The 115,343-nt window shown below is 43.6% G+C and carries 102 protein-coding genes (2 of these 102 only partly in view); 63 read left to right on the forward strand and 39 right to left on the reverse strand.

Annotated elements, in window-relative coordinates; genetic code table 11:
• The 3 genes in view from G5B00_RS02905 to G5B00_RS02915 are tightly spaced (at most 30 nt apart) and all read left to right on the forward strand, a layout consistent with a single transcriptional unit that may run on beyond the window.
• A protein-coding gene (locus G5B00_RS02905) for a DUF5686 family protein (protein ID WP_163871752.1) crosses the window boundary here: on the forward strand, positions 1-2,041 show its 3' portion. Its footprint begins 482 nt before the window's first position; the window shows 2,041 of its 2,523 coding nt (coding positions 483-2,523); its start codon lies beyond the left edge, outside the window; it ends in the stop codon at positions 2,039-2,041.
• A gap of 4 nt (positions 2,042-2,045) precedes the next feature.
• A complete protein-coding gene (locus G5B00_RS02910) occupies positions 2,046-2,822 on the forward strand; it encodes an enoyl-CoA hydratase/isomerase family protein (RefSeq protein ID WP_163871753.1) in 777 nt (258 codons plus the stop codon).
• Positions 2,823-2,852: 30 nt separating this feature from the next.
• Positions 2,853-3,905, forward strand: coding sequence for an AI-2E family transporter (locus G5B00_RS02915; RefSeq protein WP_163871754.1), 1,053 nt, complete (start codon positions 2,853-2,855; stop codon positions 3,903-3,905).
• Here the strand turns inward: G5B00_RS02915 and G5B00_RS02920 are convergent.
• Positions 3,897-4,544, reverse strand: coding sequence for a 4'-phosphopantetheinyl transferase family protein (locus G5B00_RS02920; protein ID WP_163871755.1), 648 nt, complete (start codon positions 4,542-4,544; stop codon positions 3,897-3,899). The two genes, G5B00_RS02915 and G5B00_RS02920, sit on opposite strands and share 9 nt — an antisense overlap.
• Before the next feature lie 153 nt (positions 4,545-4,697).
• On the opposite strand from G5B00_RS02920, the gene dcd reads away from it, so the two are divergent.
• Positions 4,698-5,234, forward strand: coding sequence for a dCTP deaminase (gene dcd, locus G5B00_RS02925; RefSeq protein WP_163871756.1), 537 nt, complete (start codon positions 4,698-4,700; stop codon positions 5,232-5,234).
• Positions 5,235-5,308: 74 nt separating this feature from the next.
• Here dcd and prfB read toward each other — a convergent pair.
• A protein-coding gene (gene prfB / locus G5B00_RS02930) for a peptide chain release factor 2 (protein ID WP_163871757.1) occupies positions 5,309-6,392 on the reverse strand; the annotation gives its coding sequence in 2 pieces (ribosomal slippage) (positions 5,309-6,331 and positions 6,333-6,392; 1,083 coding nt in all).
• A 362-nt stretch (positions 6,393-6,754) separates the two neighbouring features.
• On the opposite strand from prfB, the gene G5B00_RS02935 reads away from it, so the two are divergent.
• The 5 genes from G5B00_RS02935 to G5B00_RS02955 all read left to right on the forward strand — a co-directional run bounded on the left by G5B00_RS02935 (position 6,755) and on the right by G5B00_RS02955 (position 13,387).
• On the forward strand, positions 6,755-8,035 hold the full coding sequence (locus tag G5B00_RS02935; RefSeq protein ID WP_163871758.1) for a replication-associated recombination protein A: 1,281 nt from the start codon (positions 6,755-6,757) through the stop codon (positions 8,033-8,035).
• Positions 8,035-8,664, forward strand: coding sequence for a 3'-5' exonuclease (locus tag G5B00_RS02940; protein ID WP_240894363.1), 630 nt, complete (start codon positions 8,035-8,037; stop codon positions 8,662-8,664). Before G5B00_RS02935 ends, G5B00_RS02940 begins: the two co-directional genes overlap by 1 nt.
• Positions 8,665-8,681: 17 nt before the next feature.
• Entirely contained in the window at positions 8,682-9,671 is a 990-nt protein-coding gene (locus tag G5B00_RS02945) for a mannose-1-phosphate guanylyltransferase (RefSeq protein ID WP_163871759.1), read from the forward strand.
• A 148-nt stretch (positions 9,672-9,819) separates the two neighbouring features.
• Positions 9,820-10,920 (forward strand): tetratricopeptide repeat protein, encoded by a 1,101-nt coding sequence (locus tag G5B00_RS02950; RefSeq protein ID WP_163871760.1) that lies wholly within the window; start codon positions 9,820-9,822, stop codon positions 10,918-10,920.
• Positions 10,921-11,248: 328 nt separating this feature from the next.
• A complete protein-coding gene (locus G5B00_RS02955) occupies positions 11,249-13,387 on the forward strand; it encodes a carboxy terminal-processing peptidase (protein ID WP_163871761.1) in 2,139 nt (712 codons plus the stop codon).
• Positions 13,388-13,422: 35 nt separating this feature from the next.
• Here the strand turns inward: G5B00_RS02955 and pgi are convergent, their stop codons facing one another.
• Complete coding sequence (gene pgi / locus G5B00_RS02960; protein ID WP_163871762.1) at positions 13,423-15,069, reverse strand: glucose-6-phosphate isomerase; 1,647 nt, start codon at positions 15,067-15,069, stop codon at positions 13,423-13,425.
• Between the two features lie 220 nt (positions 15,070-15,289).
• On the opposite strand from pgi, the gene G5B00_RS02965 reads away from it, so the two are divergent.
• The 6 genes from G5B00_RS02965 (at position 15,290) to def (ending at position 19,578) form a co-directional block, all read left to right on the forward strand.
• Positions 15,290-15,763, forward strand: a complete 474-nt coding sequence (locus tag G5B00_RS02965) for an adenylyltransferase/cytidyltransferase family protein (protein WP_163871763.1) — start codon at positions 15,290-15,292, stop codon at positions 15,761-15,763.
• A 145-nt stretch (positions 15,764-15,908) separates the two neighbouring features.
• The gene (gene rfbB, locus G5B00_RS02970) at positions 15,909-16,958 is read left to right on the forward strand and encodes a dTDP-glucose 4,6-dehydratase (protein WP_163871764.1); all 1,050 of its coding nucleotides are present in this window, start codon (positions 15,909-15,911) and stop codon (positions 16,956-16,958) included.
• Between the two features lie 114 nt (positions 16,959-17,072).
• A complete protein-coding gene (gene rfbC, locus G5B00_RS02975) occupies positions 17,073-17,639 on the forward strand; it encodes a dTDP-4-dehydrorhamnose 3,5-epimerase (RefSeq protein ID WP_163871765.1) in 567 nt (188 codons plus the stop codon).
• Complete coding sequence (rfbD, locus tag G5B00_RS02980; RefSeq protein WP_163871766.1) at positions 17,636-18,496, forward strand: dTDP-4-dehydrorhamnose reductase; 861 nt, start codon at positions 17,636-17,638, stop codon at positions 18,494-18,496. The genes rfbC and rfbD overlap by 4 nt, the downstream gene beginning before the upstream one ends.
• 132 nt (positions 18,497-18,628) lie before the next feature.
• Positions 18,629-18,925, forward strand: a complete 297-nt coding sequence (locus G5B00_RS02985; RefSeq protein ID WP_205966274.1) for a hypothetical protein — start codon at positions 18,629-18,631, stop codon at positions 18,923-18,925.
• Positions 18,926-18,990: 65 nt separating this feature from the next.
• Positions 18,991-19,578: a peptide deformylase gene (gene def, locus G5B00_RS02990; RefSeq protein ID WP_163871768.1), complete on the forward strand. Its 588-nt coding sequence runs from the start codon at positions 18,991-18,993 to the stop codon at positions 19,576-19,578.
• 35 nt (positions 19,579-19,613) lie between these two features.
• Here def and G5B00_RS02995 read toward each other — a convergent pair whose 3' ends face one another.
• Complete coding sequence (locus G5B00_RS02995; protein ID WP_163871769.1) at positions 19,614-20,666, reverse strand: sugar phosphate isomerase/epimerase family protein; 1,053 nt, start codon at positions 20,664-20,666, stop codon at positions 19,614-19,616.
• Between the two features lie 114 nt (positions 20,667-20,780).
• Here G5B00_RS02995 and G5B00_RS03000 point away from each other — a divergent pair, with 114 nt between their 5' ends.
• From G5B00_RS03000 to G5B00_RS03050, 11 genes are all read left to right on the forward strand, one after another.
• On the forward strand, positions 20,781-21,524 hold the full coding sequence (locus G5B00_RS03000; RefSeq protein ID WP_163871770.1) for a hypothetical protein: 744 nt from the start codon (positions 20,781-20,783) through the stop codon (positions 21,522-21,524).
• 45 nt (positions 21,525-21,569) lie between these two features.
• On the forward strand, positions 21,570-22,742 hold the full coding sequence (locus tag G5B00_RS03005) for a Gfo/Idh/MocA family protein (RefSeq protein WP_163871771.1): 1,173 nt from the start codon (positions 21,570-21,572) through the stop codon (positions 22,740-22,742).
• Positions 22,739-23,644, forward strand: coding sequence for a tRNA (adenosine(37)-N6)-dimethylallyltransferase MiaA (miaA, locus tag G5B00_RS03010; RefSeq protein ID WP_163871772.1), 906 nt, complete (start codon positions 22,739-22,741; stop codon positions 23,642-23,644). The genes G5B00_RS03005 and miaA overlap by 4 nt, the downstream gene beginning before the upstream one ends.
• 246 nt (positions 23,645-23,890) lie before the next feature.
• Positions 23,891-27,853, forward strand: coding sequence for a hybrid sensor histidine kinase/response regulator transcription factor (locus G5B00_RS03015; protein ID WP_163871773.1), 3,963 nt, complete (start codon positions 23,891-23,893; stop codon positions 27,851-27,853).
• A 530-nt stretch (positions 27,854-28,383) separates the two neighbouring features.
• Entirely contained in the window at positions 28,384-29,802 is a 1,419-nt protein-coding gene (locus G5B00_RS03020) for a phosphodiester glycosidase family protein (protein WP_163871774.1), read from the forward strand.
• Positions 29,803-29,876: 74 nt separating this feature from the next.
• Positions 29,877-30,317 carry a carbohydrate-binding protein gene (locus G5B00_RS03025; protein WP_163871775.1) on the forward strand — a complete coding sequence of 147 codons (441 nt, stop codon included), beginning with the start codon at positions 29,877-29,879 and terminating at the stop codon, positions 30,315-30,317.
• 50 nt (positions 30,318-30,367) lie between these two features.
• Positions 30,368-33,460, forward strand: coding sequence for a SusC/RagA family TonB-linked outer membrane protein (locus G5B00_RS03030; protein WP_163871776.1), 3,093 nt, complete (start codon positions 30,368-30,370; stop codon positions 33,458-33,460).
• Between the two features lie 17 nt (positions 33,461-33,477).
• Entirely contained in the window at positions 33,478-34,923 is a 1,446-nt protein-coding gene (locus tag G5B00_RS03035; RefSeq protein ID WP_163871777.1) for a RagB/SusD family nutrient uptake outer membrane protein, read from the forward strand.
• A 23-nt stretch (positions 34,924-34,946) separates the two neighbouring features.
• Positions 34,947-36,449 (forward strand): DNRLRE domain-containing protein, encoded by a 1,503-nt coding sequence (locus G5B00_RS03040; RefSeq protein ID WP_163871778.1) that lies wholly within the window; start codon positions 34,947-34,949, stop codon positions 36,447-36,449.
• A 37-nt stretch (positions 36,450-36,486) separates the two neighbouring features.
• Positions 36,487-38,034, forward strand: coding sequence for an alpha/beta hydrolase (locus G5B00_RS03045; RefSeq protein WP_163871779.1), 1,548 nt, complete (start codon positions 36,487-36,489; stop codon positions 38,032-38,034).
• 29 nt (positions 38,035-38,063) lie between these two features.
• Positions 38,064-39,611, forward strand: coding sequence for a hypothetical protein (locus G5B00_RS03050; RefSeq protein WP_163871780.1), 1,548 nt, complete (start codon positions 38,064-38,066; stop codon positions 39,609-39,611).
• An 18-nt stretch (positions 39,612-39,629) separates the two neighbouring features.
• On the opposite strand, the gene G5B00_RS03055 is transcribed toward G5B00_RS03050, so the two are convergent.
• Entirely contained in the window at positions 39,630-40,073 is a 444-nt protein-coding gene (locus G5B00_RS03055) for a DKNYY domain-containing protein (RefSeq protein ID WP_163871781.1), read from the reverse strand.
• Between the two features lie 327 nt (positions 40,074-40,400).
• Between G5B00_RS03055 and G5B00_RS03060 the strand changes: the two genes are divergently transcribed.
• Genes G5B00_RS03060 through G5B00_RS03070 form a run of 3 tightly spaced genes read left to right on the forward strand, consistent with a single transcriptional unit; the run spans position 40,401 to position 42,570 of the window.
• Complete coding sequence (locus G5B00_RS03060) at positions 40,401-41,384, forward strand: aldo/keto reductase (protein ID WP_163871782.1); 984 nt, start codon at positions 40,401-40,403, stop codon at positions 41,382-41,384.
• A 34-nt stretch (positions 41,385-41,418) separates the two neighbouring features.
• Complete coding sequence (locus G5B00_RS03065) at positions 41,419-41,802, forward strand: MauE/DoxX family redox-associated membrane protein (protein ID WP_163871783.1); 384 nt, start codon at positions 41,419-41,421, stop codon at positions 41,800-41,802.
• Between the two features lie 3 nt (positions 41,803-41,805).
• The gene (locus tag G5B00_RS03070; protein WP_163871784.1) at positions 41,806-42,570 is read left to right on the forward strand and encodes a dienelactone hydrolase family protein; all 765 of its coding nucleotides are present in this window, start codon (positions 41,806-41,808) and stop codon (positions 42,568-42,570) included.
• A gap of 38 nt (positions 42,571-42,608) precedes the next feature.
• Here G5B00_RS03070 and gcvP read toward each other — a convergent pair whose 3' ends face one another.
• The 5 genes from gcvP to G5B00_RS03095 form a co-directional block, all read right to left on the reverse strand.
• Complete coding sequence (gene gcvP / locus G5B00_RS03075) at positions 42,609-45,479, reverse strand: aminomethyl-transferring glycine dehydrogenase (protein ID WP_163871785.1); 2,871 nt, start codon at positions 45,477-45,479, stop codon at positions 42,609-42,611.
• 253 nt (positions 45,480-45,732) lie between these two features.
• Complete coding sequence (locus tag G5B00_RS03080) at positions 45,733-46,689, reverse strand: arginase (protein WP_163871786.1); 957 nt, start codon at positions 46,687-46,689, stop codon at positions 45,733-45,735.
• An 80-nt stretch (positions 46,690-46,769) separates the two neighbouring features.
• On the reverse strand, positions 46,770-47,279 hold the full coding sequence (locus tag G5B00_RS03085) for a hypothetical protein (protein WP_163871787.1): 510 nt from the start codon (positions 47,277-47,279) through the stop codon (positions 46,770-46,772).
• Positions 47,260-47,706: a phage holin family protein gene (locus G5B00_RS03090; RefSeq protein ID WP_205966275.1), complete on the reverse strand. Its 447-nt coding sequence runs from the start codon at positions 47,704-47,706 to the stop codon at positions 47,260-47,262. The genes G5B00_RS03085 and G5B00_RS03090 overlap by 20 nt, the downstream gene beginning before the upstream one ends.
• An 84-nt stretch (positions 47,707-47,790) precedes the next feature.
• Positions 47,791-48,060 carry a YtxH domain-containing protein gene (locus G5B00_RS03095; RefSeq protein ID WP_163871788.1) on the reverse strand — a complete coding sequence of 90 codons (270 nt, stop codon included), beginning with the start codon at positions 48,058-48,060 and terminating at the stop codon, positions 47,791-47,793.
• Positions 48,061-48,250: 190 nt separating this feature from the next.
• Between G5B00_RS03095 and G5B00_RS03100 the strand changes: the two genes are divergently transcribed.
• Positions 48,251-49,789: a YifB family Mg chelatase-like AAA ATPase gene (locus G5B00_RS03100; protein ID WP_163871789.1), complete on the forward strand. Its 1,539-nt coding sequence runs from the start codon at positions 48,251-48,253 to the stop codon at positions 49,787-49,789.
• On the opposite strand, the gene G5B00_RS03105 is transcribed toward G5B00_RS03100, so the two are convergent.
• The 4 genes from G5B00_RS03105 to rsfS all read right to left on the reverse strand — a co-directional run bounded on the left by G5B00_RS03105 (position 49,786) and on the right by rsfS (position 53,654).
• Positions 49,786-50,412: a rhomboid family intramembrane serine protease gene (locus G5B00_RS03105; RefSeq protein ID WP_163871790.1), complete on the reverse strand. Its 627-nt coding sequence runs from the start codon at positions 50,410-50,412 to the stop codon at positions 49,786-49,788. The genes G5B00_RS03100 and G5B00_RS03105 overlap by 4 nt on opposite strands.
• A 4-nt stretch (positions 50,413-50,416) precedes the next feature.
• Complete coding sequence (locus tag G5B00_RS03110) at positions 50,417-51,064, reverse strand: lactate utilization protein C (protein ID WP_163871791.1); 648 nt, start codon at positions 51,062-51,064, stop codon at positions 50,417-50,419.
• Positions 51,065-51,147: 83 nt separating this feature from the next.
• On the reverse strand, positions 51,148-53,241 hold the full coding sequence (ftsH, locus tag G5B00_RS03115; protein ID WP_163871792.1) for an ATP-dependent zinc metalloprotease FtsH: 2,094 nt from the start codon (positions 53,239-53,241) through the stop codon (positions 51,148-51,150).
• A gap of 38 nt (positions 53,242-53,279) precedes the next feature.
• Positions 53,280-53,654: a ribosome silencing factor gene (rsfS, locus tag G5B00_RS03120; protein WP_163871793.1), complete on the reverse strand. Its 375-nt coding sequence runs from the start codon at positions 53,652-53,654 to the stop codon at positions 53,280-53,282.
• 47 nt (positions 53,655-53,701) lie between these two features.
• Between rsfS and G5B00_RS03125 the strand changes: the two genes are divergently transcribed.
• From G5B00_RS03125 to G5B00_RS03150, 6 genes are all read left to right on the forward strand, one after another.
• Entirely contained in the window at positions 53,702-54,478 is a 777-nt protein-coding gene (locus G5B00_RS03125) for a biotin--[acetyl-CoA-carboxylase] ligase (protein ID WP_163871794.1), read from the forward strand.
• A gap of 235 nt (positions 54,479-54,713) precedes the next feature.
• Positions 54,714-55,166, forward strand: coding sequence for a protein-disulfide reductase DsbD domain-containing protein (locus G5B00_RS03130; protein WP_163871795.1), 453 nt, complete (start codon positions 54,714-54,716; stop codon positions 55,164-55,166).
• 175 nt (positions 55,167-55,341) lie between these two features.
• Positions 55,342-57,051, forward strand: coding sequence for a protein-disulfide reductase DsbD family protein (locus G5B00_RS03135; RefSeq protein WP_240894364.1), 1,710 nt, complete (start codon positions 55,342-55,344; stop codon positions 57,049-57,051).
• 55 nt (positions 57,052-57,106) lie between these two features.
• A complete protein-coding gene (gene pfkA, locus G5B00_RS03140; RefSeq protein ID WP_163871796.1) occupies positions 57,107-58,081 on the forward strand; it encodes a 6-phosphofructokinase in 975 nt (324 codons plus the stop codon).
• A gap of 168 nt (positions 58,082-58,249) precedes the next feature.
• Positions 58,250-58,558 (forward strand): hypothetical protein, encoded by a 309-nt coding sequence (locus G5B00_RS03145; protein ID WP_163871797.1) that lies wholly within the window; start codon positions 58,250-58,252, stop codon positions 58,556-58,558.
• Positions 58,495-59,202, forward strand: coding sequence for a BPSS1187 family protein (locus tag G5B00_RS03150; protein ID WP_163871798.1), 708 nt, complete (start codon positions 58,495-58,497; stop codon positions 59,200-59,202). The genes G5B00_RS03145 and G5B00_RS03150 overlap by 64 nt, the downstream gene beginning before the upstream one ends.
• 117 nt (positions 59,203-59,319) lie before the next feature.
• On the opposite strand, the gene galK is transcribed toward G5B00_RS03150, so the two are convergent.
• From galK to dnaG, 9 genes are all read right to left on the reverse strand, one after another.
• Complete coding sequence (galK, locus tag G5B00_RS03155; protein ID WP_163871799.1) at positions 59,320-60,477, reverse strand: galactokinase; 1,158 nt, start codon at positions 60,475-60,477, stop codon at positions 59,320-59,322.
• A complete protein-coding gene (locus tag G5B00_RS03160) occupies positions 60,478-61,518 on the reverse strand; it encodes a UDP-glucose--hexose-1-phosphate uridylyltransferase (RefSeq protein ID WP_163871800.1) in 1,041 nt (346 codons plus the stop codon).
• A 247-nt stretch (positions 61,519-61,765) separates the two neighbouring features.
• Positions 61,766-63,022, reverse strand: a complete 1,257-nt coding sequence (locus G5B00_RS03165) for a metallophosphoesterase (protein ID WP_163871801.1) — start codon at positions 63,020-63,022, stop codon at positions 61,766-61,768.
• Between the two features lie 15 nt (positions 63,023-63,037).
• The gene (gene hemH, locus G5B00_RS03170) at positions 63,038-64,066 is read right to left on the reverse strand and encodes a ferrochelatase (RefSeq protein WP_163871802.1); all 1,029 of its coding nucleotides are present in this window, start codon (positions 64,064-64,066) and stop codon (positions 63,038-63,040) included.
• A gap of 72 nt (positions 64,067-64,138) precedes the next feature.
• On the reverse strand, positions 64,139-64,987 hold the full coding sequence (locus tag G5B00_RS03175) for a 4-hydroxy-3-methylbut-2-enyl diphosphate reductase (protein ID WP_163871803.1): 849 nt from the start codon (positions 64,985-64,987) through the stop codon (positions 64,139-64,141).
• 156 nt (positions 64,988-65,143) lie between these two features.
• Complete coding sequence (locus tag G5B00_RS03180; protein WP_163871804.1) at positions 65,144-66,124, reverse strand: hypothetical protein; 981 nt, start codon at positions 66,122-66,124, stop codon at positions 65,144-65,146.
• Positions 66,125-66,412: 288 nt separating this feature from the next.
• Positions 66,413-67,456 carry a glutaminyl-peptide cyclotransferase gene (locus G5B00_RS03185; RefSeq protein ID WP_163871805.1) on the reverse strand — a complete coding sequence of 348 codons (1,044 nt, stop codon included), beginning with the start codon at positions 67,454-67,456 and terminating at the stop codon, positions 66,413-66,415.
• A 12-nt stretch (positions 67,457-67,468) separates the two neighbouring features.
• Positions 67,469-67,822 carry a YraN family protein gene (locus G5B00_RS03190; RefSeq protein ID WP_163871806.1) on the reverse strand — a complete coding sequence of 118 codons (354 nt, stop codon included), beginning with the start codon at positions 67,820-67,822 and terminating at the stop codon, positions 67,469-67,471.
• Between the two features lie 7 nt (positions 67,823-67,829).
• The gene (gene dnaG, locus G5B00_RS03195) at positions 67,830-69,800 is read right to left on the reverse strand and encodes a DNA primase (protein ID WP_163871807.1); all 1,971 of its coding nucleotides are present in this window, start codon (positions 69,798-69,800) and stop codon (positions 67,830-67,832) included.
• 347 nt (positions 69,801-70,147) lie between these two features.
• Here dnaG and G5B00_RS03200 point away from each other — a divergent pair, with 347 nt between their 5' ends.
• From G5B00_RS03200 to G5B00_RS03280, 17 genes are all read left to right on the forward strand, one after another.
• Positions 70,148-71,533 (forward strand): nucleotide sugar dehydrogenase, encoded by a 1,386-nt coding sequence (locus tag G5B00_RS03200; RefSeq protein WP_205966276.1) that lies wholly within the window; start codon positions 70,148-70,150, stop codon positions 71,531-71,533.
• A gap of 142 nt (positions 71,534-71,675) precedes the next feature.
• Positions 71,676-72,251 carry an RNA polymerase sigma factor gene (locus G5B00_RS03205; RefSeq protein WP_163871808.1) on the forward strand — a complete coding sequence of 192 codons (576 nt, stop codon included), beginning with the start codon at positions 71,676-71,678 and terminating at the stop codon, positions 72,249-72,251.
• 124 nt (positions 72,252-72,375) lie between these two features.
• Positions 72,376-73,461, forward strand: coding sequence for a FecR family protein (locus G5B00_RS03210; protein WP_163871809.1), 1,086 nt, complete (start codon positions 72,376-72,378; stop codon positions 73,459-73,461).
• A gap of 91 nt (positions 73,462-73,552) precedes the next feature.
• On the forward strand, positions 73,553-76,936 hold the full coding sequence (locus G5B00_RS03215) for a TonB-dependent receptor (protein ID WP_163871810.1): 3,384 nt from the start codon (positions 73,553-73,555) through the stop codon (positions 76,934-76,936).
• 21 nt (positions 76,937-76,957) lie between these two features.
• On the forward strand, positions 76,958-78,451 hold the full coding sequence (locus G5B00_RS03220; RefSeq protein WP_163871811.1) for a RagB/SusD family nutrient uptake outer membrane protein: 1,494 nt from the start codon (positions 76,958-76,960) through the stop codon (positions 78,449-78,451).
• 6 nt (positions 78,452-78,457) lie between these two features.
• Positions 78,458-79,321 (forward strand): endonuclease/exonuclease/phosphatase family protein, encoded by an 864-nt coding sequence (locus G5B00_RS03225; RefSeq protein WP_163871812.1) that lies wholly within the window; start codon positions 78,458-78,460, stop codon positions 79,319-79,321.
• Positions 79,322-79,331: 10 nt separating this feature from the next.
• A complete protein-coding gene (locus G5B00_RS03230) occupies positions 79,332-79,916 on the forward strand; it encodes a hypothetical protein (protein WP_163871813.1) in 585 nt (194 codons plus the stop codon).
• Positions 79,903-80,508, forward strand: a complete 606-nt coding sequence (locus G5B00_RS03235) for a hypothetical protein (protein WP_163871814.1) — start codon at positions 79,903-79,905, stop codon at positions 80,506-80,508. Before G5B00_RS03230 ends, G5B00_RS03235 begins: the two co-directional genes overlap by 14 nt.
• A gap of 24 nt (positions 80,509-80,532) precedes the next feature.
• Positions 80,533-82,497, forward strand: a complete 1,965-nt coding sequence (locus G5B00_RS03240; RefSeq protein WP_163871815.1) for a DUF5689 domain-containing protein — start codon at positions 80,533-80,535, stop codon at positions 82,495-82,497.
• An 82-nt stretch (positions 82,498-82,579) separates the two neighbouring features.
• On the forward strand, positions 82,580-83,512 hold the full coding sequence (locus tag G5B00_RS03245; protein WP_163871816.1) for an endonuclease/exonuclease/phosphatase family protein: 933 nt from the start codon (positions 82,580-82,582) through the stop codon (positions 83,510-83,512).
• Between the two features lie 151 nt (positions 83,513-83,663).
• Complete coding sequence (gene polA, locus G5B00_RS03250) at positions 83,664-86,462, forward strand: DNA polymerase I (RefSeq protein WP_163871817.1); 2,799 nt, start codon at positions 83,664-83,666, stop codon at positions 86,460-86,462.
• 136 nt (positions 86,463-86,598) lie between these two features.
• Complete coding sequence (locus G5B00_RS03255) at positions 86,599-87,252, forward strand: phosphatidylserine decarboxylase family protein (protein ID WP_163871818.1); 654 nt, start codon at positions 86,599-86,601, stop codon at positions 87,250-87,252.
• A 109-nt stretch (positions 87,253-87,361) separates the two neighbouring features.
• Positions 87,362-88,387: a sensor histidine kinase gene (locus tag G5B00_RS03260; RefSeq protein WP_163871819.1), complete on the forward strand. Its 1,026-nt coding sequence runs from the start codon at positions 87,362-87,364 to the stop codon at positions 88,385-88,387.
• 65 nt (positions 88,388-88,452) lie between these two features.
• On the forward strand, positions 88,453-89,100 hold the full coding sequence (locus G5B00_RS03265; RefSeq protein ID WP_163871820.1) for a DUF47 domain-containing protein: 648 nt from the start codon (positions 88,453-88,455) through the stop codon (positions 89,098-89,100).
• Between the two features lie 30 nt (positions 89,101-89,130).
• On the forward strand, positions 89,131-90,141 hold the full coding sequence (locus tag G5B00_RS03270; RefSeq protein WP_163871821.1) for an inorganic phosphate transporter: 1,011 nt from the start codon (positions 89,131-89,133) through the stop codon (positions 90,139-90,141).
• A gap of 231 nt (positions 90,142-90,372) precedes the next feature.
• Complete coding sequence (locus G5B00_RS03275) at positions 90,373-91,785, forward strand: OmpA family protein (RefSeq protein WP_163871822.1); 1,413 nt, start codon at positions 90,373-90,375, stop codon at positions 91,783-91,785.
• A gap of 256 nt (positions 91,786-92,041) precedes the next feature.
• Positions 92,042-92,842: a tyrosine-protein phosphatase gene (locus tag G5B00_RS03280; protein WP_163871823.1), complete on the forward strand. Its 801-nt coding sequence runs from the start codon at positions 92,042-92,044 to the stop codon at positions 92,840-92,842.
• Positions 92,843-92,892: 50 nt separating this feature from the next.
• On the opposite strand, the gene G5B00_RS03285 is transcribed toward G5B00_RS03280, so the two are convergent.
• From G5B00_RS03285 to G5B00_RS18135, 5 genes are all read right to left on the reverse strand, one after another.
• Positions 92,893-93,480 (reverse strand): RNA polymerase sigma factor, encoded by a 588-nt coding sequence (locus G5B00_RS03285; protein WP_205966277.1) that lies wholly within the window; start codon positions 93,478-93,480, stop codon positions 92,893-92,895.
• The gene (locus G5B00_RS03290; protein WP_163871824.1) at positions 93,452-93,814 is read right to left on the reverse strand and encodes a hypothetical protein; all 363 of its coding nucleotides are present in this window, start codon (positions 93,812-93,814) and stop codon (positions 93,452-93,454) included. The genes G5B00_RS03285 and G5B00_RS03290 overlap by 29 nt, the downstream gene beginning before the upstream one ends.
• A 146-nt stretch (positions 93,815-93,960) precedes the next feature.
• Entirely contained in the window at positions 93,961-94,539 is a 579-nt protein-coding gene (locus G5B00_RS18125; RefSeq protein ID WP_205966976.1) for a transposase, read from the reverse strand.
• The gene (locus G5B00_RS18130) at positions 94,490-94,804 is read right to left on the reverse strand and encodes an IS110 family transposase (RefSeq protein ID WP_240894365.1); all 315 of its coding nucleotides are present in this window, start codon (positions 94,802-94,804) and stop codon (positions 94,490-94,492) included. Before G5B00_RS18130 ends, G5B00_RS18125 begins: the two co-directional genes overlap by 50 nt.
• Positions 94,779-95,003 (reverse strand): hypothetical protein, encoded by a 225-nt coding sequence (locus G5B00_RS18135; RefSeq protein WP_240894381.1) that lies wholly within the window; start codon positions 95,001-95,003, stop codon positions 94,779-94,781. The genes G5B00_RS18130 and G5B00_RS18135 overlap by 26 nt, the downstream gene beginning before the upstream one ends.
• A gap of 946 nt (positions 95,004-95,949) precedes the next feature.
• On the opposite strand from G5B00_RS18135, the gene G5B00_RS03300 reads away from it, so the two are divergent.
• The 7 genes from G5B00_RS03300 (at position 95,950) to G5B00_RS03330 (ending at position 101,693) form a co-directional block, all read left to right on the forward strand.
• A complete protein-coding gene (locus G5B00_RS03300; RefSeq protein WP_163871825.1) occupies positions 95,950-97,533 on the forward strand; it encodes a recombinase family protein in 1,584 nt (527 codons plus the stop codon).
• A gap of 349 nt (positions 97,534-97,882) precedes the next feature.
• Positions 97,883-98,275, forward strand: coding sequence for a hypothetical protein (locus G5B00_RS03305; protein ID WP_163871826.1), 393 nt, complete (start codon positions 97,883-97,885; stop codon positions 98,273-98,275).
• A gap of 1 nt (position 98,276) precedes the next feature.
• The gene (locus tag G5B00_RS03310) at positions 98,277-98,828 is read left to right on the forward strand and encodes a hypothetical protein (RefSeq protein ID WP_163871827.1); all 552 of its coding nucleotides are present in this window, start codon (positions 98,277-98,279) and stop codon (positions 98,826-98,828) included.
• 27 nt (positions 98,829-98,855) lie between these two features.
• Entirely contained in the window at positions 98,856-99,818 is a 963-nt protein-coding gene (locus tag G5B00_RS03315) for a helix-turn-helix domain-containing protein (protein WP_163871828.1), read from the forward strand.
• A gap of 6 nt (positions 99,819-99,824) precedes the next feature.
• The gene (locus G5B00_RS03320) at positions 99,825-100,394 is read left to right on the forward strand and encodes a hypothetical protein (RefSeq protein WP_163871829.1); all 570 of its coding nucleotides are present in this window, start codon (positions 99,825-99,827) and stop codon (positions 100,392-100,394) included.
• Positions 100,395-100,411: 17 nt separating this feature from the next.
• Positions 100,412-101,209, forward strand: a complete 798-nt coding sequence (locus G5B00_RS03325) for a hypothetical protein (RefSeq protein WP_163871830.1) — start codon at positions 100,412-100,414, stop codon at positions 101,207-101,209.
• A 34-nt stretch (positions 101,210-101,243) separates the two neighbouring features.
• Positions 101,244-101,693 (forward strand): lipocalin family protein, encoded by a 450-nt coding sequence (locus G5B00_RS03330; protein WP_163871831.1) that lies wholly within the window; start codon positions 101,244-101,246, stop codon positions 101,691-101,693.
• Between the two features lie 111 nt (positions 101,694-101,804).
• Here G5B00_RS03330 and G5B00_RS03335 read toward each other — a convergent pair whose 3' ends face one another.
• From G5B00_RS03335 to G5B00_RS03355, 5 genes are all read right to left on the reverse strand, one after another.
• Positions 101,805-102,398 (reverse strand): relaxase/mobilization nuclease domain-containing protein, encoded by a 594-nt coding sequence (locus tag G5B00_RS03335; protein ID WP_163871832.1) that lies wholly within the window; start codon positions 102,396-102,398, stop codon positions 101,805-101,807.
• Positions 102,388-102,768, reverse strand: coding sequence for a MobC family plasmid mobilization relaxosome protein (locus tag G5B00_RS03340; RefSeq protein WP_163871833.1), 381 nt, complete (start codon positions 102,766-102,768; stop codon positions 102,388-102,390). Before G5B00_RS03340 ends, G5B00_RS03335 begins: the two co-directional genes overlap by 11 nt.
• Before the next feature lie 298 nt (positions 102,769-103,066).
• Positions 103,067-103,207, reverse strand: coding sequence for a MerR family transcriptional regulator (locus G5B00_RS18375; RefSeq protein WP_410510759.1), 141 nt, complete (start codon positions 103,205-103,207; stop codon positions 103,067-103,069).
• 309 nt (positions 103,208-103,516) lie between these two features.
• The gene (locus G5B00_RS03350) at positions 103,517-104,695 is read right to left on the reverse strand and encodes an IS4 family transposase (RefSeq protein ID WP_163871835.1); all 1,179 of its coding nucleotides are present in this window, start codon (positions 104,693-104,695) and stop codon (positions 103,517-103,519) included.
• A 331-nt stretch (positions 104,696-105,026) separates the two neighbouring features.
• Entirely contained in the window at positions 105,027-105,440 is a 414-nt protein-coding gene (locus G5B00_RS03355) for a hypothetical protein (RefSeq protein ID WP_163871836.1), read from the reverse strand.
• Positions 105,441-105,666: 226 nt separating this feature from the next.
• On the opposite strand from G5B00_RS03355, the gene G5B00_RS03360 reads away from it, so the two are divergent.
• On the forward strand, positions 105,667-106,083 hold the full coding sequence (locus tag G5B00_RS03360) for a hypothetical protein (protein ID WP_163871837.1): 417 nt from the start codon (positions 105,667-105,669) through the stop codon (positions 106,081-106,083).
• Between the two features lie 83 nt (positions 106,084-106,166).
• Here G5B00_RS03360 and G5B00_RS03365 read toward each other — a convergent pair whose 3' ends face one another.
• Genes G5B00_RS03365 through G5B00_RS03375 form a run of 3 tightly spaced genes read right to left on the reverse strand, consistent with a single transcriptional unit; the run spans position 106,167 to position 106,920 of the window.
• On the reverse strand, positions 106,167-106,406 hold the full coding sequence (locus tag G5B00_RS03365) for a hypothetical protein (RefSeq protein WP_163871838.1): 240 nt from the start codon (positions 106,404-106,406) through the stop codon (positions 106,167-106,169).
• Positions 106,407-106,425: 19 nt separating this feature from the next.
• On the reverse strand, positions 106,426-106,605 hold the full coding sequence (locus tag G5B00_RS03370) for a hypothetical protein (protein WP_163871839.1): 180 nt from the start codon (positions 106,603-106,605) through the stop codon (positions 106,426-106,428).
• 51 nt (positions 106,606-106,656) lie between these two features.
• A complete protein-coding gene (locus G5B00_RS03375; protein WP_163871840.1) occupies positions 106,657-106,920 on the reverse strand; it encodes a hypothetical protein in 264 nt (87 codons plus the stop codon).
• A 567-nt stretch (positions 106,921-107,487) separates the two neighbouring features.
• Between G5B00_RS03375 and G5B00_RS03380 the strand changes: the two genes are divergently transcribed.
• On the forward strand, positions 107,488-110,406 hold the full coding sequence (locus G5B00_RS03380) for a TrlF family AAA-like ATPase (RefSeq protein WP_163871841.1): 2,919 nt from the start codon (positions 107,488-107,490) through the stop codon (positions 110,404-110,406).
• A gap of 255 nt (positions 110,407-110,661) precedes the next feature.
• Positions 110,662-111,882 (forward strand): IS256 family transposase, encoded by a 1,221-nt coding sequence (locus G5B00_RS03385; protein ID WP_163871842.1) that lies wholly within the window; start codon positions 110,662-110,664, stop codon positions 111,880-111,882.
• A gap of 115 nt (positions 111,883-111,997) precedes the next feature.
• On the opposite strand, the gene G5B00_RS03390 is transcribed toward G5B00_RS03385, so the two are convergent.
• From G5B00_RS03390 to G5B00_RS03400, 3 genes are all read right to left on the reverse strand, one after another.
• Positions 111,998-113,254, reverse strand: coding sequence for an ATP-binding protein (locus G5B00_RS03390; RefSeq protein ID WP_205966278.1), 1,257 nt, complete (start codon positions 113,252-113,254; stop codon positions 111,998-112,000).
• A 228-nt stretch (positions 113,255-113,482) separates the two neighbouring features.
• Positions 113,483-115,183 (reverse strand): ATP-dependent helicase, encoded by a 1,701-nt coding sequence (locus G5B00_RS03395; RefSeq protein WP_163871843.1) that lies wholly within the window; start codon positions 115,181-115,183, stop codon positions 113,483-113,485.
• A gap of 2 nt (positions 115,184-115,185) precedes the next feature.
• Positions 115,186-115,343: the end of an ATP-dependent nuclease gene (locus tag G5B00_RS03400; RefSeq protein ID WP_163871844.1), read on the reverse strand. 1,609 nt of this gene lie beyond the right edge of the window; the window shows 158 of its 1,767 coding nt (coding positions 1,610-1,767); the start codon falls outside the window, past its right edge; it ends in the stop codon at positions 115,186-115,188.

Genomic DNA, 115,343 nt, shown 5'->3' on the forward strand with positions numbered 1-115,343 from the left:
CGACCCTAACGAATTGCTCAAGACAAAAATGGGCAAAATGAACTTTTTCTTCCAAAATGTGGATACCAGTGCCATGCCGGGCAATGAGCTTTTGACCATGTATATGGAAGAAGTGGTTTCGGACAACTATACCAAGCAAAATCCCTCACGATCCAAAAAGATCGTCCGCGCAAACGAGAAAACAGAATTTAATCCCAAATATATCAACAACGCCAACATACAGTCTTATCTGAATTTCTTGCTCCAACCTGTCGATATCTACGATGAGAGTATATTCTTTATCAATAAGCAGTTTCTGAGCCCCATAGCCGATAATGCAAAGATTTATTATAAGTATTATCTGCAGGATACGATAAAGACAGGAAAAGAGCTGTTTGCCCGATTACGTTTTGAGCCCTTCAATACGAAAGATTTACTTTTTAAAGGGGAACTGATTATTTCCCTGGATGACCGATATGCTGTGAAGGAAGCACGGATGCAGATAGATGAGAAGACGAACCTCAATTGGGTCAATGGATTGACAATGAATCTATCGTATTCGCCCGATGAGGAGGGGATTATGCTGCAAGACACATCCCGTGTGCTGGTCATATTTGGTCGAGGTAAGAGGGATGCCGTGTTTGGCGAACGTATGAGTCTCAATAGCCGTTATAATTTTAAAGACGATATCCCGTCACATATTATAGCGGGTGCTCCTACGGAGATAAAGATAGACCCATCGTTGTCTTTGTCTGGTGTGCGTCCCGTAGCGCTCAACAGCGTAGAGCGTAGGACGTACACAAACGTGGATAGCCTCAATAATGTGAAGACATTCAACACGCTGCTGTCCATTGGCTATGTGTTGGCACAAAGCTATTATTCGTTGGGCAAATTTGAATTGGGTCCATTGGAATACACGTATCACCAAAACAACTGGGAAGGTAATCGCTTCCGTTTGGGTGGCAGGACTACGGGAGAATTTTCGGAGAAGACCTATCTCGAAGGGTATCTCGCATACGGTACAAAGGATCAAGACGTCAAATATTACGGCAGGATAGCACAATCGTTGAATGGAAAATCGGTTTTTACTTTTCCCGCACATTATCTGGAAGGGATGGTTCAGCATGATGTATTTGACCCGGGGAGAAATCTGGGTTTTTTGAAAGGGGATAGTTTTTTTCAAGGATTTCGTTCGACGCGGCCTTTAAAATGGTTGGATACGGATGCGTACCGGTTGGGACATATTCTTGAATTTGGCAATCATTTGAGTATCGCTACACATTTTACGCATCAGCGGCGCACCCCTCTTGGTGACCTGACTTTTCCCTTGTCAGGCAATCCGAATGAAGAACTGGAGGCCATCAATACCAATGATCTACAGTTTGTATTGAGGTGGGCTCCAAAGGAGAAGTTTTATTACCGCAACATCAATCGCAGAACCATTATCGAAAAACACCCTGTCTTTAATGTGCAGTACAACAGGGGGTTGGATGGATTTTGGGATAGCAATTTTACCTACGATGCGTTGCGTGTATCGATCTCCAGGCGTTGGTTTATGAATCAGCTCGGCTTTGGAGACATGACCGTCACGGGAGGGAAGATCTGGGGCGCATTGCCATATCCTTTATTGGAGATGCCTAATGTGCAGGCAAGCAACGATAGACATACGATGTCCTTTGAATTGATCAATTCGATGGAGTTTGTGGCCGACCAGTTTGTGAAATTTTCTTACGATCATGAGTTTCAAGGTTTTATTCTGAACAAGATACCACTGCTCAAATGGTTCAGGCTACGGGAGATTTGGGGGGCTAAGATGTTTTATGGACAATTGTCGGATATCAATAATCCCTATAAGAGTGACCGGGTCGTACATTTTGATAAGAACGATAAAGGAGAGATACTGACCTATCCAATAGGCAAATATCCGTATTGGGAAGGGTACGTTGGGCTAGACAATGTGCTGAAAGTACTCCGGGTGCAGTATTTTTACCGCTATAATTATTTGGAACATCCAAACGTCAAAGGGGAGCGGTTTAAAGTTTCGTTGAACATTGATTTTTAATCCTATGAAAACATTTCAGACCATTATTGTTGAACGGGAAAAAGCATTCGTTACCTTGACCATCAACAGGGAATCCAAGCTAAACGCCTTGAACCAAGAGACACTACACGAGCTGGCGCAGGCATTGGACCTGTTGGAAAATGATAATGCTGTTCGAGGTATTGTTTTGACAGGTGCCGGCGAAAAGGCTTTTGTAGCCGGTGCAGATATTGGAGAGTTTGTGGGGTTAAGTATAGGAGAGGCCAAAAAAAAGGCCGCGTATGGGCATTTCCATATTATGGATCGTATCCAAAGTTTTCCAAAACCTATTATTGCTGCTGTGAACGGCTTTGCGCTAGGTGGAGGGTTGGAGCTGGCGATGGCTTGTCATATCCGTGTGGCATCGGACAATGCGAAATTTGGTTTGCCGGAAGTTTCATTGGGTATCATCCCTGGCTATGGTGGTACACAAAGGCTTCCTCAGCTTGTCGGACGCGGCAAAGCCCTGGAAATGATTATGACGGGAGACATGATTGACGCGGCCGAAGCTTTGCAATGGGGTTTGGTCAATCGGGTAGTATCCTTGGCGGAGTTAATGAGTGCGTGCCGGGAGCTATTGGATAAAATAAGCACTCGGTCAGGGCAAGCGATCTCCAAAGCGATTACGGCTGTACAGACAGGTTTGGAAGATAGCCGGCAGGGACAGCGACGGGAAATAGAACTTTTTGGAGAGAGCTTTGGTACAGACGACTGCAAAGAGGGCGTGCAAGCGTTTCTGGAAAGACGAAAACCAAATTTCTAGACGATTGTTATGTCATTATAAAACTTTTTTATGAGTAGTAACCCGGTCTTTTCCCAGCGGGAAAGAAATATCATTATCCTCATCATTGTCATTGTATTGGGGGCAATACTGCTGTATGCCTTGAAGGGAATATACGGTGCTATATTGGGCACGTTGGTCATGTACACGCTGTTTCGTAAGCTGAACATGTTTTTGATCGAAAAATGGCGATGGCCAAAGCCGCTCTCTGCTGTGACGATTATTATCCTTTCGATATTTATCATTGTGTTGCCCTTTGCGGGAATTGGTACGATGCTGGTCAACAAGGCTATCGAATTGCAGCGGGATCCTATCTGGGTCAATCAACTCGTGGACGCGGTCAATACATTTGCCGGTGATAAATTGGGCAAACCCGATTTTCTCAAAGAACAGCTCGAAGCGAGTGCTTCGTATGTGGGTGGGCTATTGACATCCGTATTGGGGGGTGCTGCCAATTTGTTCTTGGAGGTCACAGTCATGTATTTCATCCTTTATTTTCTATTTGTCAATTATAAGGGGTTTGAAAATAGCCTGATTCATTATATGCCTTTTGACGATGAGAGTGCTGTTGTATTTGGCGAGGAACTAAAAAACATTACCTATTCGAATATCATCGGGCAGACCTTTATTGCTATCGTACAAGGGAGCTGTCTGGCTTTGGGTTTCTGGATCTTTGGTGCCAATGATGCCCTATTCTGGGGTGTGATATGTGCTATACTTTCTTTTATACCGTTACTTGGCCCTCCATTGATTTTTGTGCCTGCGGCGGTCATTATGCTTGCGCAGGGAAGTACCTGGCAAGGTGTGGGGCTACTGATTTGGGGATTCGGATTGGTCATCAATATTGACAATGTTCTCCGATTTATCATTGCCAAAAAGATAGGAGATATCCATCCTGTCATTACGGTGGTGGGTGTGATTATTGGTATTCCCCTATTTGGGATCATGGGTCTTGTATATGGACCGTTGCTCCTGACGTACTTTTTGATTGCGATCCGTATCTATAAGTCCAATAAAAGGTTGGCACTCAAAAAACAAATGCTTGAGGATGGACAATCATTGTGAATCCTCGACCACATACCCTAACATATACTCCTGGAATTTTTCATAATACACCTGAAAGGAGAATTTCCGCTGATCTTTGAAGAGATCTACGGTCATCACACCCTGTGGGCGATAGGTAAACGGATGTATGGTCATGTTTTCCAGAAAGGAAACACCTCTATTGCCTTGTAGTTTGTACACGGCTTCTTTTGCGCACCAACAGGCATACAATTGGGCGATTTCGTCCTCTTTTCGAATGAATAGCAGTTCTTCGGGCTTGAGAAATTTCTCTTTTATACGGACTACTTTCTCTTTGACGATTTCGAGGTCGATACCACAGGGCCCTTTTGTGCTGAGGATCACTCCGGCAAAGTCAAAAGAATGTGTGAGCGAAAGCTCATACGGATAGTCCGGTAAGTAGGGCTTACCGTTTGCATCAGAGGGACAATGTATGTATTGATCCGTCTGCAACAAATAGCGGAGCAGCACACGGGTAGCCAGCCAGTGCAATGTACGTTTGCCTTTGCTCAGCTGTTGCAACTTGTTCTTTTCCGCTTCATCCAATTGCAGCTTGTCCATTAGTTCGGCTGCGGTTTCTTCTATTTTCCAAATCGCAAACTTCGTGTCGCTGTCCAGTTCCCGGAGATATGCTAAAGCCATACGTAAAAGTAAAGAGTAAAAAGGGAAAAGTAAAAAGTAGGGGCAAAAAATGTTTTGCCCGTACGGACGTCTATCAATTAAAAGTTGTTCAAATTCAAAGTAATAATGTATTTTTGGGGCACGTTGGACTTGACCGACCTGTAAAACAATCGTATGATATTATCGGATATTAGAATACTGGAAGAAATAGAAAGAGGTTCCATTGTCATTGAACCGTTTGATCGGAGGTGTCTTGGCACAAACTCGTATGATGTGCATCTGGGGAAATACCTGGCCAAATATAAGGATGGGGTGCTGGACGCCAGGAGGCACAATGAAATAGAGCACTTTGAGATACCAGAAGAAGGATATGTCCTGCAACCAAGCACGTTGTATCTGGGTGTGACATTGGAATATACCGAGACACATGCACATGTGCCTTTTCTCGAGGGTAAATCCAGTACGGGACGTCTGGGTATAGATATCCATGCTACTGCCGGAAAAGGAGATGTTGGATTTTGCAATACCTGGACCTTGGAAATATCGGTGGCACAACCTGTGCGCGTATATGCAGGTATGCCGATCGGACAGTTGATCTATTTTGTGGTAGACGGTGATATCGAGACGTTCTACAATTCCAAAGGAAATGCAAAATACAACAGCAAAACCATTCGTCCGGTGGAAAGTATGATGTGGAAAAATGCTTTTTAGGGATTAAAGATAAAGGAACAAGGATTAAGGACAACTGTCTTTGTTCCTTGTTCTTTCTGTCTTTGCTCTAAATATTACCCGCCAAACTCCATCAGATAAGCTTTCAAAAACTCATCCAGCTCGCCATCCAATACAGCCTGCGTATTGGAAGTTTCCGTATTGGTTCGTAAATCTTTGATAAGCTTGTACGGATGCAACACATAGTTGCGGATCTGTGACCCCCACTCTATTTTTTTCTTGGAACCTTCGATTGCTGCTGAAGCTTCCTGCCGCTTACGCATTTCGATCTCATAGAGTTGAGACTTTAGCAAGCGCAAAGCATTCTCTTTGTTTTGAAGCTGCGATCTGGATTCCTGATTCTTGATGATGATGCCGGTAGGTTTGTGGTGCAACCGCACGGCCGTTTCGACCTTGTTGACATTTTGTCCCCCGGCGCCACCGGACCGAAACGTGTCCCATTCTATTTCCGAATCCTTTACCTCGATCTCTATATTGTCGTCTACCAAGGGGTAGACGTACACCGAAGCAAACGAAGTATGTCTCTTGGCATTGCTGTCAAAAGGAGAGATACGTACCAAACGGTGCACACCATTTTCTCCTTTGAGATAGCCATAGGCAAAGTTGCCCGAAAATTGTAGGGTTACGGTTTTGATCCCGGCAACATCACCTTCCTGATAGTCTTGTTCGGTTACTTTGCAACCATGTTTTTCGCCCCACATGATATACATCCTCATCAGCATCGAGGCCCAGTCGCAGGATTCGGTACCACCTGCACCCGCTGTAATCTGTAAGATGGCATCCAGTTGATCCTCTTCGGCACTCAACATATTCTTGAACTCTAGTTCTTCGACTTGCTCTAAGGCGTGTTGGTACTGCTCTTCCGCATCCCTCTCCTCTGCTTCCCCGGCCTGAAAAAAGTCGTACATGACCACCGTATCTTCCACGGCAGAAGACACCTCATCGAAGTGGTCTGTCCATATCTTGAGATTTTTGATGGATTGCAATACTTTTTCTGCCTCTTTGGGTGCATCCCAAAAGTCTGGACGTAGTGTTATTTCCGTGGATTTGGCGATTTCCTCTTTCTTGGCATCGATGTCAAAGATGCCTCCTCAGGGAAGTTACTCTATCCCTCAAGTCTTGTATCTGTTCTTTGGTCATGCACCAAAAGTAAAAAGTAAAAAGCGAAAACAGAAATAGATTGTTTTATATGCTGGACTGTTACTCAATTTTGATTTTTAGTGCCTTTTTTGAAAAATGTCATGTACTAAGTATATTTTTACAAAAATGTGCTAAATATGGGTGCACGACAAAATGCAGATTGTTGAAAAATCATTGTCATTCCGACGATAGGAGGAATCTATCTTTGTGGCTAACAGATGTCTCCTATCGTCGACATGACATAAAAACGAATTTTTGTCGTGCGCCTGCTAAATATGTTAGCATTTCGGTTTGGATTTCTTATTTTTACACAGATATATTTTAAAAGGTTTAATAATTTTGTTCATCAACATTCAGATACTATGGCAACACGTATTCCATTGGCAGAACGATTGAGACCCAAAACCTTGGCAGATTATGCGGGGCAACGGCATATTGTGGGAGAGGGTGCGGTCTTGCGGTCGGCTATTGAGCGAGGCAATATTCCTTCGATGATCCTATGGGGGCCTCCTGGTGTGGGCAAGACCAGTTTGGCCTATTTGATAGCCAAGGAACTAGACAGGCCTTTTTTTAGCCTGAGTGCCATCAAATCAGGCGTGAAAGAGGTCCGCGAGGTCATCGATAAAGCAGAACAACTGAAAAACTTTGACCACTCTCAACCTATACTTTTCATTGATGAGATCCATCGCTTCTCCAAGTCACAGCAAGATTCTTTATTGGGTGCGGTGGAAAAAGGATTAGTCACACTGATTGGCGCGACAACTGAAAACCCTTCTTTCGAAGTGATTTCTGCACTTTTGTCGCGTTGTCAGGTATATGTCCTCGAAAATCTGGATGAGCAAGACTTGATATCTTTGATTCAAAAAGCCATTCGAGAAGATGATTTTCTCAAAAACGACAAGATCGACATTCGGGAGTACGAAGCGTTGATTCGGCTGTCGGGAGGGGATGCGCGGCGGTTGCTCAATGTTTTTGAGCTCGTGGTCGATGCAGCGGTACCTTACAATAGACCCATTACCAATGATTTTGTCCTTCAGCAGGTACAGCAGAATATGGCTCGCTATGACAAGACAGGCGAGCAGCATTACGACATTATTTCTGCATTTATCAAATCTATTCGGGGGTCGGACCCCAATGCAGCCGTATATTGGTTGGCACGTATGATCGAAGGGGGGGAAGATCCTTCGTTTATTGCGAGACGTTTATTGATTTTGGCGTCGGAGGATATCGGCAATGCGAATCCCAATGCCCTTTTGCTAGCCAACAATTGCTTTCAAGCTGTCAATGTCATCGGTTGGCCAGAGTCCAGGATCATTCTATCGCAGACGGTAACCTATCTGGCCAGTTCGGCCAAAAGCAACGCTTCCTATGAAGCCATCAATAAGGCCCAGGCTTTGGTCCGTAGTACAGGAGACCTTTCTGTGCCGCTGCATTTGAGGAATGCTCCTACGAAATTGATGAAGGAGTTGGATTATGGAACGGAATACAAATACGCACATGCCTATTCGGGTAATTTTGTAGAACAGGAATTTTTGCCTAATGAAATCAGTGATACGCGGCTTTATGATCCCGGATCCAATGCTGCGGAAGAAAAATTGCGGCAATCGCTACGGGAAAAATGGAAAGAAAAATATGGGTATTAATGTGGTCAGTAATCAGTAGGCAGTGGTCAGTTTTAACAGTACTGATCACTGATTACTGTCAACTGACAACTAATTTGCCCTTTCGCTTTTTACTTTTTATTTTTGTGGAGATGCAGACGTTTACAGCGATTGATTTTGAATTGGCCACGGCAGACTACAATAGTGTATGTTCCGTTGGAGTGGTCAAGGTAGAAGAAGGTATTATAGTCCGCGAGTATTATTCACTCGTGAGGCCACCTCTCAACAAATATATGTGGCAGACCACACGGGTACATGGTATCAAACCCAAAGACACCATGGATGCCCCTACTTTTGTAGAGTTGTTTCCTGTTTTGAAGCCCTTATTGGAGGGACAGAAGATGGTCGCCCACAATGAGGCCTTTGATCGGGCAGTTTTGCAACGTACGATGAAGTATTACGGGCTTGATTACCGTATATTGGGCCTGCCTGAAACGTGGATATGCACAAGTCATATTTATAGGAGTAAGGGTTTTTTAAAGACCAAACTCAATCTTTGTTGCCAGATGATGGGTATACAGCTCGATCATCATGATGCACTGTCTGACGCAAGAGGAAGTGCATTGCTCTATTTAAAACAAGACCATGCTCCGGTAATGAGCATTGGATAATAAACGATATAAATTTTATGGGAAAGATTGTCAATGTAGTATTGTCAGGAGGTATAGGGTCTAGATTGTGGCCATTGTCGCGTAAAGCTCGGCCTAAACAGTATATACCTATTTTTGAAGGAAAATCGCTCTTCGAGCTTACCGTGCAGCGCAATAGAAATATCGCCTTTCGCAGTATCATGGTAGGTAGTGTACAAAATGTGGATCTGGCCAAAGGGTATTTACCCGATGAAGATAGTTTGACCATTGTAGAAGCTGTCCCACGCAATACAGCTGCAGCGATAGCGTTTGCGGCCTTTGCCAGTGGTCCCGATGACATTTTGATCGTATCCCCTTCAGACCATCTGATCGAAAATCAGCAGAAGTATGAGGAAAGTCTACGTCAAGGGGTGCAATATGCAGAAGAAGGATATTTGGTGACGTTTGGTATTGAACCGACTAGACCCGAAACGGGCTATGGCTATATCGAATATCAAGACAACGATGTATTGTCTTTTCGTGAAAAACCCAATCTGGAAACTGCCAAAGAATTCTTGAAAAAAGGAAACTTCTTGTGGAATTCGGGTATATTCTGCTTCAAGGCATCCATTTATCTGGAAGAGCTTTTTCGCTTTGAACCCCGTGTTTTCAGAGCGGCAAAAGAGGCTTACGAATCAGCGGAAAACGGTGTGCTGTCCGAAGAGCTTTCTATGAAGATCCCCTCCAAAAGTATAGATTATGCCGTGATGGAGCGGAGTGAGCGTATCAAGGTCATCCCTTCCAATTTTGTATGGTCTGACATGGGGTCTTATGACTCGCTGTACGATTATTTGAAGTTGAAAGGCCATCCTGTTGATGCCGATGGCAATATGGTCATCGGTACCGATAAGTATGTCTCTTTTGTGGGGCTGTCCGATACAATCTTAGTGCATACCGAAGATGCGATTTTGGTCGTACAGAAAAAGGCCTCCCAAGATGTAAAACATCTGTATGAAGAACTGGAACAAGAGGGCTCTCAATTGTTGTAGACCTCAAAATAGAGACGTTGCATGCAACGTCTCTATTTGTCTATGGCCAATATAATCTATATCCCACTTTTCAAAGGAAGAATGCAATGAATTTGAATAGTTGGCACAAAATTTTCTATCTTTCCTTACTTTTGATACAAGGGACTTTATGATGCAACGTGTTTTCATGACGATATTAGCTGTGCTATGTTTGGCAATCATGACCGTATGGAATCCGATGTACGGGCAGGAAGCGCCCGTAGATCCGTCGGGGTATATCGTCAAATACAATAAGGATTTCCAAGGAATAGGTCCTAAGGTCTATATCCTTCCTGCACCAAGAACCAAAATGGAAATGCTGACAGATGTCTATAAGGAGATTGTCCCTTTCCGTGATTCTATCCAAATTGCGCTCAAGCATCAAAAGTTCATGGCAAATTTCAAGGCGGTGTCCAATGAAGAAGATATCCAACGTCTACTCGATCCGATGCCAGCGACCGATGCCGTCTGGGATTCGCTGATCCACGAGCATGTGCATCACAATCTCCTTTACTTAGGGTATGGGTTGCTCAATGAATATGCGAAATACTTGACGGCTCTTGGTGAAGTGGATAAGGCTATAGCACGTCTGGAACAGGCATTGGAATATGCTTCTGCTGTAAACAATCCACCGGATGTAGCCACCATACAGGCCAACTTGTCCACCCTCCAATTTCTCAATATGAATGCCCAGGAGGCTGAGAAGCACGAAGAGGCCTATTATGCACAGGCAAGCAAAAGTAAAAATGCAATAGATCAGGGGCTTTCCTTAGTGCGATTGGCTCATATACAAGCATTGGACAAGAACTATCGTTCGGCCGAAAATACAATTATCCGCAAGGCTATCCCCCTGTTTAACCGATCACGCCATTACGAAGGCAAGATATGGGCTTGGGAAATGTTGGCCGATATCTATCAGGCACAAAACAAACATACTGAGGCACAGTGGTTCTTGATTCAAGCTAGAGACCTCGCACGTCTGCACGAACAGGAAAGCGAGCTTGCAGAGATCGAATATATGTTAGGATATTCCAAGTTTATCCAAAAAAACTATGAAGTCGCAAAAGGCGAATTTATCAATGCATACGACTTGGCTGAAAAAGAAGAGAATGCTCTCTTGAAACTGGCTATTGTCGAAAAGCTGGGAAACATCTACCTGTCACAGAGAAATGTAGAGCTGGCCGACACCTTATTAAAGGAATACTGGCAATTGCGAACTGCGTTATTTTGAACGGACTTCCCCCATTTTAGCTTACTCGTAGTGAAATTGTTACGCATGATGGTTTAATTTTTCTCACATTTTCAATCTAATAAATAAAGGAATATTTTTTTTAAGTATTTTTAACATGTGTTATGATTATTTTAGAGCCTTGAAAGCGATACATACTCTCTGTGAAATGGAGGAAAAGGGTAGCGGAAGGATCGATAGAGCCTTGTCATGTGCGATGCCATTGTAATTGTATAAGTGAATTACGCATACGTGTTTTTTGCTAGTAGGTATTCGTGAATGCAAAGCATTTTATCTAAGTTTGAATATGGGTTTTAACAAAACGGTATATATGGTTAGAAATTTGATTTTTTGTTTAGCGTTGATTTCAGTTGTGGCCTGTGGGTCCAAACCACGGGTACAGATTGAAGAGGGGGGGATACAATTAAAACCGACCTTACAGCATGAAGTGATCGCAAAGGAAGTGGTCAACTTATTGGAGAATTACAGTTATAAAAAGGTCCAGGCGAGCGATTCCTTGTCGAATATAGTCTTTGACAACTTGCTCAAAGCAGTAGACCGTGGCAGGACCTATTTGTTGCAGACAGATCTTGACAATTTTCATCAATATCGCAACATTATCAGTCAAGATATGAAAGGAGGAGATCTATCAGCAGCTTTTTATATCTTCAATGTATATACCCAACGGTATCTTTCCTGTATCGAGTATGCCTTGACACAGGTAGATGTAGATCATGATTTTTCCCTGGATGAATCGTACACCAATTTTCGGGAAAAACTCCCTTGGTTTGCCAATGAGGAAGAGCTGAAAGATCAGTGGCGCAAACGTGTCAAATTTGATCTGCTCAGTTTGAGACTAGCTAGTTCAGATCAGAAAGCCAGTGAAGAGAAGAACAAGGAGACATTGCGAAAGCGGTACAACAATCTCCTGTCCCAAGCTAAGAAAACAAACTCCAACGATGCCTTTCAGTTGATCATGTCGGCCTATACGGATGCTATCGATCCACATACGACCTATTATAACCCTTCTTTTGCGCAAGCTTTCAACGAAGGTATGTCCAATACTTTGGAGGGTATAGGTGCTAGGCTGCAGATGGAAAACGAAATGGTGACTATCAAGGAAATCATTGCAGGAGGACCGGCATTCAAGGATAAAACATTGAAAATAGATGACAGGATCATCGGTGTAGCACAAGGCGACGGAGAGTTTGAGGATATTATTGGATGGCGTTTGGATGCTGCCGTGGCAAAAATCAAAGGGCCAAAGGGTACGGTCGTACGTCTGAAAATCCTACCTGCCGGACAGGATATTGCTGCTCAGCCCGTTATCGTATCGTTGACACGTGACAAGATAGTTATAGAAGAAGAATCTGCAAAGAAAGCTGTCAAGACTGTCAAGGGCGAAGATGGCAAGACCTATAGAATCGGTGTCATTACTCTTCCGAAGTTTTACATCGACTTTGAGGCTTACCGTAAGCGGGATCCCAACTATAAGAGCACAACACGTGATATACGTTTGATTCTGGACACCCTCAATCAAGAAAAGGTGGATGCAATAGTATTGGATCTTCGGAATAATGGTGGGGGCTCTTTGCAAGAGGCCATCGAATTGACAGGCCTGTTTATTGATCAGGGACCTGTCGTACAAGTCCGTAATGTCGACAATAGGGTGGAAATAGAGAAGGATAAGGATAAAGGCGCAAAATGGACGGGACCATTTGCAGTCATTATCAATAGGTTTTCCGCATCGGCCTCCGAAATATTTGCAGGAGCTATCCAGGACTATGGAAGAGGTATTGTATTGGGCTCTACGACGTATGGAAAAGGTACGGTGCAGTCTGCTGTAGATATGTCCAGATTCATCAGCCCTACCAATCGGTTACTGTTGAAAGCTGCGGGTGGCCAGGATACCGATGTACCGATCGGTGCGCCACAGTTTGGACAGATCAATATTACCATGGGCAAGTTCTATAGGATTACGGGAAGCAGCACACAGCACAAAGGAGTGTCTGCCGACATTTCTTTCCCTTCACAATACACAGCAGAGAAATTTGGAGAAAGTTCGGAGCCTGCTGCCTTGCCTTGGGATCAGATCGACAGTGCACCGTTCCAACCATTAGCTGATCTTAATGCGGCAAAGAAAACATTAAAAAACCTCCATGAAGCGAGAATGCAAAAATCTCCGGAGTATAAGTATCTGTTGGAAGATATACAGGAGTTCAATAAATCTGATTCTATTCCCCAAGCAACCTTACACGAGAGTAAGTTGAAGGAAGAGCGAGATGCAAATAAGCTGAAAAATAGAGAAAGGGTCAACAAGGTACTTGCCCTGCACGGTCTTCCGCTCTGGAAAGAGGGTGAACCTCAACCTAAGATGGACTTCGACTTTATCTTGGACGAGAGTTTACGTGTAGTAGCGGATTTTATCCCGATGAACCGTCCAATAGAGATGGCGTTGTTGAAAAACTAAATATTAGGCCTTGATTCAAAATCAAGGCCTAATATTTATCTCCAAGACTTATATTGATTGATCAAACCATTTGTCGAGCTGTCGTGGCTGTGGACAGCAACATCGTCTTGCAGTTCTGGTAGGATTTGATTGGCCAATTGTTTACCTAATTCTACACCCCATTGGTCAAAGCTATAGATATTCCAAATAATCCCTTGCACAAAAATCTTGTGCTCGTACAAAGCTATAAGTGTACCCAATGTTTGAGGAGTTATCTTTTTCAATAGGAAAGAGTTGGTTGGACGATTTCCTTCGAATATCTTGAAATTTTTCAATGCTTCGACTTCTTTTTCCGTTTTGCCTGCGGCCTTCAGTTCTGTGACCACGATCTCTTCCTCTTTACCGTTCATCAAGGCTTCGGTCTGCGCAAAGAAGTTGGACAATAGCAATTGATGGTGGTTCCCAATAGGATTGTGCGAAATCGCCGGAGCAATAAAATCACACGGGATCAGCTTGGTGCCCTGATGTATCAACTGGTAGAAAGCATGCTGGCCGTTGGTGCCCGGTTCGCCCCATATGATCGGCCCGGTCTGGTAATCTACTCTCTCTCCGTTACGATCGATGTATTTACCATTGCTTTCCATATCCCCTTGTTGGAAATAGGCAGCAAACCGATGCATATATTGGTCATAAGGTAGTATTGCATGGCTCTCAGCCTCGAAGAAGTTATTGTACCATATACCGAGCAATCCCATGATGACCGGAATATTTTCCTCAAAAGGAGTATCACGGAAGTGTTGGTCCGCTTTGTATGCACCTTCGAGCAGTTGTTCGAAATGATCGTATCCTATCGATAGGGCAATGGAAAGCCCAATAGCAGACCATAGCGAGTACCGTCCGCCCACCCAATCCCAGAATTCAAACATGTTCGCTGTATCAATACCGAAGGCGGATACGCCTTGTTCGTTTGTGCTCAGGGCTGCAAAATGCTTTGCCACATCCGATTCTGTAGCTCCGCTTTCCAGGAACCAACGTTTTGCCGAATGCGCATTAGCCATCGTTTCTTGTGTGGTGAACGTTTTCGAAGCGATGAGGAACAGCGTTGTTTCGGGGTTGACTTTTTTGAGTACTTCGGCAATATGTGTACCATCCACATTGGAAACAAAGTGTACATCCAGATGGGTTTTGTAGGGTTTAAGTGCCTCGGTAACCATGACAGGTCCCAAATCCGAGCCACCGATACCGATATTGACGACATCGGTGATCGCCTTTCCCGTGAAACCTTTCCACTCGCCGGAATGTATCTTGGCACAGAAGGCTTTCATTTGGTCTTGCACAGCTTTTATCTTTACCATGATGTCTTCGCCATCTACTTGGATAGGGTTGCCCGAACGGTTCCGCAGGGCGGTATGGAGTACGGCTCTACCTTCAGTAACGTTGATTTTCTCACCGGCAAACATGGCGCGGATAGCTTCATCCAACTGACATTCTTTGGCCAGTTGAATCAATAATGCTAAGGTCTGTTCGTTGATCCTATTTTTTGAATAGTCAAAGAGTATGTCTCCTAGAAAAAGAGAAAATTTTTCAAAACGGGATGGATCTTTGTCAAATAGTTCTTTTAAGGATCTTTCGTTCAGGCCAATAAAGTGATCCGCAAGATATCGATATGCCGGAGTTTCGGTAAAGTTGATTTTTGGTAACATATGTATTCTTTTAGCTTTCAAACTTAGATAAAATGCTTTGTATTCGTGGAATCTTGATGACAAAAAATTAAATTCCACTTTATTCTTGTGTAAAAATGAGAACCGAAGGTTTTGGTATTCTCTATTAAAAAGGGACAATCTCTCATTTTATTCCTTAAATTTGGGACAGCGTATCATTTAATACATGATGGAAGATCATTTAAAAATTAGGAGTCTCACTATGAAAGATGTAGAAAAAAGAAAGAAAGATTATAATCCGGGCCCACGGGTAGGGATTACATTTTCTACTTTTGACTTGTTGCATGCAGGACATATTATGATGTTGGCCGAGGCCAAGCGACAATGTGATTACCTTATCTGTGGATTGCAGATGGATCCTACTTTGGATCGGCCAGACAAAAATAAGCCTACCCAGACTGTTGTCGAACGGTATATCCAACTTCGGGGATGCCAGTATGTGGATGAGATCGTTCCATATTCTACCGAACAAGATTTGGAAGATATCCTTCGTTCCTTCAAATTGGATGTTCGTATCGTAGGCGATGAGTATAAAAATAAGGATTTTACCGGTCGTAAGTATTGTGAGGAAAAAGGAATAGAATTGTATTTCAATAGTCGGGATCATCGTTTTTCCAGTTCTGGGCTTCGTCGTATCGTAGCCGAAAAAGAAGCAGAGAAGAGTGGGAAGAAGTAATTGAGGAACTAATCGTTTATAAGTTTAATCGATTAGGGGCAATGTCGTTAAGCTAGCGTTTTTTGTCATCCCGACTTTGGAGGGATCTGTAAACTATATTAGGTTAAACAGCCAAGCGATAAAACAATTAAACCAAGAAAGAACAATGAATAAAACAGTCTTGATCACGGGTGGTGCAGGCTTTATTGGTTCTCACGTGGTACGGGAGTTTGTGACCAAATATACTGACTACCGCATTGTCAATCTGGATGCATTGACCTATGCGGGTAATCTCGAAAATCTAAAAGATATCGAGGATAGGGCAAATTATACCTTTGTCAAGGCCGATATTAGAGATGCTGCTTTGATGATGGATATTTTTCGTCAATATCGCCCTGAGGGAGTGATTCATCTGGCCGCTGAATCCCATGTAGACCGCTCTATCACCAATCCGACCGATTTTGTAATGACCAATGTCATCGGTACGGTCAACCTGTTGAATGCGGCAAAGGAGGTGTGGAAAGGAGAATATGTGGGCAAACGTTTTCATCATATTTCTACGGACGAAGTTTATGGGGCATTGGGTGATACGGGTTTATTTACCGAGGAGACACGTTACGATCCACATTCGCCGTATTCGGCCTCGAAAGCCTCGTCGGATCATTTTGTACGGGCTTATCACGACACGTATGGGCTGCCTGCCGTTATTACCAATTGTTCAAACAACTATGGGCCCAATCATTTTCCCGAAAAACTGATCCCTCTCTGTATACACAATATACTGCACAATAGGCCACTGCCCATCTATGGAGATGGCAAATATACGAGGGACTGGCTTTTTGTGATCGATCATGCCAAGGCTATCGACTTGGTCTTTCATCGGGGCAAAGATGGAGACAGTTACAATATAGGTGGTTTTAACGAATGGCAGAACATTGACTTGGTCAGGGAATTGTGTCGGCAGATGGATGAGAAGTTGGGTCGGCCGGTAGGTACGTCCGAGCAACTGATTACCTTTGTCAAAGACCGTCCGGGACATGACCTGCGCTATGCTATAGATGCCACCAAGATCAATCAGGAATTGGGTTATCGGCCATCGGTGACGTTTGAAGAAGGGTTGGGTATCACTATTGATTGGTTTTTGGAGCATACAGAATGGTTGGAGCATGTGACTTCAGGCGAGTACCAACAGTATTACGAGAAACAGTATGAGTAAGGGGGATGCGGAAGAGTGGGTGATGGGGAGACCTGGAGATGTAAAGATTAAGGATTAAACGGTTAGACAATTAAAATATAAACGAAGTACACGCCCCGTAGGGGTGAAAGCTATATGAAAGTGACAGAAACAAAGCTGAAAGACTGCTTAATCCTACAGCCTACAAAATTTGGTGACAGTAGGGGTTATTTCTTTGAGAGTTTTAATGAACGAACATTTGAAGAGCTCACCGGAGATAAAGTACATTTTGTACAGGACAATCAATCCTTTTCTACGAGAGGGGTACTGCGTGGACTTCATGCACAGGTAGGAGAGTTTGCGCAGGCCAAGTTGGTTCGTGTATTACAAGGGGAGGTTCTTGATGTAGCTGTGGATGTACGCATAGGTTCACCTACATTTGGACAATACGAAGCCATATATCTATCTGCTGAGAATAATCTCCAATTGTTTATTCCGAGAGGGTTTTTGCATGGATTTGTCGTATTGAGCGATACAGCCGAGTTTTTCTATAAGTGTGACAATTTCTATCACAAAGATGCCGAATGTGGCCTGCGTTTTGACGATCCGTATTTGGGTATCGATTGGCAGCTGCCTGACCATGAGTTGACCATATCTGAAAAGGATCAGCACCTCCCGCTGTGGAAGGAATTCGTGAAAACTATTCTTGGTACTGATTTATGAAAATAGTCGTTACAGGTGCTACAGGCCAGTTGGGGTGTGAATTGCGGGATATCCTACAACAGAATGCAGCATATGAATGTTTTTTCTTGGGAAGGAAGGAACTTCCTTTGGATCAGACGGCGCTCATTCAGGATATACTGGGCATATATCAACCGGATATCATTATCCATACTGGCGCTTATACGGCCGTGGATTTAGCAGAGCGTGAACCCGAATCGGCGGATAGGGTGAACCATTTGGCATCTGCAGAAGTTGCCCAATACTGTCATTTCCATGATTGTAGGCTGATTGCCCTTTCTACCGATTATGTATTTGATGGAAATGCGGCTACACCTTTGAAGGAAGATACATCTGTCTCACCCGTCAATACGTATGGGGAGACAAAACTCAAAGGTGAACAGGCTATACTGAAATGGTATCCTCAAGCGGTTATCATTCGTACATCCTGGGTGTATTCGAAGTATGGCAAAAATTTCGTGAAAACTATGTTGGGGCTTATGTGGGACCGTGATCATATCTCGGTCGTCAACGATCAGATCGGCTCACCTACGTATGCCAAAGACTTGGCACAAGCTATTATGCATATCGTACATACAGATCAATGGAAGCCCGGCATATACCATTACTCCAATGAAGGGCAAGTTTCCTGGTATGACTTTGCTGTAGCGATCCGCGATATTAAAGGACTGACCTGTACGATCGAACCCATCTCAACCGAGCAATACCCTACACCTGCACGTAGGCCAAAATATGCGCTATTGGATAAAACCAAGATAAAGGATACGTTTGGGCTAGAGGTTCCTTTTTGGAGGGATAGTTTAGCGGCGATGCTGAAAGACATAGCCTGCAAGGATTAGCACAATCTGTTTCCGTTTAATTTCTTTGTCATTTATGCCAAACTATGTCCTATTCATAATAAATGAACCGGAATCTAACTAGTGGACAACTATTTTTTAATTTGATTGTTGTTTAGGAAAAACGATATGGCTATGCAAGATCCAAAACAACAAAACGACAACAGAGATAAGGAAGACAAATTTCCAGGCTATCCGCATTATTCGAAAAATGAAGATATTTACGAACAAGAGGAGCGTGTATTGGACGAAAGAGTAGGACAAGAGACTTCAATGCGGGAAGAGGAACGATCACTGGATGAAGGACTGGATATCCCAGGGTCTGAATTGGATGATGAACAAGAGGAAATTGGTTCTGAAGACGAAGAAAATAACTACTATAGCCTCGGTGGGGATAATCACGAAGATCTGGAACAAAGTGAAGATTTCTGAGATGGGATTTTTTTTGATATACCCCTCGCAAATAATTGGTAACTTTGCCGGGAGAATAACAAAGCATGAAATTACCTATAGTAGCGTATGGCGATCCTGTATTGAGGAAAAAAACCGAAGAGATCGAAGAGGATTATCCCGATTTGAAGGGGCTTATTGACAATATGTTTGAGACGATGTACGGCGCCCGTGGAGTGGGTCTAGCGGCCCCTCAGGTGGGTCTACCTATTCGACTTTTTGTTGTCGATGCCTCGCCTTTTGCCGAAGATGATGAAGATGAACCCGGAGACCCCTCTCTTAAAGATTTTAAAAAGGTCTTTATCAATCCTATTATCCTTGAAGAAACAGGAGACAAGTGGGCATTTAGTGAAGGATGCCTTTCTATTCCGGATATCACCGAGGAGGTCATGCGTCCGGAGAATGTGCTGATCAACTATCTGGATGAAAACTTCGAAGAGCATGAGATTGAATTGTCCGGTTTAGCCGCGCGTATCGTTCAGCACGAATACGACCATATCGAAGGCAAGCTTTTCGTGGACAAACTCAGTCCATTGAAAAAGACTATGCTAAAAAGCAAACTGGATGCTATTGCCAAAGGCAACGTTCGGGTTTCTTACAAAATGAAATTCCCACAGCAGAAAAAAGGCAGGTAATTTTTTGCCCGTGTCTTAAGACACGGGCAAAAAATCTATAACCCCAATATCTCCCGATTAAACTTTTCATCTGCTCCCGTTGAAGCAAAATCGTCAAATGCCTTATCGGTCACGCGTATAATGTGGTCTTCAATAAACTTTGCCCCTTCGGTAGCGCCATCCACTTGGTTTTTGATACAGCACTCCCATTCCATGACGGCCCAGCCATCGTATCCGTATTGGGTCAATTTGCTGAAAATTGTTTTAAAATCGACCTGCCCGTCACCCGGCGAACGGTAACGTCCGGCACGGTTCAACCAACTCTGGTAGCCACCAAAGGTTCCTTGTCTTCCCGTGGGGTTAAATTCGGCATCTTTCACATGGAATGCTTTGATACGCTCATGGTAAAAGTCGATGTATTGTATATAATCGAGCTGTTGCAATACAAAGTGTGACGGATCGTACAGCAGGCAAGCTCGTGGATGGTTGTTGACTTTCTCCAAAAACATTTCGTATGTAATCCCGTCAAAAAGGTCTTCGCCAGGATGTATCTCATAACAGACATCTACGCCACATTCATCAAAAGTATCCAAAATAGGTTTCCAACGCTTGGCCAACTCGGTAAAGGCTTCGTCCACCAATCCATCGGGTCGCTGTGGCCAGGGATGAAAATATTGCCAAAGCAACGAACCACTAAAGGTGGCGTGTGCTTTCAATCCCAGATTTTGGGAGGCTTTGGCAGCGTATTTCAACTGCTGTACGGCCCACTCGGTGCGGGCTTTGGGATTATTGCGGTATTGCTCCGGAGCAAATGCGTCAAACAATTTGTCATATGCAGGATGTACCGCCACGAGCTGTCCCTGTAGGTGGGTGGAAAGTTCAGTGATTTCCAGTCCTAGATCCTGTAATTTTCCTTTGTACTCGTCGGCGTATGTTTTACTGTCCGCTACCTTTTGCAGATCAAAGTATGCCGGGTCACCTGTGGGAATCTGTACACCCTTGAACCCCAATGACTTTGCCCATTTGCCAATGTTCTCTATAGAATTGTAAGGTTCCTCATTCGCAATAAACTGCGCTAAAAAAATACCTGGTCCTTTTATTGTTTTCATGCAATACGCTTATATATGTTCTGGATAAATATAGTAATTATTCTGTTTTTAGAAGGGGGAAAGGCTGTTTTAATCAGGTTTACGTTTTGTGTATATTTTATTAATTTTACGCAAATGAACAACCAACAGGGAGATATTGACTCATTTTTATGCAAATTGCAACAGCAGGTTCTGTTACCTATGCGTGTGGATCGCGATGGAGCAGTCACTAGCGTGGTTGTGAAAAATCTCTTTATTTACCTCTATCCTCCCTATACCTCAAGAAAAGAAAATGTAGCCTCTTTGCAGACCATACATATTGATCTGGATCAGATACTATCCTCACCGCAAAAGATCATTAACCGTCTGAAAGGTATGCTGGGATTGGGAACCAAAATTTATGCAAGAAATACGGTCGTAGCCCGAATAGACAAAAAAGTGGCTATGGATTTTCAAGAAGAGCACCACCTGCAAGTGGCTCTGCCCGGTAAATACCGATATGGCTTGTACTATAAGGGCGAATTGGTATCTATGGCTGTCTTTAGCGGTGGCCGTAGGATGAAGGGAGAAAGTGACGATTACCGCTCCTTTGAGTTATTGCGCTTTTGCCATAAAGGACCCTACATGGTTGTAGGGGGTATATCCAAACTGATCCATCAATTTGTAGCAGATTTTAAACCCTCCGATATCATGACCTATGCCGATATGGACTGGTGTCAGCAGTCTTCTTTGGAACATATAGGCTTTCATGCGATAGAGACTAAGAGTCCTCAAACATTTTATGTGGAAGATCAGCAACGTCACTATGAGGACAAGCGTGATGGAAAAGGATATACCGTACAAAATAGTGGAAGTCTCAAATTAAAGCTTATTCTTTAAAAGCTTTTTATTAATTTAGGTGCTCATCTAATCAAAAAAGCAAATATGAAACGAAAATTACGTATGGGTATGGTCGGAGGGGGCAGCGATGCCTTCATCGGTGCCGTACATCGTATAGCGGCTTTCATGGACGGAAAGATTGAGTTGGTCTGTGGAGCTTTTAGTGTGAATCCGGAGATAGCTATTCAATCGGGAAAGGATCTTTTCGTGGCAGAAGACCGGGTGTATCTGGACTACAAGACGATGATAGAAAAAGAGGCAGCGTTGCCCGAGGGCGAGCGAATGGATTTCCTGACGATTGTCACGCCTAATTTCCTTCATTTTGAACCGGCCAAGATGGCGTTGGAACACGGTTTTGACGTAGTGGTCGAAAAACCGATAACCGTTTCCTTGGAAGAAGCCAAGATATTGCAGGAAGTTGTAGAGCGCACAGGCCGAACCCTGTGCTTGACGCATACCTATTCGGGTTATCCTATGGTCAAGCAGGCAAAAGCTATGGTGAAAGAGGGACATTTTGGCAAGATACGTAAGATTGTGGTTGAATATCCGCAAGGATGGTTGAGTCGATTGAGCGAAAGGGAAGGCAATGCCGGAGCCGCTTGGCGTGCAGATCCAAAGCGTTCGGGAAAATCCTTGGTTATGGGTGACATCGGTACACATGCAGCCCATTTAGCCGAATATGTTTCTGGATTGCGGGTTACAGAACTCTGCGCTGATCTGACCACTTTTGTAGAAGGAAGACTATTGGATGACGATGGTTCGGTATTGTTGCATTTTGACAATGGAGCCAAGGGTGTCCTGATGGCATCTCAGATCTCCGCAGGAGAGGAAAATGCCGTTCGTATTCGCATCTACGGCGAAAAAGGTGGTTTGGAGTGGGCCAATGAGGATCCCAATAACCTAATCATCAAAATGTTGGATCAACCACGCCAGCTTTACCGTACAGGCAATGCTTATACGGCACCCTATACGCTGAGCTCGTTTGCGACACACAATACACGTGTTCCTGCGGGACACCCCGAAGGACTGTTGGAATCTTTTGCCAATATTTACCGCAATTTTGCATCGACCGTATCGGCCAAAAAAGAAGGCCGTACACCTACCGCAGAGGAGTTGGATTTCCCGACCGTAGCGGACGGTGTGCGTGGCATGGCATTCATTGATACCGTGGTGGCAAGTAATGGTAGCAACGAAAAATGGACTAAATTTGTGGTGTGACGGACACCACTAAGGTTACAGAATTTCTTCGGGCGGGAAGACAGCTCCCGTCCGAAGATCTTATTATCGTTTTGGGGCCTACCGCGAGTGGCAAGACCAGACTTGCCGTAGAACTGGCAAAGATACTGGATGCTGAAATCGTCAGTGCAGACTCCCGACAGGTATACCGTCATATGGACATCGGTACCGGAAAAGATATACACGAGTACGGAGAAGTTCCGTATCACTTGATCGATATTGTCCAGCCGGGCGAAAAATATAATGTCACCCGTTTTTTGGAAGATTTTGAAGAAGCCTATTGTGATATACGTTCACGGGGTAAGACCGTGATTGTATGTGGAGGGACAGGATTCTATATACAGGCCTTACTAGAACCCAGGCCCTATGCCCAGGTACCAGTCGACCTGGCTAGACGGACGGAAATGGAAACAATGGACAAGGGAACTTTGAAGAGAATGTTGGAAAAAAGAAGCCTTCCCGAAGATTTTGCAATAGACTTTTCATCCAAAAAGCGCATGGTCCGAGCTTTGGAAATCTTGGAGTGGTTGGATAACCATCCGCAAACAAAGTTTTCCCCTCAACCTGTTTATTCGGCAAAAGTCCTTGGAATTGCACCTGATCTGGAAACCCGACGGCGCAGGATATCTACACGGCTTTACAAGCGCCTAGAAAATGGTATGATCGACGAAGTCAAGAGTTTGCTTCAATCGGGATTGACATATGAGGATTTGGAATACTACGGACTGGAGTACAAGTACATTTCCTATTATCTACAAGGCAAAGCTACCTACGATGAGTTTCTCCGAAAACTAGAAACCGAGATTCACCGTTATGCCAAACGGCAGATGACCTACTTTCGCAAGATGGAGAAAGACGGTATTGCCATTCATTGGATAAATTAGCTCCTCGCTGAAATATCCATACTAAAACGTTATCGTAAGATTAATTCACATCATCCTATATAATTGTTATCTTCGAGTGACAGGTAATAAACCTTACTCCTCGAATACAGATGAAACCTGCATAAATTGCCATAAATAAAAGGATATGAACCGAGCGTAGCGAGCTCTTGAACGCTACTGAAAACAAACAAGAAGTGGAAAATAATTTATGCAAGCTTCATTGCCATAAAAAAACAATTTATTTGAATGAAAAAAGTAGTAATTATTCTTTTTGCTGTTGTTTTCTGTTTGTGTAATAACCTTGTTTATGGTCAGATACGATTTAATCATTTGACGATTAATGAGGGGCTGACCCAAAATACGGTTTATTGTTTGCTTCAAGACAGAGAGGGATACATTTGGCTTGGTACGGAAGACGGTCTGAATAGATACGATGGCTATGAGTTTAGACAATATAGACCGACAGAAAAGCCGAACAGCATAAGCAATGGTTTTATTACTTCGATGGTAGAAGATAGCCTAGGTAGGATCTGGGTCGGAACCTCAGACGGGCTGAATGTTTATGATAAAAAAAGGGACCTGTTTAAGAGAATAGAAGTTGTCTCGGAGGAGAGCAAGCTTTCGAACAAAGATTTTATCAAAGCCCTTTTGTTGGTAGATGATGGTGTGTTGGTAGGCACTATTGAAGGGCTGAAAAAATATTCTTTTCGCAATAACAAAGTATTTAACTTTTCTGTATCAACCCGAGAGCTGGATTTGGAGAACAGGGTACAGCTACTTCATCGGGAAGGAGATCAAATATGGTACACTCGTTCCCGGAATATATTGCTGTATGACTATAGTACAGGCCGTGAAATGCCTTTACCAGTATATATGCATTTGCTTGGAGACAAATATGTTCGGACCATCAAAAAAGACAATTTTGGCAATCTGTGGTTCGGAACCGAGTCAGATGGAGTTTTTGTTTATAATCCCCGGCACGAAAAACTCGAAAATATCATACTTCCCGGAGTGGCCGTCCGTGATATTTATTTCAGATCTGCATCGGAAACGTGGATAGGTACTATTCAGGGGTTGGTGGTCATCCAAGGTGATAATATGAAAAGATATATCTACAAACCCGAACAGAAAGAGGGTTTGAGTTATAATTCCGTGCGATGTATATTGAAGGACTATGCAGGCAACATGTGGTTGGGGACATATGCTGGAGGTGTTAATATAGTTTATAATTATCAGCATCCATTTCATTTGATCAAGGATAGCGACATATCCGGGCAGGGGTTAGGCTATCCTGTCGTGAGTAGCCTGTACGAAGAGCAGAATGCTTCGTTGTGGATTGGTACAGAAGGAGGAGGTCTGAATTATTATGACAAGGAATCCAATCAATTTGAAACCTTCCTCGTGAATAGTTCAAAAAACTGGGTCGATAATATTGTCAAATCATTAGAGAAAAAAGATGAAAACCATCTGTGGGTAGGGACTGGCAATGGGCTAAAACTATTTGATACAAAGCAGAAGAAATTCGTACCGCATGATGTCAATATTCGATCAGGCCTGTCGATATATGCATTAAAAAAAACAGATAAAGGGCTTTGGATCGGAACCAATGGAGATGGCCTGATCTTCTATGATAACCATAAACAGGTTCATCAATTTGTCTATTCTCCCTGGAATTCCAGCACGGTAAACTCCAACAATATCTATACACTGGTGAGTGATGGTGCTAAGTTGTGGATAGGTACACGAAAAGGGCTTATGTTGATGGATACCGAGACATTTGAATTTAAGGAGATACGCCTAAACAATGATAATGACAATAATCCGACAGTCATGTCAGTGTGGATAGATCGTAAAAGCACCATTTGGGCAGGTACTAACGGACAAGGTTTGTACTATATCCGGGGAAATGTTGTGGGGCATGTAGCAGACCTTTCGCATGAAATCATCCGTAGCCTGAATGAGGACGCAGAAGGCAACCTGTGGATAGCCACGAATAAAGGGATCTCGAAGCTGTACGGATCCGATGAGGATCAAAATTCTCCCAAATTGGTCACGTACAATGTGTTTGATGGTCTTCAAAGCAATCAGTTTTCTACTAATGCCACGCTGCGGAGTCTGGATGGACAATTATATTTTGGTGGAATAAAGGGGATTTCACATTTCTATCCGGATCAGATAAAATCAAATACAGTCATACCAAAATTGGTCTTCACAGACATACTGGTCCGTGATAAGCGTATAGAGGAGCTACAAGAAATCTCTGCCGATCAGGAGATCAAATTGGAATACAATTATGGATCCATTACTATTCGTTTTGCTGCTTTGAATTATCTCAATGCCAATAAAAACCAATATGCCTATAGGATGGTGGGGTTGCGGAATGATGATGACTGGCACTATGTCGATGCGAACCAACGGATCGCTACGTATAGTAACTTGAATCCCGGTACATACTATTTTGATATGAAGGGATCCAACAATGATGGGCTATGGAATGAGGATTTCAAACGAATTAAAATCGTGGTGAATCCGCCTTTTTGGAAAACCTGGTGGGCGTACTGTTTATATGCACTCTTTACATTGTGTATTTTATACGTCTTTTATTACTATACCATCAAAACCATCAAACTTCAAAACTCATTGGAGTTTGAACAAAAAAGTCATGAGAAGAACAGGGAATTGGCCCAGCAAAAGTTAGATTTTTTTACGAATATATCGCATGAGATTAAGACACCCTTGACCTTGATTTTGACACCTTTGGAAAAAGTATTGAAAGGGATATCCGAAACAAACAAATTTAGGAGTGACCTGGAGGTTGCCCATAAAAATGTAAAAACGCTGAGCCGATTGATACATCAGCTGTTGGACATCCGAAAATTAGAGGCCGGTGTACTAAAACTGGATATGCAGGAAGGTGATCTTGTAGGTTTTATCGCAGAACAATGTGCGTTGTTTCGCCAATATGCCAACAGCCGAAATATCCATATTATTTTTGAAAAGAGTGGGCAGGAGATGAATATCTTTTTTGATAAAGACAAATTGGAGCGTGTGCTTGCCAATCTCCTGTCCAATGCGATCAAGTTTAGTGAGCCAGATAGCAAGGTATATGTACGTCTGCAATTGATGGATGAACGTTATTTCAAGATCGAGGTACAGGATTTTGGAACGGGAATTTCGGAAGAAATGCTTCCAAAAATTTTTGACAAGTTCAGCACAAGCTCTCAAGGAAACAACGCTATAGAGGGGACCGGGCTTGGACTAGCATTTGCTAAAGGGCTCGTCGAATTGATGGGCGGAAATATCTATGTCGAAAGTAAAGAGCAGACCGATACAAGTCCGGGAAATACAAAATTTATCCTTATTCTCCCCTGTGTGGATGAACGTGTATATACCGAAGAGCAATATTCTGCTAAGAAAAAAAATCCACTTTCTCCCAATCGGGACAATGGAACTATCCTCATCGTAGAAGACAACACAGATATGCTACATTTTATGGATTCTATTCTTTCGCCGTTTTTTACGGTGCTGAAAGCCGCAGATGGGTTGACAGGGATAGACATGGCCCTAAAAATGAACATAGACTTGATCATTAGCGATGTGATGATGCCGAGAATGAATGGACTGGAACTCTGCAAGGTCATCAAAACGAATGTGCAGACCAAGCATATTCCTGTCATATTGCTTACGGCAAGATCGGCGACAATAGACAAGATGGAAGGATTGGAATATGGAGCCGACGATTATCTGACCAAGCCATTCAACACGGACGAGCTCTTGATTCGTGCCAGAAACCTCATTCGATCTCATAAGGAGATGAGCCAAAAAATCAAGACAGAGCTGGCTTCAGAGCCATTGAACACCAATATTGACTCGGCCGAAGAGATTTTTTTGTCAAAAGTGATGCGATATATTGAGGAGCATATCGCAAATCCCGAACTCAATGTAGAAGAGCTTGCCTCTGTAATCGGTCTCAGCCGAGGAGCTTTCTATAGAAAGATAAAGTCTATAACCGGATTGACAGCCGTCGAGTTTTTGCGAACGACAAGGATAAAAAGAGCTGGACAAATATTGAAAGACAAGAATGTCAATGTCAGCGAAGTAGCCTATATGGTAGGTTTTGTAGATGTGGATTATTTTAGAAAATACTTTAAAATGTACTTTGGCCAGACACCAAAGGAATATTTGAATAACCAAAAAGGAACGATCTAAAAAGTAAAATATAGAGATTCCAGACTATTATACTGCTGTCCTAAATATGCGTGTGGTAGAATTATTTATATAAGTATAAATAGTTGATTTATATGTATTTATATTTTTTTAAAACCAATATCTTCTCTGATATCCAAATAAAGTACAGTACATTTGACGGGTAAATAGGTTTGTTTTGACACGGTTTAATCTTGTTTGAAGTATCTACCTTAGTACTAGCATTGCATAGCAACTTTTTATAGACCTAGTTGAATCAATAATGCATGCAGAGTTTTTCATCTTTATGCTTTCGGGCATATGGTCATGGTGTTTGATCTTCGTTGGGACCATGAGTTAGCCCATATGTGTAGCGAATGAAAAAAATTATGCTTTGAACAAGACTAAACAATAAATTATGAATACAATTATCTTAACCACTCAATGTATCTTATTGCCCATCGTCCCCAATAGTGAAGGTATATCTATCGCAGGTATCTCCGTTACCAAGCTTTGAAAGTTCGATTAATCCACCATAAAATGTAAAAATATCCATGAAAGAGAAACTAAAATATCTATGCTTTGTACTGGTTTTTTTCATAACCGTACCTTGGCTGACGACATCTTGTTGGAGTGATCTGGAGACTAACCTGCCTGCCGCAGTTGGGCCAACTATCACCTCCATATCTCCTGAGAGTGGGGAGCCAGGTACTATTATTACCCTAACTGGAGCTAGATTTGGAACAGATGAGTCCAAAGTAAGGGTTCGATTCAATAATACGACAGACGCTACAGAGATCGTTTCCGTGACGGATTCTGAAATAAAAGTAGTGGCTCCTATAGGCTTTTCTGATGAGATAGTAAATGTAAGAGTCTTTATTTCGGATCAACGGGTACCTACCCGATATGCAAATTTTTATTATACGGAGAGGTTTCGCCCTGTCATTACATCTGTGCCGCCTACCTGTTTTTATAATGCTACTATTGCCATTTCTGGAACAAATTTTAGTCCGGTAAAAGAAGACAATATTGTAAAGTTCGGAGCACTCGAGGCCACCGTCACCGAAGCAACCGAAACTGCGTTGACGGTGAAGGTTCCTAATCTGGGTACGGCTGCTTCTGCCGATATCACAGTGACTAAATTCGACCTGATGTCGAATGCCGTGAGCATCAATGTCGACGTTGACCAAAATAAGATCGCTACCACGTACGACAATTGGACCACACACACCGTAAGAACGGGTCTTGTTTACAAAACGACGCAACTGTCATTGTTCGGAGTAGACCAACGCATGTATGTATTGGATGTGACGCTTAATGAATCCAATATATTGGGTCTAGGATTTTCTACTAATGATAAGGCTACAGTAGATATGTGTAAAGACTACGATGCGGTGGCCGGAGTCAATGCCGGATACTTTCCGTTCGGAGGTACTGTTGACAAGGATCCATATATCCGGATCAATGGTCAGACAGTGCAAGCCGGACATACGGGTGTAAGCCAACTCTTTACAAATTCGGCTCTGCTCATACACAATAATGTGGCCACGGTGCGGAAATTTACAGAGAGCGGGACCAACTTGAATCTTGTGGCAGCGGATATCCCTGTCACCGATGCAGAAAATATCATCGTTTGCGGGCCGATGCTGGTCACTGACGGCGAGATAGATGATATTGTACACCCTACTAATTCGCACAATACTAGTCTGACAGCAAGAACCGGACTGGGTGTCACAGCAGATGGCAAACGTGTGTTTATGGTCGTGATCGATTCAGGAGAAGGTTTTGCAGGGATGTCCACTTTTCAGTTAGCAAGGGTTTTACAGGCTTTAGGTGCTGACAATGCGATGAACTTTGATGGTGGGGGCTCATCGACCATGTTTGTAGAAGGGAAGGGAGACAATGGCCGTGTCAATTTTCCGTATGGAGGAACTTACCAGCGACCGGTGCGGAGTGTGATTTATGTAAAATAACAAAACTGTGATAGCCTTTTTGAACCATAACAATAGCAGATAAACCAGGTTGTATAATCCGTTAAATCAAATACATGAAAGATTTTGTAATGACACTTTTTGCTATTTCAATCGCTCATATACTTTTTGCCCAGAACAATAGAATTGAAGCTGAGAACTTCTCAGAACTTTCCAAATGCCAGCCAAAGGAGGTAAAGATGAATGGCAAAGTGACAGGGGTTATCAGTCAATTTTCCAGAGGAGCATGGGTCAGATATGAGGACGTAGATTGTAAAAAAGGGGTGAGTGAAATCGTATTTCGGGGAGGGTCAGGATCGACAGCCAACCCAACCATAGAAATCAGATTGGGTAGCCCTAATGGCAAACTGATCGCTACGCAAAGCATCGGTAATGAAGGCTGGACCAAGGCGAGATCCTATGGCATACAGACAAAAAAACTAATAGGCAAGCAAAATCTTGTATTTGTCTCCGTCAATGGAGAAGTTATGTTTGATTGGTTTGAACTGATACTGTAAGCTGTTGGGGAATTAAAATAAGTAGATACCCTTAAAAAAAACAAAAAATTATGAACAGCAGATATATGAATTTGCATATGAAAACTATTTTGTACCTATTATTTTTGGTGCCGAGCTTCCTTTACGCCCAATCGGTTGCGGTAAAGGGAACCGTTGTCCATTCCAGGCTCGAAGAACCATTGTCCGGTGTATCCGTTTCTGTCAAAGGAACAGCCATCATGACCATCACAAACCTGGACGGTATTTTTTCCTTACCCAGAGTTCCGGCGAATGCTACGCTCATATTCTCTTTTGTCGGTATGGAGACACAAGAGGTGCCGCTCAATGGCAGAACGAGTTTGAATATAGCATTGGCTGAATCGGCCAGCAGTTTGGATGAGATCGTCGTTATCGGGTATGGAACGCAAGAAAAGCGAGATGTCACCGGCGCGATTACTTCTGTCTCTGCGGATGATATGGAAACAAACCCTGGAGCAACGATCAACTCTGCATTGCAAGGTCGGATACCAGGTATGCAGATCGTCACTACATCGGGAGAGCCAGGATCCGGTTCGGACATCAAGATCAGAGGTGCATCTTCTATCAATGGAGGCAGTGAGCCGCTCTATATTATAGATGGTGTACCGATAGAAGCAAGCAACATCGCATCGATTGATGGCGATGCCACCTTTAGCCCCATTGCCAGCCTCAACCCCAATGATATCGAATCTATAGAAGTGTTGAAAGATGCCGCTTCGGGAGCTATTTATGGATCGCGTGCTGCAAATGGGGTCGTTATCATTACGACGAAAGGGGGAAATAAATTTCAATCCATGCGTCCCAGGATAACGTACGATCATACTTCGAGCCTGGTTTCCATTTCAAGAAAACTAGATGTAATGAATGGCGATCAGTTCAGAACAGCCTATGCCGAGGCACGGGCCAATAATGGACAGGATGCTACCCAGTTGTGGGTGACCAATCCCCATCATCCTTATTATAACCGTACGACCGATTGGCAGGACGTGATCTTTAGAACGGCTTACCAAAGTCGGAATGACCTTAGTTTACGGGGAAGTTCGGAAACCTTCTCGTATGGGGTATCGCTAGGTTATCGGGATCTCGAACCCGTTATTACGAGTACCGGTTATAAACAATTGAATATGCGGGGAAATTTTTCGTACAAGCTGTCTAAGAAAATTTCGGCCGGAACTAATGTTTCCTATACCAATGTAGACTATAATCGGATACTATCGTCGTCTAGCAATAACTATAGTGCTTTGCGGGCTGCGGTCTTTACCAATCCGGTATTTTCACCTTACGACCCGCTTTCCGGGGAGTTGGTAGATTGGCTTGGACAGCGGGAGACGAGAAACCCGTTGGCAATGGCACAGAAAATTCCGATCGGTTTTAAGAGAAACATGATCACATTGAACCAGTTTGTCTCGGCGGAACTGGTAAAAGGATTGATACTCAAAACGAGTCTTTACACAAGTTATGAAACAATAAAGCAATCCAGTTTCCAGCCCAAGACATTCGATTCGGCTACTCCGAGAAGGGATTTTGGTAAATTCAGTCAAAGCGGAACAAATAAGCTGATGAACGAAAATACACTGACCTATGACAAAAAGATAGGAAAACATCGTATCGGTGCCGTAGTTGGGCAGTCTATTGAAAGGGATTTCGCGGAAGGCATTCGATTGGACGGTGAAAATTATATCGATTCGAAAGTCACTCCAATCCAGACCGCGGCAAGATTTACGTCCATCTCGCAAACGGAATCCGAACGGATCATGCTTTCTTTTTTTGGAAGAGCAAACTACAATTATGCTAGCCGATATTTGGCATCTTTCACGCTAAGAGCAGACGGTTCCTCTAGGTTCGGAAGCGACAAACGATTTGGTTACTTCCCTTCGGCCTCAGTGGGTTGGCGCTTTTCTGATGAGCAGTTTATGAATTTTTCCAAAAACGTTTTGACCGATGGTAAAATGCGTGCCAGTGTAGGTATAACCGGAAACCAAAGTATCTCCAACTATGCATGGCAAGGTGCATTCTCAGCCTCTTCGAGTCGTTACGATGGCAATGTCATCATCAACCACAACAGCTTGATGAACACTAATCTTGGTTGGGAGACAACCACACAGTACAACGTCGGTATAGATTTAACCTTGTATAAGGGACGTATCAATATTACGGCAGATGCCTATCACAAAAGCAGCAAAGATCTTTTGTTCAACTTTCCGATCAATTATTATACAGGATTCGGGTCTGTAGCAACAAATTTCGGAAGTATAGAAAACAGAGGACTGGAATTTTTGGTCGAGACGGTAAATATCAACAAAAAAGTTCGTTGGGAAACAGGTTTCAACATTAGTTTCAACCGCAATAAGATCACAGAACTACCCGAAGGGGATGATATTTTGATCAATGGCTACTCATTGGGTCGTATAGGCGAGCCAATCGGTATCTTTTTTGCCCATAAAGCGTTAGGGGTTTACGATCGGGACGAAAGTAATGTGTACCTGGCGCCCGATGGTACCGAAGGCCAGTATCGAAAAGGAGCAGCCACAGGCGAGGCCTTCAAAGGAGGAGATATGATATGGGCGGATCTCGACAATAACGGTGTGATAGACGATGCCGATCGCATGATCATTGGGAATCCGAACCCCAAATTTATTGCCGGCTTTACAAACAAGCTGTCCTATGGAGGCTTTTCATTAAATACGATTTTCTATTGGTCACAAGGCAATATGGTCATGAATGAATTTAGACGTAGAAGGAATCAAATGTTGGTTACCGGCAATTTGGGTCAGGATGCTTTGAGGCGTTGGCGCCAACAGGGGGATATCACTGACTTTCCTATGGTACGTTATGGCGATGCTATGGAAAACTTCAGGCCCTCATCGTTCAATCTGGAAAATGGCTCCTTTATCCGTTTGAAAGAAGCTACTTTAAGCTACAGAGTTCCTGCCAATTATCTCAAGGGCCTATTCATTCATTCAGCCAGTGCCTATATTTCAGGTACAAACCTGTTGACTTGGGGCAAATACAGTGGTTATGATCCGGAAGTCAATTCTTCGACAAACCCTTTTGTACAGGGGGTCGACAACGGAGCGTTTCCCAAAAGCCGCTCGTATAATCTGGGGTTAAGAATTCAATTCTAACATAATAATTAGTAAAGATGAAAAAAATTGTTTTATATCTTCTTTTCGGCACAAGTTTGATGGTTTCTTCTTGTGACGTATTGGATGTTGAGCCGACGACCTCATGGACCGGAGCGAATATCCCTACCGAAGAATCTCACCTCTATGGTATTCTGTACGGTGGTTATGGACGGCTGCAATCCGCATTGCGAATCAATGCTATCGTGTATGGAGAAATGCGTTCAGAAGTGTTTTATAATAACAACTTTAATGTGAATATTGATAAAGTCATCGCCAATAAATTAGACAATGGAATGGCGCTGGCCTCATGGCGCACATTTTATGAAGCAGTGAAACAGGCTAATGTCGTGTTGAAATATACTCCTGAGCTATTGGAAAAACAAATCATCACCGAAGCAGTAGCCAATGAGCTCATGGGGCAAGCATATGTGCTGAGAGCGTACACGTATTTTTACCTCGTACGGATATGGGGTGATGTACCGCTGGTGACTATACCCTTTCTTTCCAGCAACGAATTGACACCTTATGGCCGGGAATCGCAGGACAAGATTTTTGAACAGATCCACCTTGATCTTGCCGAAGGAGTGCGTTTGATACCGTCATCCGCTACGGGACGTACCACATTTACGCGGGCAGCAGCGTATGCTATTGATGCCCACGTCTATGCCTGGGAACACAATTATGAAAAGGTTATAGAGCAAGCAGACCGTGTGTTGAGCAATTCAAATTATTCTTTGGCGTCTCTTTACACCCCATCGATCAGTGTAAATGACAGTGATTTCAAGCAAAAGGTTCAGTCAACAGAGTTTGCGGGAATATTTAATACAGGAAGAAGCAAGGAATCTATTTTTGAGTTGGCCTTTAGTATGGACGATGGAGATAACAGCCAATACTTATCCACTTACTTCTCAGGGAGCTTCCCGTATGTAAGGCCCCGTGTCGAATATGCCGAAACTTTCGATGATGCCGATTGGAGAGCCGTGATTGCACACGAAAGAGCGTCTAATGGTCTCTATAAGGTGATCAAGTTTACGATAGGCTTTAGTTCGGATGTAGATACGCGTAATGTGGTGCTACTACGTCTAGCGGATATGTACCTGTTGAAGGCCGAAGCGATTGTCAATCTGGGAGACACAGATGATGACCGAAAAAAAGCCATGGCTTTATTCAATCAGATTCGCAACAGAGCCGGTGGCCCCGCCTTTGAAATATCCGAATCTGAATACCTCGATCGGGACAACTTCTCCAATGAATATCTGAAATACCTGATATTGGAAGAAAGAAAATTTGAGTTATCATACGAGGGTTACCGTTGGTTTGATCTGGTGAGATGTGGCAAGGCCATCGAAATTGTGCGGGAACGAGCAGGGATAGAAATACATCCATTGAGCTTTGTGTGGCCTATCCATATCGAAGAAGTCAGAAGAGGAGCGGGAGTTGAACAAAATGAATATTATAAATAAGTCTTAAAATGAGGAATGTAATTATGAAAACACATAAAAAGCTTATTTTAATGTTGTTGTTGGGGACAACATGTACAGTAAGTTGCTCCGATCTGCTCAAGGATTACAAACTGGATACGGATCCCGACTTTTTGAAATCGATGACCTTGTTGGATTATATAGCACAGGGCAGGGATACCACTTTGACATTATATGCAGAGGCCGTCGCATATGCAGATTTAAATAGTATCATCAGTGAGGGAAATAAAACCCGAGTCGTACCGACCAATAGTGCGATTCGGACAGTCCTTACGTCGGCCGGAGTCAGTCGTTTACAAGATTTGCCGGCGAATGTCGTGAGAGGTCTGTTTTCTTACTTAACGTTTTCCGGAGCCTTTCGATCTATCGATTTGGAAGAAAATGAAACTATCGAGGGAGAATCATTGTCGGGAGAACCTATGTTTCTGACCCGAGTTGTTTCTTCGACAGATAAGTACCGTTTGGTCGTAAACAGATCTAATCAATTGGGCACACCTCCTATTGACGTTATTCGGCAGGACTATGTTTTTAAGGATGGTATCGCCCACGTGGTTAATTATTTTCCGACCTATCAAAAGGCTATCACGCCAACGGATCCTGTTCCTGAAGGTGTGGATTATTCCGAGGCTAAACAGGATAGAATATTGGTGACGGGCGAAACGCATGTCTATGAGGGAGGCAAAAATACGAATTACGATACCCAGAGCCCCCAACTTGTAGCTCGGTCGGGTGTGAGAAGGTACACTTTTTTCAGATTTGATGATCTTCCTGCGATAGATTATGTGGATGATCTGGTTTCGGCAAGATTGAGGTTTCGTGTCAGACAAATTAATGGATCTAACTATGAACCGATCTGTGGTGTGTATGAGACCACCCACAGCGATTGGACGGCACCGACTTTGACGTGGAACAATATGCCGGGCTTCGGTCAGGAGATTGCTACAGGTACGCTGACCTGGAACGGTACCAGTGCCGGTGTTTGGAATGAGATCAATATAACCGGCTATGTACAGAACGCTTATCAAGAAGGCAAATCTGTCATATCTTTAGCACTTCAGGCATTGAATGGTGCAAATATTACCTCTTCGAGCGTACAGATATGGCATAGCGAAACGTCAAATGGAGTTTATAGGCAATCTATCGAATTGATGGGCCCCATCCCAAGTGAGATGGAGATAAATAGCACTTCGCCTGTCGCGGTCGAAAACAACGGTATCGTGACACTGACCAAGGAACACTTCTCTATGTCCGGGTCACCGTCTTCACAGTATACCTATACTGATAACAATATTCTCTTTGCCTTGATAGAATCCCCGACAAATGGTACATTGACGAAATATGGTATCCCCATGAAAAAATACACACAATTTACACAAGAAGAATTGTCAAATGGCGCTATTAAGTATGTGCACAACAGCGGAGGCAGTGATACTTTTCAGCTCAAAGCGTTGGATTACATAGGAGGGGTTTACTCCGACTTGTTACCGATATCGGTCACCGTGCAGTGACAGTCAAATATTTAAGCAATAAAAACAGAAAAATACTATGACGTACCTAACTTTAATCAAGACAGCAATTTTAACTTTGTTTTTGTCATCTACAGCTTTTGTGCAGCCAGCCAAGGCCAATGTGGAGGCCAACCCCGTTCCGACACACCGAAACTTAAGGTATGGTGAGAAGCCTCAAGGAATCGGCCAGGACAGTACGTCCGACAGGACTCTGGACTTGTACCTGCCGCAGGAACACAAAGGCAAATTGCCGGTAATGGTGTTTGTTCACGGCGGTGGCTTTAGCGGTGGTGATAAGGGGCAGGCCAGTTCGCAGGTATTTTGTGCCAAGCTTGCTGAACAGGGCTTTGCGGTGATTTCCATCAATTATTACCTTACCCTGAAGCATGAGCGTACAGCGGGTGCTAGCTGTTCGGCAAATATGGCCAAGGGACTGCCTACGTCCGGCTTTCATCCAAAATTGCAGGAAGCTATCCGGAATGCGTCCGGAGATGCGCAGTTAGTTCTTCAGTGGATAAAAGACAATGCGGACAATTATGGCTTTGATTTGTCTTCGGTAGCTATATCCGGCGGATCTGCCGGTGCCATGACAGCACTGTACACCGCTTATATCTCTGACCAACACATACTACCTATCAAAGCTGTGGTCAATTTGTGGGGCGGGTTGGAAAATTCAAGCCTCATCAAAAAAGGAGCCCCTCCATTACTCACCTACCATGGCGACCAAGATAAGCTGATCCATGTGGACTATGCTTATGACTTGGAGAGAAAAATGAAAGAGATTGGTAATGATCTATCGGAAACACACATTTTCCCAGGAAAAGGACATGCCATTTACACATTTATCAATACAAACAAAATAAACGATGTCGTAACCTTTTTAAAAAAATCGCTTCAACTGGAGAACAATACAGTATCGGCTACCCTACTAAAAGACCAGCATATAGGAATCATACAGGGTATAGCCATTACCAAAGAAGAGATACAACGTGAAATGCGAAAGTATAGAGCAGAAGTGTATGGTTTTGTTTCCCGCGAAAACAAGATAAAGAATACAGCAGCAAATGCCTTTTGGTCTGCATCAACAGCCGATGGCACAAAAACGATAGATCTATTGCGCCAAAAAGCCATAGACTCCTTAGTAGCTATCAAGGTGCAGGAGAAGATGCTGACTGAAAGAAATTTATGGCCGTATAGCAACTATCAAGAGTTTCTGACGGATTTGAAGAATTATAATGCCAACCGCCGTCAGATGGCCGCCAATGGTCAGATAATGTACGGACCGATAGAATTCGATGAGCAGACATTCTTTGATTATCGTTTTCACAATGCGCTGATCCAATTAAAACAAAGGTTGGTGGCGGAGAATATCATAACCATTACGCAAGATGATCTGGAAAAGAAGTTTAAAAAAATGCAAGAGAGTGTGTACCAAAAGGAAAAATATACACTTCAGGCATTCACACGCCAAGTCCGGGACGCTTATATAGAGGATGCTTACGCGGTTTTGATCGATCAGTATAGCGCCAATGCACAAAGCAATATAGACACAGCTAAGATGGCCAAGATTACTTTAAACAATTAATCAGGAATTATTAGAAAAAATTAAATAGAATGCTCAAGTTTCGATACCCAATCTTAATATTTTTGTTTTTAAGCCTCTTCTGCACTATTTCAGCGGCATCAGCAAATGTAATCAAGACAGCTATATATGTAGATTCAGAATCAGGTAATGATAAAAACGACGGTCTTTCCGAGAGAACGGCCTGGCAGTCCTTGGAAAAGGTTAATGCCTCCACGTTTGGTCCCGGAGCAAAGATACTGTTAAAAGGAGGCAGTATGTGGATAGGATATCTGCACCCGAAAGGATCGGGTTCCGAACAACAACCAATCATTATCGATCAATATGGCGCAGGAGATCGACCATTGATAGACGGCAATGGAATGACTGGTAAAGGCGTGGTATATCTATACAATCAGGCCTATTGGGAAATAAATAATCTCGAAATAACGAATAATGCCGAACAACCCGGAGACAGACGAGGTGTAGAGGTCAAGGCCGAAAACTGTGGCCTGGTCAATCATATTTATTTGAGGAACCTCCATATCCACCATATAAAAGGGTTGATCGGAAACGGACATAAGGAAAAACGTACTTCGGGGATCTACATTACCACAGCTGCGGATGATGTTACACCTACCCGTTATAATGATATACTGATCGAAAACTGCCATATACATCATATCCAGAATCAAGGTATCGCCACTAGTCACGAACGCGGAGTATTCGATTATCCGGAAGGAGAAAAATGGGAAAACCGAAAGATGACCAACCTGGTTATCCGAAACAATGTGATCCATCATATTTCAAAAAATGCGATGATTATCCGGATGACAGAAGGAGGTTTAGTGGAACGTAATCTGTGCTTCGAAACGGCCACCGATATTACCGGCAATACCATCTTTTCAAGGACTGTGCGTGGTACAGTTTTCCAATATAACGAAGGTTTCCTTAACCGTTCGCCCGATGCGGATGGCAGTCTCTATGATCCGGATATCAATAGCCCCGGAACGATCTGGCAGTACAGTTACAGTCACGATAATGCACACGGCTTGGTATGGTTTTGTACCCACAAGAGAGATGACGGTATCATTGTCCGTTATAACCTGAGTCAAAATGACAAGGGTTCATTGGTCTATTTTAATTATGCTTTTGCTGGAGCATCGGTCTATAATAATGTATTTTATATAGGTGAACATACCGCGCCCGTTATTGTCAGAGAAAAGACTACCAATAACCATACCTACGGTTTTTACAACAATATCATCTACAATAAAAGTAAGGATGCAACATATGAATTTGCAAGACCGGGTAGCAAAGGAGTTCAAAATAGAACTTTTGGAAATAATTTGTTCTATGGAATCCATCCGCAAGGAGAACCGAACGATCCGGCAAAAATCACAGCAGACCCTTTGTTTGTGAATCCAGGGGTGGGAAGTATGGGGTTGCACACATTGGATGGTTATAAGCTAAAAAAAGGATCTCCTGCCTTACGCTCGGGAAGGGTAATCCCCGACAATGGGGGTAAAGATTTCTATGGCAATAAAGTAGATAACCAAACGGCTCCAAATCGAGGAATATATGGGGGGGAAGGGCTTTAAGGGCCCTTCTTGACACCCTTAATATTTTGAGGCTCTTCCCTTATAGTAACGACGCCAGTTATCCTTGGCATATCCATTTTTGACATACTCAAAAGATGAGGCCGAGGCATCCTTGATGAGCGCACCTTTATAGTACACACGCCAGTTGTCTTTTGCATACCCATCTCCCAAAAGTTTGAAGGACAAGACAGCGGCATCCCCAAGTATATTTCCCCTGTAGAATATGCGCCAGTTATCTTTTGCATAGCCATCTTCTATATATTCAAAAGAATAAGCCGATGCGTCCTTGATCACCGTACCCCGATAGAATACACGCCAATTGTCCTTGGCATAGCCACCGCCAAGGTATTCAAAGGACAGTACCGAAGCATCTTTTAATTCTCTACCTCTATAGTAAACCTTGAAATTGTCCTTGGCATAATCACCACCAAGAGGATCAAAGCGTTGTTGGTCGTTGTCCATGTTATAAAAAACAACAGGATGACCGGGCATGTGTGCAAGTGCTACTGAACTACTATAGAACAAGAAGAGGAAGCTAAGAAATGTCAATCGTGTCATATCAATAAATATATGTTAATTAGATAGACATGGAATCGGTCTATAAGTTTAGTGAGCATCGTACACAAAAAGAGGTTTTGGCTTTATGCAATCTTTTGTACCTTTAATATCGGAAACAATCATCGGAAACAATCTGCCAAAACTGATGTTAAGTTGTGGGGAGACACTTTAGTTTTATCATCAGATCCCTACAAAGGCGAAATACGTTTATTTTTTAAAATCAGATAATACATGGAATACAGAAAATTAGGTAACAGTGATTTGGAAGTATCGGTCATTACATTTGGTGCATGGGCTGCTGGTGGCTGGATGTGGGGAAGCACGGACAGAAACGATGCGGTGGAAGCTATTCGTGCCTCATATGATGTAGGCGTGACATCTATTGATACCGCACCGATTTATGGCCAAGGGACAAGTGAAGAAATTGTGGGAGAAGCTATAAAGGGACTCGCCAGGGATAAGATACAGATTTTGACGAAATTTGGCCTGCGTTGGGACTTGGCACAGGGAGAAATACACGGCCATAGTCGGGACAATAATGGCAAACCCATTGATATCTATAAGTTTGCAGGCAAGGATAGCGTCATCTACGAATGCGAGCAGAGTCTGAAATTGCTGGGTACAGACTACATTGATCTGTATCAAATCCATTGGCCCGATCCGACCACCCCGATAGACGAAACTTTTGAAGCTGTACAGCGGCTGATCGAACAGGGTAAAGTCCGCTATGCGGGTGTGTGCAATTATAATGCTGAACAAATGGCCGAAGCGGATAAAATTGTACCTTTGGTATCCAATCAAGTGCCCTATAGTATGGTCAATCGGGATATTGAGCAAGAGACATTACCCTATTGCCTGGTCAATGAAAAATCCATTTTGGCATATAGTCCCTTGCAGCGAGGCCTGTTGACCGGAAAGATCTACCCCGGTTACACGTTTCAGGAAGGAGACCATAGAGCTGGGTTGCCGCATTTTCAGCCGGAATTTATAGAAAAGACCAATGCGCTACTGAACAAACTAAAACCTTTGGCCGAAGAAAAAGGGGCGACATTGGGGCAGCTGGTCTTGCGATGGACCGTAGAGCGGGCAGGTATCACTATTGCTTTGGTTGGCGCGAGGAATGCAGCACAAGCCGTTCAGAATGCAGGCGCAATGGATATTAGCCTGTCGGCCGATGAGCTGGGTGAGATCAATAGATTGGTAGATGATTTTTAAGGATCGCCTTGTTTGTATTTGTTAATTATTGTCCATGAAAAATTTTAAGATAACTTTTTTCTTTTTACAGCTGCCCATAGCCATTTCACTATTGGGACACGGACTGGTCCGGCTTCCTAAGCTGACTGCTTTTGCGGAAGGTATGGTGTCTTCCATGGAAAGTTCGGTGCTACCTTCGGGATTGGTTTTGGCCTTCGGGTACATCTTGCCGGTTGTAGAAGCTGTTCTGGGAGCCGCTCTGCTTATCGGTTTTCAGACGAGATACATCTTATATGGTGCATTGGCGTTGATGGGTGTACTCGTATTGGGGAGCTCGACCATTGAGAATTGGGGAGCCGTGCAGGCTCAGCTGGTGCATGGTATCTATCTGGGCTTTCTCCTGTGGTTTTATGAACAATATAGGAATGAAAATAAGTAAATCATGAATACAAGAAGAACAAACACCATACTGATCTTGTCTTTATTGGTCAGCCTTATGGGCTCAGCTGTAGTGCAGGCGCAAGATTTGAAGCCGGTTGGCTACCAAGATGGAACTCAAAAGCTGAATGGCTTGGTAACGTCCAATGCAGGACAAAAATTACCCGGAGTCCTTATTCTGCCGGCTTGGAAAGGCATCGACAATGAAGCCAGACAGGCCGCATTGAACTTGGAAAAAGAAGGATATATTGCTTTTATAGCCGATATCTACGGTGAAGGTAATACCCCGGTGGACAATGCAGCGGCAGCAAAGATGTCATCGCATTACAAAAACGATTACAAGGCATACCAACAGCGTATCGCGGCGGGGTTGGAAGAACTCAAAAGGCAAGGGGCAAATCCGGATAAAGTGGCTGTTATCGGGTATTGCTTTGGTGGTACGGGAGCATTGGAAACTGCCCGTGGGGGATTGCCCGTACAAGGTGTGGTCTGTATTCACGGTGGTTTGGCCAAAGCAGCCGATCGCCTCAATGGCCCGATCCACACCAAAGTTCTTGTCGAACATCCTGCGGCCGATAAAAGTGTCAGTTCAGCAGATTATGAGTCTTTGGTACGTGAGATGAACGAGGGCAAAGCTGATTGGCAGATCATCACGTATGCACATTGTGGGCACACCTTTACCAATCCAGAATCGGCAGAATACAACGAGGTGATGGCTACAAGAGCCTGGAATCATACGTTATTGTTTTTGGAAGAGGTATTAAGGTAGTAGAGACGCAAAATTTTGCGTCTCTACTATGAATATATCTAAGCTTCTGCGTATTCTTCGATAGATGGACAGGAACAGATCAATGTCCGGTCACCTTGCGAATCGTTTACACGACCTACCGAAGGCCAGAATTTGTTGGCTTTGAGATAAGGGAGCGGATAAGCTGCCGTTTGGCGTGAATAGGATCTGCCCCAATCATCTGCTGTAACCATAGCTGCGGTATGCGGCGCATTTTTCAACACATTCTCTTTCTGGTCTACCTCGCCTGACTCTACCGCCGCAATTTCTTGACGTATAGCGATCAAGGCATCGCAGAAACGATCCAATTCTGGTTTGGACTCGGACTCTGTCGGTTCGATCATCAAGGTACCTGCTACCGGAAAGGATACGGTAGGTGCGTGGAAGCCATAGTCCATCAAGCGTTTGGCAATGTCCGCGACCTCGATACCTACGCTCTTGAATGTACGGCAATCGACGATCATCTCGTGTGCACAGCGTCCGTTGGCTCCTGCATAGAGAATAGGATAATGTTCTTCCAAACGAGCCTTGATATAATTGGCATTCAGAATGGCGATTTTTGTTGCTTCGGTCAAACCATCTCCACCCATCATGGCGATATACGCATGGGATATAACCAGGATAGATGCTGACCCAAACGGCGCCGCCGATACGGCGGATATACCTTGCTCGCCCGATACGGATACGACTTGATGATTTGGCAAGAATGGTACAAGATGGGCTGCTACACCGATTGGCCCCATACCCGGACCACCTCCGCCGTGAGGTATACAGAATGTTTTGTGTAGATTGAGGTGGCAAACGTCTGCCCCGATAAATCCGGGACTGGTCAAGCCAACCTGTGCATTCATATTGGCACCGTCCATGTAGACCTGCCCGCCATTTTCGTGGATGATACGACAGATTTCGATAATGGGCTCTTCAAATACACCGTGGGTAGATGGATAAGTGACCATCAGAGCGTTCAGATCTGCGGCATGCTCTGTTGCTTTTGCCCTAAGGTCCTCTACATCGATATTGCCGCGATCATCACATTTTACCACCACGACTTTCAAACCAGCCATCGAAGCCGAAGCAGGATTGGTGCCGTGTGCCGAAGCTGGGATCAAGCAGATATTGCGGTGTGCTTCGCCACGGCTTTCGTGATAGGCACGAATGACCATGAGTCCGGCGTATTCACCCTGCGCCCCGGAGTTAGGTTGGAAGGACATCTTGGCAAAACCCGTAATCTCACATAGCCAATCGTTCAATTCATTGATCAATTGCATGTAGCCCGAAGTCTGGTCGGCCGGAGCAAATGGATGGAGACCACCAAAACGTGCCCAGGTCACAGGAACCATTTCTGTAGTTGCGTTGAGCTTCATCGTACAGGATCCCAACGGAATCATCGAATGGCACAAAGAAAGGTCTTTGGCTTCGAGGGATTTGATATAACGCAGCATTTCACTCTCAGAATGATAGCTGTTGAAAATAGGGTGTGTCAAGTAAGGTGAAGTACGAACGAGTACATCTGGAATAACAGATTGCAGTTCCGGCGTCAGTCCAGCTAGATCAAGGTCATTTTGTGAGATACCTTTGATCTTGGCGAACACCTTGACGATCGTCTGTATATCTTCAAAGGTCGTGGTCTCGTCGATAGAGATGCCGACAGTGTCTTCGTTATAGTAGAAGTTGAGCTCATTGTCCAATGCTTCGGCTTTCAATGCTCCGATCTGATCTCCAACCTTGAAACGCAAGGTATCAAAATAAGAAGCATTGCTTTGTTCATAACCTAATGCCTGAATAGCTCTGTCCGCCAGTTTTGTCAAATCATGGATACGTGAGGCGATGTTTTTTAACCCTTCTGGTCCATGGTAGACAGCATAGAAGGAAGCCATAATGGCCAGTAGAGCCTGTGCTGTACAGATATTTGAGGAGGCTTTGTCACGGCGGATGTGTTGCTCACGGGTCTGGAGAGCCATGCGCAGCGCATATTCTCCGTTGGAGTCGGAAGTCACCCCGATGATACGACCCGGTATATTACGTTTGTAGGCCTCCTTGGTCGCAAAGAAAGCCGCGTGAGGGCCGCCAAATCCCATAGGCACGCCAAAACGTTGGGAATTGCCGACCACGACATCTGCACCCCATTCTCCCGGAGGGGTTAACAACGTCAAAGACAACAGATCGGCAGCTACGCATGTCGTAATGCCCTGTGCATGCGCTGCTTCCGTAAAATCCTTATAGTCGGCGATGGTTCCGTCGGCTGCGGGATACTGGACAAATGCTGCAAAGACATCATCCGAAAGGTTAGATGCCGTAATTTCTGCGATACGAATCTCTACTCCGAATGGCACGGCTCTTGTTTGCAACACGTCCAAAGTCTGCGGAAATACAGTTGGAGATACCAAAAATACATTTGCATCTTTGTTTTTGCGGGCACTGTATAACATGAACATGCCCTCGGCAGCAGCCGTTGCTTCATCCAGTAAAGATGCGTTTGCTATCTCAAGTCCTGTCAAATCGGAGACAACCGTCTGAAAATTCAACAAGGCTTGAAGACGGCCTTGGGCAATCTCTGCCTGATAAGGGGTATATTGTGTGTACCATCCAGGATTCTCCAACACGTTACGTTGGATAACGCCCGGAACGACGACATTGTAATAGCCTTGTCCGATATAAGATTTGAATACTTTGTTTTTCTCGGCAATCTGAGCTATTTTATCCAGGTAAGCGACCTCGCTCCATGCTTTGGGGAGGTTTAGTGGCTTTCTACGGATAGGTGCAGGGATGGTCTGTTCGATCAGCTCATCCAATGAATTTACACCCAAAAATCTCAACATGTCGTCTACTTGTGCAGAACTGGGACCATTGTGTCGATCCTCAAATTTTTCCTGGTAATATACGTTGCTCATTTTGCTTTTTAATTGCAATTGCCTTAAATCATTAACTCTTTGACAAACAAATTATTCGATGAATAAGCCATTTGTTTGTTGAATGCGCAAAGATACGGTTTTTGCAGTATATTTTTAAGAATTGCAAGCTCTCTTGGACTTTTATTATTACATCAATCGTTTGCACGATTTTTTGAATTTAATCCAACAAGACATAAAAAAAACTATGAGGTTTGTATAGAAAGACTTGCGAAGTTTCAAAAGCTTTGCACGTCTAGGACTTCTCTATTAAAGGGGTAATCTGTTCGAGTATATCAAATGCGACTTCTGCCATACGGTTGCCTTGGTGATCCAAAAGGGGATTCACTTCAGCTATTTCTAAGCAGGTGACTTTTCCGGAACGGAAAATATCCTGTAGCAACAGTACGATCTCCGAAGGCATAAAACCTCGCGGTACGGGCGTACCTGTGCCGTCAGCTATCAGTTCACTGTCCATGCTGTCCACATCAAAAGAGACATAGAGCTTATCGCAGGCAGATAGTCGGTTAAGAGCATCTGCGACACTGGCTTTCAATCCTCTTTCCCGCACTTCTTCAACTGTATAATTTTTGATCCCCAAGCGTTCGATCAACAGGTCTTCCGGCTCTTCTGTATCGCGTACACCAAAATAAATCAAGTGTGGGGGGATTAGCTTGGGCATGTCTATACCAATTTTCTGGAGTTTTTCCCAAAAGATAGGTATATCTCCCTGAATATCGTTGATATGACAGGGTAGATTGCTCTCCTGTAGGACTGCAGCCAAAGGCATTCCGTGCATGTTGCCCGAAGGAGTAGTATAGGGAGAATGGATATCGGCGTGGGCATCAATCCAGATTACGCCTAATGTTTCGTTGGGGAAGGCTGATTTTACGCCCGAGATCGTTCCCATGGCCGAAGAATGGTCTCCGGACAATACCAACGGAAAATTGTGCTTCAAGAGACTATCTTCTACAGTTGAGGCTACTTGTTGGCATTGCTGATAGATTTCTTTGATATGCTTGGCGAAAGGGCTTCCGTCATCTGTATAAATACTTTCATTGCGGGTCGGGATATCTGCATAGGTATGGTCTTGAAAGAAGCGATTCCCTTTGTTGATGGCGGCAATTTCCATCGCATCTATTCCCAAATCCGAACCTCTCGTTCCTGCGCCTATATCTGACCTGTTTTTGATAAGTTCAATTGTTCCCCCCATATCATTTATAAAGCCATTAAATAAACAGTTTGCAAAGTTTGGTACTGATTACTTACAACTGATGACTGACCACTATTTTACTAAGATGTTTCACTTTCGGGAGGAATACCAAAATTGAAAGCATCCTGTTTGCTCTCTGCCAAAGGCGGAACTTCCTTGTGTTTTTTCTTTTTCTTCGCGGGCCGGATAAAACCTACTATCTTGGAGACAAAAGACTGTATTTTATCTTGGTTGATCTGTCCGGCGGCGCCTTCCGAAGCTAAAAGTACCATAGACTTTTTGAGCCATCCCGCATTCTTCAACAAGGTTTTGTTTAGCACCAATGGAAGTGCTAAGCGTAAGGTGTTGGTCAGCCAATCCGATTTGCCGCTCACCTTATTCTTCGAAGTTATGGAAGAAAAGAGACCCTTTACCATATCGACGCCTGGAATATAGGAAGTCACCATACCCAAAATTCGGGAAGGCATCTCGATTTTCTTTCGGAGCAAGGCATACTGGTCAAGCAGATAAGCTTCCTGCTCTTTTTTCAGGTTCTTCAGCCGTGCTATCTCCCTTTGCAGATCGGCAATATTAGTGATTTTGTGGCTCATCTGTTTTCTCCTTGTCAATAGTATCTTCTCCTTTTGTTTTCTCTTCTTGTTCCCCGAATATGGATACGTCTTCATCCTCCTCGTTCCACTTGGCCAGTACCTTACGGATAGTCATATCTGTAAAACGAGCTTCCAACCTGGGTTCAAAAACCCGGATAATCAATATCAGTAACAAGAAAAAAGCTCCTGTCGTCAAGAAGCCCAAGGCATTGCTTCCCATCAGTTCGCCTAAGTAGAAACCCAAAGCCAAAGAAATAAAGAATATGACGATCAATCCTAATATGAGTTTCGTGGCATCCACGACCAAAGCACCTCCAATGCGGGCAGCCTTGGCCAAAGCCTTTAGCTTGGTCAATTCGATCTGTGTATCTACATATTCTTTCGCTTTTTGAAAGCTTCCTGATAAAGAAAATTTTTGATCGTCCATGCGCAAATATTGTTTTAAAAGAAAAGGGCTAGAAATCAATTACTACCTTACTTTAGCACCAGATCTATCTGGTGCTAAATAATGTCAGGCATGCTCTTCGATTTCTTCTTCGATGATATCCTCTGCTTTCGAAAGTTTGGATTTCACGGCCGACAATATTTTTTCCTTGAATTCGTTCAATTGGTCGAACTGCTCTTCAGCACGTTCTTTGAGGGCATCACCCAAATCGGCTAACGATTCATTCAGTTTGTCTCTTGTCTCTGACCCTTTGTCCGGTGCAAATAAAATACCCAAAACTGCCCCTGCGGCCAAACCAGCCAACATGGCGGTTACTATTTTTCCACTATCCTTCATATGCTTTTTAATTATTATATCTTACTATCTATTAAACACAAAAAAAGAAGAAACGTTTAATTTTTTTCATTTTTTTCTGCTAACCCAATATACGATTATTCTATCAATGTATAGCAAAATCATCTTATTTTCTTGAATAATACTTTGTTTGCGCAAAAATTATTATATTTAGCTAACCAATTAAGTCTGTATGCTTGTAAAAACATTTTGTAGCGCAGTGTATGGAATAGAGGCGTCTATCATTACGGTAGAGGTCAATATAACTGCGGGTTTACATTCTTATATCGTTGGATTGCCCGACAATGCTGTCAAAGAAAGCCTGCGCCGGATAGAAAGTGCCATTGCGGCAATAGGTCTTCGTATGCCTAGACAGAAGATTGTCATTAATCTGGCGCCGGCCGATATCCGAAAAGAAGGTTCGTCCTATGACCTGAGCATAGCTATAGGTATATTGTCCTCTTCCCGACAGATTGAACCAGACATCATCGGTGAGTATATCCTTTTGGGCGAATTGTCCCTTGATGGGACGATACAGTCAGTCAAAGGGGTTTTGCCTATCGCTGTACAGGCCAAAAAGGAAGGATATAAAGGAATTGTCCTGCCCAGGACCAATGCCCGTGAAGCTGCTGTTGTCTCCGGTCTCCACATCGTTGGGGTAGATCGGTTGGAACAAGTCGTTGCATTTTTTCGAGACCAGAGTACTATCGAGTCTACTGTCGTGGATGTCGAAGAGGAATTTTTGTGCAAGATCAACACATATGATATAGATTTTGCAGATGTAAAGGGACAGGAAAATATCAAGAGGGCATTGGAGATCGCTGCTGCAGGAGGACATAATGTCATTCTCATAGGACCTCCCGGAGCAGGAAAAACCATGCTTGCCAAACGTTTGCCTACCATACTTCCGCCGCTCTCTTTAGAAGAGTCACTAGAAACGACCAAAATCCATTCTGTGGCAGGACAGCTGCATTCCTCCGAATCACTGTTGAGTATCCGCCCGTTTCGTGCGCCACATCATACGATTTCTGACGTGGCACTCGTCGGAGGAGGGTCTAATCCACAACCCGGCGAAATTTCATTGGCGCACAACGGTGTACTTTTTCTGGATGAGTTGCCCGAATTCAAGCGAACAGTATTGGAGGTTATGAGGCAGCCATTGGAGTCCCGGTATATTACGATATCCCGGGCAAAATTTACAGTGGATTACCCGGCCAGTTTTGTTTTGATCGCGGCTATGAATCCGTGTCCCTGTGGATATTACAACCATCCGGACAAGGATTGTGTATGCGGTTCAGCCGCTGTACAACGCTATTTGAGCAAGGTTTCGGGGCCACTGCTAGACCGTATAGACCTGCATGTAGAAGTCACCCCCGTGGAATTCAAAGAGTTGTCAAGTAGTCGTACGGCCGAGAGGAGTGAGGATATTCGTGCCCGCGTTATCCAAGCCCGACGGATACAGGAGAAGAGGTTTGCGCAGGACGATCATGTGCACTGCAATGCACAGATGGGTTCAAAGTCTTTGCGCGAGATCTGTCAAATTGATGATACCGGCCGAAATCTATTGAAAGTCGCGATGGAAAGGTTGCATCTATCCGCGCGAGCTTACGATCGTATACTGAAAGTCGCCCGCACTATAGCGGATATGGATGGCTCCGAATATATTCAGAACCAACATCTGGCCGAGGCGATACAATTCAGGAGTTTGGATCGGGAGAATTGGGCGGGTTAAAACTGCCCGATAAAATGTCCGATGATCCAATGGTGCAACACGATAGTGATCAGTAACCCGGATAAAGCACCGAAGAGATGGGCATCGTGGTTGATGCGATCCTGCGAATTCTTGGAGGCCCATATACAATAGCCGATGTAGAGTACAGCAAACAGATAAGCCGGCATAGGGATCGCAAAGAATATCCGTAGTTCGGCCTTGGGGTAAAAGAGTATAAAGCTAAACAGGACTGCCGAAATGGCGCCGGAGGCCCCAAGGCTGTAGTAGCCTGGATTGTTTTTTTGTTGTATGATGGTAGGAATATCACTCAACACCAGACTGACGATATATAGCATTGCAAAATACAGATGCCCCAAAGGTCCATTGGCTTGCACAAATATGCTCTCCAATGAGAAGCCAAAGTAAAAGAACGTGACCATATTGAAGATCAGGTGCATCCAATCAGCATGGATGATTCCACTCGTAAAAACAGTGTACCATTTCGATTTATTCCGATGGATACTATAAGGGTGGAGCATCATGTTGCCATAGATCTGCGGATTTGAAAAAGCATAGACACTCGTCACGATGGTGAGGACAAAAATGATACTTGCAACAGGAGTAGCGTAGAGATATTGTAACATAAAATCAGAATCTATCTTCGATTAAAAATACATACAGGTTTTTGGGGCCATGTGCACCCAACACGAGTTTCTTTTCTATATCGGCGGTTCGGCTGGGGCCCGTCACGACACTGAGCATAGACGGGAGCTGTTCGCCATATCTTTGTTTGACCAACGTCAATGCATGTTTGATGTCCATGACGATTTGGGAAGCTTTGGCAAACACGATATGGATAGGAGCAAAAATGCTGAGGCTTCTTCCGCTCCTGTTTGCATTGGACACCAAGATACTACCATTGCGGGCGATCAAAGCCTCACAACCGGTGATTCCTGCTTCTACATCCTGAAGATTGTCCTCGCCTTTTAAGAAAGGAAAGCCGTAATGTCCCAACATTTTTTGTATGGCAGGTTCCCATACAACGATCTTGCTGATGTGGAACTGCTCGACCAAGGCAATAAGATTCTCTACAACAGAAATTTCACCGTCACAATAGATAAAATTACCGGAAACAGCATTTAGTTCCCTGGCAAAAGTCACGTCCAATGGCTCGGTTTCATCTTTATACAGCGGCATCTCTTCCAGATTGGGGTGTGGATTCTCGCGCTTCTGAAGCAGGGCTTGCCGTACTTTCTTTAGCATGCGTTCCTTGGCCGTTGTATTTCTGATGTTCATAGAAAAGATAAAAGGGGTGTCTAAAAAGGCGTTATGTTTCGGCTTCGCTTAACATGACACCTTTTTAGATACTCCCATTACTATTATTGTTGAGAACTATTCGCTTCTTCAGGAGAAGGTTCTGAAGGAGGTACACTAGCGTTGCTACTCTCCTCTGGAATATTCGGTAGTGGATATTCGGTAGGAGGAACGCCACCTCCGTCTACCCCGCCATTTACAAATTCGTCGTACGTCGTACGGTGCGTAAAAGGTCTCTTGCCAAGGATTTCCTCCAAGTCGGCCTGGAATAGAATTTCCTTTTCCAGAAGTTTCTCGGCAATCTTGATCAATCCCTCTCTTTTTTCCAATAACAGCTCTTTTGTACGCTCATACACAGAGGTAATAAGCTGACGTACCTCTTCGTCGATCAGTTCTGCCGTTTGATCCGAATAAGGTTTGTGGAATTGGGATTCTCCTGAACTATCCTTGAAAGACACATTGCCCACTTTGTCGTTCATACCATACACAGCTACCATGGCATAAGCCAGTTTAGTGATACGCTCCAGGTCATTTTGTGCTCCTGTAGAGATCCGTCCGAAGGTAATATCCTCGGCGACACGGCCACCCATAGTCATACACATGCTGTCCATCAATTGTTCGGTCGTGTACAGAAACTGTTCCTTGGGGAGGTACTGTGCATAGCCCAGTGCGGCTACCCCACGTGGGACAATAGATACCTTGACTAATGGATCGGCATGTTCGAGGAACCAACCTGCGATAGCATGTCCTGCTTCGTGGTAAGCCACAATCTTTTTCTCTTCAGGAGAGATGATTTTATTTTTCTTTTCCAATCCACCGATCACCCGGTCTATCGCGTCTTGGAAATCCTGCATGTCTATAGCTTTCTTGTTTTTTCTTGCGGCGATGAGTGCAGCTTCATTACAGACGTTGGCAATTTCTGCGCCGGCAAAACCAGGGGTCTGTGCCGAAAGTTTTTTGGCATCGACTTCCTCTGCAAGCCTTAAGGGTTTCAAATGTACATTGAATATCTGTTCACGGCCGATCAGGTCAGGTTTGTCAATGGAAATCTGACGGTCAAAGCGACCTGGACGCAATAAGGCCGAATCCAATACATCCAAACGGTTGGTCGCAGCCAACAGGATAACACCTAAGTTGGTGCCAAAGCCGTCCATTTCAACCAAAAGCTGGTTTAACGTATTCTCTCGCTCATCATTACCACCCATGATGGAGTTTTTGCCCCGAGCACGGCCTATGGCATCGATCTCGTCAATGAATATGATACAAGGTGCCTTTTCTTTGGCCTGCTTGAACAAGTCCCGCACACGTGATGCCCCTACACCGACGAACATTTCGACAAAATCGGAACCGGACAAAGAGAAAAACGGTACTTGGGCTTCACCGGCAACAGCCTTGGCCAGCAAGGTCTTTCCGGTGCCCGGAGGGCCGACAAGCAGTGCCCCTTTCGGGATTTTACCGCCCAGTTCGGTATATTTTTTGGGATTCTTAAGAAAATCCACGATTTCCATGACCTCGGTTTTGGCCTCTTCCAACCCTGCTACATCGTTGAATGTAATGTTGATCTGAGATTCTTTGTCAAATAGCTGTGCTTTTGATTTGCCGATGTTGAAGATGGCACCACCACCTCCTCCGGCACCACCGCTCATACGTCGCATCAGAAACATCCACAGGGCGACGATAATGATCAACGGCAGGATAAAGGAGATAAAGAAACCTCCCCATGCATTGGTACGTTCTTCCCATTTGGCCGATATCGGTGCGATATCCTCAGGCATATCCTTTTGGGATTCCCGAAGTTTTTCGTTCAGGATCTCCGCAGAGCCTTCAGAAAACATGTACTGTGGTCTCGCAGTGGAGGAAAAACTCAATGCGTTGTCCACAGGAGCGACATCTTTATATTTCGGGTCGTCCTGTAGCCTGTCTTTTTTGATGTATACCTCCACTTCGACAATATTGCCCTTGTTGTAGGCGATCAGTTTCTCTACATCTCCTGTACGAAGCATGTTTTTCTCAAAGTTTTCGTACGTGATCTCCTGCGCCCCCGTGCCACTATACATATAATTGAGCGCGATAAAACCTATGATCATGGCGATATATATCCACATCATATTGAATTTTGGAGGTATCGGCGTTACTTTTTTACTTGGAATCTTCTTCATTCTTATTTATACTCTCTAATCTTAATATACGCTATAAGTTATGCACTTTGGTAGGATTGTATCTTGGCATCTCCCCAAAGGTCTTCTATCCTGTAGTGTTGGCGTGTTTCGGTCTTGAAGATGTGGACGACTACGTCTACAAAATCCAATAATATCCATTCTCCATTGCCCTGTCCCTCTTTATGCCAAGGATCCTGCTTGAATACCTTGTACACCTCGTCTTCTACACTTTTGGCGATCGCGTTGACTTGGATGTTGGAGTCTGCATGGCATATCACAAAATAATCAGAAATAGTCGCATTTATTTCCCTCATATCCAGTTTTACGATTTCATGACCTTTCTTCTCCTGCATGCCATGTACTACCACTTCGGCCAATTTATTCGACAATTCTGTTTTTTCCTTTTTACTCATTAATAAATATTATAGTTTTACTTTGAAAACGTTAAAACAGTATTCTTTTGCAAAATAATACAATTTTTGGATATTATCAGCCTTATCATTTAATTGTTTTGAATAAAGTGGCCTCCACAAACGATTACTTAAAACAATTACTGTCAAATTTCAAGCCACTCCCTTCGTGGACTGCCATTATGGCAAAAATGCAGACAGAGGGCCGTGGACAGAGGGGAACCTCCTGGGTTACAAAGCCAGGCCAGAACCTAACGGCCAGTATCTATGTAAAACTTGAAAATATAGATGTTTCCCGGCAATTTTTATTGACCGCCATGGCCAGTTTGGCCGTATGCGATACGGTAAGGAGCTATATTCCTGATAAAAAAGTATGTATCAAATGGCCCAACGATATCTATATAGATAGTCAGAAAGTCTGTGGTATCTTGATTGAAAACAAGATCAGTGGGAATAAACTGATAGCGTCGATTATGGGCATAGGACTGAACGTCGCACAGACCGATTTCCACGAAGAGCTATGCCAAAAGGCGACTTCCTTGAAGCTGGCTGGCGCAACGGACGATCTGTCTCTGGTAGAGGTGCTGCACCGCATTCGGGCAAGACTGAAGATGTATGAATGGTTCCTGGTTGGAGAACAGCAGGAGGAATTATTGAGGGAATACAATGATCGGCTTTTCCAAAGGGATGAAATTTGCACTTATCAATTGAAGGGTGATATTGTACAAGGATGGATCAGAGGAGTAGAGGAAGATGGTCTCTTACAGATTTTTGTGGACGGAGAAATGATAAAATGTGATTTGAAGGAGATAGCTTATAGGCTTTGAAAACTTCCGAAGCTTCCAAAAATTTGAGGGCTTAAATTAAGCTTAAAACACGACTTAGAAGATATGGTTTGTCAGCTATAACAAAAAAATTACTTGTTAAAATAGTTTCAATTCCTGTACCTTAGCATTAAACTTTTTGGCCTTCACGGGGTCATAGCAATAAGTTTGAATGATAGATAGTATGAAACCCTGCCGTTAGGGCAGAGCTTTATCACCATTAAGAAAAATTAAACAGATGAGAAAAATTGGCTTAACAATTGTAGCTGTGCTGATGGTAATTACCGGGGCTTTTGCCCAGATCCATAATCCTGTGAAATGGAGTGTGGCACAGAAAAAACTAAATAGCAAAGAAGGTGTTGTTTTTATCAAGGCGACTATTCAGAACGGTTGGAACATCTATTCGCAAAATGTACCTGATGGTGGACCACTCCCTACCGTGTTTACATTCAAACCTTCAAAGGAGTATAGTCTGAATGGAAAGACAGCAGAGCCTAAGCCGAAGACCAAATACGAAGAGGTATTTAAAATGAACGTACCTTATTTTACACAGGAAGTAGTGTTTCAACAAAAGGTAAAGTTGAACAGCGCCAAACCGACAACAGTCTCGGGTACGGTGGAGTGGCAGGCCTGTGACAAAAACCAGTGTCTACCTCCTGATGAGTATAATTTTACGGTGACGATTAAATAGTAGCGGCAAAAGATTTTTTAGCTGAAACAGGTGGCGTTTTTCGTCACCTGCTTTTGTTTATCCAACAGTAGAGGCATAGGATCTTATGTCTCTACGAACATCTACGGTATCTTTACATTCAAACAACGCCCTTCTCCCTATTTTTTCTTATTTTTACGATCCTTATCTGTAACGTATGAAGAATAAAATAAGGGTTTTGTTGGCCTTGCTATATGTGTCTTTCATGGCCGTTTCAGCAGCCTACGGCCAATCGGATACACTTCTCTCCGTCGAGGGACTGGAGTTTTCGGACGGTGCTGATACTTCCCAATTGATGGAGGTTCCGGATGATCTGGAGTTTTCGGATGGGCAGGCTGATGAGAGTTTATCCGGTGATACGGCTACGGTCTCTTCTGCTGCTGTAGATGCATCTCAGGGTAGTGGTGATAAACAGTCTATGTGGGGAATATTTATCGCCGGGTTGATAGGAGGTTTTGCGGCCTTTTTGATGCCTTGTATATTCCCGATGGTACCGTTGACGGTGAGTTTTTTTACCAAGAAAGCAGGCTCCAGAAGCAAAGGCGTGTCACAGGCTCTCCTGTACGGCCTTTTTATTATTGTGATCTATGTGGCATTGGGCATGTTGATTACGATAGCTTTTGGGGCAGAGGCTTTGAATGCCTTATCGACCAACGGTATATTCAACTTCTTTTTCTTCTTGCTCTTGGTGGTGTTTGCGGCTTCATTCTTTGGAGTTTTTGAGATCACGCTACCCAGTTCTTTTGTCAATAAGATCGATGCCGGGTCAGATAGAGGAGGATTGGTAGGCCTGTTTTTTATGTCGGCCAGTTTGGCAGTCGTCTCTTTCTCGTGTACAGGACCTATCATCGGTACGTTATTGGTAGAGGCGGCAACCAAAGGTGAACGTCTGGGACCCGCCATAGGTATGTTTGGGTTTTCGTTGGCTCTGGCTGTGCCTTTTGTGCTGTTTGCCATGTTCCCTTCGATGCTGAAATCCTTACCAAAGTCCGGTGGATGGCTGAACAGTGTGAAAGTCGTGTTGGGATTTCTGGAGCTGGCACTTGCGTTGAAATTCCTCTCCAATGTTGATTTGGCGTACAATTGGCAGTTTTTGGACAGAGAGGTGTTTTTGGCGTTGTGGATCACGATATTCGGACTGATGGGTTTGTATTTGATCGGCAAGATCCGCTTTGCCCATGATAGTCCTTTGGACTTTTTGTCCGTTCCACGTACGGTGCTATCTATTTTGGTTTTTTCTTTTGTGGTCTATATGATACCGGGTATGTGGGGGGCGCCGCTCAAGTCCATAGCCGCTTTTCTGCCACCTATAGGTACGCAGGACTTTGATCTGGCCGCAGGGGTGCAAGGGGGGGCACAGTTCCATGGCAGTACGGATGCATCTGCTCGAAAGCATTACACGCACTTCCATAGTCGCGCTACGATAAAAGGATTTGACCCGTATTATGATTATGAGGAGGCCTTGGCGGCTGCCAAAGCACAGGACAAGCCCTTGTTGATCGATTTCACGGGATGGACCTGTGTCAATTGCCGCAAAATGGAGGCTGGTGTATGGTCGGATCCTATGGTGAAGAATATGATCAATACCGAATTTATTCTCGTGGAGCTGTATGTGGATGAGCATGATCTGAAACTTCCCGAAAACGAACAATATGTGTCATCACATAGCGGCAAGAAGATAAATACCGTAGGAAAAAAGAATACAGATTTTCAGATTACCCGTTTTCAGAGCAATTCCCAACCCTTGTACGCTATTGTGGACAATAGCGGAGGCTTGCTTGTTCCGACCAGTGGAGCCAATTACGATATTGTGCAGTACACTGCTTTTTTGCAATCCGGTATCGATGCTTATAAAGCAAATAAGTGATTTGTTTAATAGAAATTTAATAAAAAATACAATACATTTTTGATATTTTTGTAAAATGAGTAAAATAAAAAATATTGCAGTATTGACATCGGGAGGAGATTCTCCCGGTATGAATGCTGGAATTAGAGCCGTCGTTCGTACAGGTATTTATCATGGGTTGAATGTTTTTGGTGTGAGGCGAGGATATAATGGGTTGGTCAATGGAGAAATCGTCTCGATGGATGCCAAATCGGTTGCCAATATTATTCAACGGGGTGGGACCATTTTAAAAACTGCCCGTAGTGAAGAGTTCATGACCAAGGAAGGTCGGCAGCAGGCATTCGATAACATCCAAAAATTAGGAATTGACGCACTGGTCGTTATAGGAGGTGACGGAACTTTTACCGGGGCATCCAAATTCATCGAAGAGTTTGATGTTCCCATCATAGGTATGCCCGGAACTATCGACAACGACCTGGCCGGTACGGATTTTACGATAGGATACGATACAGCCATCAATACAGTGGTGGATGCGGTGGACAAAATAAGAGATACCGCAGAATCCCACGATAGATTGTTTGTCATTGAGGTTATGGGGAGGGATTCGGGATTGATCGCTCTTCGTTCGGGCATCAGTACCGGTGCCGAAGCCGTGTTGATACCCGAAATAGAAGTAGACTATACAGCTATCCTGGATCGCCTCGATAAAACACGTAAAAACAAGGCTTCCCGCATTATCATTGTTGCCGAAGGTGACGATGAAGGGGGGCTTGTCGTCGCAGACAAGATCAAGGAACGCTATCCGAACTATGATGTACGGGTATCTATATTGGGGCATATACAGCGTGGAGGTAAGCCTACGTGTATGGATAGAGTGCTGGCGAGTAGATTGGGGGTTGCTGCAGTGGAGGGACTGCTGGAGGGACGCCGGGGTGAAATGGCCGGCTTGATCTGTGGACAGGTTCAGTTTACACCATTCAGCAAAGCCATCAAGCATATACATGAGATCAATACCAACTTGACGAGGATCGTCGAGATACTTTCTTTATAGCATAAAAAACGCGGTAGGAATACCGCGTTTTTTATTGTTGTTCCTTTTAAAATTTTCCTTTCTTTCAATTCCCGGCTTTTTATTTATTTTAGGCCAATAAACAAATAATGGATTTGGTGTGCACCAAATATTTTCTTATGCGCGGAGCGTTTAAAATCCACGATTACTATGAAACCCAAATTTTTCAACATTTCAGTACTTGTTGTGTTGCTTACCGCAATATCCCATGATATAGCCAAGCCTATACCTCCGGAAGAGCGAAAATTACTGACTATCGAAGAACTGGATAAATCACGGGAATTTGATGTCACGTTGCAAATAAAACCAAGTGAAACCAATCCGGCCATTACCTATTGGGATTCTGCCCACGTGGTTTTTTATAACCCGCAAATAGTGAACAATAAAATTATGTTGTGGCTAGGGGGCACGGGGGCATACCCAAGAGAGTGGGTACGCCTTTTTTTCAGGTTGCTTTAGAACACAAGTATAGAGTTATTCAGCTATCATTCATTTCGAGGCCGGCGGGAACAGCGGTCTGTGCGGCTCCGACCCTTTATCCGACCTGTTATGAAGATTTTAGACAAGCCAGAGCTTATGGAAATATAAGTTTACCAACTATTCCCGATCAGCCTCACGATGCCATTATACCCAGATTTGTTAAACTATTGCAATACCTCAACACTACTGACCCGCAAGGGGGATGGGGTAATTATCTGGACGGGGACAAGCCGCGATGGGATAAAATCTGTATAGCCGGACAGTCAATGGGAGGGGGAATGGGCTTATATATTGCAAAAAAAGAGAAGGTAGACCGGGTAATTGCTTTTTCGGGGGGATGGGATGTGAAAAGCGCAAAGCCCAGGGTAATTGCCGATTGGTATTCAAGCCCTGGCGTAACTCCCGGAAACAGATTGTATGGTGTTTATCATGCACAAGAGGCTTTGGCCGGAATATTGACGCAACTATATCCCGCGTGTGACATCCCCGAAAGCCAAATTTACCGTTTGAGCGAACCGTTGAGAAATCCTAAGGCAAAAGGAAAAAATCCGTATCACGGGGAGGGTATATCAAATCCGGTGTATAAACCAATTTGGGAAACTATGTTAGGATCGGGTATATAGCGGTCGTATCGTGCACCCAAACTGTGAGGCCTTATAGTTTCTCGTTGAATTTTAAGAGGTCCGAGGGAGGCAACGCCCCCTCGGACCTCTTAAAAACCCGGCTTCTTGCCGCTCTTTTTATCCTATGACACTTGAACCTTCGTCGGCTTTGACAAAGATTGCTTCTAAATCCAGATTGAATCTATCTTTATAGATAGGGGCAATTTGATCTGCTATCGCCTTTCCGTATCCTTTTTTGACGATATTGATCGTACAACCACCGAATCCCCCTCCCATCATTCTCGCACCCACAACTTCGAGTATCTGTCTAACATAGTCTACCAAAAAGTCCAATTCCTCACAGCTCACCTCATATTCCTTACTTAAGGCTTGATGTGCCAAAAACATTTGCTTCCCAAGTTCGGGGATATCTCCACGTTTTAGAGCTTCGCATGCACGGTGCACTCTTTCGTTTTCTTCGATGACGTACTTACATTTGGTGTAGGTATCTGCATCTTTAGGCTTGACCATTTCATCGAGCATGGCTACTGCTGCATCACGGAGACTTTGCACTTTAGGATATTTTTCACTGATCCAACGCACGCCCTGTTCGCATAGCTCCCGTCTGTTGTTGTATGCTGAAGAAGCAAGCGAATGCTTCACATTCGTATTGAGCAACACGATCTCGTAGTCTCCAAGTTCCAGCGGTACGTGCTCATAGTCCAAGGAGCGACAATCCAACTTGATGACATGCCCCTTTTTGCTGAGTACGGATGCAAATTGATCCATGATACCACATTTTACACCGGCAAAAGTATGCTCGGCCAATTGGCCGATCTGTGCAATTTCCTTGCGATCAAAAGACAAACCAAACAATTCGTTCAACGCAAAGCCTACAGCACATTCGACTGCAGCAGAGGAGGACAAACCCGCCCCCAAAGGCACGTCGCCATCTATGTATAAATTGAATCCGGAAAGGGCCTTGCCGCGTTCCTGTATCTGATGTACTACACCTAAGATGTAGTTGGCCCAATTCACTTCCGAAGGTTTTATTTGATTTAGGTTCGTTTCAAAGTCTTGTTGGAAATCTTCGGCATAAAGATGGATTTGCTCGTCGTTTCTTTTCCCTACAGCGACATAAATGGCTCTATCTATTGCTGTAGGCAATACAAAACCACCATTGTAGTCGGTATGTTCACCGATGATGTTGATCCTGCCGGGAGATTTAGCCAAAAGCTGTGGTGTCGACCCGAAAACTTCCTCATATCTTTTTTTTAATTGTGAACTCGCTATCATCTATTTTTGCTTATAATGTGTAGTCGATTGATTTCTTAGTACTTCCGCTGCATATTCTGGTGTGATATCTCTTTGGGGATTGGCCAACATCTCGTACCCGACCATAAATTTCTTGACCGTGGCCGACCGCAGCAGAGGTGGGTAAAAGTGCATATGCCAATGCCATGCGGGCTGGTCTCCATTGTTGATTGGGGCTTGGTGCATACCTGCCGAGTAAGGGAACGATGTCTTGAAGATATTGTCATAACGGATGGTCAGTTCTTGCAGTGTCTTCGCCAGATCCATTTTTTCGTCTTCCGTAAATTCCAATATATTCGTGATATGCCTTTTGCTGATGACCAGGGTCTCATAAGGCCATGCCGCCCAAAAAGGGACCAATGCCACGAAATGTTCGTTATCTACAATGATACGTTCTCCTTTTTTGAGTTCTACCTCCAAATAGGCACTTAACAAAGATTTTCCTTTCTCTTGGTAGTACTTTTTCAGTTGTATGCTTTCTTTCTGGATTTCGACAGGCAATGAGCTCTGTGCCCATATTTGTCCATGTGGATGGGGATTGCTACAACCCATGATTGCACCTTTGTTTTCGAATATTTGTATGTATTTGATCCAATCCTTTTGAGCGAGCTCTTCGAATTCTCTTTGCCATAGGTCCACAACGGCCTTGATGGATTCGGTATCCATTTCCGGAAGGGTCAGGTCGTGCCGGGGAGTAAAGGAGATCACCTTGCAAATACCTTTTTCTGTTTCGGCTTGTAACAGGTCTTCTTCATTGTACTTTTCCAAGGTGGAATCTTCCAATAATGCGGAAAAATCGTTGACGAAGACAAAGCTGTCTTTGTAATCGGGGTTCATGGTGCCGTCTGCCCGTGCATTGCCGGGGCATAGATAGCATTTGGGGTCGTATTGCGGTCTTTCATCTGTTGCAGCATCTTCTACCTGCCCCTGCCAGGGACGTTTGCTGCGATGGGGAGAGACCAATATTTTTTCGCCCGTCAATAGGTTGATGCGAGTATGGGGCTGATCTAAAAAAGAGAACATATCTAAAATACAATTGATTGTGGGAATAAATGTACAAATTACATTTATTTTTTGCAAACGTAGTTGTATTTTTTTGAAATTTTGCGGAGAATGGAAAAAATAATGTTAAGGTAGATATGGATATTTTTATAGAGATGCAATGCCTGAGTGCCGTTAAGCACACATTGGGGCTCTATTATGAGGGGTAATAGCACATGGTACGTCTACCTACCGGTAGGCAGGTGTACGCCAGCAATCAAACAAACAATTACCCCCTCACCAATTCAAAAATTGTAATCTCCGGTAGGATCCCTACACGACCGGGGTATCCCAAAAAGCCAAAACCGGTATTGACATACAGCTGTTGATTTTTTTCTTTATATAGCCCTGCCCATTCTTTGTACACAAATTTTGCAGGGCTCCACTGGAAATGTTCACCTCGTACACCGAACTGCATACCGTGCGTATGTCCGGCAAACATGACGTCGATGTCTGTGTCAAGGACTTGTGCCCGCCAATGTGAAGGGTCATGAGACAGCAACAGTTTGACCGGTTTTTCATCTGTTCCGGATAGAGCTTTTTGTAGGTCTCCTTTTTTAGGGAACCTACCTGTTCCCCAGTTTTGTACGCCTAGGACGGCAATCTCTTCGTTGTCTACACGTATGGTTCTATTTTCATCCATCAAGATATCCCAGCCCATGACGCGGTGTGTCTGGATTAGGTTTTGTAGATTTCTGCGTTTGACAGGACTGTCTTCCTTTCCATAATAGTAATCTCCATAATCGTGATTGCCCAAGGTAGAAAATACTCCCAAGTCCGCTTTCAGTCTGGAAAAGATGTCCTGATAATCCCGCATCTCGGAGGCTACATTATTCACGAGGTCTCCGGTAAAGAAAATCATGTCTGGTTTTTCGTGCAAGAGCATGTCTATACCGCCCGATACGGCTTTATGGTTGTAGAAAGATCCCGAATGTACATCGGATAATTGTGCGATGCGCATGCCGTGGAAAGCCTGGGGTAGATTAGGTAAGACCAATTTTTGCCGACGTATCCGATAGTCATACGCTCCGGAGATAATGCCCCATGACAAGGGAATGATCGGCAATGAAGCTATGACGATACCCGATTTCAACAAAAATTCAGACCTGGAAATACCATAAGTTGGATTTTCGGGTAATGGTTTTTCCAGATTATCAATGCGTTCTGCAGGAGACTTGCCTTTTCTCGACGAAAAAAGTCGGGTGACCCATACGCCGCCCCGACGGAGATCGTCCATCATGACCACCAGGATATAGATAAACTTGCTAATGGCTGTCATGAAAAAGGCCACTAAAATGATAGATCGGTAGCTCAATGGAATATTAAACTTTGCTGCCACAAATAATCCGGCAAACAATAGGAGGGAATATCCCCACCATGCAAAAGGGAACCATTTCTTGTGTATAATCTTGATTTTTGTTGCGCGAAGTGCAAAAAATATATAAAAATCAAAAACGAACAATAATACTGCATTAAATATCAACATCTCTATTTCTCTTCCTTAATTATGTAAAGCCATACGTTTCAAGGCTTGTATCCATTTTGGATTATCATTTAGACTCTCTACCATTATGACTTGCTCACCGCCCAATTGTTTAAATTCATTTGCATATTCTACCTGGATTTCGTCCAGTGTTTCTATACAATCTGCTACAAAGGCGGGGCTGAAAACTAGTAATTTTTTGACACCTTTGCGTGCAAGGTCATGCAAGGTATCCGAAGTATAAGGCTGGATCCAGGGTGTCTTGCCCAGGCGAGACTGAAAACAGACCGTATATTGATGCTCTTGCAATCCTAATCTTTTGACAATAGCCCTTGTTGTGCTGTAACATTGTGATAGATAACAATAAGGCTTGGTTTCCGTTGCGCAGGATCTACAGCCTTTGTCGTCACATTGCAGTTGCCCGGCTGGGTCTACTTTGCCCAATTGTCGTACAGGCAGGCCGTGATAGCTGAATAGGATATGGTCAAAATCATTCAGATCATGACGTAGGGCGTGTTCGGAAAAGGTTTCCACAACCAAGTCATCCTCACAAAAATTACTGACGAAGGATACTTGGGGGAAATATTGCCAGGTGCGCATGGTTTCCATGACCTTGTCTATGACGGACCCGGTAGTCGCAGAAGCATATTGTGGAAAGAGTGGAATGATGCGGAGGGATTCCAAAAGCATTCCTTCCATTTTCTTTAAAGCCGACTCAATGGATGGATTCTGATAGCGCATAGCCAGCTCTACATGATATTCGTCCCCCAATTCTTCTTGCAACATTTGCTGCTGTACACGGCTATAGTACATCAAGGGAGAACCGGTTTCTTCATCCCAGATCGTCGAATAGGTTGCTGCAGATTTTGGTGCTCGTTTGGGCACGATTACGCCTTTTACCAGCAGTGTCCTGCTCCAATAAGGGATATCCATGACCCTCCCGTCCATTAAAAACTCCCTGAGATATTTGCTCACGTCCGGAGTAGTAGGTGAATCGGGGGTTCCTAGTTGGACCAACAAAATTCCCTTTTTTGCTTTCTTGACCATGAATACAAAAGTAGATAATTTTTAAGGCGTTGATGGGCTAATAGATTGAAAATGAAAATAAGATGACCCAAATTATAATATTTCGAGGGCTGCCTTTACCTCTTCCATAAGCCACATAGGTGTAGAAGTAGCTCCGCATATGCCTATGGTATCACCATCTTGAAAAAGAGAAGAGTCCAATTCTTCCGGACCGGAGATGAAATAAGAGTTTTCGTTGGCCGTTTTACAGACGTCGTACAATACACGGCCGTTGGAAGACTTTTTACCGGAGACGAAAACGATTTTGTCGTATTGCCTCGCAAAATCACCCAAATCTTCGTACCGGTTGGAAACCTGTCGGCATATCGTATCGTTGGCCTTTACCTCATAGCCCCTATTGGTCAGTTCTTTTTTGATGGCATAGAACTTGTCCACACTCTTTGTCGTCTGACTGTAAAGGGTAAATGAAGGTGGAAGATCGACTGAGTTCAGCTCGTCAATGTCTTGGAAGACCGTCGCCTCATTGTTGGTTTGTCCTTGGAGGCCGATGACCTCGGCGTGGCCGTGTTTTCCGAAGATCAGAATTTTTTCGTCTTCATCGTGCGAAGTCTTAATCCGATTTTGTAGTTTCAGCACGACGGGGCATGATGCATCGATCAGGGTAATGTTGTTTTCCAGGGCAATTTTGTAGGTTTCGGGTGCTTCACCATGCGCCCGGATGAGTACCTTTTCATTGGTCAATGTCGGTAGTACCTCGTGATTGATGATACGTAGGCCCTTGGCCTTCAACCGTGCGACCTCTTCATCATTGTGCACAATATCTCCCAGACAGTACAGATAGCCGTCCTCTTCCAGGATTTCTTCGGCCATGTCGATTGCATACACGACCCCAAAGCAAAATCCCGAATCTTTATCGATCGTTACTTGCAAATTCTTACCCATACGCTACAAAAGTATAAAGTAAAAAGTGAAAATTAAAAAGTAAAAAATCAAATCTGGACAAAGGGTATAATGTTTGAGAAGGATCGGGCAGAAGAGAAGCCGGCCTTTCATGCTCGAAAGGCCGGCGTAATAAAGTAGATTACTATATGGGTTGATTTAGTTCAAAGCATTGATCAGACTGATCAGATTGTTTTTGGTTGTGGTGTTCAGATCGGCGTCCGTGATAGCAATAGTGCCGTTGGCTACGATGGTTGCCGGTTTGATGGCATACACGATCGTACCGTTGCTCTCAGAGACGAAGACGACGTGTAGGTTCATACCGATAGGGATAAATCCATAGTGCTCGGAAAAGAATTTGTCCTGCGCATCGTAGGTATCCAGCTGAGCCAATACATTTGGTTCATTTTCATAAGCGAGGTACACACCTGCGTTGTCACTGTTATAGCCGTTGGGTACGGTGACCTTGATCTGTGTTTTATCTCTTGGATCGTTATAGAAGCGGTCTACATTGGCCCAGCCGAATTCATCTCCCCAGATATCGTACCCGACACCTTGCTCATTGGCACGTATTCCACCTTTGCCGTCTGCACCTTCGACTTCGTCCCATACCAGGTTACCTTCGTCGTTGATCTGGCCTGTCCATAGCTTCATGCCAAAGTCTAGTGCTCCGGTATTTGCTGCCGGGATATGGACCTGAAAAATGCACCCTGCTTTCAATTCTTTGCCACCCTTTTCGACTTTTATATTGTATTCTCCTCCGGTTACCAGAGGCAATAGGTTGCCCTCCTCGTCTTTTCCCATGACGGGTTTGTTGGTGGCGACCATATTTCCACGGTCGTAGATCTCGATAAAGGATAGTGTAACGTCTCCGTCGACACTGTTGCCGTTTTCGTCGTGGATACAATCCGAGGGGATGGTGAGTTTGGCACCTTTTTCGGAGGTGAAAGTAATCCCTTCTTCCGCTTTGAATGTCTGTTGCTGCACAAGGTCTTTGAGGGCCTTTTCACGCAGGGCTTTGAAATTGGCGGATGATGCTGATGCCAAACCTATTTCCGTACCATCGTTTTTGCAGGAAGAAGCCAATACAGCTATGCCACAGGCAATAGCGAATAATTTTGATGTCAATGTCGTTTTCATAATGATTTAATTTTAAAGTTTACTACTCGTTTAGCTTTATATCATCATGATGAAGACATTGTTACCCCCTGCATGGGTAGAAATTTTATTTTTTCTTTAGATGAGTTAAAAAAACCTTTGGCAATTATATACTTTAGCAACCAACCCGTCATTTCGACGAAGAATGAGGAGAAATCTATGGATGAATTAGATTAATTTCCCATTTGGCCATAGATTTCTCTTCGTCGTACCTCCTCATCGAAATGACGACAAAGCTTGGTTAAAGAAATATATAATCACTAAACCTTTTTATCGCTCTATCATTTTGATTTCAAAGAGTTTTGACCAGAGCTTGCCCGTCACGAAAAGCCTTTTGGCTACCGGATCGTAGGCTATTCCGTTCATTTCATTGTCATATTGCTGCCTATTCTCGGTATAGAGGCCCACCAGATTGATTTTGCCTTCTACGATTCCTGTTTGGGGATTGATAATGACGATGATATCCTGTTGGTACACATTGGCGTATACTTTACCATCGATGTATTCAAGTTCGTTTAGATTGTCTACAGCCCCATTTTCATCGTACACCGTAATGAAGTTTTGTTCCTGCCCTGTTTCGGGATGCAGGAAATACAGCCTTTCAGAGCCATCGGATTTGATCAGATGGTTGCCGTCGTATGTCAGTCCCCAGCCTTCTTTACTATTTCCGTATTGGAATGTCCCTAATTGCTTGAATGTACTCTTGTCATAGAAGAAGCCTATATTGCTGCGCCAGGTGAGGAAAACGATCTTGTTGCCGACAATGGTCATCCCTTCGCCAAAATGATCTCCATCTATCTCTTCCTTTTGCAATACCTTGCCAGTTGTCAATTCGACTTTTCTCAGCGAGGTTTTGAGTTCGGTCCCATGAGGGCTACCGGTGCTTTCGTAGAGGAAACCGTCTGCAAATTGAAGCCCCTGTGTGTACGCATCTATAGCGTGGGGGTAGGTGTTCACGACTTCAAACCCATAGTTTTTCGCGGCTTCGGGCAAAACCCGGATATTGCTGTATGCGATGTCTTCTTTTCCGTTGACATACACTTTGGCCGTCAAGGAGCGATCGCCTAGGGCCAGATTCTTTGTGTCCAATAGCAGGCTGGAGGTGTCCTGCCTTTTTTCGAGAATCGTACCGTCTACAGAGTAGATTACCGAATCCAATTGGGACTGAGGAAAATGTAAGGTTATCTTTAACGTTTCGCCATATAAAGCACGGTGGCCCGAGACAGGGCTTACAAATTCCAGTTTACCAGTCTTACAACCAATCAAACTTAGTACTGAAAGCAGCGAAAAAACTAACGTTAATCTATTCTTCATGTTGTCATTGATTTAATTGCTCCAAAAGGCATCTCTGATCAGTTCTACCTTTTGGGTGGATAAATATACGGATACTATATCAAATCGGATATCTCCCTCGTAGGAATAATCTGCTAAAAAGGCTTCGGCAGCCCGGATCAGACGTTGCTCCTTGGCGTGATCCACAAATTCATAGGGCAACCCGTAGTGGTCTGATTTTCGGCTTTTCACCTCGACGAAGACCAAGATACCTCTCTCTTTGGCTATGATGTCGATTTCTAACCGTTTGAAACGCCAGTTTTGGAAGAGGATCTCATAGCCCAGTCTTTTGAGATATTGGACAGCAAGGGCTTCGCCAAAAGAGCCTGATTCCAGATGCTTGGCCATGTTGCGGTTATTTGATGATGGTATTCCCCAAAAACTGGCCAAGGATCTTTTCGGCCTCCTTCAATTTTTGATATTTGAACAGCAGGACTTCCATATCTTCCGGAGATTGTGCATTTTTCATTTCTTCACGTATTTTCATGATTTCTGTGGCACATTTTCGTTTCTTAATGCGATAGATAGCCTGCATAACCAGATCTTTCAGATGCTCGATTTCCGTACTGACATAAATTTTTCTTTTATCATCGTTCCAATTGGGACTGATCTCGTACTGCGTGGCTATGCAATCAATGGCAAGATCGGCAACTTCCTTATTAGGGTGCGACAGGAAGAAACGGGCTTCGGGTACTTCAAAATTCTCCGCCTGTTTTCTGAATTCCTCTATGATGGTTACACTTGGCGGATCAACAAAAGTTACGTCATCTATACTCCCCAACAGATAGGGTGCTACGGGAATATCACTGCTGTCTTCCCAAGTGACCAGCTCTCTGCCGTAATTGAGCAGGATACGGACAATCTCGCGCTCCTGTATGATCTCACCTGTAGGTCCAAAGCCCGGGGAAGGAGAAATTTCGGAGACTGTGCCTTTTTCTTCCTCTGTCAAGAAAAGATCTGCAGGTGGCTCGTTATTGTTTGTAAAATTCTCAACACTGCCTTTTTTACTCTTAGCCTTGCTTTTTTCTATACGGATCTTGTTGAGTTCGGAGAGCAGGGCCCGCTCCTCGATGTCCAATAATGTGCTGCATTGCCGGATGAATACGGACACTTTGATCTCGTCTGGGATCAGGGCAATACTCTGCACGACATCGCGGATCACTTCCGCTCGTTTGATAGGGTCATTTTCCGCATCTTTGAGGAGGATGTGTGTCTTGTAGAAGATAAAATCCTCTTGATGCTCCCGAATATATTCTTTGAAAGCCGTAGAACCTACCTGCTGTACGTACGAATCAGGGTCGTTGCCGTCCGGGAACAACAGAACTTTGACATTCAGCCCCTCTTCGAGCAACATATCTGTACCCCGTAGGGAGGCTTTTATGCCGGCAGCATCACCATCGTACAGGATGACAACATTTTTGGTGAATCTGGACAACAAGTGAATCTGTCCTGACGTGAGGGAGGTGCCCGAAGAAGAAACTACATTTTCTACCCCTGCTTGGTGCATAGAGATCACATCGGCATACCCTTCGACCAAGTAACATAGGTCTGCATCCATAATGGCTTTTTTGGCATGGCTGAGTCCATACAGCACGTCGGATTTGTGGTAGATCTCGCTTTCGGGCGAATTGACGTATTTTGGAGTTGATTTTTCGGTTTTGAGGGTACGTCCACCGAAACCTATAATCCGTCCGGTCAAGTTGTGTATCGGGAAAATAACCCGCCCCCTAAACCGATCGTAGAGGCTCTTGTCATCCCGTTCTATGGCCAGTCCGATTTCGGTAAGATACGCGGGCTGAAAACCTTCTGCCTTTGCAGCATCTACCAAAGCTGTCCATTGATCCGGAGAATAACCGAGATCGAATTTTTTGATGATATCTTCTCTATAACCCCGTTCTTTGAAGTAGCTTAGGCCAATGGATTTTCCCAGATCGGTGTCCCAGAGTTGTTCTTTAAAAAACTTGCCGGCCCATTGGCTTAGTACATAGAGGCTCTCACGCCTGTCCTGAGCGGCCATTTGCTCCGGTGTACGTTCGACTTCCTCGACCTCAATGTGGTATTTGTTGGCGAGGTAACGGATAGCATCAGGATAGGAGTACTTCTCCAGTTCCATTACGAACTTGAGCGCATCTCCACCAGCACCGCACCCAAAGCATTTGTAAATCCCCTTGGACACCGATACGTGAAACGAAGGTGTCTTTTCATTGTGAAAGGGACAATTGCCGATCAGGGAGGTACCTCTTTTTTTTAAGTCCACAAAATCTCCTACGACTTCTTCGATACGTGCCGTGTCCAGTACTTTGTCTATGGTTTCCTTCTTGATCAATGCCTCTAAGGGGTTGTGTTTTCAAAAATAGCAAAAATATAGTTGTCAAAAAATATATGTTGGCACACGAACCATGAAGTGGTTCGTGCACTAGCGAAAGGTAGTCTTTCTAAAAAGCATTTAATACATTTCCTCTAAGCAAAGATTCTCAAAGGCAGAGGAGAGGTCGATAAACCGCGAAGCGCTCATGAACTTAGCGAAGCGGTCTCATTCATTCCATAAAAAGCAAACATTCATGAATAATGCCTTTGGAAACATACACTCAATAATTCATTTTTATGTGCAACACAATTATATTGCACATAAAAATGAATTTATCTAAGTTTGTCTCTAACAAATGCAAAACAATGGCGATTGAAGTAAAAAAAATATGTTGTATAGGTGCTGGTTATGTAGGTGGTCCTACCATGTCTGTCATTGCGCAGCAGTGTCCCGATCTTCAGATCACACTTGTGGACATGAATGCAGAGCGTATCGCAGCTTGGAATGATGAAAATCTAGACCATCTCCCGATATACGAACCCGGGCTTGCCGAGATAGTAGGCAAAGCAAGAAACCGGAACCTGTTTTTTTCTACGGACATTGAAAAAGCAATCGATGAAGCGGATATGATCTTTATTTCTGTGAATACCCCGACCAAAAATTATGGAAAGGGTAAAGGGATGGCCGCAGACCTTAAATTTATCGAGCTGTGTGCACGGCAGATTGCCGATGTATCCCGGACGGATAAGATCGTCGTCGAAAAATCAACATTACCTGTCCGTACGGCTGCGGCTCTCAAGAGTATTCTGCACCATACAGATAGTGGCGTCAATTTTCATATCCTTTCCAATCCCGAATTTCTGGCGGAAGGGACAGCGGTGCAGGATTTGTTGCAGCCCGACCGTGTACTGATCGGCGGAGAACAGCCTGAGGCAATCGATGCCTTAGTGAATATATATGCCAGATGGGTCGGTCGGGACAGAATTCTCACGACCAACCTCTGGTCTTCGGAGTTGTCCAAATTGACCGCCAATGCTTTTCTGGCGCAACGTGTGTCTTCTATCAATGCCATATCCGAACTCTGTGAAAAAACCGGAGCCAATGTAGATGAAGTCGCGAAAGCTATTGGTATGGATTCCCGTATAGGGTCAAAATTTCTTAAAGCCTCTGTCGGTTTTGGAGGCTCTTGCTTCCAAAAGGACATCCTCAATCTCGTCTATATCGCACGTTCGTACAATTTATATGAAGTCGCGGACTATTGGGAGCAGGTCATCCTCATGAATGACCATCAAAAGAGGCGCTTTGCAGAAAGGATCGTACAGACGCTGTTTGATACGGTGTCGGGCAAGCGTATCGCCGTATTGGGTTGGGCCTTCAAAAAGGATACCAATGACACCCGTGAGTCAGCAGCCATATATGTGACGGACTATTTGTTGAGTGAGCAGGCCAATATTGCCGTTTACGATCCAAAGGTACCCGCTCAGAAGGTGTTTGTGGATCTGGATTATCTGAACAGCAGGAGTGCCGAAGAGAATAAAGAATCGGTTTCTGTGTACGACGATCCCTATGAGGCTTGTAAGGGTGCACACGCCGTTGCCATCTTGACCGAGTGGGACGAATTCAAAACATATGATTGGTCGAGGATCAAAGAAGGGATGAAAAAGCCGGCCTTTATTTTTGATGGGCGCAAACTGCTCGATAGGTCGGTGGTCGAAGGTCTGGGATTTCATTATTATGCGATAGGGGAGTAGCTTTTTGTACTTAAGGTCTAGTGATGATGTGCTTTGAGTTTACAAAAAGTTAATTTGCCCATATAAGAGATGAATTATACCTTTATGTCATAATTAGCGTATCTGAGGGAATATGCAGCACGCTTTATGATAACCTATTGCCATGATGGACGCAGACATACTATATCGGTTCAAAAAATCAGATGATACTGCATTTAGGATTATTTATGATAATTACTATTTGAAAGTATTTCAGTATGCCCTTGCGCTAGTTAAAGATGTAGATCAAACCAATGATATCATCCAATTGAGTTTTATCAAACTTTGGTTGGGACGGGAGCGGTTAGATGTCGAGAAAGGATTAGATGCATTTCTATACAATATCGTAAAAAGCCAGATTATCGATTTCTTTCGGACACTCAAACGCAATGAAATACTAAAGCAAGAGTATATTACACACTTGGGTGAGACATATACCGATATGATGGATATACTGATGGCAGATCAATTGTATGTTAAGATTGAAGAGTATATCCAAAAACTACCCAAACAGCAAGCCCGGATTTTCAGGCTCAACAAATTGGAAGGCTATACGATTGATGAAATTTCAAAGCAGTTGGGTCTGTCCAAACAAACAGTAAAAAATCATCTTGTCCAGGCAAGAAAGAATCTAAGAGGTAGCCTGTCCGAAGAAAGCCTTATTACCGGATTGATTACCTGCTATATCTTCTTGTCTTAGCGCTGGCCATCGCTAGAGATATTTTTTAAAAACAATCAAAAATCTCCTTTTCCAAAAAAAATTCTGGTAGACTGGTACTTTTTTCCTTTTGATTCGTATTGGGTGTATTAAGAGGGAAATATATATGAGCGAAAAAGAATACCTTAAGCTTCTTTTTGATAAGTTGGTGCAGGGAAAACTGTCTGGCGAAGAGTTAGATATATTTCTGGATCTCAGCGAAAAGCATAATAAATATTTTGAGGAACTGTTGGCTAGTCGATGGGAAACCACAGAAACAGATAGGATTCATCCATTGCAGGTCGGGAAAACACGTACGCCTATTGTTCGGTTATTGCTTAGCCGGGTAGCAGTGCTGATCCTGGGGCTATCTGTGCTGTCTGTCATTGCTTTCTATTATCTCCGTAAGCCGGGTACAGAAGTGCCGGATCTGGCAAACACACATGTGTTATCAGAAGATAATATCATGGAAAACGGTACCATAGAAGTATCGGGAGTCAAGGATAAAATCGTGTTGACCGATACGGCATCTTATATCGATCAGGAGATTTTGGCAGGAATATTACAAAATGCAGGAGTCGATACCATCGTGGTGCGATCCGGCTTGCGCCAAGGACTGGTCTACACCCTGTCCGATGGAACGAAGATCAAGCTAAACCAAAACGCTTCACTGACCTATTATTCCAGTTATGATCGGGACAACAGGACCGTTTCGCTGGATGGAGAGGCTTTCTTTGATGTGCACAGGAATAAAGATCTGCCTTTTGTCGTGAAGACAGGCAATGGAGATATAGAAGTGCTCGGCACATCTTTTTCCATCAACAATGCATCACGGAATAAACTGGCTGTGTATCTAAAAGAGGGTAGGGTACGCTACAAGAACCGAGATAAGGAAGAGCAGATGACACCCGGACAGTACCTGACCTACGATCTGGGAAGAGATGTTTTGCAGGTCACGCAAGTAGAAGAACTGGAAGCTATGGATTGGTATTACGACCTGTTTTATTTCAATCATGCTTCTATCCATGATGTCATGGCCAAGCTTGCCACCTATTATGGTTTTGAGCTTGTAGATCGTACTTCCGGACATAAGGGAAGCTATTCGGGAACGATCTCTAGGAAGGAATCTCTGGAAAACGTCATCAAAATATTGGAGCTAACCAAAACAGTAAAACTTGATAAAGAAAGGAGGATAATCGTCATCAATCCATAGACCGTATAAAAAAACAGGTGTATGCGACTACACCTGTTCGACAATTTACGCAAACCGCATAAATCTTCTAATTGAAATAACAATCGATCTAATGTACGAAAAAAATAAATTACCAGGCTATAAACAATCTTCGGGATTGAGAATTAAGCTCATTCGTCTGAAAGCCACATTACTTGTTCTGGGAGCTTTGTTTGCCTCTTCTTTGTATGGCTTTAGTCAGACCTTTTCGGTCAATGTCAGCAACAAGACGCTCAAGAGCGTACTGTTGAGCGTGACAAAAGAATCGGGCTACCACTTTATTTATGACAACGATCTGTTGGATGATCAGCAGATGGTGTCACTGGCACTCCAAAATGGAGAAATCAATAGTTTTTTGAATGTTCTTCGGGACAAATATGGTATCCGCTACAGGATTACGGACAAAAGTATCGCTCTGTTTTCGACAACGGGTAGAAAGTCTTCGCAACAAGGAAGAACGATAAAAGGAAGAGTACTGGATGAAAAAGGGGTAGTGCTTCCCGGTACCACAGTCCGGCAAAAGGGTACTTTGCAGCAAACTGTTGCAGATGAAAAAGGTGAGTTTACCATAACCCTGGAAAGCGGCTCAAATACATTGCAATTTTCTTCCGTGGGCTATCAGGTAGAAGAAGTCACCGTGGGTGCCGAAAGCGATATCATTGTTCGGCTTAAACTAAGAGTAGAGACGATTTTGGATGTCGTGGCCATAGGATACGGAGAAGTCAATAAAAGAGATCTGACCGGAGCCGTGGCCTCGGTGAATATGAAGGAAATTGAAAAAATGCCGGTCGTGCGGGTAGACCAGATGCTACAGGGTAGAATTGCCGGAGTGGACCTGATTTCTACAGGGGGCGACCCGGGTGCCGGTACGTCTGTCCGGATCAGAGGGACACGCTCGATCAATGCAGACAATGAACCGTTGTATGTGGTCGATGGGATCATAGATGCCGGAGACCTCAACAATATCAACCCGACCGATATCGAATCCATACAGGTACTAAAAGATGCTTCATCGACGGCAATCTACGGATCTAGAGGTGCCAATGGGGTCATCATCATCAACACCAAAAAAGGAGCTCCGGGTAAAGACGTATTCAATTACAGCAGCGAAGTCGGAGTCGCTTATCTACCTAGGTTTTTGGATATGATGAATGCGAAAGAATATGCCGAGATGGTCAACGAGAACTATTGGTTTAATTCACCTACCGGAACGAATCCGCCTTATGCCGATCCGGAAGCATTGGGTGAAGGTACCAATTGGACCAAGGAAGTGACCCGTACAGCACCTTACAATAACCATACATTCTCTTCATCCGGAGGAAATACCGGGCTACGATATTATTTGTCCGGCAACTATGCCAATCAGCGGGGAATCATCAAAGCTTCCGGGTTTGAACGTTACCAGGGACGGTTGAATTTGGATAAGACTTTTTCCCAAAAAGTCCGGGGAGGTCTGCGATTGAATTATTCCCGGACAAAAGAAGACCTGAACAAGATCGACATCGGCTCCCATGCCGGATGGTGGAATTCCACTTTGGCCATACCACCGACGATGCTTGTATATGATGAAGGAGGCGAAGAAGGTGGTGTATTTGAAGACTGGAACGAAGGATGGTACTCTGGTGGGGTTATCAACAGCCCGGTGGCGTTGGTAGAGCTCATGCGGCATGATGTCACCAAGAAGAACCTTTGGACAAATCTATTTTTGGAATATGAACCTATACGCAACCTGAAGTTTAAGACATCTTTTAGCAATACCAACTATTTCAGGAATGAGAGCCGATACGAACCGTCATCCTTGCCACGGCGAAATTTTCTCGAAGCCGGAGGTTACGCGGTCAAGTCCGCCTATACATTTGAAAAAGTATTGAGCGAGACAACGGTATCTTATGCAAAGAGCTGGGCAAATGACCATCGTTTCAATGCTTTGGGCGGATTTACTATACAAAAAACCTCAGGCGTCACGCAGTGGCAAAGAGGACAAGGCTATATGGTGGACGCGACCGAGGACAACAATATGGTAGCAGCAGAGAAAGAAGCGACAGTAATCACGTCCAATCTGGTAGAGACAGCGATGGTATCCACATTGGGCCGCTTGAACTATGATTACAAAAGGAAGTACTACCTGACATTCACTGGCCGGGCGGATGGAGCATCTAATTTTCCTCCCGGAAAGAAATGGGCGTTTTTCCCGTCGGGAGCTTTCAAATGGGCGATGTTGCAAGAACCCTGGATGCGCAATCTGCGGAATACTCTGGGTGAAAGTTCCTTGCGGTTGAGTTTTGGTACATCCGGCAATCAAGCTATTGCGACATATGGCTCGCAGGCCAGATTGACAGCCAATAATAATGGTTATCTCTTCAACGGCGCGGCTCCTATTGCCTATCAGTTTGCCAATATCCCCAACGACAATCTGAGCTGGGAAACGTCAAAGCAATGGAATGCAGGGCTAGACCTAAAACTTGTCAACGAGAGAGTGTCGTTGACATTGGACGCTTATAGCACGACGACACGGGACCTACTGCTTACCGTACAATTACCACAGCAAGTAGGTTTTGTCGATAGGTTGGTCAACCTAGGAAAAACACAAAATAAAGGTCTCGAGGTACTATTGAACACAGTCAATGTACAAGCACTGTCGGGCTTCAAATGGACAAGTTCGTTTACTTTTGCCACCAATGACAACAAGGTCTTGGATCTAGGGCCATTGGTGCGGGTGACAACCGAGACAAATTATGCAGCTCCTCAATACTACATGTATGGCTACGAAGTGGGTAGACCGGTATCCGGCCTTTATGGTGTGCGATATGCCGGTACGTGGAAGACCCAGGATGAAATCAACGATTGGGGAGGAAGCAGATATGTATCTATCCCGTCTTTTTACCAGCTTGGGCGACAACGCTATATCGATGAAAACGGAGATGGTGTACTAAGCGAGGCTGATGAAGTTTATCTGGGGCAGACTGAGCCAAGGTATCAGGGAGGTCTGGGCAATAATTTTACCTACAAAGGCTTCGAACTTGATGTGTTTTTCCACTATTCGTTAGGTGCAAAAATGTACAACCCTATTGAGTTTAAGCAGGGTGTCGGATATGTCGGGCCAAACCAGTTTAGGTATATGATAGACAGGTGGCACCCGATCAATAATCCCACATCCGATCTCCCTAGGGTCAACTCGCAGGACTTTGTGGCTACAGACCGCTTTGTACACGATGCATCTTTTGTGCGGCTTGGGTCTATGCGTTTTGGTTATACATTCAATCAGGCGAATATGCCTATCAAGACTTTGCAGAATCTCAGCCTCTATGTCACCGGAACCAACCTATATCTGTGGACAAAATATAATGGCTATGACCCGGATGTCAGCAACAACTCGTCATCCACAGTCCGGAGAAAAGATGATGGTGTGTATCCAAAGAACAGAACCATAGCATTCAGTATATCAACAAGATTTTAAGGATACAGCAATATGAACGATATGAAAAAGTTAATCAAGCGATATGTATTAAACCTGGTTGTTCTTTTGGCGACAGTGTTTTCTTTGGCCGGTTGCGAAAAATTTTTGGAAGAGAATATGAAAAACGCAGCATCACCGGATAAGTTTTATACCAGCGAGGCAGAGGCTCAGGCTGCGGTAAATGGAGTGTATGCTGTGCTGTACGATATTTTTTCCAATCCCGAATTCTTTTTCGCGGCCGAGGGCAGTACAGATCTGATGGTCATGATTACCGAACGTAATGTCAACGGAAACTTTGGCTATTCGCCGGTAGCCCCCGGAGTGGGACAAGAAGTGTGGAAGCATGGCTTCAAGGGGGTCATGTATGCCAATAATACGATAAGCGGCATAAAGAAGTCTGCCCTTTCTGCTGAAATTAAAGATAAATTGGTGGCTGAGGCGACCACTTTGCGTAGCCTGTATTACTATATACTGACCAATACGTTCAGTGATGTGCCGTACTGGTCCGAGGGTTTGCAAAGTGAAGATGATGTGAACCAAGTCATTGCTTTGCCTCGTAGTGACGCAGATTCTATCCGCAGTGTACTGATGGAAGAATTGGAGGAGTATGCCCCTTATCTGTTGGAAAAAGCTGAGGGAGCCAATATAGGTCGGATCACCCAGGGATTTGCCTACGGTCTATTGGCCAGATTGGCATTGACGAACCGAAACTGGGAAAAAGCAAGGTGGGCGGCAGAGCAGGTCGTGAATCTGGCCACAGACAAGGGAATCTATACATTGGTCGACTATAGTGATATCTATAAGATAGAGAACAACAAAGAATCTATCTTCGAGATACAATATTCTTATTCGGTGACAGGGCTCCAACGCGCGCATCAGATCTATAATTGGTGTCTGCCCACGCCCAAGGATGGAAGCAAATACAATGGGGTAGATCTCGGTGCTAGCTCTGCTACACCTTATGGGGCGGTCAGGCCGACAAAAAGATTGGAGTCCTATTATTCAGATATCGATCGACGGAAGGCCCATGTATTGGCTTCGGAGTACAACGGGCAGGAGTTTAATCGGTTTAGATCCTCCGGGCGCTATTGGCTGGGGCCAAAATTCTGGGACATCTATGCAAATAACATTGCCAGCGGTCGAAACCTTATTTTCATGCGTTATGCCGATATACTACTGATGATGGCCGAAGCATCGATAGAGTTAGAAGAGCTCGGCGATGCCAAATATTACATGGATCTGGTTCGCAACAGGGCCAATATTGGAGGGGTTTCACTAACAGACCAATCGACCATGCGCGAAGAACTGCGCAAAGAGAGAGGCAGAGAATTAGCAGGAGAATTTACGCGCAAGTGGGATATTGTGCGTTGGGGGATTTTCTACGAGAGCATAAAATCTGTGGCAGAAGATTATGCTGCCGCCGCGGAAAATGTAAGGCCACATAATATGTACTACCCTATACCGTCATTGGAAATTATGAAAAATCCAGCTTTGAGACAGAATAACGGATATTAAGTAAGTATGAAAACATATATCATAATCGCTGTGCTTATGCTGTCCGTGGTATTGGACAATGCCGGCTATGCAGCTTGTACAGGACAAGGTGATCCGTTAAAGATCATGAACTACAACGTATTGGTCGGATTCAATGGGAGCAAGATGTACAGAGAAAAGTACAAGAACTGGATCAAAGAGCGCTTGCCTGATATCATCGGTTATCAGGAAATGAGTAAATTCACAGAAGATACTTTTGCAGCTTTTGCCCAAAGCTACGGACATTCCTATACTGTTTTTTTTGACACAGGGAGTTGCTGCCCCTTGGCGATATCGTCTAAATATCCTATTTCCAATATCCAAAAGATAGGGATAGGCCTGCACCATGGCGTGATTACGGCCGAAATAGAAGGTTATAGATTAATCGTCTTGCATCTCGACCCATCAAGCTGGCAACAACGTTTAGTAGAAATAGATAAAATATTGGCTATCATTGATTCGCTTCCGAAAGAAAAACGATTGATGATGGGCGACTTCAATTCTTTCTCTCCTGTGGATGCTGACGTGTACAGTACACAGCAGGCACGTTTGGCACGGGCCATTAAAGCACAAAGTAAGAATATCAACAATGGAAATTTTGATTATAGCGTGATACAGCGGGTCATCGATGCAGGATACATCGACAGTTGGTGGGAAAAACACCGAAAATTTACACACACCTGTCCGACCAATCTGCATTCTACAGCTGGAAGTGCCGACAAATTAAGGATTGATTATATATGGACAAGCCCGGATTTGAAACCTGAGATCAAAGACTGTGAGGTCGTGTATGATGGGACGACACACATATTGTCCGATCATTATCCCGTGTTGCTGACCCTAGAACGATAAAAATTAAGATATGATGGAATTGAATAGATTGCCTGTTGTTTTTGTGTCCCTGTTTTTGTTGTCTGTTTCGTCGGTATGTGCGCAGCCGCAAAGTACTGTCAAGCGCATACACGAAACTTTTCTGGACGCACAGAACAAAAATAAATACCCTGCCGAGGTCATTACGGCTTTGTCCGGTGAATGGCTCTTTGACGATGCCTTGGTCACTGATGTCAAGTCTAGCGATATCCGTCCCAAAGCTCCGCGTCTGCTTGGGCCGAGAAGTACAAACAATGCAAATGGCTTTATCAGTACCGGGTTTGACATCAAAGGACTGACCACGATCAAGGTAGGTTTTATCGGGTACAAGGATGACATATCCGATTATTTTGCCGTAGAGGTATTTGTATCTAAGGATGGTGGGAAAAACTGGGCTTCCCTCGGTATTCGTCGGGGAGATCCTACGAAAGAAGAGGAAACATTTGCAGAGTATAAGATCAAAAACAAGAAACAAGAAGCCTATCGTGTAAAAATCGCAAATGCATCCCAACCGAAATCAGATCGGCTAAGCCGCATTAACATCACCGAAATTCAGTTTGAGTATGAAGAGCAATAAAAGAATATTTGGAATAAGGAACAACAGATCTTGGAGGAAGTTGTTTCGGAAAACCCTTTGCATCTTATGTCTGGTGGGGTCAGGTACGCTTGTGTTTGCGCAGGGCAACATCATAACCGAAACATTCGAAACAGCTACCAAAAAAGGAAGGTATCCTGAAGGAGACGTGACGGCGGCAAGTGGGAAATGGCTGTTCACCGATGCCTTGGTATGGGACAAAGAACCAACCGATTTCAGACCTATGGCACCACGTGTCATGTCTGCACCTACGATCGAAGACGAACCAGGAAGTCTTAGTACACAGTTCGAATTAAAGGGGCTAAAGAGTGTAAAGGTCGGTTTCATCGGTTACAGGTCCGATCCAGGATACTTTCAGGTCGAGGTATCGGTATCGGCAGATAAGGGCCAGACCTGGCGAAGCATCGGTACAGCAAGAGGAAGGTATGACAAGGGGCGGGAGACATTTGCCACGTTCAAGACAAATGCCAAGAAGGACGAAGGGCTGATGGTCAAAGTATCAAATATATCTGCACCGAAATTAAATAGAATGAATAGGATAAACATTACGCTGATCGAAATGGAATCCCATTAACTAATCAACTAAAAACGATTTTTTATGAAAACAAGTCTAATGCAAAATATATCCATCAGATTGTATGGGATATTATTAGCACTGATCGTACTTTCTTCCTGTGAGAGAGATGAACCCGAAACACAAGTGCCCACTATTCCCGGTTTTCCGGTGAATACGACCATTGCCAAGCTTCTTGAAAAAGGAGAGGGCGTTCTAGAGGGAGATCCCATAGTTTGGGGATTTGTGAGTGCAAGTGGTGAAAAGCAGGGATTACCCAGTCTAGCTATCATACAGGGTGACGGAGCGGCGATAGCCATTAAGGTGGAAGAAGCACAACTCTCCAAATTTGAAGCAGGAACCTTGCTGTTTGTGAAAGGCAAAGAGTTGACAATAAAAAGGGAAGGCTCATTCCTCATGTTGGCAAGAGCCGACGGGGAGGCACTGGATGCCAATGATGTTGCTGCTCATATAGGTTTTGGAGCTAAAAACCAAAAAATTCCTGTTTTGGAAATGAGTGTAGAACTGTTGGGCGAAGCACAACATCAGCAGTTGGTCACACTACGGGATGTAGAGGTGACCAATGAAGACCTGGATGGAAACTTTGGACCATCAGGCAACGATAGCCAAAAAGAAATACTTCTGCAGGACTGTGCCGGAAATGAAATTACAGTTGTAACGCCTAAAAATTCGGCTATTGCTTCTGTGGCTATTCCCGAAGGCCGGGGGAATATCATGGGTGTGTTTACGATCAACAATAACCGTAAGGAATTGCGTCTATTGGATGCCAAAGCAGCGGACGGGTTGACCCAGATACGTTGTGCTGGATCGGGAGACATCACTTTGTCGAGAGCCATAGCAGGCATCATTGCCGCCGGTGAAGGCAGTACTATCCCGGCGGGTACCGAGTTGAAAGTAGTCAATATCTCTACAATTGTTGGCGAATTAAACGGTGGTATCACTGTGCAGGATGCCAGTGGAGGTGTACACATCTCCGGGGTCACTACGGCGAATTATCCATTGGAGGCTGCATTGATCATCGATGTGGGTAATAAACAGCTGACAACCGTAAACGGCCGACTGGCTATCTCTGGTGTTGCAGATGCTGATATACAAATTGCAGGAACCTATCAGTACCCCGAAAAAATTACTTCTATAGCCAATATGACTGGCGAAAATATGAGCAATACGTTGGTCAAGATCAATGATGTTGGGATCATGCTGTACGATAATTTTGCGACCGAAAAAGTCTATCGCTTGCGGGACAACTCGGGCAAGGTACACTTGACGTTGGCTAATGCAAGTGGTATCACACTGACTGCAAATACAGCGAGTGTGACAGGTTATTTTGCCCGGGAAAACGGAGAAAATAAATTCTTCATACGCCAGCAAGCGGATGTGGTGTACGGTGGAACGGCTCCAGATCCGGATCCGAATTACATCATAGAAAATTTTACAGCTTCTTATGCCATCAGAAAAGATAACGGCAATATGATTGCCAATGGAAAAGCGTTATATTATTATACTCCGCAAGATGCTATATATGACAACTATCTGACTGCACCGACCGGCAAGTGGCTGTTCTATGGAGCACTTTTCTGGAAAACCAGAACCGGTGATATTGTCAATCCGACGGCTGTAATGATAGGTGCATCGGCGGTCAATACAACGCCACCAACGGCAGGTTTTCCTGACAATGGACCGGGTTATATAGAGACCCAATTTGCATTTGACGGAATGAAAAGGATAAGAGTCCGCTTTGGATCCAATGCCTCTACAGCCAGTACCTATAGGGTAGAAGTTCTGCTTTCGACCAATGAAGGCGCGACATGGAGTTCGCTTGGTATAACCACCACGCCGAGGACTGTATTGGGAACAGCCGATTTTTCACCAAATATCCCACGTACGGAAAAAGTAAGGTTGCGACTTGTCAATCAAACACCGGAAGCCAACGGCAGATGGGGAGCATTAATGAATGTCGTTGATATAACCGTGGAGCAACCGGATTAAATTGATATATGGGGGCATCTCCTATATCTGTCCACGACAGATATAGGAGATGCCCCCATTTTTAACATGTTATACCTAAAAGATGAAAAAAGCACTATTTGTTTACGCTTTGGCACTTTTGGCTTTGGCCTCCTGTAGTAAAGATGCAGATATAGAAAATCCAAAAAAGGAAGAAGTCCCGGACAATATTGATCATACGGACTCAAAAGAATGGCTTTCACCCCTTACGGTAGCCTCATACAATATAGAGTTCGATACCGGAGGAGACAATCCGTGGAGCAACCGAAAGGAACTGGTCAAAAGGGTTTTTGATAAATACACTCTTGATATCGCAGGTGTGCAGGAACCGTCCAAAAAACAGCTGGAAGATATGTTGGCACTTATGCCCCAATATGGTTTGGTCGGTACCGATGTGAGGGGAGAGACCACTGTAGAAAATAGGCTTACCGTGACTATTTTTTATAAAAAGGACAGAATAGAGATTGAAGATTGGGGGACATTTTGGTTGTCAGAAACACCCACGGAAGCAAGCCGAGGCTGGGATGCGGCACAATCCCGGATCTGTACCTGGGCCAAGGCGAGGGACAAGAATACACAAAAAGAGTTTTACTTTTTCAGTACCCATTTAGACCACGTAGGTACTGAAGCCCGGACAAAAGGAGCACAGCTATTATTAGATACCATACCGAAGATTACAGCAGGCTATCCGGCCCTATTGACCGGAGACTTCAATTCAAATCAAAACACCAGTTACTATAAATCAATGGTCAGCAGTGCGAACATCAAAGATACCTATACTTTGACGAAGAACAAGATAAATGCAGTACGAGGTACGTTCAATTATTATGATATAGATCAGTCCGCTAGCACCAACTACCGTATAGACCATATCTTTGTGACCGCTACACCGGAGGTAAAAATCAACAGATGGGGTATATATACCGATGTCTTTCCAGGAGGGAAATACCCGTCCGATCATTTTCCAGTCATAGTGGATGTGAGTTTTCTGAAGTAACGGTTTCATGGCAATTTCCTTCTGTGAAATTGTAGGCAAGAGTAGATTTTATGTCTGTATTACATACTAAAAAAACCTATAAGGTTTCCCAAACCTTATAGGTTTGAAAAAAACATTTAATACCTTTGTCTAAGACGCTAAAACACTTTTTGTGAAAAAATTATTCTTATTAGACGGTATGGCTCTTATCTATAGAGCTTACTTTGCTTTAAGCAAAGTGCCTAGATTGACTTCGTATGGTTTGAATACGGGAGCTATTTTAGGTTTTACCAATACCCTGCTCGAAGTCCTCAAAAACCAACAGCCCACACATATCGCCGTAGTCTTTGATACAGCTGCTCCGACCAATCGACATATTGAGTTTGAAGCCTACAAAGCTCATCGGCAGGAGATGCCCGAAGATCTGTCAGCTTCTATTCCTTACATATTCAGATTGATTGAAGGTTTTAACATACCATTGATCACAATGGATGGCTATGAGGCGGATGATATCATCGGCACATTGGCAAAAAAAGCCGAAAATGAAGGCTTTACAGTGTATTGTATGACTCCGGACAAAGACTTTGGTCAATTGGTGTCGGACAATGTTTTTATCTTCAAGCCTGCACGTATGGGCAACGGAGCCGAAGTCTTGGGTGTACCGGAGATATTGGAAAAGTGGGAAATTACCGATGTCTCTCAAGTGATTGATATTCTTGGCCTATGGGGGGATGCTGTGGACAACATTCCCGGTATTCCCGGTATAGGGGAGAAGACTGCGAAGAAGTTGATTCAAGAGTTTGGTTCCATAGAGGGGCTGATTGCCAATACAGATAAGTTGAAGGGTAAATTACAAGAGAATGTCATCAATTACACGGAGCAAGGGTTGATATCGAAGAAGCTTGCTACGATCTTGTTGGATGTGCCGATAGCATTGGAGGAGGAGAAACTTTTGCTTCAAGAGCCTAACAGAGAAGTATTAGAACCTCTTTTTGCAGAGCTTGAATTTCGTACTTTGGGAAAAAGGGTCTTCGGTGAAGAGTTTTCGGTTGTGGAGAGCCGATCTGCTTCCCCTTCTGGTCAAATGGATTTGTTTGCCGTTCCTATGGATTTGCCTCAGAATCCGACAGAAGAAACGATACAATCCATTGTGCCTTCCAATAATATTGACAATGTCGAACACGAGTACACCCTTGTAGATACTCCGGAGAAAATCAATGAATTGATCGGATTGTTATCGGGTGTGTCCCGGTTTTGTTTTGATACAGAATCAACGGGATTGGATGCTTTGACGGCAGATATGGTCGGCATGTCCTTTTCTTTTGAAAGTCGCAAGGCCTACTACGTACCCGTTCCACCCGAAAGGGAGGACGCGTTGTCCATCATCTATGCGTTCAAGCCAATATTTGAAAATCCGGATATTATCAAAGTTGGGCAGAACATCAAATACGATCTGCTGATACTATCTCGATACGGCGTACATGTCAAGGGTGAACTGTTCGATACAATGATTGCACATTACCTCATTGATCCCGACACTCGCCATGGTATGGATATCCTGGCCGAAACTTATCTCGGCTATACACCCGTGTCTATCACAGAATTGATCGGTGCTAAGGGTAAGAACCAGGGTAATATGCGGGATGTACCCGTAGACAAAATAAAAGAATACGCTGCAGAGGATGCCGACATTACTTGGCAGTTGCATGAAAAGTTTCAGCCACTATTGGAGGAAACTCATACCACAAAATTGGCCAAGGGCGTCGAGTTTCCTCTTATCTATGTGCTCTCCGAAATGGAAAAAAGCGGTGTAAAGATTGATGTGGATACACTCCGATCCTTTTCGAAGGAATTGGAAAAAGATATTCAGGATTTAGAAGCCCGTATTTATGAAAAGACGGGTGTTACATTCAACATCGCTTCGCCGAAGCAATTGGGAGAGGTCTTGTTTGATAAACTCGCGCTAGATCCCAAAGCGAAAAAGACAAAAACAGGGCAATACAAGACAGGTGAAGATGTGCTGTTGGCATTGGCACACAAATCTGATATTGTTCAGGATATTTTGGACTTCCGGCAATATCAGAAATTGAAATCGACCTATGTAGACGCTTTGCCGACCTTGATCAACCCCCATACGGGTCTGATCCATACCTCCTACAACCAAGCAGTTGCTGCGACAGGACGGTTGAGTTCAACCAATCCGAATCTACAAAATATACCCATCCGTACTGAAAAGGGCCGTGAAGTCCGTAAGGCCTTTATCCCAAGAGATCCTGGGCATATCCTGCTTTCGGCAGATTATTCACAGATCGAGTTGCGCATTATGGCCGAGTTGAGCCAAGACGAACAGATGCTGGAAGCCTTTGCTCAAGGACACGATATTCATAGGGCTACGGCCGCCAAGGTGTATGGGTTGGACCTTGAGGCCGTCACGGCCGACCAAAGACGCAATGCTAAGGCTGTCAACTTTGGTATTATCTATGGGCAGTCGGCTTTTGGACTTTCTCAAAATCTGGGTATTTCCCGCAAGGAGGCCGCAGAGATTATCGATCAATATTTTTCACAATATAAGGGTATCAAAAGGTATATGTCCGAAGTGATCGAGTTTGCGAAGGAACACGGCTATGTGGAGACCATTTTAAAGCGGAGGCGCTATCTTCGCGACATCAACTCAGCCAATATGACGGTGAGGGGATTTGCTGAACGAAATGCTATCAATGCCCCTATACAAGGATCAGCAGCGGATATGATCAAGGTAGCTATGATCGGCATACAGAACGATATTGAAACACAGCAGCTGCAAGGTAAGATGATCATGCAGGTACATGACGAGTTGGTGTTTGATATTCCTAAAAAAGAGAAAGAAGTTTTTGCGGAAATCATTACAAATAGAATGAAAAATGCCATCGAACTACGTGTGCCGATCGAGATCGAGATCGGGGAAGGGGCGACTTGGTTGGAAGCGCATTAGGCGTTGTGTTGGCGCACGAATCCTTTCGTGTGCCTGCCTTTAAGCACACGAAAGGATTCGTGCGCTAGCGGAATTTTCTAAAACTTTGGTAAAGTTCATAGATATTTTATCTAAGTTTGCAAGAAAAACAGGGGCTATGAAATTTCATAAAGAAGGATATACCAGTTTAGCATTAGTTGTACTTTTTATCTTCATTATCAATGCGGTAGCTGATTATTATGATGCGCCGGAAGCGATAAAATGGATAATCTATATTGTTTCAGCGTTTCTGTTCCTTACTATTGTTCAGTTTTTCAGAAGCCCGATCAAACGGGTCATTCCCGATGATCATGTGGTGCTTTGTCCCGCTGATGGTAAGGTGGTCGTGATCGAAGAAACTGAGGAAACCGAATATTTCAACGATAAACGTGTACAGGTGTCCATCTTCATGTCACCGATCAATGTGCACGTCAACCGCAATCCTGTCTCTGGTATTGTATCCTTTTTCAAATATCATCCCGGAAAGTTTTTGGTCGCTTGGCATCCCAAATCCTCTACAGACAACGAACGGACGACTATCGTAGTCAAAAAAGACAATGGCGTAGAAGTATTGTTTCGGCAGATTGCAGGGGCATTGGCAAGGCGTATCGTCTGGTATGTCAAGGAAAATGACAAAGTGAAACAAGGAGACGAATTTGGATTTATCAAATTTGGATCACGGGTAGATTTATTTTTGCCCGTGGGTACGGATGTCCATGTGAAAATCGGCCAAAAGGTGATCGGGGGAAAAACAGTGATTGCAAAACTTTAATCAATTTTAGAATTACGAATTACGAATTACGAATTACGAATTACGAATTACGAATTACGAATTTTCAAGTTATCGGCTATCTAAAAAAACAATTCATAATTAATTTTCCATGGACTTTAGGTTATTGGTGTTCTATATTTCACTTGGTTTTGCCGGGTCGTTGGCATTACTGAGTTTTTTTTATGAGGGGAATTGGAACCATTTCTTATTAATACTGGTCGTGGCTTTGGTGGTGACGTATATTATTTTGTCAAGTGTATTCCAAAATGTTATCCATGAACGGATAAGTAATATCTACAAACTGATTCGTAATCTGAAGTTGGGCAAGGATCTCAAGGAGGTTTTGGCAGAGCACGCCAGTGACAACCCTATCCGTAGTATTGAACAGGAGGTCAAGGATTGGGCAAAGCAAAAAGTTGGCGAAATCGACCGACTCAAAGAGCAGGAGAAGTATCGTAGAGAATTTCTATCCAATATTTCCCATGAATTTAAAACCCCTTTGTTTGCTATACAGGGTTACATAGAGACTTTGCAGGACGGGATGATCGAAGAGGATCCGGATACAGCTCTTCAATTTTTGGACAAAGCTGCAAAGAATATTGATCGGTTGACCTATCTGATTGGCGATTTGGACGAAATATCTAAACTGGAAACCGGCAAAATTCCGCTCAACATCCAAAAATTTGACATTGTACAGCTGATCCATGAGACTATCTACCAAATGGTAGACAAAGCCAATAAAGCAAAAGTCAGTCTTGTCTTTACTCCTAAGAACAATAATCCTATATGGGTCAAAGCGGACCGTTTGAAGATACAGCAGGTATTGATCAATCTGATCAGCAACTCAATAAAGTACGGAAAGGAAAATGGCAAGACTGAGATAAGTCTATTTCCCTTGTTGGACCATATATTGGTGGAAGTCACGGATAATGGGGAAGGCATAGAGGAAAAGTATCTATCTCGCGTGTTCGAGCGTTTCTACCGGACGGATGAAAGTAGGTCTAGGGAGATCGGTGGTTCGGGTTTGGGGCTTTCCATCGTCAAGCATATTGTCGAAGCCCACCAGCAGACTGTCAATGTCCGGAGTACCAAAGGTATAGGAACGACGTTTGGATTTACGTTGGCGAAGGCGTAAACTTTGGCAAACTTAACATTAAGTTAACATTAAGATGATACTTTTGTATCAAAATATGTATCACTATGTCATTAAATAGCATTTTCCAATATTTCGTTCCGAAAGACAAGAAGTTCTTTCCTTTATTTGAGCAGGCGGGAGCGAATCTTATAGAAATGGCCAAGTTACTTCAAGAAAGTGTCCGTACGAACGATCTGGAACTTAGAAGAGAAAACAACAGAAAACTAGAGGATTTGGAACACGTAGGAGACGGCATTACCCATCAGATACATTTGGAACTCGGTAAAAATTTTATTACGCCATTTGATCGTGAAGATATCCACTCTCTGGCCAGTTCATTGGATGATGTGGCTGATTTTATTCAAGGAGCATCCAATAGAATAGAGCTATATAAGGTAGAAAAACCTACCGAACCGATGAAAGACCTCACGGACTTGATTCTGGAAGCTGCTGAGCATGTTGCCAAAGCATTGTTTGAATTGAGAGATCTGAAAAACATCCGTAATATCACGGATTCGTGTGTACGGATAAACAGTGTAGAGAATAAAGCGGACTATATCTTTGACAAGGCTGTGGCCGACCTGTTTGAATATGAGACAGACGCTATCTCATTGATCAAGCAGAAAGAAGTGTTGTCTGCGATGGAAAATGCTACGGACAAGTGTGAGGATGTAGCCAATGTGTTGGAAAGTATTCTTGTAAAAAATGCGTAATCGCATTTTAAAACTTACATTCATTCTATTATGATAACCACATTATTAGTAGTCGTTATCGTCTTAGCTATTGCGTTTGATTACATCAACGGTTTTCACGATGCGGCTAATTCTATTGCGACCATAGTCTCTACCAAGGTATTGACGCCATTTATGGCTGTACTTTGGGCAGCTCTGTTCAACTTTGCCGCATATTTTTATTTTACGGATCACAAGGTTGCCAATACTATAGCAAAAACGGTAATCGACGAATATATTACGTTGGAAGTGATTTTTGCCGGATTAGTTGCCGCTATCTCGTGGAATCTTTTCACTTGGTACTATGGTATCCCATCCAGCTCGTCACATACGTTGATCGGTGGTTTTGCAGGTTCGGGAATGGCTTATGCTATTTTCATGGGCACTAATCCTATTGATGCGATCAATGTCAGTGCTACCTTGAAAATCTTATCATTTATTGTACTGGCGCCCGTCATCGGTATGACTATTTCGATTATTATCACGCTCATCATTATTAATATATGTAAAAAGAGTAGGCCTCGGGTGGCAGAGCGTTGGTTCAAGATACTCCAATTGATCTCATCAGCAGGACTGAGTTTTGCCCATGGGGGCAATGACGCCCAGAAGGTGATGGGTATTATCGCCACAGCATTAATTGCCCAACAGGTTATTCCGGATTTTGAATCTATGCCCGAGTGGGTGCCCTTATCCTGTTATGCGGCTATCGCGGCAGGGACGATGAGTGGAGGTTGGAAGATCGTCAAGACCATGGGTACGAAGATTACGAAAGTAACACCTTTGGAAGGTGTCAGTGCCGAGACTGCCGGAGCCGTGACATTGGGTATTACCGAGCATTTCGGTATCCCGGCTTCTACAACACATACCATTACAGGCGCCATTATTGGTGTCGGGGTAGTCAAGCGGGTGTCTGCTGTACGTTGGGGGGTGACCATTAGTCTGTTATGGGCTTGGGTATTGACTATTCCAGTCAGTGCTGTGCTTGGAGGCCTGGCATTAGCAGTGTTGCATTACATTTTGTAGCTAGATGGCCACAAGGTGAAAGGAGTCTAGTGTTTTTTATTGAGTAACAGATAAAAAAACTAGAAATATTTGGGATATTTCTAGTTAATAGTTACCTTTACACATTAATTTTACGACGACAGTACAACTTTGAAAGAAATTTATAATTTTGATTGATTTTGGCACTGTTATTGTAAATAGATGTTAAAAACAGAGAACAATTAAAAATTTAATAACCTTAAAAAAAAGAGTATGAACTATTCTACAATTAAAAAAACAGCAATTGCTGCATCTCTAGTAGCCGCTTTGGGTTATGCAGAGAATGCACAGGCGCAAGCACAAGTATTCGGTGGACGTTCACAATATAGAACATGGTCTATCGGTTTGCAAGGTGGTATTACTACTCCTAATGTGCTTATCGGTGGTCAGAACGCCTTTGGCAAAAAAGTTGGTTATTTCCAAAACAAAGTTGGAGAATACTATGGTTTGACTATCCGTAAACAATTCTCTCCTCTATTCGGATTGGAATTGGAAGGTAACCGTGGTAAGATTAAGACTTACAATCATGATCTTTATGTAAATGATGCCACAGGTGCTGGTTTTGAGCCGGGTTCGGGTGATGGAACTGGTCAGGCTAACTCTGCCATTACTTCTGTAAATTGGGCTGGTAGCTTGAATGGTGTTTTCCAATTGGGAACTATCGACTTCTTGAGAAGAGAAAATGCAGTTAATTTCTACGCTAAAGTGGGTTTGGGTGCATTTGCTTACAATCCTGTTCAGTATGCCAATAATACATTCGATGGTGCAGAAGTGTATAACAACAAAGGAAACTGGGGAGATGAAATCTTCGGAGATCGCGATGCAGTAGGTGATCGTGACTATCGTCTAGGTATGTATGTACCTGTCGGTGTCGGAGTTAAGTTTAAGTTATCTGAAGTTGTTGCTTTGAACTTAGGTTATACAATGAACTTTACTGATGAAGCGGCTCTTTACGGACCTTCATCAAGCGATAGCAAACAACGTTTTGCTAATGTTTACGGTGGTCTAGAGTTCACTTTAGGTTCTCGTGACAAAGAAAATTTGACATTTGCAAACCCTGTGTCAAACCTTTACGACGAGTTGAAAGATCCATCATTGCGCAACGAAGTTGAAGCTTTGAAACAACGTGTTTCTGCTTTGGAAGGTACTGTTGATCAATTGGGTAAAGACTCTGATGGAGACGGTGTATCAGACAAATTCGATAAATGTCCTAACACTCCTGCCGGTACTCAAGTAGACGGTTCTGGATGTCCTATCAAATTCCCTGAGCCAGTTGTTCAAGCACCAGCTGCTACTACAGGTGAGTACTTTGCTCCAATCGGATTCGAATTCGATAGCTCAGTATTGAAAACAGAGTCTTACGCTACTTTAGACAAATTGGCTAAAGAATTGCGTGATAACAACAAGTCTGTGACTTTGGATGGTTATGCTTCTGCTGAAGGTACTGAAGCTTATAACTTGAACTTGTCTAAAGACCGTGCTAATGCAGTAAAACAATACTTGGTAAATGCGGGTGTTCCTGCATCAAGCATCATTGCTAACGGTTATGGTGAGGCTAACCCTATCGCATCTAACGATACTGAGGCTGGTCGCGTTCAAAACCGTCGTGTTGAGATCAAAAAGTAATTCGAGAAATTTTAGAATTATATGTTAGTAAAAGCCGTTGCATTTATGCAACGGCTTTTACTATTTATACTATAGTAGTAATTCCTCTACAATTTGTAAATTTTGTTTTTATTCTCTTAAGGTGATTTTCGATATATGGCATACATTTTGATTAGCATGTGATATGCCTAATGAAAAATTACTGAAAAAAAGAGTAGCATTCTGGGGTAACATTTCGTTATAAAAATGCATACTTAATTAAAGAAAGAGAAGATTTATGGGATTTTTATCAAATCTATTTAAAAGCAAGCCGAATACTCCTCCAGTGAAAGTCTTAGGTAAGTTAGCCTTTCTAGAAGTGGATATGCATAATCATATTCTGCCCGGAATAGACGATGGTAGTGCCAATGTCGCACAATCTTTGTCTCTCATCAAGGGCTTAAATACAATGGGTTTCCAAAAGTTTATTTGTACTCCTCATATTATGGAGGGTGTACACCCCAATACAAAGAGTACCATATCCCGATCATGTACCGAATTGACTACAGCTTTGCATGCAGAGAGTGCTAAGGTCGAGATTTTTGCTGCAGCGGAACATATGATCGATGACGGATTGCAAACTTTGATCGAAAAGGATAACCTCTGCCTTATGCCAGGTGGATATGTGCTGATAGAAATGTCTTATTTATCGGAGTCAAAAGCACTGTTTCAAGTCATTATGGATATCCAGAAATTGGGATATAAACCGATATTGGCGCATCCGGAAAGGTACAGTTACTTCCACTACAACTTTGATATGTACAAACAGATAAAGGATGCCGGATGCTTGATGCAGTTGAATCTACTGGCGATCAGCAGGTATTATGGTACCGAAGTAAAAGTGGCGGCATTGACTATGATCAAATCTGGGATGTATGATTTTGTGGGTACAGATGTGCATCATGAACGTCATTTGAACGCTTTGATTGAGGTTGTGAAAAAGTACCCTGTGCGTGATCTGTTGAAGACATGCAATATCCAGAATGCTAAACTCTTGGATCATTGGTCTGAAGGTAAGCCGACAATAGCGGTAGGGTAGTAATTGATTTGGCGTGTTCTTGCTCATCAGAATATTTTCAAGGACTTGATTCAATAAAGCATCAGCTCTTTATATAGCCCGTATAGTCGTTTACGTAGATGCTTTACGGCGTAGTGTTTCCGTGATAATAATGTGTTGACAGGTATATTCAGAGCTTTGGCGATTTCTTTCACGGGCAAACCATCTAGTTCCGTAAACTCAAAGGCTTCTCTTTGTTCCAAAGGCAATTCAGAAAGCACTGTTGCAAGTTCTTTCCACACTAGCGAATGCATATATTCTGTTTCGGGAGTTGGATTATCCTCATTAAACAATATCTCCGAGAATTCTTCCAATACGTTGCCCTCATCATCATAGTGTGAGGTTGGAAACCTTTCCTCGCGTTTTTTCTTTCCTTTATTAAGGATGCTGTTTCGGGCTACCCGATATAGCCATGCCGTAACTTGTTCAATCGGACTAAGATTTTCTTCCACGTTTTTTATCAACTGATAGAAAACATCTTGCAAGATATCCTCGGCATCTTCTTTATTGGAAACTCTTTTCTGAATGAATGATTTTAAACGAGGTTGGTGTTCCTGAATAAGGCTTTCCACATTCATTTCGGTGACAGGCTTATCTCTCCCCGTTGTCTTGCTCTTCATGTTTTTCCATGTCAAAATGATCTATTCCACAAGAATTTCCAAAACCGAACTTCCGTCTTTTGTTGATAAATTCTTTTCGTTGTTCGGGAGACATTTTCATCCATTTCTCGCGGATAGCATTTCTTTTTTCATGCATCATCATTCTATTACCGCCAAATCCAAAACGGCCCAATAGTATACGGCTCAATAGAAATAATCCCAATGCCTGCCAAAAATTGATCTCCGTTAATCCAAAAATATCCGTTATTAATGCGTTCCATAACAGCATGACGACTGCACCGACAGTTGCTAAGGCTATAGCACACATAACGGCAATTTTTATACCTTTTTTCATCTTATTCAACTTTAATTTGTATATGGAAATGAGCACTTCCTAAGTTTAAATATTAGATTTAAATAAACCCAAAAAGGGTTCGGGGGTTATAAGCTAAAGCCAACCTCTTAAACAAATTATCGATAGAGAATTAAGCTTCTCCTTATTTACATCACTACTTCCTGAAACGGAATGATTTGATACTGGTGTTCTGAATTATAATAAGAATTGTTTTTCCATAATATAAAAGTCAATTCTAGCAGTTTTCTTTGGATGGCAACTATAGCCTTCATTTTGATACCATGCCTTGACACCATTCTTAAGAAAATATCTCTGAACCTTTCATCAGTTCTAATTGCAGCTAATGCGGGAAAGTGCATTACCTTTCTTAAATTCCTATTACCCCGCTTGGAGATTCGAGGTTTGGATTTCACTGAGGTTCCAGATGTCTTTTCTCTTACATCTAATCCTGCATAACTGACCAACTGTCTTTTATTCTTTATTAACTCGAATCCGTTGGTTTCTGCTATAATCGTTACAGCAGTTAGATTTCCAATTCCGGGAATAGAAGATACCATTTTCATCTTTTCCACTAGAGTTTGATCTCCTTTGATAAGTATAGCAATTTCTTCTCCTATCTCCTTTTCCTGCAAATCAATAAGAGCTATTCTTTTTTTAGCTCGTTGCACTGAGTTTTCACTTGATGTTGCAGAAATACGTTCTGCATGGAGTTGATTTTTTAACATTGTTCGCTCCTGTACCAACTTGCTCACGTTCCCGACAAAGATGTCTCAAATCATTTAATATTTTGAAAGGTGGTTGCCAGCTTTCCAATTGTCTTTCTAAACCGAATCTCGCAATGGCTTGTGAAGCACTCTTGTCAGTTATAGTTTTTATGTCAAGTGTTCTGGCGTAATTTCCGATCTTGTTTGGTAAAACGACACTTACTTGTTTTTTAATATTGCAAAGATAGTAGGCTAAGGATTCATGGTAGACTCCTGTAGCTTCCATTACGTACTGTACTTCTGTTGTTAATTGATGTCTGCTTATTTACCCACGATACAAGACTTGAAAACCCTTTTTTAGTATTGGGAAATACTTTGTAGGCATAGACTTCTATTCTAATCTGCTCATCCATTCTACCAAGCGATACAACTAATTCATTCTGTGCAACATCAATTCCTACTGTCTGTTTTAATAATACCTTCATCTTATCTAGTTTAGGTAAGTGATAACCTTTCTTCATCTTTTCTCCTGACTGGATATACTGGCTATAAGACTCATTATAATGAGCAAATTCCTTACATTCTGTTCAGATTCTAAAAGGTCAAAGAAGAGGAGGCAGTCTCTTTTCTTGAATATACCGTAAGGCTATTTAAAGCAAAATCTGCTCTCGCCCTTCTTCACTTAGATTATATTATACAAACATAGGAGCAGCAAAGCACATTAACCGTATTCGGAGAATAGGTTAATGTGCTTCGCCTGCTAAATCCCGAGTGAAATCACCACTGTAGAGAAAATCAACGCCATCGACTGCCAAATACTATCTTTTTTTAATATGGCCTTACAAATGCTGTTTTATTTGCTGTGTAGTTTATTAATGGTGAAAATTGATCAGCAATAAGAAAAGTGACAAAATTGAATAATATGGCTATTGCTATCAGGCGAGGCGTATTACTGGAACCGGAAAGCCTCATAGTTAAATTCTAACTAAGTAAAATCCTGTTGGGATAGCTACCTTTGTAAATATCTCCACCAATCTTATTCCAAAACGCACCATGTAAGGCAAAACAAACTGCTTCTAGGGCTTAAGTTTTTTCGTAGGTAGTATGAAAGTACTAAAAAGCCTGAAAAGGTCTCAATACCTTACATAAACTATCAGTAAGAGATTATCCAAAAGATACATCTCGTTGCCGCCCACAACGGCGGTTACAGATTTGGTTCCTCTTTTATGGGTATCCAATGATAGAAGTTAATATGCGTATTCGTAAATTTATAAGGAGGTGAGATATGGAAGGAAGTATACGTGGGAAGGGAAAACCGCTCACTGAAATTCAGAATGGTACTCGGCATACCGCTGGCATGGTATCGGAAAATGAAAGGCCGTTCTTGGATCTACTGGCCGAATTATTGGTTGAACTTGTAATGGATGAAAAATGAATGCAATAGGATATATAAGAATAAGTACAAAAGATCAGTCGAAATACTCGCTGGATGTTCAAGCAGATTCTATACGGGAATATTGTCGCCGTAATGGGCTTGAACTGCTTAACATTTTCAGGGATAATGGCGAGTGCAGTGATACTTTTGATAGGGCCGACTTTCTGGCTCTTGAAGATTTCATCAAGAAGCATAAAGGAAGCGTTCGCTACCTGATTATTATGGACCATGACAGATTCAGCCGGGATCTGGCTGAGGCTCTGTTGAAAATAAAGCAGTTTGAGAAAAAATTTCACATAAAGGTTCTCTCAATTGACGAGCCTCTTGATTTGGACATCAACGATCCGGACGTTTTTCTCCAACGAGCCTTTAAATATCTAATGGCGAATCAGGAGTTGTTAAAAATCCGAAAGCGTACGAAAGGAGGGATATATAATGCGATGGCAGCAGGCCGGTTTGTACAGAAGGCCCCTTTAGGTTATAAAAACGCCAGGGGTGAAAGCGGCAAAGGTATTATTATCGTGGACGAAACAAAGGCGCACCTCATCCAGAAGATATTCGAGCTGTATATGGCTGGAATACCGTATTACCTGATCAATGACGAAGTTAAGAAGTTGGGGTATCAATTAAAGGCAAATGGCGCTATTCAGGCCGTATTGAGTAATTGCGTCTACGCCGGTTTGATAAAAGTTCCTGCATTCGAAAAAAATCCTGAACGGTATGTCAAAGGGCTGCACCAAGCACTTATTTCCGAAGAGGACTTTTGGAAGGTACAGGAGATGATGGGCAAGATGAAAGCTGTCAAGCGAAAGCAACCTGCCGAGGATGTGCCATTAAGAGGGATATTGAAATGCTGGTGTGGTAATAACCTTACTTCGGGATGGAGTAAAGGAAAGTTGAAATACTATCTCTATTATCTCTGTCCTAAGCATAGAAACGTCAGTCTTTCTGGTCAGAAGCTCCACGAACAATTTAAAGAGGTCTTGCGCAATCTTAGTCTGAACGAAAAACAAATAAGTTATATCCGGGAAGCCGCAAAAGAAAAAATGAAAGATAATCTCGAAAAAAGGAAGATTGGACTCGATGCAAAAAACAAAGAGTTACTCGAGGTTGAAAGACAAATCGATCAATTGGAACAGAAACTACTTGAAGATAAAATAGAACCATCAACGTATAAAAAATGGTATCCTAAATACACCCAGAAGAAAGCTGAAATTCTTGCCGAACTTAGTAGAATAAAGAAGAATACCAAAGATATATGGGATCGTCTTGCCGATAAACTGGACCTATTGCTAAACTTGGAAGGACTTTATGAACAACTACCCGTTATAGGGAAACATCAACTCATAAATGCGGTGTTCAACCAAGGATTGACCTACCTTGACGGTAGCTATCGAACACCTAACCTGACGCCTGCATTATTACATAACGAATTGATAATGAAAGAAAAAGGGTTGCTCTTAATAGAACAACCCAGTATGGTTTGGCGGCAAATTCCGCTTAGTAGCCCCTATCGAACAGATATTGAACTCTTTTTTAGAAGATTTGGCACGTTTGGCGAGGCTGGCGGTTTAGATTAAAAGAGCGAAAGCAGAAGTAATATTTTGCGAAAGGTATCGCTATCCGGCACTTTCTGCAAAACTCCGAAACGCCCAGAGGATGAACCTATCTGTAAACACCGTTGAAAACTATAGGGCATTCGCACTCGGCTGCATCCGCAGGAACATGAAAGAATACGCTTCCATATCGGCCATTTTTCTTCTATACCTTAACCATTTTCCCGTACATCTTCTCTGATAAAATCTTAGAAGAAGTTGAGAACCATTTTAAATATGCCTTCACTCCAAGGCTTCACCGATTTGTCGCATTTTTACAATACATTGTTGCGGAAATTGGACAGGTTTGCAGACCTTAGAATCATCTGGCCAAATGAAAAAGGACGCTAACAGGAACCGAATTATAGTGCTATTCATAGCTGGAACAGCATTTTTTGGTTGGCATATCTTCTCCACCATTGGAGATGGAGGCCTCTCCGAAAAAGACAAACGACTGATAGAGGCGAATGGACTGAAATGCATAGCTTTCCTTCGGGCGGTCGAGCGCACCGGTTCCACTGTAAACAACATCCATCAATACCAATTTTTATTCGACGTCAAACCCGATTCAGGAGACGCCTTTACATATCAGGAGAAAAAATTGATCGATCCCATCTATATGGACAGGATTGAAATCGGGATGGCCGTACCGGCCTATGTCATGCCCGGAAACCAGAGCAAGGTATGGGTCTTGTGGGAAGACGTAGGCATAAAAAACGCTTTCTGACATGAAATTACGTAATATCTTATCCAAACTATTGCTAGGGGTGTTGCTCCCGGCATACCCTATTGGGGCATCCGCTCAATTCGCATCATCACCAGAATCTTTTTTTCTTGCGCTAAGACAAGCTGTGAACAAACGGGATACCGCGGCATTGAAACGGTTGGTCTACCCCTTCAGGGATGAGGTGGAAGACATGCAGGCCGGCATGATCGAAAACATGCTGGACGGAGATCCGCTACAGCGCGGCGACGGTGCATTTTCTATGTATGCGTTGGATACACTCATTGCGCATCACCTAGCTGAAATCAGACCGGTGGACGACGATCTGTATGCTCAATTGGCGGCCGACCGGGTTTTCGGCTCTGTCATCAGTACGTACGCGCAACGGCAGGTATGGATTATGGATTTCAACGAAGTCCGCATGATTCTCTTAAAGAAGAAAGGCAATTTCCAATTGCTTTTCTGGGAAAACCTGAACCGCCTGCTCAATCCCGTTTTGCGGCGGGCGCGGAATCATGCTACGTTACTAGTTTCATATCCAAGTAACTTTACCTAAGTTTGAAGGACATAACTGCCACTCGAAATGAACCACGCATGCTATCTCCCTTCTCCCACGCTCAGCGAATACGTTGCTTGGTACCTCCTTTCCGAAGATACGGATACGCACGCGAACTGGCAGGAATCCACCGTCCTTCCCAACGGCCTTTCTGCCCTCGTGTTTTCCTATGGAGCGTCTTTCAAGTGCGTTACCGGTCTCCAAAAACAACGGACAATTCGTAGCGTTTCCATACTCGGACCACATACCAAGCCATGCCGCAACTGGTGGAAAGAGCCTACGTTCACCTTCATCATTGTTTTTAAGCCATTGGGATTATTTAAACTCCTAGGCGGCAACCTAAATGAATTAAAGAACGACGTGATCGATCTGGCTGACTACGGGTTCTCTGATTCATCGTGGATGTGTGAGAAACTGGCACAGTTGACCAGTGCACACGCCAAAATCGCATGGGTCGAACATTGGCTTAGGGTGCATCTTGCCGGAAGCACCTACCGTCCATCGTTGACAGCCGATTTTCTTCAGTACGTCATCGATCGTTTGGGGAAGGTATGTGTTGAAAGCATTGTACAGAATATGAACGTAAACAGGCGATACCTCGAACGCCAGTTCAATTTGCAGCTGGGTATGTCTCCGAAAGACTATGCGGAAACCATCCGGTTTTCCTATATCGCTTCCAAGCTGGCCAAAACACAGCAGGCCCAATGGCCGGAGCTCACGTATCTCGGCGATTTTTACGATCAATCACATTTTATCAAGCATTTCAGGAAACACAGTAATATCTCTCCAGGCCAATTCCGAAAAATAATAACCCAATCGAAAAAAATCAGGTTCCTCAGCCAAATGAATATATACAACGACAGCGAAATTGATCGGCGCAATAACTACATTGTCATAGCCGAGAAGACGGATAATCCTGCAAATAAATGTCGGACTTTTACAATGGGGTGCCCGCGTGTATCCGCAACTTTGGATACGATGGAAATTTAAGAAGACATGAAGAAAAGAAATCAACTGTCGACATTTTTTTTAGTAGGGGCACTCATGGCTGTTTTTATTTTTTCCTGCAGTAAGGGAAAGAGCAAAGAAAACGTTATGGTCCAGGTGACCCTTCGGGCCGGTGACGAGATACTGATGGATGTAAGGGGTACGGCGTCTGAAGTGGCCGGAAAGGCACATGCCCGTATCAGCACCCAGGATATCTCCGGGCCCGAGGGGGGCACTGTAAAAACGAATACGGTCGGTGTGGTAGCGAATACCTCCGGTCAGGGAGACAACGAAATGAAAACGCTGGTTATAACGTTACCGGACGTTACCGGCCCCGGTAGGTATGATATCGTAGCGTTGAAAGGACTTTTTATTTATTCAGATTCGAGGGATGGTATGAAAGGATGGGAAGTGTCCCCGGAGGCGGAAACAAGCCGTGGAATCATTCACATCGAAGCGATCGGAAATAAAGACCTCCCCGCGTTGGGAAGACCGGTTAAGGGGACATTTTCCGTCACCGCTGAAAGCCAGGACGGAACGTTGAGGCAATTTACCGGAACATTTGATGGTGGTATGTAATAAAATCGATTTGCACCATGAAGACGAACCGATCACAGTTTAGACTTTTCTTGATGCTTTCAATCTGGAGCTGCATGGTCTCCTGTAGAAAAGACAGCCCCTCCGCAAACCCACCGGTCGAAAAGCTTCTGCAAAAGGTCTATAAAGACGGTGTATTGTATCTCGACATATTTTACGACGATAAATATACCATCCATCGCATCGATTATTATCGGAATGGCGAAAAATTCCGACAAAGCAACATAAGCCTAAATGAAAGCGGTCGGGTGAAAGAAGTTGTGAGCAACTTTGACCATTATACCGCCATTCGCGCACTGACCTATGACGGGGAACGAAAGGTGCTCGACGAGACAACCTCTGACTTCGATGATGGCCGCAGTTCCTATTTCAAAAGAATATGGAAATATCCGGCAAAGAATGTCATTGAAGATCACGTGTACTTCACGGAGGATTCCGAAGATGCGAGCTATGTCTATACCTTTATGTTTACAGAAACGGGGAATCTTGAAAGAAAAGAACAAAAAGTGGCCTCCTTGCCTATCCAGGACAGCTATGAGATTTATCAGTACGATACCGGTCTTTCATACGAACATATGATTGAATCCAATATCCCGGGTTATTTTGAAAGCCCTGTTTCTAAAAACCAGCCTTTGAATGCGAAAGTCTACAAGAAATCCGGTGAATTGGTTTCGGAAATAAGATATCGAAATACGTATGATAAAGACGGCTATTTAGAAGTAAGTCTGCAGCAGTCTGACGAATGGCAAGAGGAATACCGGTTCCGATATAGCTTAAAGGACAGCAAAAATAACTGAAGTGAAAAATCTAATAACTTTATCTTTTTTAAAAATGAACGCTACAGAAATGAAGAATATTTACTGCAATATATTAAAAATCAGTGTTTTTGTGTTTTTTTTCATCGTTGTCGGTGCTTGTGGAAAAGACAAAGAACCCATACCTGAACCGACAAATGCCGAGCTGATTGTAGGTAAATGGTATATCACAAAAACAACGACATCTGATGGTGCTGTACAGCAACCTGCAAACGACTGTGAAAAGAAAACCTGTTACGAATTCAGCGCCGAAGGCGTAATGAACGTCAATCATTTTGAGCTGGATGAAGTGTGCAAAAACACGTTATCCATGACAGCTCAGTACACCCTGACACTGGATCGAAGAAAGCTGGTTGTCATTGGATCCGATGGGGTTTCTAACGCCTTTGAAATCATCCGCCTGAACGACAAGATATTGGAAATAGAAGTTGGAGGCGGTATCATCGCGGAATTTGAGAAAAGATGATGTTACTGTTTACATAGAATAACTCAATCGCCATCCACTTAAATTGATCATCAAATACTCTTGGTGTTTTTCCCATAATAACTACTGACTTTTAAAGTTAAAAATTCTACCCTAAAAGTCTCCAGACAAATGTAGCAACTTCATCTCCACCTGCTTCCATGTGGTGGCTTTTGCCATGATGGATTTAAGGGCATCGTGTATGGCATAGCGCAATCTGTCATTGCCCCGAAGTGCCTGCCTGTTCACTTTTGACTTTCCCTTGCCGAGATGGTAACCATAACGCTCGGTCATCTCCCTGCACACCTTTCGGCTCTTGTGCCAATGGTTGAAATTGCCTATTGTCTTTCCATCGTTGCCCACTCGATTGTATACGATGTGCAGATGCGGATGTTTCTTGTCCTCATGCAGCACGGTCACGTATTGCGTGTTCTTGATGCCCATCTTTTCCATGTATTCCCTTGCATGTTCCGCCATCTTCTCAACGGTAAGCTTATCCCAGTCCTCGTTGCTCCAGCTAAGCACGGTATGCCCTACGGCATTGCCAAGCTGTGGGCGCATCTTTCGCTGTGCGTTTAGGTCTGCAATAATCGCCTTGATGTTGTAATTCCTAACGCCTGCCGAATCCAGGACAAAGGACTGTTCACGTTCCAACAGGTAACGGACGCAACCGCCGAAACTCTTGCCCGTAATAACCTTAGCTATCATCCCTGCCAATCCTTTCCATTAACCGCTCCACCTCACTGAGTAATCCGCGCAGATTCGCCATGATTGACACAAGCCCTCCCTTGTGCGCAAGCTTGGTCAGCTGGTTTAAGTTGTTCGCCATGCCCGACAACGTGCGCAGGTAGCCTGTTTCTTCTTCTGACAGCCTCGGTCTTATCACGGCAACCTTTGCGGACTGCCGGAACCAATCGCTTATCCGCATGCCTGCATTTCTCGCTTTCCCTGCAATCGCCAAACGTTCGGTTGGGGTTATCCGTACCACGAGCGAAACGCTTCGTGTGATGGCTTTTTTCGGACGGCCACGCTTGCGTGTTTTTCCGTCCGTGCCTTTTTCTTTCGCTAATTTTTTCATTGGCGAACCTCCCCAAGTTTACGGACTGCGACCATCGGGAGCATCCGCCGTTCCCCACACCGCGGAGCGTGGGGAAACGGTTTTTTGCATTGCAAAAAAATAAACTTGCTCCCTACAGAGCGACAAAGGTCTACCTTTGGAGAACTGACGGCGGATTGCGTGTCTTTCCCGTGGTCTTTCCAAAAATCTTTCCGATTGGACACCTGCTTTTGGTCGGGGTTGCTACTTAGCTGTCGGGTTGGATAGGTAGCTAACGGAATAGCTGGATATATCACCATATCATTGTTTCGATATACCATCATTTACCCCCCTTTCCGCTCTTTGCAAGAGCATCGCGGATGGCCTCGTCCGAGTAATAGACCTTTCGGCCGATGCGTCGAGGTACGAGGATGCCCGCCTTTTCCCAATAGTGCATGGTGGAATAGGCCACGCCGAGCATGAGCCGTGTCTCGGCTCTTGTCCTGTAACCTATGTTCTGTGGGGTGGGGTCGGCTTTTCTGCCGTTTCCCCGTGGAGTGCCTCTCTAACGGCCTCCTTTACATGCTCGGATAGGATTTCCTTAAACTCCCTGTCCGAATAGCTTGTGAGTATCTGCGCCATATCAAACGTATTTGTATGGAGCAATGTTCGGGGGGATTCAAAGGGGGATTGGTCACTATTTCACCTTTGTTCGGTGGGATGCCATGCAGTACGGTTTAGGATACGTCTTTTGGTATACGGACTTTATTTGGATATTAGTACTGATGCGTTAACTTTTTGCATCAAATAAGTTTAACAATTTTTGTTCTTTGACACTTTGATTTTTTTGATCCTGAGCGATTAGATCCTTTAGCGGTGTTTTATCAAACGCCGAGATTCCGAGGATCTGCATGATTTCGTAAATGGAGAGCGTGCTTTTCAGGTTATGCTTGACCATGGCTACGATAAGATAGGTACAAATGGCTATCCAGACATGGGTGTTGACCGCATTTTCAGAATGCCCCCATAAGGATTTTATGACCAGGTTCTGCTTTATCCATTTGAAGAACACTTCAATCTGCCACCTGTGGCGGTAAAGCCGAGCTACTTCAAGAGCGGATACCTCGAAGTTGTTGGTAAGGAATGCCAGTTCGACTTCTTTGTCACTGTCGTAGTATTCCACCAGCCTTAATTGGCCGGGATACAGCTTTTTGGACTTGTACCCGTTCAGTATGATGGTACGGTCGGCAAGCAGCCCTGTCCGTGGATCGATATTGGGATTATTTTCAACAACGGAGAAATCCATGGAAGATTTGGCCCTGGTGATAAAGTATGCGCCGCAAACATCGATATTGTGCAAAGCTGCGAAATCAACGTAAGCTTTATCCATTACATATATCGCCTCTGGGATGGGGATCAGGATGTCCAGCGAGTTGCTGTCATGGTATTTCCCATCGGTGATTAGGATAAATGCCGGAATACTTCCCCTGAGATCCAATAGGGTGTGTACTTTGACCGCTCCGCGTGAGTATTTGCCGGGTGCCCATCCGAATAGTTTCAGGCTGAGCGATATGGTCGTGGAATCCAACGCAAACATCTCGTTTGAAATATCCACCCCCAAAATGCCCTGCTCGCTGTACATGGGCCTTACTTTACTGATCAGGTAGTTCCCGAAATCCGAGAAAATCCGCTGGTCACGCCCTTCGTTCGCCCTTGACAGTGTCGATTGGTTGACATATTTCCGGATCCCGAGGTGATACAGCTTATTCTTATGCGCTTTCAAGCATACGCAGATATCCCGGAGCGAATTGCGCGAGGTAAGCTGGCCGAAAAACAACTGGATGAACTGGTTCCAACAGTTGAAACCCCTTGTCCGGAAATCACCATCGTACTTCGCCACGCATTTGTCGAACTCGTACCTGTCAACAAATTGCAGAAGCTGGGCAAAAACATACTTCCCTGAATTCATAGCCGCATTTTAAGGCGGCAAATCTACAGGTCAATTCAAATCAAAAAATCAAAGAACGACTATAATATATTTATATACAATGCTTTACAATGAATTTTAAAAACTTAACGCATCACTAGTATTTGGATATTAATTCTCGTTGTGTAATGATTTTTTCCATGGTCTTCCTCGTCTATCTTTACTTGGCCTACAACCATAGCCATCTTCTTTTTCTTCATGGATTCTGTGCGAAAGTTCCTTTTTATGTATGTTCGGCTTACCGCATATTCAACGGGATGGAACAATGGTAAGCCGAACGGTAAAGTTTAAATGGTTTAAACTGAACTATAGTCTATTCGGTAAGCTCAACATGTGACACTAAATAAGCCTTTCCAAAATTTTCGGGGTCGTGGGTGACAGTCACACGAATGGATTTCCACTTGGATTCCAACACTGTCGGTGAGTTATCATATCGAAAATTCGCCTGATTGTATTCCCAAATTTCAGCTAACCGTTCTCCTACCTCTTCATCCGTGTAGGTGAGTTTCATCTTGGCTCCGGTGTCGAGAAGATACAGGTAGCTGTCTTCTTCTTTTTGAAGCCATATTAAGTCCGGCCCAGGCACAATCGACCGCACAATGGATAATTCAAAAGGTTCGTTACCCTCATATTTCTCTTTGCTGATAACTTTGATAAACTTAAGATGGCTCATGGGGCCTCCGTCCATCATTTGGGGGCCTTTGTAAGCAACCATCTTCGCTTTCACTCTATAAGTATAGCCAGCTTCCCTATCGTCAAATCCAGAAAGTGGTAGTTGTGGAGATTCATTTTGTGGCAATAGTAAAGGAATATCACCGACCGCTCCATAGCGGTGACTTACCAGTAGTTCTACCTCTTGCCCATCTTTGAGATTAAAAGAGCCATATCCCTCCTCCTTTGAACATGCGGAAATGACAAGTACGGTAAATAATAAATAAAGTGAAGCGATTGATGTGGGCGATTACAAAGAGATCAAGAAAGAGTGCGAAGACAGGCTGGCCAAGCTGGAGGGACAGCTTGCCGAGAAATCAAACACGGTATCTGTGGGCAGTATAGAAAAGTCGCTCGATAAGGCTATCCAGACACTGACCAATATAGACGTTATGTTTGACAAGGGAACGGTTACGGACAGGCGTACGATAATAAGTTCGATATTTCCGGAAAAAATCACTTTTGATGGTTCGCAATATCGAACTCCCCGGCTGAACAGCGTTGCTAATTACATCTATTTGATAAACAGCAACTTACACCAAATAAAAAACCGGAAAAGTGAAGATTTTTTTCACCTTTCCGGTATGGTAGCCCCTAACGAACAAATATTGAACTCTTTCTTGGAGGATTTGGCACGTTTGGCAAGGCTGGCGGCTTAGATTAAAAGAGCGAAAGCAGAAGTAATATTTCGCGAAGGTGTTGCTATTCGGCACTTTTTTGCATAATACTACCCCGTTATCCACTACTTTACGATCCATCCCCATAGCCCCCAAACCATCAAGGCCGCAGCGCCCCATTTCAGTACCCATTCCACGATAAGGGTAAACAGACCGACAAAATAATTATTGAAGTGTTGCAAGCCGCCAACGCCCCTGCGGTTGAACTGGCGCATACCGATTATGAGCCTTATCGCCAGACCTACAAAAAACACCGTGCCGGGCGGCATGCCCTGCACCAACTGGATTAAATCTGCCATCTTCATGTCGATTCATTTTAATTGTTCAACCAATATGTACCGTTTTTCTAAAGTCCCGCACGATGCCGTCCGCTTCGTTTTCACTCCCGCAAGCTGCTAACCTCCCTACCAGCTCTTCAATGTGGCGGATGGGTACAAGCGGGGAAAAGATGTATTCGAGCCTCACCTTTTCCACTTTGACCATTACCCGATATGGCTTTGTCATGTTCCGCCTCAACCGCATGGCCTGCAGGGCTTCTTCGGCATTGCCCGTTTTTTAATAGCGATCTGCAAGCTGCACCATGCGGGCATATCTGCCATAGCGAACCAGGTTGTTTCTGCCCCTCCTGCGTCTGGGCGGCCTGCGGTAGCGGAGGTCATCCATAAATTCCTCGTAGCTGTAACCGGGATATATCCCGCAAAGGATATGGTAGGCAAAAAGGGGCTGCTGTTTATATAACCGCCTTGCCCTGCGCATCCGGCGGATCGCCGCCAATCGTTCCGGTGTAAAAGGTTTCCCCATGATTATGCTGTTAGCCATTTTTTACTGTTTCTCTTTTTTCATCCGCCGCTCCAAAGGGCGTTTTCCAAAAGAAAAAAGGAGAAAAAAGAAAGCCCTCCGGCCAATGGCGAGCGGGCAACCGGAGAGCTATAAGTCCCAGAGGGTGGCAAGCGGAGCGCAGCCATTATGCGCTCGCAGGGCAGCCACCGCCATTAGCTTCGCTGTACTTTTTGCCCTTTCGAATTGGAAAATGCTGTAGCAGGCTGGTGTCCGTGTACGGTCTTTGGAAACTGGACAAAGCTGGAACAATAAAGCATGAGGGGGATGTAAGGCGGCGGTAAACGCCGGTCACGGCCATGCCGGGACGGAAGCGGAGCGTACCCTGCAATGACCCGACCCAACGGGGCATGCCCGAATCACGCTCATTGAAAAAGTAGTTGACAGTTTTAAAACCAGCACCATATGTAAAAATGCAACAATCTTATTGTGTTAAGTCCAGCTTTATATAGAAAAACTTTATTTATATCTTTATTGGCAAATCAACGCATAACTACTAAAATCAGTTTGCTTTGATCGTAGAAACTATGTTTATTGAACTATAAGACCATGTCAACCAATCCATATAGAAAAGGCTCCTGTTGGAGAAGATGGGATTTACATATACATACGCCGGGAACCAAAAAGAATGACCAGTTTAAGGGAGGTTCCATTGAGGATAAATGGAAAAACTATATCCGCGACATTAATTCATATCCCGGAGAAATTGCCGTTATCGGTGTTACCGACTATACCTGTATTGATAATTATTTTAAGTTTAAAGGGTTCGTGAATGACGGAACTATCACAAAACAGATACCCCTTATTATTCCCAATATTGAATTACGTCTTTTACCCGTTACGGGAAGTAGCATCGCAATTAATATTCACTGTCTTTTCAACCCCTCCTTTGATGACAAAATTCGGGAGCGTTTTTTGCATAAGCTAAAATTTGATAACGGAAGCCGCTCATATTCGGCTTCAAGAGCAGACTTGATCGAGTTAGGGCGAACACACAAAAACGATTCTTCCCTACCGGAAGAAACTGCCATTAAGGAAGCGATAATGCAGTATATGGTTTCTGTGAGTGATTTGAAAAGTTTATTCAAAGAAGATCCTGAATTGCGGAACAACTCACTAATAATCGTTGCCAATAGCTCAACCGATGGAGCTTCGGGTTTAAGAAATCATTATGAATTAATAGAAGGTGCAAAGTACACTGCACTTGATGCTACCCGTCAGGCTATCTATCGGTTTTCTGAGGCGATTTTTTCAGGTAGTGACAAGGACGCGAAATATTTTTCGGGATTGGGTGTTGATCCGATAGAAGAAGTTAAAAGAAAATGTTTGGGGTTAATGCCATGTTTTCATGGTTCAGATGCTCATGAAAACAGCAAAATATTTGAACCTGACCTGAAACGGTATTGCTGGATAAAATCAGACCCCACATTCAACGGTCTCCGTCAAACCCTTTATGAACCCACTTCCAGGGTAAGGATACAGGAAGATCAGCCTGAACAAAAAAAGGATTACCTGATTATTGACGAGGTAAAGTTTGTTCCGGCCACGGGAGATTCAACGTTTCCCCCTACTGGTATTGAGATAAACGATAAACTTAATACAATAATAGGTGGTAAATCTTCCGGGAAGTCCCTTTTGCTTTACTATATAGCAAAGACAATAGACCCAGAACAGGTAAAAAAGAAACTGGCGGAACCCGGAATAGATGCAGGGTATGATTTCGATAATAACCCCACCTTTGATTTTGAAGTGAAATGGGGAGACGGTACAATCTACAAGCTAAGGCAACCTACCGGAGAAAAAAGCAGGCAGATTACCTACATTCCCCAGATGTATATAAACTTTCTTGCAGAAAAACGAGGCAAAGAAGGATTAAAAACCCTCATTCAATCATTTCTTGAAGAAAAGGATACTTTTAGTGCGTTTCTAAAGGAGCTTAAAAAAGAGCAGGATATAGCGAAAATTGACCTAAATACAGCTATAACACAGTTTTTTCAACTAAAAGGGAGTTATGCCAGTATATTGGAGGATATAAAGGGCAAAGGCGACAAGTCCGCACGGCTTCGGAACATTGATGAGAAAAACAGGGAACTGGCCGGACTGAGAAACATAGCGGGATTTTCGGAAGAGGATGAGCGTAATTTTGAACGCCTTGAGAAAAACAGGAAGATTCATCAGGACAGGTTCGTTTCGCTTCAACACTTAAAAGCCATTTACCAAACAGAATATCCGACAGAACTACATAAGCTAATGGCAAGTGTGGAGACCTCATTAGATAGTTATTCCCGTTTGGCTTCTGCCAAATTCATGCTGCATCCGTTCATTGGGCGGCGCTTCCCGTTGCAGGTGGATGCCGACAAAGGGGCGATTAATGCCGTATTTACAGAACTTATTGACCAAGCCCAAAAATTCGGTCAAAAGATCGATCGCCTAATTACCCTTACCACTGACAGGATCAGCCAGTACGACCGTAAAATCCAGCCATATTTGGATAAAATATCAAACCGGGATAAACTTCAGTCGTTACAGCAGGAAATAGCTGATGAGCAGTCGGTAGTGGAGCAAATCAACGAGCTGGAGCAAACACTTGCGGCGACCAACAGCGCCATTGTGCAGGAATATGACAAAATAATCGAAGCATACTCCCGTCTATTGGAATCTTACAATAAGGTAGTGACAGAAATAAACAGTAAACCCGACTACTCTGAAATTAGTGCCGAAAAAAAAATAAAACTGAAGGCACAACTTGATTTTGACACACAGCGGTTTGCGGGGGCATGTACATCTTTTGTCAACAAACAAAGTTATTTCTTCAATATTTTTGGGGCATACTTCGATGGAAACAACAACTACATTTTTGACAAAGACACTCACGCAGAAAATTTCAAGGATATTTTTAATAAGATTCTTGACCCGGCAACCAACAACATCCGTTTTAATCAGGGAGGCACAATCCAAAACATAACCACAAGTCTTTTTGACGATTATTTTTCTGTGAGCTATGAATTATCACAGGGCGGAGAAGATATTTTGAGAATGTCGCCAGGCAAAAAGGGAATGATATTATTGTTTCTCATTTTACACCTTAGCAATGCTGATTATCCGATATTAATAGACCAACCCGAAGACAATCTGGATAACCGGACAGTCTACACCGAACTGAAAGATTTTATAAAGCAGAAAAAGGTAGAAAGGCAAATAATTATCGTTACCCATAATGCCAATATCGTTGTTCCTACGGATTCGGAAAATGTGATTGTCGCAAACCAAGAGGGGCAAGATGCCGGGAAAGACAACGCTGCATATAGGTTTGAGTACATTTCGGGGTCACTGGAAAACACATTTAGATCTTCTGGCAGTCCCGGTATACTGAATCAAATGGGCATCAAAGAACACGTATGCGAGATTTTGGAAGGTGGTGAAGCAGCCTTTATAGAACGGGAAAGAAGGTACTCACTGAATGAATAATGATGGCTCAATAAACTTGACGATGACAGTTACTGAGTGGATAATTAACGGTTTAGGCTGCAAAGGAGTAGACAGTTTGCCTTTGGGGTGTCAATAAATCCCAATATTGGTGGTGTCTCTATCCAAAAGGTAAAAGTGTCGATTTGGTGTTTTGCGAACCATCTGAGCCGTTTGCGAGCCCTTTAAGCGGTAAGACATGAGAGTATTCCACAAACTGTGTCAGTTTGAAGTTAACTAACTTTAAAAATGACACATATGGAAAATCAAGAGAAACAACCATTTGACTTTGAAGCCTTCAAGAAGCAGGCGGCGAGCCGTTTGAAGAAGGGCGAGACGCTGCTGGGCAAGGAAGGCGTTTTTACCCCCTTACTGAAGGAGTTTCTGGAAGAAGCTCTCACAGGGGAACTGGAGGCTCATTTGGAGAGCCAGGATGAACCTAACCGTAAAAACGGCAAGGGTAAAAAACAGGTGAGGACAAGCGTGGGTAAGGTGGAGATCGAGACTCCCCGTGATCGCAACGGCACATTTGAACCCGAGATTATTGGTAAGCGTCAAAAGACGCTGGGGGTGGATCTGGACCGTCAGATCATCGCTTTATACGCCCGTGGGGCGAGCTACAGCGATATCCGTGATCATCTCAGCGAGATGTACGATCTGGACATATCTCCTGCCACCATTAGCCGTGTAACGGACAAGATACTGCCCTTGATTCAGGAATGGCGAAGTCGGCCTCTGGAGCGTGTTTATCCGTTTGTATGGCTGGACGCGATCCATTACAAAGTCAGGCATGAAGGCCGTGTGGTTAACCGGGCTGTATACTGCGTTATCGGCCTAAATCAGGAAGGCTTTAAGGAGCTGCTGGGCATGTATATCGGCGAGAACGAAGGCTCTAAATTCTGGCTGCAGGTGCTTACCGATCTTCAGAATCGCGGTATCGAAGACATTTTTATTGCCTGCATTGATAATTTACCGGGCTTTGCCGAAGCCATCGAAAGCATTTTCCCGCAGACTGAAATACAACTTTGTGTTGTTCATCAGATTCGCAACTCTCAAAAATATCTTTCCTACAAGGATGTAAAACCTTTTATGAAGGATTTACAGACGGTGTACAAGGCTACTACAAAGGAACAGGCAGAACGTAACCTGGAGCAACTGGCTGTCAACTGGGGTCAACGCTATCCAAAAGTAATTGAATCGTGGCGCAAGAACTGGCCGCGCCTTAGTAATTACTTTCAATACGTTAAGGAGATACGCCGCATTATGTATACCACCAATATCATAGAGGGTTTTCATCGTCAGCTGAGGGCCGTCACCAAGACCAAGGGGGCTTTTCAAAGCGAAGACGCATTGATGAAACTGCTATTTCTGGTACAGGAGAATATTACTTCGAAGTGGAACAAGCCTGTTCACAACTGGAACCAGACCCTTGCTCAGCTATCCATTATCTTTAGCGAACGACTTAAACTAAATATCTAAGACTAATGTTCTCATCGTCGACCAATATTTTTTGCAACTCCGGTAACTTTACCCGACTGTATCAGAAAAAATATCAGTCGCCGATGAGTCCTAATTTAAAGAGATCTGACACAGTTTATGAAATACTTCCTAAGACATACTTAGTGCCTTTACCAGTAGAACCCACTTTCACAATCAATCCACGATTAACTAAATCGGTCAAATCTCTCGTTGCCACCGGTTTGCTTATCTCATTTATTGCCTGATAATTTGCATTCGTCAGTTCGCCTTGCTTTTTGACATACAATAAGGCTTTAATCTGCCTTTTACTTAGATTGAGATTTTGCAGATATTCCTCTGTATAAATATCTTTCCGGAACGTAACCATAAGTCCGCCCCAAGATTCCTCAAATATCGGCTCAGGCATTCCGGCTTGCTGAAAAGCGGTCAGTATTTTCTCAATGCCCCGTCCCCAGGATTCAATATAACCGGCACGGAAAAATGCCTCTGCGATATGCTTGTTTCTCGGACGGGAGGGGTGCTTCTTGGTCAATCTTTCCAAAGGAATGTCAACCGGCAACTTTCCCGGATTCCACAATATCAGTTTATCATCATACACGCTAAGCTGGATGGTAGTATCGGTATAATCTTTATGTACGATGGCGTTTAATATAGCTTCCCTTAATGCCGCTTCGGGATATTCCAGCTTTTCAATCCGTTGTATGCCCTCATAAGAAATGGGCGAAATCAGGTATCTATCTTTAAGCAACTGCATAACCCTATCCACCATCTCAAAGATATTTCCCTCGACCGTATCCTGAAACTGAAGGTCTGCATCAGACGCGCCGAATTTTCCGATTTTGAAATAGCTATGTATAAAATAACGTTGTGGCCTTTTGCCGAACAAAAGGACGGTGGCTGCCCTTAGTTTGCTTTCCGGTGTTATCAAATCCAGGTTCTGCAACAAGGTAAGCAAGTCATCCTCGTCGGCATTGTGGTAGATACGCCCACTTTTGATACTGGCTTTCAAAAAAGACGTTATTGCACTTTCATTTATGTCCTGCAAAGTCGCACCGTCAACTATCGTATCATCCCAAGTTCTACCAAGTTTTTTGTACAGAAAATCCTGTAAGGCAATCCCTTTCAACTCCTGTTTTGTACTACCGCTCCGGTAATGGTAAATACCATGATAGGAAATCGGCACAGTGCTCACCGGAACAACAACCTCGATGTAGCGTTTGCCTTCTTTCTCATGCAGATTGACATCCACGACAAGCCCCAAATGATTGACGATCTTATTCGGCAGGTCGTCCATCAGTTTCTTGTAATCATCCACTCCGGTCACCATGCCCTTATCATCGATACCGATATATATTTTTACCGCCCTGAGCATTGGCAAAACCGCAAACCCATTTCAGGTATTCATCCCTCCATGACTGTTTATATTCTATATTTTGTTGCTCTGACATTGTTCGCCGGTAACTAACCTATCTAAATAGCTCAAAATATGTAGTGTTCTTCACTCTAAACGGTGTTACGTCAAATCAATTGATTTAGGCCGAATAGCTTGCTCATATAAAGTGTTCTATTTTTATGTATGATATAAAATTATTCTATTTTTTTAAACCAATATGCAGGGCTCCGACTTGGGCGTCAAAAAAGTGCTAAAGCTCCTCGCTCTCGTAATCGCCACCCGTAGAAGCCGCCTACCTTCTGAAATGTCTCCATTATAAACAATAGGTTTTTTATACTCCTCCCAAATGACAACCTCATCAAACTCTTTACCTTTTGATTTATGGATGTTCATTACAAATATTCCACGAAAAACCCGACTTGACATTGAAAAGTGTTCTTGGGTCAACGCCTCATCAACCGAAATACTGGCACCAGTATAATTACCATAGTTGCGCCACCTTTCAGAGAGTTTTTGGCTTAGCAAAGTCCCTCTTCTTAGTAGTTTAAGATACCTGGCATCTTCATATATATTTTTTAGACAATCAGAGGTTGATTCTTGGAAAAGTCTTCTAACCGATAACCAATCATCTTCAGGAATACCGGTCAGATTTAATTGCTGACGTGTCTTTATCAAATTTTCTATCTCGCTTACCAGGAGCTTCCTTTTATGGCTGTTAGCCTTTCTATGGATTAAAAAATCTTCGAGAAATTTGGCGAGTTTGAGATCGGCCTGATTTGGCCGGTCGCCTTTTCTTCCACGAATATGGGCGATAATTCTACCCGTGATTTTATTTACGTTGGCTTCCAGGCTATTTTCAAGCGGTTCAAGCAATGTGGAAATTATCAATGCAGCTAATGAAGGGCCAGCCGGATCAATAATAACTTCATGAGCGATACCCTCGGAAGTTAAATAGGTAGAAATGGAAAGCGTATCTGACTTGGTTTTTACGAGAATTGCTATCGACCAATCACCCTTTGGATTTGACCTTTTCAATCTCGCAATGCTACGAAAAATTGCGTTCTTCAAACTGATTCTCGACATTTTCCCTGTATAAAACGGGTATTTTTCAACTGATACAAAGGTGTACTTTTTCCCGATGTTGGCACCTGTCAACAAATCGTCTCCAAAAATAGCAATATCTGTACCGTTACTCCTGTTGTTCTCTTTTCCGAGGTCGATTTTCTCAACTTTGAAATGACTTACAAATTCTGGGATTCTTGTCACCGAAGCACCCCTAAAGTCATATATCCGTTGTTCGAGATCAGCTAACGCCATTATCCGGCTGTATTTTCCAAGCAACTTTATTATCTCCCATTCAAACCTGTCCGTATCTTGGAATTCATCGACAATAATAAACGGATATGCATTGGCGGTTAACCGTAAAATTTTATCAGACCTCTTAAAAATTTCATAGGTGGTTTCAGCAAAAAGATCGAAGCATAAAAAACCTTCTTGCCGGAGCATCGACAATTTTTTATTCTGTTGTTCCTGTTTAGGAACTTCTGCCACTAATGCCGCAAGATTTGGTGGTGTTACAAGTTTAAACTTACGATGGTGGTACAACAAATACCCGTGCGTTTTTACAATAGACCAACAAAATCCATGATAGGTGTTTATTTCGATAGATTTTTTTATCTCGTTTGGTAAATAGTTTTTTGCCTGCTCTTCAATCCGGGTTATCGTGGCACGAGCAAAGCTTAAAAATAAAACCTTTTGTTGCTTCGCAATGTTCTCCGATTCGACGACTCTTTTAGCTTTTAAGAGCGCCATGGTTGTCTTCCCTGAACCCGGGCCACCCTCAACAAGGATGTTTTCATTGGAAGTAAGTATTTTCTTCCTGCTCGCACAAATTTTGAAATCAGCCATAATTAGTCCTCCATATCGGTAGCTGGTGGGGTATCCAATATGTCCCTTATTGATTTTAACACTTTTCTAATGCTCAACGGAACTTGTGTACTTCGCTCACAAGCGCCTAACAAATCTGAAACAGCATAATCACCCTTACTTTTCTTCAGGAAATTAAACA

Origin of the sequence: Parapedobacter sp. SGR-10 (genome assembly GCF_011030405.1) — a bacterium.
GTDB lineage: Bacteria > Bacteroidota > Bacteroidia > Sphingobacteriales > Sphingobacteriaceae > Sphingobacterium.

Excerpts from the sequence above, each read along its gene's own strand:
- G5B00_RS02910 (WP_163871753.1), top strand. The coding sequence starts at position 2,046 with ATGAAAACATTTCAGACCATTATTGTTGAACGGGAAAAAGCATTCGTT.
- G5B00_RS02915 (WP_163871754.1), top strand. The coding sequence starts at position 2,853 with ATGAGTAGTAACCCGGTCTTTTCCCAGCGGGAAAGAAATATCATTATC.
- G5B00_RS02920 (WP_163871755.1), bottom strand. The coding sequence starts at position 4,544 with ATGGCTTTAGCATATCTCCGGGAACTGGACAGCGACACGAAGTTTGCG.
- dcd (WP_163871756.1), top strand. The coding sequence starts at position 4,698 with ATGATATTATCGGATATTAGAATACTGGAAGAAATAGAAAGAGGTTCC.
- G5B00_RS02935 (WP_163871758.1), top strand. The coding sequence starts at position 6,755 with ATGGCAACACGTATTCCATTGGCAGAACGATTGAGACCCAAAACCTTG.
- G5B00_RS02940 (WP_240894363.1), top strand. The coding sequence starts at position 8,035 with ATGTGGTCAGTAATCAGTAGGCAGTGGTCAGTTTTAACAGTACTGATC.
- G5B00_RS02945 (WP_163871759.1), top strand. The coding sequence starts at position 8,682 with ATGGGAAAGATTGTCAATGTAGTATTGTCAGGAGGTATAGGGTCTAGA.
- G5B00_RS02950 (WP_163871760.1), top strand. The coding sequence starts at position 9,820 with ATGATGCAACGTGTTTTCATGACGATATTAGCTGTGCTATGTTTGGCA.
- G5B00_RS02955 (WP_163871761.1), top strand. The coding sequence starts at position 11,249 with ATGGTTAGAAATTTGATTTTTTGTTTAGCGTTGATTTCAGTTGTGGCC.
- pgi (WP_163871762.1), bottom strand. The coding sequence starts at position 15,069 with ATGTTACCAAAAATCAACTTTACCGAAACTCCGGCATATCGATATCTT.
- G5B00_RS02965 (WP_163871763.1), top strand. The coding sequence starts at position 15,290 with ATGAAAGATGTAGAAAAAAGAAAGAAAGATTATAATCCGGGCCCACGG.
- rfbB (WP_163871764.1), top strand. The coding sequence starts at position 15,909 with ATGAATAAAACAGTCTTGATCACGGGTGGTGCAGGCTTTATTGGTTCT.
- rfbC (WP_163871765.1), top strand. The coding sequence starts at position 17,073 with ATGAAAGTGACAGAAACAAAGCTGAAAGACTGCTTAATCCTACAGCCT.
- rfbD (WP_163871766.1), top strand. The coding sequence starts at position 17,636 with ATGAAAATAGTCGTTACAGGTGCTACAGGCCAGTTGGGGTGTGAATTG.
- G5B00_RS02985 (WP_205966274.1), top strand. The coding sequence starts at position 18,629 with ATGCAAGATCCAAAACAACAAAACGACAACAGAGATAAGGAAGACAAA.
- def (WP_163871768.1), top strand. The coding sequence starts at position 18,991 with ATGAAATTACCTATAGTAGCGTATGGCGATCCTGTATTGAGGAAAAAA.
- G5B00_RS02995 (WP_163871769.1), bottom strand. The coding sequence starts at position 20,666 with ATGAAAACAATAAAAGGACCAGGTATTTTTTTAGCGCAGTTTATTGCG.
- G5B00_RS03000 (WP_163871770.1), top strand. The coding sequence starts at position 20,781 with ATGAACAACCAACAGGGAGATATTGACTCATTTTTATGCAAATTGCAA.
- G5B00_RS03005 (WP_163871771.1), top strand. The coding sequence starts at position 21,570 with ATGAAACGAAAATTACGTATGGGTATGGTCGGAGGGGGCAGCGATGCC.
- G5B00_RS03015 (WP_163871773.1), top strand. The coding sequence starts at position 23,891 with ATGAAAAAAGTAGTAATTATTCTTTTTGCTGTTGTTTTCTGTTTGTGT.
- G5B00_RS03020 (WP_163871774.1), top strand. The coding sequence starts at position 28,384 with ATGAAAGAGAAACTAAAATATCTATGCTTTGTACTGGTTTTTTTCATA.
- G5B00_RS03025 (WP_163871775.1), top strand. The coding sequence starts at position 29,877 with ATGAAAGATTTTGTAATGACACTTTTTGCTATTTCAATCGCTCATATA.
- G5B00_RS03030 (WP_163871776.1), top strand. The coding sequence starts at position 30,368 with ATGAACAGCAGATATATGAATTTGCATATGAAAACTATTTTGTACCTA.
- G5B00_RS03035 (WP_163871777.1), top strand. The coding sequence starts at position 33,478 with ATGAAAAAAATTGTTTTATATCTTCTTTTCGGCACAAGTTTGATGGTT.
- G5B00_RS03040 (WP_163871778.1), top strand. The coding sequence starts at position 34,947 with ATGAAAACACATAAAAAGCTTATTTTAATGTTGTTGTTGGGGACAACA.
- G5B00_RS03045 (WP_163871779.1), top strand. The coding sequence starts at position 36,487 with ATGACGTACCTAACTTTAATCAAGACAGCAATTTTAACTTTGTTTTTG.
- G5B00_RS03050 (WP_163871780.1), top strand. The coding sequence starts at position 38,064 with ATGCTCAAGTTTCGATACCCAATCTTAATATTTTTGTTTTTAAGCCTC.
- G5B00_RS03055 (WP_163871781.1), bottom strand. The coding sequence starts at position 40,073 with ATGGACAACGACCAACAACGCTTTGATCCTCTTGGTGGTGATTATGCC.
- G5B00_RS03060 (WP_163871782.1), top strand. The coding sequence starts at position 40,401 with ATGGAATACAGAAAATTAGGTAACAGTGATTTGGAAGTATCGGTCATT.
- G5B00_RS03065 (WP_163871783.1), top strand. The coding sequence starts at position 41,419 with ATGAAAAATTTTAAGATAACTTTTTTCTTTTTACAGCTGCCCATAGCC.
- G5B00_RS03070 (WP_163871784.1), top strand. The coding sequence starts at position 41,806 with ATGAATACAAGAAGAACAAACACCATACTGATCTTGTCTTTATTGGTC.
- gcvP (WP_163871785.1), bottom strand. The coding sequence starts at position 45,479 with ATGAGCAACGTATATTACCAGGAAAAATTTGAGGATCGACACAATGGT.
- G5B00_RS03080 (WP_163871786.1), bottom strand. The coding sequence starts at position 46,689 with ATGGGGGGAACAATTGAACTTATCAAAAACAGGTCAGATATAGGCGCA.
- G5B00_RS03085 (WP_163871787.1), bottom strand. The coding sequence starts at position 47,279 with ATGAGCCACAAAATCACTAATATTGCCGATCTGCAAAGGGAGATAGCA.
- G5B00_RS03090 (WP_205966275.1), bottom strand. The coding sequence starts at position 47,706 with ATGGACGATCAAAAATTTTCTTTATCAGGAAGCTTTCAAAAAGCGAAA.
- G5B00_RS03095 (WP_163871788.1), bottom strand. The coding sequence starts at position 48,060 with ATGAAGGATAGTGGAAAAATAGTAACCGCCATGTTGGCTGGTTTGGCC.
- G5B00_RS03100 (WP_163871789.1), top strand. The coding sequence starts at position 48,251 with ATGCTTGTAAAAACATTTTGTAGCGCAGTGTATGGAATAGAGGCGTCT.
- G5B00_RS03105 (WP_163871790.1), bottom strand. The coding sequence starts at position 50,412 with ATGTTACAATATCTCTACGCTACTCCTGTTGCAAGTATCATTTTTGTC.
- G5B00_RS03110 (WP_163871791.1), bottom strand. The coding sequence starts at position 51,064 with ATGAACATCAGAAATACAACGGCCAAGGAACGCATGCTAAAGAAAGTA.
- ftsH (WP_163871792.1), bottom strand. The coding sequence starts at position 53,241 with ATGAAGAAGATTCCAAGTAAAAAAGTAACGCCGATACCTCCAAAATTC.
- rsfS (WP_163871793.1), bottom strand. The coding sequence starts at position 53,654 with ATGAGTAAAAAGGAAAAAACAGAATTGTCGAATAAATTGGCCGAAGTG.
- G5B00_RS03130 (WP_163871795.1), top strand. The coding sequence starts at position 54,714 with ATGAGAAAAATTGGCTTAACAATTGTAGCTGTGCTGATGGTAATTACC.
- G5B00_RS03135 (WP_240894364.1), top strand. The coding sequence starts at position 55,342 with ATGAAGAATAAAATAAGGGTTTTGTTGGCCTTGCTATATGTGTCTTTC.
- pfkA (WP_163871796.1), top strand. The coding sequence starts at position 57,107 with ATGAGTAAAATAAAAAATATTGCAGTATTGACATCGGGAGGAGATTCT.
- G5B00_RS03145 (WP_163871797.1), top strand. The coding sequence starts at position 58,250 with ATGAAACCCAAATTTTTCAACATTTCAGTACTTGTTGTGTTGCTTACC.
- galK (WP_163871799.1), bottom strand. The coding sequence starts at position 60,477 with ATGATAGCGAGTTCACAATTAAAAAAAAGATATGAGGAAGTTTTCGGG.
- G5B00_RS03160 (WP_163871800.1), bottom strand. The coding sequence starts at position 61,518 with ATGTTCTCTTTTTTAGATCAGCCCCATACTCGCATCAACCTATTGACG.
- G5B00_RS03165 (WP_163871801.1), bottom strand. The coding sequence starts at position 63,022 with ATGTTGATATTTAATGCAGTATTATTGTTCGTTTTTGATTTTTATATA.
- hemH (WP_163871802.1), bottom strand. The coding sequence starts at position 64,066 with ATGGTCAAGAAAGCAAAAAAGGGAATTTTGTTGGTCCAACTAGGAACC.
- G5B00_RS03175 (WP_163871803.1), bottom strand. The coding sequence starts at position 64,987 with ATGGGTAAGAATTTGCAAGTAACGATCGATAAAGATTCGGGATTTTGC.
- G5B00_RS03180 (WP_163871804.1), bottom strand. The coding sequence starts at position 66,124 with ATGAAAACGACATTGACATCAAAATTATTCGCTATTGCCTGTGGCATA.
- G5B00_RS03185 (WP_163871805.1), bottom strand. The coding sequence starts at position 67,456 with ATGAAGAATAGATTAACGTTAGTTTTTTCGCTGCTTTCAGTACTAAGT.
- G5B00_RS03190 (WP_163871806.1), bottom strand. The coding sequence starts at position 67,822 with ATGGCCAAGCATCTGGAATCAGGCTCTTTTGGCGAAGCCCTTGCTGTC.
- G5B00_RS03200 (WP_205966276.1), top strand. The coding sequence starts at position 70,148 with ATGGCGATTGAAGTAAAAAAAATATGTTGTATAGGTGCTGGTTATGTA.
- G5B00_RS03205 (WP_163871808.1), top strand. The coding sequence starts at position 71,676 with ATGATGGACGCAGACATACTATATCGGTTCAAAAAATCAGATGATACT.
- G5B00_RS03210 (WP_163871809.1), top strand. The coding sequence starts at position 72,376 with ATGAGCGAAAAAGAATACCTTAAGCTTCTTTTTGATAAGTTGGTGCAG.
- G5B00_RS03215 (WP_163871810.1), top strand. The coding sequence starts at position 73,553 with ATGTACGAAAAAAATAAATTACCAGGCTATAAACAATCTTCGGGATTG.
- G5B00_RS03220 (WP_163871811.1), top strand. The coding sequence starts at position 76,958 with ATGAAAAAGTTAATCAAGCGATATGTATTAAACCTGGTTGTTCTTTTG.
- G5B00_RS03225 (WP_163871812.1), top strand. The coding sequence starts at position 78,458 with ATGAAAACATATATCATAATCGCTGTGCTTATGCTGTCCGTGGTATTG.
- G5B00_RS03230 (WP_163871813.1), top strand. The coding sequence starts at position 79,332 with ATGATGGAATTGAATAGATTGCCTGTTGTTTTTGTGTCCCTGTTTTTG.
- G5B00_RS03235 (WP_163871814.1), top strand. The coding sequence starts at position 79,903 with ATGAAGAGCAATAAAAGAATATTTGGAATAAGGAACAACAGATCTTGG.
- G5B00_RS03240 (WP_163871815.1), top strand. The coding sequence starts at position 80,533 with ATGAAAACAAGTCTAATGCAAAATATATCCATCAGATTGTATGGGATA.
- G5B00_RS03245 (WP_163871816.1), top strand. The coding sequence starts at position 82,580 with ATGAAAAAAGCACTATTTGTTTACGCTTTGGCACTTTTGGCTTTGGCC.
- G5B00_RS03255 (WP_163871818.1), top strand. The coding sequence starts at position 86,599 with ATGAAATTTCATAAAGAAGGATATACCAGTTTAGCATTAGTTGTACTT.
- G5B00_RS03260 (WP_163871819.1), top strand. The coding sequence starts at position 87,362 with ATGGACTTTAGGTTATTGGTGTTCTATATTTCACTTGGTTTTGCCGGG.
- G5B00_RS03265 (WP_163871820.1), top strand. The coding sequence starts at position 88,453 with ATGTCATTAAATAGCATTTTCCAATATTTCGTTCCGAAAGACAAGAAG.
- G5B00_RS03270 (WP_163871821.1), top strand. The coding sequence starts at position 89,131 with ATGATAACCACATTATTAGTAGTCGTTATCGTCTTAGCTATTGCGTTT.
- G5B00_RS03275 (WP_163871822.1), top strand. The coding sequence starts at position 90,373 with ATGAACTATTCTACAATTAAAAAAACAGCAATTGCTGCATCTCTAGTA.
- G5B00_RS03280 (WP_163871823.1), top strand. The coding sequence starts at position 92,042 with ATGGGATTTTTATCAAATCTATTTAAAAGCAAGCCGAATACTCCTCCA.
- G5B00_RS03285 (WP_205966277.1), bottom strand. The coding sequence starts at position 93,480 with ATGAAGAGCAAGACAACGGGGAGAGATAAGCCTGTCACCGAAATGAAT.
- G5B00_RS03290 (WP_163871824.1), bottom strand. The coding sequence starts at position 93,814 with ATGAAAAAAGGTATAAAAATTGCCGTTATGTGTGCTATAGCCTTAGCA.
- G5B00_RS18125 (WP_205966976.1), bottom strand. The coding sequence starts at position 94,539 with ATGTTAAAAAATCAACTCCATGCAGAACGTATTTCTGCAACATCAAGT.
- G5B00_RS18130 (WP_240894365.1), bottom strand. The coding sequence starts at position 94,804 with ATGGAAGCTACAGGAGTCTACCATGAATCCTTAGCCTACTATCTTTGC.
- G5B00_RS18135 (WP_240894381.1), bottom strand. The coding sequence starts at position 95,003 with ATGAAGGTATTATTAAAACAGACAGTAGGAATTGATGTTGCACAGAAT.
- G5B00_RS03300 (WP_163871825.1), top strand. The coding sequence starts at position 95,950 with ATGAATGCAATAGGATATATAAGAATAAGTACAAAAGATCAGTCGAAA.
- G5B00_RS03305 (WP_163871826.1), top strand. The coding sequence starts at position 97,883 with ATGAAAAAGGACGCTAACAGGAACCGAATTATAGTGCTATTCATAGCT.
- G5B00_RS03310 (WP_163871827.1), top strand. The coding sequence starts at position 98,277 with ATGAAATTACGTAATATCTTATCCAAACTATTGCTAGGGGTGTTGCTC.
- G5B00_RS03315 (WP_163871828.1), top strand. The coding sequence starts at position 98,856 with ATGAACCACGCATGCTATCTCCCTTCTCCCACGCTCAGCGAATACGTT.
- G5B00_RS03320 (WP_163871829.1), top strand. The coding sequence starts at position 99,825 with ATGAAGAAAAGAAATCAACTGTCGACATTTTTTTTAGTAGGGGCACTC.
- G5B00_RS03325 (WP_163871830.1), top strand. The coding sequence starts at position 100,412 with ATGAAGACGAACCGATCACAGTTTAGACTTTTCTTGATGCTTTCAATC.
- G5B00_RS03330 (WP_163871831.1), top strand. The coding sequence starts at position 101,244 with ATGAACGCTACAGAAATGAAGAATATTTACTGCAATATATTAAAAATC.
- G5B00_RS03335 (WP_163871832.1), bottom strand. The coding sequence starts at position 102,398 with ATGATAGCTAAGGTTATTACGGGCAAGAGTTTCGGCGGTTGCGTCCGT.
- G5B00_RS03340 (WP_163871833.1), bottom strand. The coding sequence starts at position 102,768 with ATGAAAAAATTAGCGAAAGAAAAAGGCACGGACGGAAAAACACGCAAG.
- G5B00_RS18375 (WP_410510759.1), bottom strand. The coding sequence starts at position 103,207 with ATGCTCGGCGTGGCCTATTCCACCATGCACTATTGGGAAAAGGCGGGC.
- G5B00_RS03350 (WP_163871835.1), bottom strand. The coding sequence starts at position 104,695 with ATGAATTCAGGGAAGTATGTTTTTGCCCAGCTTCTGCAATTTGTTGAC.
- G5B00_RS03365 (WP_163871838.1), bottom strand. The coding sequence starts at position 106,406 with ATGAAGATGGCAGATTTAATCCAGTTGGTGCAGGGCATGCCGCCCGGC.
- G5B00_RS03370 (WP_163871839.1), bottom strand. The coding sequence starts at position 106,605 with ATGACAAAGCCATATCGGGTAATGGTCAAAGTGGAAAAGGTGAGGCTC.
- G5B00_RS03375 (WP_163871840.1), bottom strand. The coding sequence starts at position 106,920 with ATGGCTAACAGCATAATCATGGGGAAACCTTTTACACCGGAACGATTG.
- G5B00_RS03380 (WP_163871841.1), top strand. The coding sequence starts at position 107,488 with ATGTCAACCAATCCATATAGAAAAGGCTCCTGTTGGAGAAGATGGGAT.
- G5B00_RS03385 (WP_163871842.1), top strand. The coding sequence starts at position 110,662 with ATGGAAAATCAAGAGAAACAACCATTTGACTTTGAAGCCTTCAAGAAG.
- G5B00_RS03390 (WP_205966278.1), bottom strand. The coding sequence starts at position 113,254 with ATGCTCAGGGCGGTAAAAATATATATCGGTATCGATGATAAGGGCATG.
- G5B00_RS03395 (WP_163871843.1), bottom strand. The coding sequence starts at position 115,183 with ATGGCTGATTTCAAAATTTGTGCGAGCAGGAAGAAAATACTTACTTCC.